At 47.6% G+C, this 115343-nt stretch carries 104 protein-coding genes and 1 riboswitch (1 of these 105 only partly in view); of the genes, 62 read left to right on the forward strand and 42 right to left on the reverse strand.

What is annotated here, in order from left to right; translation table 11 throughout:
- The 13 genes from ACSF8X_RS08545 to ACSF8X_RS08605 form a co-directional block, all read right to left on the reverse strand.
- Positions 1-346, reverse strand: partial view of an ABC transporter permease gene (locus ACSF8X_RS08545; protein WP_500849659.1) — the 5' end (the start) only. The gene continues 1427 nt to the left of window position 1, outside the view; 346 of the gene's 1773 nt are visible here — the first part of the coding sequence; it begins with the start codon at positions 344-346; its stop codon lies beyond the left edge, outside the window.
- Positions 319-1509, reverse strand: coding sequence for an ABC transporter substrate-binding protein (locus ACSF8X_RS08550; protein ID WP_500849660.1), 1191 nt, complete (start codon positions 1507-1509; stop codon positions 319-321). Before ACSF8X_RS08550 ends, ACSF8X_RS08545 begins: the two co-directional genes overlap by 28 nt.
- 9 nt (positions 1510-1518) lie before the next feature.
- Positions 1519-3792, reverse strand: coding sequence for a dihydrolipoyl dehydrogenase (gene lpdA / locus ACSF8X_RS08555; protein WP_500849661.1), 2274 nt, complete (start codon positions 3790-3792; stop codon positions 1519-1521).
- Between the two features lie 14 nt (positions 3793-3806).
- The gene (locus tag ACSF8X_RS08560; protein WP_047877935.1) at positions 3807-4403 is read right to left on the reverse strand and encodes a carboxymuconolactone decarboxylase family protein; all 597 of its coding nucleotides are present in this window, start codon (positions 4401-4403) and stop codon (positions 3807-3809) included.
- A 143-nt stretch (positions 4404-4546) separates the two neighbouring features.
- A complete protein-coding gene (locus ACSF8X_RS08565; RefSeq protein WP_500849662.1) occupies positions 4547-4939 on the reverse strand; it encodes a hypothetical protein in 393 nt (130 codons plus the stop codon).
- A 527-nt stretch (positions 4940-5466) separates the two neighbouring features.
- A complete protein-coding gene (locus ACSF8X_RS08570) occupies positions 5467-6057 on the reverse strand; it encodes a TfoX/Sxy family DNA transformation protein (RefSeq protein ID WP_047877936.1) in 591 nt (196 codons plus the stop codon).
- A 125-nt stretch (positions 6058-6182) separates the two neighbouring features.
- Positions 6183-6288, reverse strand: a riboswitch (cyclic di-GMP riboswitch).
- A 204-nt stretch (positions 6289-6492) separates the two neighbouring features.
- Positions 6493-7497, reverse strand: a complete 1005-nt coding sequence (purR, locus tag ACSF8X_RS08575) for an HTH-type transcriptional repressor PurR (protein WP_047877937.1) — start codon at positions 7495-7497, stop codon at positions 6493-6495.
- A 325-nt stretch (positions 7498-7822) separates the two neighbouring features.
- Entirely contained in the window at positions 7823-8614 is a 792-nt protein-coding gene (locus ACSF8X_RS08580; RefSeq protein ID WP_500849663.1) for a heme ABC transporter ATP-binding protein, read from the reverse strand.
- Positions 8611-9648, reverse strand: a complete 1038-nt coding sequence (locus tag ACSF8X_RS08585) for a FecCD family ABC transporter permease (RefSeq protein ID WP_500849664.1) — start codon at positions 9646-9648, stop codon at positions 8611-8613. Before ACSF8X_RS08585 ends, ACSF8X_RS08580 begins: the two co-directional genes overlap by 4 nt.
- A gap of 33 nt (positions 9649-9681) precedes the next feature.
- Positions 9682-10518 carry a heme/hemin ABC transporter substrate-binding protein gene (locus ACSF8X_RS08590; RefSeq protein WP_500849665.1) on the reverse strand — a complete coding sequence of 279 codons (837 nt, stop codon included), beginning with the start codon at positions 10516-10518 and terminating at the stop codon, positions 9682-9684.
- Positions 10515-10937, reverse strand: a complete 423-nt coding sequence (locus ACSF8X_RS08595) for an ExbD/TolR family protein (RefSeq protein ID WP_500849666.1) — start codon at positions 10935-10937, stop codon at positions 10515-10517. The genes ACSF8X_RS08590 and ACSF8X_RS08595 overlap by 4 nt, the downstream gene beginning before the upstream one ends.
- On the reverse strand, positions 10934-11623 hold the full coding sequence (locus tag ACSF8X_RS08600) for a MotA/TolQ/ExbB proton channel family protein (RefSeq protein WP_047877942.1): 690 nt from the start codon (positions 11621-11623) through the stop codon (positions 10934-10936). The genes ACSF8X_RS08595 and ACSF8X_RS08600 overlap by 4 nt, the downstream gene beginning before the upstream one ends.
- Positions 11624-11625: 2 nt before the next feature.
- A complete protein-coding gene (locus ACSF8X_RS08605; protein ID WP_500849667.1) occupies positions 11626-12360 on the reverse strand; it encodes an energy transducer TonB in 735 nt (244 codons plus the stop codon).
- 418 nt (positions 12361-12778) lie between these two features.
- Between ACSF8X_RS08605 and hutW the strand changes: the two genes are divergently transcribed.
- The 23 genes from hutW (at position 12779) to eutH (ending at position 32021) form a co-directional block, all read left to right on the forward strand.
- The gene (gene hutW, locus ACSF8X_RS08610; RefSeq protein WP_500851161.1) at positions 12779-14131 is read left to right on the forward strand and encodes a heme anaerobic degradation radical SAM methyltransferase ChuW/HutW; all 1353 of its coding nucleotides are present in this window, start codon (positions 12779-12781) and stop codon (positions 14129-14131) included.
- 61 nt (positions 14132-14192) lie between these two features.
- The gene (hutX, locus tag ACSF8X_RS08615) at positions 14193-14714 is read left to right on the forward strand and encodes a heme utilization cystosolic carrier protein HutX (protein WP_500849668.1); all 522 of its coding nucleotides are present in this window, start codon (positions 14193-14195) and stop codon (positions 14712-14714) included.
- Between the two features lie 27 nt (positions 14715-14741).
- Positions 14742-15299 (forward strand): heme utilization protein HutZ, encoded by a 558-nt coding sequence (gene hutZ / locus ACSF8X_RS08620; protein WP_047877945.1) that lies wholly within the window; start codon positions 14742-14744, stop codon positions 15297-15299.
- A gap of 202 nt (positions 15300-15501) precedes the next feature.
- Positions 15502-15897, forward strand: coding sequence for a hypothetical protein (locus ACSF8X_RS08625; protein WP_047877946.1), 396 nt, complete (start codon positions 15502-15504; stop codon positions 15895-15897).
- Between the two features lie 174 nt (positions 15898-16071).
- The gene (locus tag ACSF8X_RS08630) at positions 16072-16236 is read left to right on the forward strand and encodes a hypothetical protein (RefSeq protein ID WP_157037784.1); all 165 of its coding nucleotides are present in this window, start codon (positions 16072-16074) and stop codon (positions 16234-16236) included.
- Between the two features lie 334 nt (positions 16237-16570).
- On the forward strand, positions 16571-16921 hold the full coding sequence (gene eutS / locus ACSF8X_RS08635; RefSeq protein WP_047877947.1) for an ethanolamine utilization microcompartment protein EutS: 351 nt from the start codon (positions 16571-16573) through the stop codon (positions 16919-16921).
- 8 nt (positions 16922-16929) lie between these two features.
- The gene (locus tag ACSF8X_RS08640; RefSeq protein ID WP_053062384.1) at positions 16930-17400 is read left to right on the forward strand and encodes a EutP/PduV family microcompartment system protein; all 471 of its coding nucleotides are present in this window, start codon (positions 16930-16932) and stop codon (positions 17398-17400) included.
- A 29-nt stretch (positions 17401-17429) separates the two neighbouring features.
- A complete protein-coding gene (eutQ, locus tag ACSF8X_RS08645) occupies positions 17430-18149 on the forward strand; it encodes an ethanolamine utilization acetate kinase EutQ (RefSeq protein ID WP_500849669.1) in 720 nt (239 codons plus the stop codon).
- A gap of 1 nt (position 18150) precedes the next feature.
- Complete coding sequence (gene eutT, locus ACSF8X_RS08650; RefSeq protein ID WP_500849670.1) at positions 18151-18981, forward strand: ethanolamine utilization cob(I)yrinic acid a,c-diamide adenosyltransferase EutT; 831 nt, start codon at positions 18151-18153, stop codon at positions 18979-18981.
- Positions 18968-19969: a phosphate acetyltransferase gene (gene pta / locus ACSF8X_RS08655; RefSeq protein WP_047877950.1), complete on the forward strand. Its 1002-nt coding sequence runs from the start codon at positions 18968-18970 to the stop codon at positions 19967-19969. The genes eutT and pta overlap by 14 nt, the downstream gene beginning before the upstream one ends.
- Positions 19970-19979: 10 nt before the next feature.
- Positions 19980-20297 (forward strand): ethanolamine utilization microcompartment protein EutM, encoded by a 318-nt coding sequence (gene eutM, locus ACSF8X_RS08660; protein ID WP_047877951.1) that lies wholly within the window; start codon positions 19980-19982, stop codon positions 20295-20297.
- Between the two features lie 10 nt (positions 20298-20307).
- A complete protein-coding gene (gene eutM, locus ACSF8X_RS08665; protein WP_047877952.1) occupies positions 20308-20583 on the forward strand; it encodes an ethanolamine utilization microcompartment protein EutM in 276 nt (91 codons plus the stop codon).
- Positions 20584-20628: 45 nt separating this feature from the next.
- Positions 20629-20928 (forward strand): EutN/CcmL family microcompartment protein, encoded by a 300-nt coding sequence (locus ACSF8X_RS08670; RefSeq protein WP_047877953.1) that lies wholly within the window; start codon positions 20629-20631, stop codon positions 20926-20928.
- Positions 20929-20988: 60 nt separating this feature from the next.
- Positions 20989-22401, forward strand: coding sequence for an aldehyde dehydrogenase family protein (locus ACSF8X_RS08675; protein ID WP_500849671.1), 1413 nt, complete (start codon positions 20989-20991; stop codon positions 22399-22401).
- A 3-nt stretch (positions 22402-22404) separates the two neighbouring features.
- Positions 22405-23238, forward strand: a complete 834-nt coding sequence (eutJ, locus tag ACSF8X_RS08680) for an ethanolamine utilization protein EutJ (RefSeq protein ID WP_500849672.1) — start codon at positions 22405-22407, stop codon at positions 23236-23238.
- Positions 23238-24476, forward strand: a complete 1239-nt coding sequence (locus tag ACSF8X_RS08685; RefSeq protein ID WP_500849673.1) for an iron-containing alcohol dehydrogenase — start codon at positions 23238-23240, stop codon at positions 24474-24476. The genes eutJ and ACSF8X_RS08685 overlap by 1 nt, the downstream gene beginning before the upstream one ends.
- Complete coding sequence (locus ACSF8X_RS08690; RefSeq protein WP_500849674.1) at positions 24476-25897, forward strand: ethanolamine ammonia-lyase reactivating factor EutA; 1422 nt, start codon at positions 24476-24478, stop codon at positions 25895-25897. The genes ACSF8X_RS08685 and ACSF8X_RS08690 overlap by 1 nt, the downstream gene beginning before the upstream one ends.
- 14 nt (positions 25898-25911) lie before the next feature.
- Positions 25912-27276, forward strand: a complete 1365-nt coding sequence (locus ACSF8X_RS08695) for an ethanolamine ammonia-lyase subunit EutB (RefSeq protein WP_047877956.1) — start codon at positions 25912-25914, stop codon at positions 27274-27276.
- A gap of 15 nt (positions 27277-27291) precedes the next feature.
- Complete coding sequence (gene eutC / locus ACSF8X_RS08700) at positions 27292-28182, forward strand: ethanolamine ammonia-lyase subunit EutC (RefSeq protein ID WP_500849675.1); 891 nt, start codon at positions 27292-27294, stop codon at positions 28180-28182.
- Between the two features lie 10 nt (positions 28183-28192).
- Positions 28193-28849, forward strand: coding sequence for an ethanolamine utilization microcompartment protein EutL (gene eutL / locus ACSF8X_RS08705; protein WP_047877958.1), 657 nt, complete (start codon positions 28193-28195; stop codon positions 28847-28849).
- A gap of 15 nt (positions 28850-28864) precedes the next feature.
- Positions 28865-30220, forward strand: coding sequence for a 4Fe-4S dicluster domain-containing protein (locus tag ACSF8X_RS08710; RefSeq protein ID WP_500849676.1), 1356 nt, complete (start codon positions 28865-28867; stop codon positions 30218-30220).
- A complete protein-coding gene (locus ACSF8X_RS08715) occupies positions 30214-30762 on the forward strand; it encodes a BMC domain-containing protein (RefSeq protein ID WP_047877960.1) in 549 nt (182 codons plus the stop codon). The genes ACSF8X_RS08710 and ACSF8X_RS08715 overlap by 7 nt, the downstream gene beginning before the upstream one ends.
- Positions 30763-30911: 149 nt before the next feature.
- On the forward strand, positions 30912-32021 hold the full coding sequence (eutH, locus tag ACSF8X_RS08720) for an ethanolamine utilization protein EutH (RefSeq protein ID WP_047877961.1): 1110 nt from the start codon (positions 30912-30914) through the stop codon (positions 32019-32021).
- Between the two features lie 56 nt (positions 32022-32077).
- Here eutH and ACSF8X_RS08725 read toward each other — a convergent pair whose 3' ends face one another.
- From ACSF8X_RS08725 to torC, 4 genes are all read right to left on the reverse strand, one after another.
- Positions 32078-32659: a hypothetical protein gene (locus tag ACSF8X_RS08725; RefSeq protein WP_500849677.1), complete on the reverse strand. Its 582-nt coding sequence runs from the start codon at positions 32657-32659 to the stop codon at positions 32078-32080.
- A 235-nt stretch (positions 32660-32894) separates the two neighbouring features.
- The gene (torD, locus tag ACSF8X_RS08730) at positions 32895-33545 is read right to left on the reverse strand and encodes a molecular chaperone TorD (RefSeq protein WP_500849678.1); all 651 of its coding nucleotides are present in this window, start codon (positions 33543-33545) and stop codon (positions 32895-32897) included.
- 159 nt (positions 33546-33704) lie between these two features.
- Positions 33705-36236, reverse strand: coding sequence for a trimethylamine-N-oxide reductase TorA (gene torA / locus ACSF8X_RS08735; protein ID WP_047877963.1), 2532 nt, complete (start codon positions 36234-36236; stop codon positions 33705-33707).
- A 63-nt stretch (positions 36237-36299) separates the two neighbouring features.
- Positions 36300-37466 (reverse strand): pentaheme c-type cytochrome TorC, encoded by a 1167-nt coding sequence (gene torC / locus ACSF8X_RS08740; protein ID WP_047877964.1) that lies wholly within the window; start codon positions 37464-37466, stop codon positions 36300-36302.
- 201 nt (positions 37467-37667) lie between these two features.
- Here torC and torR point away from each other — a divergent pair, with 201 nt between their 5' ends.
- Positions 37668-38381, forward strand: coding sequence for a two-component system response regulator TorR (gene torR, locus ACSF8X_RS08745; protein WP_047877965.1), 714 nt, complete (start codon positions 37668-37670; stop codon positions 38379-38381).
- Positions 38382-38826: 445 nt separating this feature from the next.
- Here the strand turns inward: torR and panP are convergent, their stop codons facing one another.
- The 6 genes from panP to ACSF8X_RS08775 all read right to left on the reverse strand — a co-directional run bounded on the left by panP (position 38827) and on the right by ACSF8X_RS08775 (position 44792).
- Positions 38827-40491 carry a pyridoxal-dependent aspartate 1-decarboxylase PanP gene (panP, locus tag ACSF8X_RS08750; protein WP_500849679.1) on the reverse strand — a complete coding sequence of 555 codons (1665 nt, stop codon included), beginning with the start codon at positions 40489-40491 and terminating at the stop codon, positions 38827-38829.
- Between the two features lie 76 nt (positions 40492-40567).
- Positions 40568-41554, reverse strand: coding sequence for a DUF2860 domain-containing protein (locus tag ACSF8X_RS08755; RefSeq protein ID WP_500849680.1), 987 nt, complete (start codon positions 41552-41554; stop codon positions 40568-40570).
- A gap of 63 nt (positions 41555-41617) precedes the next feature.
- The gene (locus ACSF8X_RS08760) at positions 41618-42130 is read right to left on the reverse strand and encodes a hypothetical protein (protein ID WP_047877968.1); all 513 of its coding nucleotides are present in this window, start codon (positions 42128-42130) and stop codon (positions 41618-41620) included.
- Between the two features lie 250 nt (positions 42131-42380).
- Positions 42381-42485, reverse strand: coding sequence for a MetS family NSS transporter small subunit (locus ACSF8X_RS08765; protein WP_157037785.1), 105 nt, complete (start codon positions 42483-42485; stop codon positions 42381-42383).
- Entirely contained in the window at positions 42482-43969 is a 1488-nt protein-coding gene (locus ACSF8X_RS08770; protein ID WP_500849681.1) for a sodium-dependent transporter, read from the reverse strand. The genes ACSF8X_RS08765 and ACSF8X_RS08770 overlap by 4 nt, the downstream gene beginning before the upstream one ends.
- A 232-nt stretch (positions 43970-44201) precedes the next feature.
- A complete protein-coding gene (locus tag ACSF8X_RS08775) occupies positions 44202-44792 on the reverse strand; it encodes a hypothetical protein (RefSeq protein ID WP_240478258.1) in 591 nt (196 codons plus the stop codon).
- A gap of 142 nt (positions 44793-44934) precedes the next feature.
- On the opposite strand from ACSF8X_RS08775, the gene ACSF8X_RS08780 reads away from it, so the two are divergent.
- Both ACSF8X_RS08780 and ACSF8X_RS08785 read left to right on the forward strand, forming a co-directional pair.
- The gene (locus ACSF8X_RS08780; RefSeq protein WP_500851162.1) at positions 44935-45024 is read left to right on the forward strand and encodes a hypothetical protein; all 90 of its coding nucleotides are present in this window, start codon (positions 44935-44937) and stop codon (positions 45022-45024) included.
- An 88-nt stretch (positions 45025-45112) separates the two neighbouring features.
- On the forward strand, positions 45113-46306 hold the full coding sequence (locus ACSF8X_RS08785; protein ID WP_500849682.1) for a patatin-like phospholipase family protein: 1194 nt from the start codon (positions 45113-45115) through the stop codon (positions 46304-46306).
- A gap of 72 nt (positions 46307-46378) precedes the next feature.
- Here ACSF8X_RS08785 and ACSF8X_RS08790 read toward each other — a convergent pair whose 3' ends face one another.
- Positions 46379-47284 (reverse strand): manganese-dependent inorganic pyrophosphatase, encoded by a 906-nt coding sequence (locus ACSF8X_RS08790; RefSeq protein WP_047877971.1) that lies wholly within the window; start codon positions 47282-47284, stop codon positions 46379-46381.
- Between the two features lie 162 nt (positions 47285-47446).
- Positions 47447-49024, reverse strand: coding sequence for an EAL domain-containing protein (locus ACSF8X_RS08795; RefSeq protein ID WP_500849683.1), 1578 nt, complete (start codon positions 49022-49024; stop codon positions 47447-47449).
- A gap of 189 nt (positions 49025-49213) precedes the next feature.
- On the opposite strand from ACSF8X_RS08795, the gene ACSF8X_RS08800 reads away from it, so the two are divergent.
- The 3 genes from ACSF8X_RS08800 (at position 49214) to emrD (ending at position 51971) form a co-directional block, all read left to right on the forward strand.
- A complete protein-coding gene (locus ACSF8X_RS08800) occupies positions 49214-49552 on the forward strand; it encodes a hypothetical protein (protein ID WP_500849684.1) in 339 nt (112 codons plus the stop codon).
- Positions 49553-49767: 215 nt separating this feature from the next.
- Positions 49768-50367: a GTP cyclohydrolase II gene (locus ACSF8X_RS08805; RefSeq protein ID WP_047877974.1), complete on the forward strand. Its 600-nt coding sequence runs from the start codon at positions 49768-49770 to the stop codon at positions 50365-50367.
- A 422-nt stretch (positions 50368-50789) separates the two neighbouring features.
- Entirely contained in the window at positions 50790-51971 is a 1182-nt protein-coding gene (emrD, locus tag ACSF8X_RS08810; protein ID WP_205626054.1) for a multidrug efflux MFS transporter EmrD, read from the forward strand.
- Positions 51972-52054: 83 nt separating this feature from the next.
- Here the strand turns inward: emrD and ACSF8X_RS08815 are convergent, their stop codons facing one another.
- The 3 genes from ACSF8X_RS08815 to ACSF8X_RS08825 form a co-directional block, all read right to left on the reverse strand.
- Positions 52055-52381: an HI1450 family dsDNA-mimic protein gene (locus tag ACSF8X_RS08815; protein ID WP_500849685.1), complete on the reverse strand. Its 327-nt coding sequence runs from the start codon at positions 52379-52381 to the stop codon at positions 52055-52057.
- A 168-nt stretch (positions 52382-52549) separates the two neighbouring features.
- Positions 52550-53116 (reverse strand): elongation factor P-like protein EfpL, encoded by a 567-nt coding sequence (gene efpL, locus ACSF8X_RS08820; RefSeq protein WP_047877977.1) that lies wholly within the window; start codon positions 53114-53116, stop codon positions 52550-52552.
- Between the two features lie 42 nt (positions 53117-53158).
- The gene (locus ACSF8X_RS08825; protein WP_500849686.1) at positions 53159-54730 is read right to left on the reverse strand and encodes an EAL domain-containing protein; all 1572 of its coding nucleotides are present in this window, start codon (positions 54728-54730) and stop codon (positions 53159-53161) included.
- Between the two features lie 379 nt (positions 54731-55109).
- On the opposite strand from ACSF8X_RS08825, the gene ACSF8X_RS08830 reads away from it, so the two are divergent.
- From ACSF8X_RS08830 to cobT, 3 genes are read left to right on the forward strand one after another with little or no spacing between them, the layout of a single operon-like run.
- Positions 55110-55883, forward strand: coding sequence for a nucleotidyltransferase family protein (locus ACSF8X_RS08830; protein WP_053062390.1), 774 nt, complete (start codon positions 55110-55112; stop codon positions 55881-55883).
- 31 nt (positions 55884-55914) lie between these two features.
- Positions 55915-58293, forward strand: a complete 2379-nt coding sequence (locus tag ACSF8X_RS08835) for a DNA polymerase II (protein WP_500849687.1) — start codon at positions 55915-55917, stop codon at positions 58291-58293.
- Between the two features lie 22 nt (positions 58294-58315).
- On the forward strand, positions 58316-59350 hold the full coding sequence (gene cobT / locus ACSF8X_RS08840) for a nicotinate-nucleotide--dimethylbenzimidazole phosphoribosyltransferase (RefSeq protein ID WP_500849688.1): 1035 nt from the start codon (positions 58316-58318) through the stop codon (positions 59348-59350).
- Positions 59351-59428: 78 nt separating this feature from the next.
- Here cobT and ACSF8X_RS08845 read toward each other — a convergent pair whose 3' ends face one another.
- Positions 59429-59740 (reverse strand): hypothetical protein, encoded by a 312-nt coding sequence (locus ACSF8X_RS08845; protein WP_047877982.1) that lies wholly within the window; start codon positions 59738-59740, stop codon positions 59429-59431.
- Between the two features lie 342 nt (positions 59741-60082).
- Between ACSF8X_RS08845 and ACSF8X_RS08850 the strand changes: the two genes are divergently transcribed.
- Positions 60083-60352 (forward strand): DUF1289 domain-containing protein, encoded by a 270-nt coding sequence (locus ACSF8X_RS08850; protein WP_500849689.1) that lies wholly within the window; start codon positions 60083-60085, stop codon positions 60350-60352.
- Positions 60353-60405: 53 nt separating this feature from the next.
- On the opposite strand, the gene rplY is transcribed toward ACSF8X_RS08850, so the two are convergent.
- Positions 60406-60684 (reverse strand): 50S ribosomal protein L25, encoded by a 279-nt coding sequence (gene rplY, locus ACSF8X_RS08855; RefSeq protein WP_047877983.1) that lies wholly within the window; start codon positions 60682-60684, stop codon positions 60406-60408.
- A gap of 378 nt (positions 60685-61062) precedes the next feature.
- Between rplY and ACSF8X_RS08860 the strand changes: the two genes are divergently transcribed.
- Positions 61063-63210 (forward strand): TonB-dependent hemoglobin/transferrin/lactoferrin family receptor, encoded by a 2148-nt coding sequence (locus tag ACSF8X_RS08860; RefSeq protein WP_500849690.1) that lies wholly within the window; start codon positions 61063-61065, stop codon positions 63208-63210.
- Positions 63211-63283: 73 nt separating this feature from the next.
- Here ACSF8X_RS08860 and radD read toward each other — a convergent pair whose 3' ends face one another.
- Both radD and ACSF8X_RS08870 read right to left on the reverse strand, forming a co-directional pair.
- Positions 63284-65029, reverse strand: coding sequence for a DNA repair helicase RadD (gene radD, locus ACSF8X_RS08865; protein WP_500849691.1), 1746 nt, complete (start codon positions 65027-65029; stop codon positions 63284-63286).
- Positions 65030-65147: 118 nt separating this feature from the next.
- Positions 65148-65642 (reverse strand): GNAT family N-acetyltransferase, encoded by a 495-nt coding sequence (locus tag ACSF8X_RS08870; RefSeq protein WP_047877985.1) that lies wholly within the window; start codon positions 65640-65642, stop codon positions 65148-65150.
- A gap of 337 nt (positions 65643-65979) precedes the next feature.
- Between ACSF8X_RS08870 and rsuA the strand changes: the two genes are divergently transcribed.
- The 3 genes from rsuA to ACSF8X_RS08885 all read left to right on the forward strand — a co-directional run bounded on the left by rsuA (position 65980) and on the right by ACSF8X_RS08885 (position 68833).
- Complete coding sequence (rsuA, locus tag ACSF8X_RS08875) at positions 65980-66672, forward strand: 16S rRNA pseudouridine(516) synthase RsuA (protein WP_047878156.1); 693 nt, start codon at positions 65980-65982, stop codon at positions 66670-66672.
- Between the two features lie 311 nt (positions 66673-66983).
- Positions 66984-68174, forward strand: a complete 1191-nt coding sequence (locus tag ACSF8X_RS08880; RefSeq protein ID WP_500849692.1) for a Bcr/CflA family multidrug efflux MFS transporter — start codon at positions 66984-66986, stop codon at positions 68172-68174.
- 8 nt (positions 68175-68182) lie between these two features.
- On the forward strand, positions 68183-68833 hold the full coding sequence (locus ACSF8X_RS08885) for a DUF2913 family protein (protein WP_500849693.1): 651 nt from the start codon (positions 68183-68185) through the stop codon (positions 68831-68833).
- 119 nt (positions 68834-68952) lie between these two features.
- Here the strand turns inward: ACSF8X_RS08885 and ACSF8X_RS08890 are convergent, their stop codons facing one another.
- Positions 68953-70416 (reverse strand): DUF2867 domain-containing protein, encoded by a 1464-nt coding sequence (locus tag ACSF8X_RS08890; protein WP_500849694.1) that lies wholly within the window; start codon positions 70414-70416, stop codon positions 68953-68955.
- Between the two features lie 371 nt (positions 70417-70787).
- Between ACSF8X_RS08890 and ACSF8X_RS08895 the strand changes: the two genes are divergently transcribed.
- The 14 genes from ACSF8X_RS08895 to ACSF8X_RS08960 all read left to right on the forward strand — a co-directional run bounded on the left by ACSF8X_RS08895 (position 70788) and on the right by ACSF8X_RS08960 (position 89091).
- Positions 70788-71459 (forward strand): ABC transporter ATP-binding protein, encoded by a 672-nt coding sequence (locus tag ACSF8X_RS08895; protein ID WP_047877989.1) that lies wholly within the window; start codon positions 70788-70790, stop codon positions 71457-71459.
- Entirely contained in the window at positions 71440-73905 is a 2466-nt protein-coding gene (locus ACSF8X_RS08900; protein ID WP_047877990.1) for an ABC transporter permease, read from the forward strand. Before ACSF8X_RS08895 ends, ACSF8X_RS08900 begins: the two co-directional genes overlap by 20 nt.
- Positions 73905-74999 (forward strand): lipocalin-like domain-containing protein, encoded by a 1095-nt coding sequence (locus ACSF8X_RS08905; RefSeq protein ID WP_500849695.1) that lies wholly within the window; start codon positions 73905-73907, stop codon positions 74997-74999. The genes ACSF8X_RS08900 and ACSF8X_RS08905 overlap by 1 nt, the downstream gene beginning before the upstream one ends.
- Positions 75000-75062: 63 nt before the next feature.
- Positions 75063-76385, forward strand: coding sequence for an amidohydrolase (locus ACSF8X_RS08910; protein ID WP_047877992.1), 1323 nt, complete (start codon positions 75063-75065; stop codon positions 76383-76385).
- 216 nt (positions 76386-76601) lie between these two features.
- Positions 76602-78920, forward strand: a complete 2319-nt coding sequence (locus ACSF8X_RS08915) for an FUSC family protein (RefSeq protein WP_500849696.1) — start codon at positions 76602-76604, stop codon at positions 78918-78920.
- 64 nt (positions 78921-78984) lie between these two features.
- A complete protein-coding gene (locus ACSF8X_RS08920) occupies positions 78985-80607 on the forward strand; it encodes a TolC family protein (protein ID WP_500851163.1) in 1623 nt (540 codons plus the stop codon).
- Positions 80608-80609: 2 nt separating this feature from the next.
- Complete coding sequence (locus ACSF8X_RS08925) at positions 80610-80813, forward strand: DUF1656 domain-containing protein (RefSeq protein ID WP_500851164.1); 204 nt, start codon at positions 80610-80612, stop codon at positions 80811-80813.
- 17 nt (positions 80814-80830) lie between these two features.
- Positions 80831-81844: an HlyD family secretion protein gene (locus tag ACSF8X_RS08930; protein ID WP_500851165.1), complete on the forward strand. Its 1014-nt coding sequence runs from the start codon at positions 80831-80833 to the stop codon at positions 81842-81844.
- Positions 81844-82536 carry a potassium channel family protein gene (locus ACSF8X_RS08935; RefSeq protein ID WP_047877994.1) on the forward strand — a complete coding sequence of 231 codons (693 nt, stop codon included), beginning with the start codon at positions 81844-81846 and terminating at the stop codon, positions 82534-82536. The genes ACSF8X_RS08930 and ACSF8X_RS08935 overlap by 1 nt, the downstream gene beginning before the upstream one ends.
- A complete protein-coding gene (locus tag ACSF8X_RS08940; RefSeq protein WP_500851166.1) occupies positions 82529-83635 on the forward strand; it encodes an AI-2E family transporter in 1107 nt (368 codons plus the stop codon). Before ACSF8X_RS08935 ends, ACSF8X_RS08940 begins: the two co-directional genes overlap by 8 nt.
- Before the next feature lie 125 nt (positions 83636-83760).
- Positions 83761-84969 (forward strand): YcjF family protein, encoded by a 1209-nt coding sequence (locus ACSF8X_RS08945; protein WP_500849697.1) that lies wholly within the window; start codon positions 83761-83763, stop codon positions 84967-84969.
- Positions 84953-86509: a GTPase family protein gene (locus tag ACSF8X_RS08950; RefSeq protein ID WP_500849698.1), complete on the forward strand. Its 1557-nt coding sequence runs from the start codon at positions 84953-84955 to the stop codon at positions 86507-86509. The genes ACSF8X_RS08945 and ACSF8X_RS08950 overlap by 17 nt, the downstream gene beginning before the upstream one ends.
- Positions 86510-87234: 725 nt before the next feature.
- Positions 87235-87726: a hypothetical protein gene (locus ACSF8X_RS08955; protein ID WP_500849699.1), complete on the forward strand. Its 492-nt coding sequence runs from the start codon at positions 87235-87237 to the stop codon at positions 87724-87726.
- Between the two features lie 204 nt (positions 87727-87930).
- The gene (locus ACSF8X_RS08960; RefSeq protein ID WP_500849700.1) at positions 87931-89091 is read left to right on the forward strand and encodes a Na/Pi symporter; all 1161 of its coding nucleotides are present in this window, start codon (positions 87931-87933) and stop codon (positions 89089-89091) included.
- A gap of 125 nt (positions 89092-89216) precedes the next feature.
- Here the strand turns inward: ACSF8X_RS08960 and ACSF8X_RS08965 are convergent, their stop codons facing one another.
- Positions 89217-90002, reverse strand: coding sequence for a class I SAM-dependent DNA methyltransferase (locus ACSF8X_RS08965; protein WP_500849701.1), 786 nt, complete (start codon positions 90000-90002; stop codon positions 89217-89219).
- A 393-nt stretch (positions 90003-90395) separates the two neighbouring features.
- Here ACSF8X_RS08965 and ACSF8X_RS08970 point away from each other — a divergent pair, with 393 nt between their 5' ends.
- The 4 genes from ACSF8X_RS08970 to ACSF8X_RS08985 all read left to right on the forward strand — a co-directional run bounded on the left by ACSF8X_RS08970 (position 90396) and on the right by ACSF8X_RS08985 (position 95334).
- Entirely contained in the window at positions 90396-91709 is a 1314-nt protein-coding gene (locus ACSF8X_RS08970; protein ID WP_500849702.1) for a glycoside hydrolase family 18 protein, read from the forward strand.
- Positions 91710-92143: 434 nt separating this feature from the next.
- Positions 92144-94282, forward strand: a complete 2139-nt coding sequence (locus tag ACSF8X_RS08975; RefSeq protein ID WP_500849703.1) for a glycosyl hydrolase family 18 protein — start codon at positions 92144-92146, stop codon at positions 94280-94282.
- Positions 94283-94301: 19 nt separating this feature from the next.
- On the forward strand, positions 94302-94700 hold the full coding sequence (locus ACSF8X_RS08980) for a low molecular weight protein tyrosine phosphatase family protein (RefSeq protein WP_500849704.1): 399 nt from the start codon (positions 94302-94304) through the stop codon (positions 94698-94700).
- A gap of 163 nt (positions 94701-94863) precedes the next feature.
- The gene (locus ACSF8X_RS08985) at positions 94864-95334 is read left to right on the forward strand and encodes an SF0329 family protein (RefSeq protein ID WP_500849705.1); all 471 of its coding nucleotides are present in this window, start codon (positions 94864-94866) and stop codon (positions 95332-95334) included.
- A 60-nt stretch (positions 95335-95394) separates the two neighbouring features.
- Here the strand turns inward: ACSF8X_RS08985 and ACSF8X_RS08990 are convergent, their stop codons facing one another.
- Together ACSF8X_RS08990 and ACSF8X_RS08995 are read right to left on the reverse strand one after the other, a co-directional pair.
- The gene (locus tag ACSF8X_RS08990) at positions 95395-98385 is read right to left on the reverse strand and encodes an LVIVD repeat-containing protein (RefSeq protein ID WP_500849706.1); all 2991 of its coding nucleotides are present in this window, start codon (positions 98383-98385) and stop codon (positions 95395-95397) included.
- Positions 98386-98938: 553 nt separating this feature from the next.
- Positions 98939-100255, reverse strand: coding sequence for a ferredoxin reductase family protein (locus ACSF8X_RS08995; protein ID WP_500849707.1), 1317 nt, complete (start codon positions 100253-100255; stop codon positions 98939-98941).
- A 199-nt stretch (positions 100256-100454) separates the two neighbouring features.
- Between ACSF8X_RS08995 and ACSF8X_RS09000 the strand changes: the two genes are divergently transcribed.
- Positions 100455-100745 (forward strand): hypothetical protein, encoded by a 291-nt coding sequence (locus tag ACSF8X_RS09000; protein ID WP_500849708.1) that lies wholly within the window; start codon positions 100455-100457, stop codon positions 100743-100745.
- Positions 100746-100795: 50 nt separating this feature from the next.
- The gene (locus ACSF8X_RS09005; protein WP_500849709.1) at positions 100796-101053 is read left to right on the forward strand and encodes a hypothetical protein; all 258 of its coding nucleotides are present in this window, start codon (positions 100796-100798) and stop codon (positions 101051-101053) included.
- A 76-nt stretch (positions 101054-101129) separates the two neighbouring features.
- Here ACSF8X_RS09005 and cra read toward each other — a convergent pair whose 3' ends face one another.
- Entirely contained in the window at positions 101130-102128 is a 999-nt protein-coding gene (gene cra / locus ACSF8X_RS09010; protein WP_500851167.1) for a catabolite repressor/activator, read from the reverse strand.
- 354 nt (positions 102129-102482) lie between these two features.
- Between cra and fruB the strand changes: the two genes are divergently transcribed.
- Genes fruB through fruA form a run of 3 tightly spaced genes read left to right on the forward strand, consistent with a single transcriptional unit; the run spans position 102483 to position 106308 of the window.
- Positions 102483-103601, forward strand: coding sequence for a fused PTS fructose transporter subunit IIA/HPr protein (gene fruB / locus ACSF8X_RS09015; protein ID WP_500849710.1), 1119 nt, complete (start codon positions 102483-102485; stop codon positions 103599-103601).
- Between the two features lie 3 nt (positions 103602-103604).
- On the forward strand, positions 103605-104564 hold the full coding sequence (gene pfkB / locus ACSF8X_RS09020) for a 1-phosphofructokinase (RefSeq protein ID WP_500849711.1): 960 nt from the start codon (positions 103605-103607) through the stop codon (positions 104562-104564).
- Positions 104565-104574: 10 nt separating this feature from the next.
- Complete coding sequence (gene fruA, locus ACSF8X_RS09025) at positions 104575-106308, forward strand: PTS fructose transporter subunit IIBC (RefSeq protein WP_500849712.1); 1734 nt, start codon at positions 104575-104577, stop codon at positions 106306-106308.
- 258 nt (positions 106309-106566) lie between these two features.
- Here fruA and ACSF8X_RS09030 read toward each other — a convergent pair whose 3' ends face one another.
- From ACSF8X_RS09030 to ACSF8X_RS09045, 4 genes are all read right to left on the reverse strand, one after another.
- Positions 106567-107244: a hypothetical protein gene (locus ACSF8X_RS09030; protein WP_500849713.1), complete on the reverse strand. Its 678-nt coding sequence runs from the start codon at positions 107242-107244 to the stop codon at positions 106567-106569.
- A 606-nt stretch (positions 107245-107850) separates the two neighbouring features.
- Entirely contained in the window at positions 107851-109716 is a 1866-nt protein-coding gene (malZ, locus tag ACSF8X_RS09035) for a maltodextrin glucosidase (RefSeq protein WP_500851168.1), read from the reverse strand.
- 252 nt (positions 109717-109968) lie between these two features.
- Entirely contained in the window at positions 109969-110418 is a 450-nt protein-coding gene (locus ACSF8X_RS09040; RefSeq protein WP_500849714.1) for a DUF4174 domain-containing protein, read from the reverse strand.
- A gap of 194 nt (positions 110419-110612) precedes the next feature.
- The gene (locus tag ACSF8X_RS09045) at positions 110613-111536 is read right to left on the reverse strand and encodes a LysR family transcriptional regulator (protein WP_500849715.1); all 924 of its coding nucleotides are present in this window, start codon (positions 111534-111536) and stop codon (positions 110613-110615) included.
- 205 nt (positions 111537-111741) lie between these two features.
- On the opposite strand from ACSF8X_RS09045, the gene ACSF8X_RS09050 reads away from it, so the two are divergent.
- Together ACSF8X_RS09050 and tdh are read left to right on the forward strand one after the other, a co-directional pair.
- Positions 111742-112935 (forward strand): glycine C-acetyltransferase, encoded by a 1194-nt coding sequence (locus tag ACSF8X_RS09050; RefSeq protein WP_500849716.1) that lies wholly within the window; start codon positions 111742-111744, stop codon positions 112933-112935.
- Between the two features lie 158 nt (positions 112936-113093).
- A complete protein-coding gene (gene tdh / locus ACSF8X_RS09055; RefSeq protein ID WP_500851169.1) occupies positions 113094-114125 on the forward strand; it encodes an L-threonine 3-dehydrogenase in 1032 nt (343 codons plus the stop codon).
- Between the two features lie 322 nt (positions 114126-114447).
- Here tdh and ACSF8X_RS09060 read toward each other — a convergent pair whose 3' ends face one another.
- Positions 114448-114810 (reverse strand): hypothetical protein, encoded by a 363-nt coding sequence (locus tag ACSF8X_RS09060; protein ID WP_500849717.1) that lies wholly within the window; start codon positions 114808-114810, stop codon positions 114448-114450.
- Between the last annotated feature and the right edge of the window lie 533 nt (positions 114811-115343).

The raw sequence follows: 115343 nt of genomic DNA on the forward strand, positions 1-115343 counted from the left end.
CTACACGGTTCCAGCGCGCTGTTTCCCAATAAGTGGCGAGGATCCAATAGCTAAACATGATGGCCAGCAAGGTGCTGCCCAAGCCGGTAAACAAAGTTAACCCAATGGATTCAGCCAAATTCGGCCAATGAATCAGCAGTTCAAAAGCAGAGGGCGAAAACTGGTTATATCCCAATGCCGGGAGCCATGAAAAGGCGGGGAAGATAATTCCCAGCAGACCCGGCACCAAGGGGGCAAAGCAGATCAATAATGTGGTAAAAAATAAGAATCGGATCATCAGGGTCGTTCGGATAGGGAGGTATACCTCCCTATCTTTGATTATTGGTTGCCGTAACGTTTTTGCCATTCAAGCTCTATGGCGGTAAGCCAGCTAGGATGGGGTTCCGGTATGGATTTATACAACGTGAATTCGGCACCGCCATTCTTCGCTAAAACTTCTTTCTTGAGTACTGAAGGATCTCCCCAGATCGCGGCATCAGCTTTTCGTACTTGAGCCTCAGGGCTCATCAAAAAGTTAATGGCAACCAGAGCGCCTGCCTTGGCCTGAGCGTTCCAAGGAATAGCGAGAAAATGGATATTGGACAGTGCCCCTTGCTCAAAGGCATAGGTGTGGGCAGATTCGGTCAGGTTACCATTTTCAATTGCAGCGCTAGCGGCATTGGGATTGAAGGTGATGGCCAGCAATAGTTGTTGGTCGTCCAGAAGCTGAACGGTTTCGCTAGTTCCAGACGGGAACTTGCCCCCTTTCTGCCAAGCTACAGGGTGCAGGGCGTCAAGATACTGCCAAAGTGGAGCCGTTGTTTGTTCAAACCGTTCCTTTTCGGATTTTATATCAATGGCGTGGTACAGGGTATCCGGATTGGCGGCCAGTTCGATGAGGGCAGCTTTCAGAAAGCTGCTGCCATGAAACTCTGGTGGCTGCGGGTAACTGATTTTTCCCGGATGCGATTTGGCGACATCTAGCAGCTGGGCAAAGCTCGTAGGTGGATTGCGCAGTGTTTGGGTATCATGAATGAACACTAGCTGACCAACCCCCCACGGCGCTTCAAGTCCATCGGTCGATTCCGTAAAGTCTTTGTCGATGGGTAACCGGGTATCGACATACTGCCAGTTAGGGAGGCGCTGGGTAAATGGCCCAAACAATAGTTTACCCTGCTTCATGGAGCGGAAGTTTTCACCGTTGATCCACACGAGATCGACACTGCCGCCACTATTCTTTCCGGCGCTCTTTTCCGCAAGCAAGCGCTGTGTCGTTTCGGCGATATCGGCAACTTTGACATGCTTGAGGGTGACGCCATACTGAGCCTGCAGTTGGCGGCCAGCCCAACGCAAATAGTCATTGATTTCCTGGCTGCCGCCCCACGCATTGAAATAGACGGTTTGTCCCTCGGCTTGTTGAAGAACACCTGGCCAATCAAGGGGAATGTCATTGGTTGCCTCGGTGTTGGCGTTGGCTGCCGATATACCGGCAGCCATCATCATCGCTAATCCTAACAGGTGTTTTTTCATTGTCGCTCCCTATTTTTCGGTAACAGTCGGTTCGGCTTTTTGAACAGTACGTTGCATTGTTGGTGGTTCGACAATGTTGGTTTCAGTTGCTTCCGTGCTGTCACCAGGTTTCGGTTCTTGTTGGGGATGTGATGGGCCGCGCATCCAGCGATGATATTTTTCTACCCATGCCAATAGTCCCTGCGGTGCATTGTCCTTTTTCCAAACGCCAGCGGTGTATTTGGCCGCTTCGCTCATCGTTGGATAGGGGTGTACGGTACCGAGGATTTTGTTGAGCCCTAAGCCATGACGCATTGCCAAGGTGAATTCGGCTAGTAGTTCTCCGGCGTTATGGCCGACTATGGTCGCCCCAAGAATTTTATCCTTGCCTTTGGCGGTGATGACTTTGATAAACCCATGGTCCTCACCATCGGTAATTGCCCGGTCGAGATCATCAATACCGTAGGTAACAATATCAAAATCAATGCCTTGTTGCTTGGCTTCTTTCTCATTGAGGCCCACCCTTGCAACTTCCGGCGATGTGTAGGTCGCGGCAGGCAAGACGGAATAGTCAGCCTTGAATTTCTTGAATTGGCCAAACAGGCCATTGACGGCGGCATACCATGCCTGATGGGCGGCAGCATGGGTCAGCTGGAACGGACCTGCAACATCGCCGACGGCATAAATATTGGGATAGCAGGTTTGAAGATAGTCATTGACTTCCACCGTACCTCGCTCGGTTGTGGTAATGCCCAGATCCTCAAGGCCGAACCCCTGAACATTGGCAACACGGCCAAGGGCCAACATAACGGCATCAAACTCGATAACAGACTGGGTACCATCGGCCGTTTCGAGAACAGCGCGAGCCGAATTCTCTGAAGAGCCGTCAGAAGGCTCAAAGCGAACAGCCTTGTGCCCGATTTTCACAGATACGCCGTCGGCAACGAGGCTCTGTTGAACAAGCGTGGCTGCATCGCTATCTTCACGGATGAGGAGCTGTTCTGCCATTTCGACCAATGTAACTTCGCTGCCTAGGCGCTGGAAGCTTTGCGCCAGCTCACAGCCAATGGGTCCACCACCTAGTACCAGCAGGCGCTTGGGCTGTTGGTCGAGTTGCCAGATCGTATCGGATGTCAGGTAATGGACTTTGTCCAGACCGGGGATTGCCGGCACGAGAGGGCGGGCCCCCGTTGCAATGACGATATTGCGGGTGGTGATTCGCTCGCCATTCACTTCAATTTCCCACGGTGAGAGGATTGTTGCCTCGCCTTGGATACAATTGACGCCCAAGTTTGTGTAGCGCTCGATACTGTCATGAGGCTCGATTTTGGCGATAACCTGATGGATTCGCCCCATTACCTGCTTAAAATCAACGCTGGCTTTACCAGTATGGATACCGAACTCCTTGGCTCGGGTGATTTCAGCCATCGTATGGGCTGCTCGGATAATGGCTTTTGATGGGACGCAGCCCGTGTTGAGGCAGTCTCCTCCCATTTTGTGGCGTTCAATCAGGGTGACTTTGGCTTTGACCGCAGCGGCAATGTAGGCACTCACCAAGCCACCGGCTCCCGCGCCGATCACCACCATGTTCTGGTCAAAGTGGCTTGGCTTTTCCCATTGGGCGTAAAGGCGGCGTTTGTTGGTGATCCCCATTCCTGCCTTGGCCAATAATGGGAACAGGCCCAGTAATGCCAGTGAGATTAATACCGGCGCAGAGATGATTCCGCTCAGAGATTCAATCTGACCGAGCTGGGTTCCTGCGTTGATATAGACAGCCGTACCGGCCAGCATGCCAACTTGGCTGACCACAAAGAAAATACGGGTGCTGATAGGCGTTAACCCCATCAGAAGATTGACAAGGAAAAACGGGAAAATGGGTATCAGGCGCAGGGTGAAGAGATAAAAAGCACCATCTTTCTTGACGCCGTTGTTGATTGCGGACAGTCGTTGCCCGAATTTAGCCTGAACCCAGTCACGTAGGATGAAACGGCTGAACAGAAAAGCAAGGGTTGCGCCGATGGTACTGGCGAAAGACACCAGTAGCAGGCTCCACCAGAATCCAAATAAGGCGGCACCAAGGAGTGTCATAATCGCTGCGCCGGGCAAGGATAGGGCTGTGACAGCGACGTATACGGCAAAATACACCAGACTCGCGGTGATGGGGTTACTGGTAATCGTATCTTGCAGGGCGATCTGCTGTGCCTTGGCATTTTCCAGAGTGAAATAGGCCCCTAAATCAAACCCAATCCATAATCCGATTAGTGCGACAACGATTCCGGTTATTAGCAGTTTTTTTCTGTCCATATTGAGTGCTCCCGTTATTGGCCCTGCGGAGTGTCTGTCTTGTTGGTTGTGTCGCTATCTTGCTGCTGAGGCTGAATCGGTAAACTGCAAAACCCCTGCTCAGGTACATCAAGGGCGGTATTGAACTTGGCCGATAGGTTCTGAAAAGCAACCAAGGCGGTCAGTTCAACGATAGCATCTTCGTCATACCATTGGCTGAGGGTCGATAGCATATCGTCAGTAACTTTCTGGCCTGTGATCGTCATCGCTTCTACGTAGTGCAACACGGCAATTTCTTCTGCATTGAATAGGTTGCTGTGCTGCCAATTAGCCAGTGCTTTGATTTTTTCGACTGAATCACAGCGTTCAGCCAGCTTCATGCCATTGGCGTCAACACAGAAGGCGCAATCGTTGAGTTGCGAGACGCGGACGCAGATCAGCGAACGGATCACTGGTGCGAGGGGGGATGATGAGCGGTCAAGAAAGCCGAAAAAACCTGCGACTAGCCAGAATAAGGTTGGGCGACGCCCCCACAACTTGGCGGGATTGAGTACATTGCCGTAGTGTCGCTTCTGAAGCCACAGTAGGGGCCGGACAAAAATAGAATAACGACGTTTGGATGGGATGCGCACATTAACCTCTCTGAATGTCTATGGTTTGCAAGAAAAAACTGCAAGCCTGTCATTATCACCGATATGCTGGTGCATTTGTGAGACTAGACCTTACCAAGAGGCGGATTATTTCAGTTTAATTGAAAAAAGTGCTTTAAATTCTTTTAGTTGATGCTTATTTGTACAGTTCTGGGTTGGTTATTGGTAACCATATGTTTTGGCACGGCCTCTGCAATCAGCAAATAGCCGCAAACAGCGATGGGCACGAAAGCCAACAGCATGGTTTTACCGATATGGTAGTTTCGATACCAGTACTTCCTCGCTCGTATGCGCAGCAAGATGCCCCACAGTAGAAGGGAACTGTTACTGAGCAGGGTCCAGGTAACCGCATCTCTAAGAGCTGTGATCGACGTGTAATCCTGCTGTACGAGGAAGAGGGTTAGCATTGGGGGGAAAAGACTGATCAGGACCAGCCAGCGCATTAGGCGTGGCCATTTACCAAACGTATCCTTGAACACACGTTCATTTTGTCCCGGGAATGGTTTGGAATAACTCATACTACCTCCACGATTCAGTTGTGTTCATTCTAACCTTGGCCTGAACGAAAGAAAGTATGGAGCAAGATCAGCGAGTAGCTTTGTGAGGAGATTCAATATTTGACGGAGTCTGACAAAAATTTGTCATATCAATGTTGATCTTGTTCTGATTTGCTTGTCATGCTGGCAAAAAGGCGAGGTGTGGCGGTTGGTGTGTTCTGCTTCTCTTGAGACTTTGTCTAATGTCCTCGTTCTCACGCTGTTGTTTATATTTTTATGCCACTGAGTTTAGTGAACCTGTGTTGGGACTTTTATTACGGCGCCTTATTGCGCATGAGTGCATATATTTAATATATAAGTCAGCGATCAGCCTAATTATTACTGGATTATAAATAAATGGCAGGGTTAATTCATCAAGGGAATTTATAATTAATGGAATATAAATAAATCTTAATTATTATTAACGGGTTTAATGGTTTTATTAATAGGAATAAATAAAAAAAGAGACCCGAAGGTCTCTTTCTAAATTCTGTTTATTAATACCTAAATTAGTTTAGGTCATTCAAAAGTTGTTGACGGCGTTCTGGTGGAATAACTGTCCAGTGTCTGCCGCTGATTGCGCCTTCTAGTTGCCATAGCATATCGATGGCTAGGCTGCCGCTGTGTGTGGCTTGTAGGGCTTTAAACGCATTGATTGAGCCAGCATTTTTTAGCTCTTCAATGGTAGCGATGCCTGCTTTCTTCAGCATACGCTCGTTGGCTAGGCGCAGGTTTGGTAGATCTTTGATGCGCTCTGGGCCTGTGGTTGTCTTGGTGACTTTATCAACTTGAGCTGCCTCAAGTGATTGTTTTGCATGCTCTAGAATTTTTTCTGGTTGCTGCCACCATTCTTCAGGAATGGCATAGTGCTTGGTAACAACAGGAAAGCCACGCTTTTTATAAATATATGGTTCTAAGCCTGCGTCTTTGAATCCAGTTTCATTAGAAGCATTAGCACGCAGGTGAAGTTTATTATTTACGACTAGCGCGAACATCGTTTCGCCGGAAAAAATACCATAACCACCAAACATAGAACGTGATTTGATATTACCAAAACATTGGAATAGTCGTAATGAGTCTTTAAGTACTGGTTTGTCCATGTGTCTTCTCTGTAAATAAGTTAGAAGTCACCAAACAACAGAGCGTGGAGAAAGAATAGCAAAGATACACAACTGGTTATGTCAGACAATAGCGAATATTTTCTGAAATGATGATTGCTATATCCATCGGCAACCCCGCTACCTTAAGTTGAATAAAAAATAGGGATATATTCAGCTCTTAGGCCGGAAGCTTTGCGTCCCTACCTTTCGATAGGTTTGCCTTGTTCGTGACCTGGTAAGAATATCATTAGTTGATAAATTTGAACTTGCTCCCAATTTTGGTTTTGTGATCCTTGTCACATATTTTCATTCAGATGGCTGATAAAGGCAACGCATTTTTGATTTTCGTTCGATAAGTATCGGTCAAAATTGTAAAAAAAGCCGGCCTATGGTAGGCCAGCTTCTTGTATTGTCATCAGATTGTGTGACGTGTAATTAGTTGAGTTTCTTCACTGATTTTCGCTCAACCAGTTCAGGAGTCATCTCGAACACTTGGTGTGCATGTTCTTTGTCTTTTACGCGATGCATCAAAATCTCAACAGCACTTTTGCCCAATCGACGCTTTGGCTGGTGGATTGTGGTCAATGGTGGTGAAAAGTAAGGTGCTAGATCGATATTGTCGTAACCAATGATAGAGATATCATCCGGTATACGGATTCCTGCTTGTTGGAAGGTACTGATCAGACCCATCGCCATGATGTCGTTGAAACAGAAGATAGCAGTTGGACGTTCTTCCATTGCGATTAAGGCATTTGCTGCGACAACGGCAGATTCACACTCGAAGTCACCTTCCAGAATCCAATCTTCGTTGACAGGCAAATTCGCTTCGTTCATTGCCTTGCGGAAACCTTTAAGGCGATCGCGGCAAGCAGCCTTTTCGCTGTGGCCTGTCAGGCAACCAATTTTCTTGTGACCATGCTCAATGAAGTATTTAGTCGCTACATAGCCACCAAGTTCTGCATTGTCTTGGATCTTATCTGTATGTGGGCTCTCTGGACCCCAGTCCATGATAACCATTGGTAGATCTTTTTGGCGCTCTAACAGTGCAAGCAGTTTTTCGTCCAGATCAGAACACATGACCAACAGGCCATCTACGCGTTTTTCAGCCAGCATTCGCAGATAGTCGCGCTGCTTGTCGAGGTTTCCTTCGGTATTACAAAGGATAAGTGTGTAACCCTGACCATAGCAGTACTCTTCAACGCCGTGGACAACTTCAGCGAAGAATGGGTTGGTTGACTTGGTTACCAGCATACCGATAGTGCGAGTTGTGTTGCACTTCAAGCTTCGCGCAACGGCACTCGGTGCATAGTTAAGCTCGTCAACGGCTTCCAAGACTTTTTTCTGTGTTGCTTCTGCGACGAAGCGAGTTTTGTTGATTACGTGAGAGACGGTGGTCGTTGAAACACCAGCCAAACGCGCAACATCTTTAATCGTTGCCATAGTTATTCTTCTAATAAGATAGAGGTCAGAGGACCTAACTGAAAGCTTTACCCAAAAGAGTAGTGAACTTATCCACATCTGCTGTAATTACAGTTCACTATTCTATTGAGTACAGCGAGTAGAAACAGCTAAAGCCGCATCACAAAGGGCGGCATAGCTCGTCGTTCTGATCGACGTATAGAATAGCGTAACAAGCAACGCACTGTTAGTTTGCACCGTGTAATCGCTTGCGTTCACATTTTACCGAGTGTGGATAAGAGTGCAATAATTCTTATCGAAGAAATGAAAAAATCTTGATGGCGGTCATCATTTCTATCCGTGAGGCTTATGATATTACAATGGGATAGCCATAAACAGGATGGGGCATGACCGATACCCGCCAACCATAGACACGTTCAATATTGCTACTGGTTAGGACTTGGTCAGCGTTTCCATCTGCTTGGATACGACCGTGGTTCATAATCACCAATCGATCGGCATACTGTGAGGCCAAATTTAGGTCATGAATGACCACAACAACGGCAGCGCCAGATTTGGCCATGTCTTTGGCTACCTGCAAAGTATTGTGCTGGTGGGCAAGATCAAGCGCCGATGTCGGTTCGTCAAGCATCAGTATACATTGATGGCCAGCTTCGCTGAGCTGGGTCAATACCCGAGCAAAATGCACGCGCTGTTTTTCCCCGCCTGAAAGGCTAGGGTAAAGTCGGTGGGCAAGGTGGTTGACATCGACCCGTGTCATGGATGCTTCTGCAACGGCCTGGCATTTTGTATTGGGTAGATCAAGTGGCATACCGCCGAGCTGTACGACCTCCTGTGCGGAAAAGGCAAAAGTCAGGCCGCTGTGTTGTGGCAATACGCCAAGATGCCTAGCCAGTGTTTTGGGTGACCATTGCTCACGTAGATGATCGAAGTAGTACGTTTTGCCGCCTGCCTCTATTTCCCCGCAAAGCACTTTTAGCAAGGAGCTTTTCCCCGCACCGTTAGGCCCGAGCAGGGCGGTTAGCTCACCGCTTCGTAGCTGAATGGAAAAGTTCTCCAGCAGCGTTTTCCCGCCAAGTGATAGGTTTAAGTTACGGGCATCTATCGCAATTGGGAGATGGGGCGATGGGGTCGTCATGACATTCTCCCTTTTTGTTGAGTTAGCAAGATAATAAAGAACGGAGCCCCCAGAATAGCGGTGATGATGCCGACGGGTAGCTCTGCGGGAGCGGCAGCTATACGTGCAAGCATATCGGCAACCAGCAGGATTAATGCCCCGATGAGCGCTGATAGTGGGAGCAGCGTTTTATGGTTGGGGCCAGCCAGTATTCGCCCAATATGGGGGACGATAAGGCCGACAAAGCCAATAACCCCTGTCAGAGAGACGGCAATACCGACACCTGCCGCACACAGAAGAATCAAGCGACGTTTTAGCTGTTGCACATTAATGCCGAGGTGTTTGGCTTCTGCTTCACCTAGTAATAGGGCGTTGATGCCATTCGCATCGCGGTAAAATAACGTCAGAAGTGTGGTAAGAGTGGCAAAAGCCAGACCGATCCCCGGCCATGTTGCGCCGGCCAGCGAGCCCATACTCCATAAAGAGAGATCGCGCAGAGCCTGATCATCGGCAAAGTAGTTCATCAACCCCAGTGCGGCACCTGAAAGCGCACCGATGGCCACACCTGCAAGTAGCATGACAGTAACGGATGTTCCATTTTTATCTGTGCCTAATTGATAGACGAGATAGGTGCTTACCGCGCCGCCTATGAAGGCGAAAACAGGAACCGTTCCCAGTGTAAGCAGCAGAGGGTATGAGGCGACAAGGGGAGCAAAAACGACGATGGCAATTGCGGCACCAAGGCTGGCTCCCCCCGAAACCCCGATTATGCCAGGGTCAGCCAGCGGGTTACGAAAAAGCCCCTGCATCACGGCGCCGCATAACGCCAAAATCGCGCCAATAGCCATTCCCAAGAGGGTTCTTGGCAAGCGGATTTGATGAATAACAATGTCAATGTGCGCGGGCAGGTTGGTATCCCACGGGGCGAGAGCCTTGACGCTATCGGAAAAGGATATCGCCATCGGGCCGACCACCATTGAGGTGATGATGGCAAGCGCGAGTAAACAAAGGCCGGAAGGAAAGAGAATGCCGGCCGATAGTCGTTTTAAATGCATAGTAAGTACTGCTGGCCTATGCCAAGGTGATAATTAGTTAGGGTAAAAAACGCGGTTAAGACGTTCAGCTTCGCTAAGGCTCTTGAGACCAAGACCGCCAATTAAAGCGGTACCATCAATGGTTGCCAGCGCCTTGTTTTGGCCCGCAGGGGTAGCCGCAAGTAGAGGCATTTTTTTAATCAACTCATCCACTGAACCGAGGCTGTGCATGGTGCGCGAACTAAGCAAAATAATGTCTGGCTGCATTTCAACAATCGCTTCCATCGAGATAGGTTTGTAGGCACTGACCGAATCAGCTGCCGGGTTTATTGCACCAGCCAATGTAATAACGGTGTCTGCTGTGGTGTTTCGGCCGGCTACGTTAGCGGGGCGGCCATCATGGAGCATCAAGAACAGTACCTTTTTCGGTTGATGCTGGCCTGATAGGTTTTTCTCTATGGCTGCGACTGTTTTTGAGACTTTGCTCTTGAGTGCCAAGGCTTCGTTGTTTTTGCCCGTCACGGCACCAACTTGGTCGATGCGTGTCATTAGGTCATCGACGGTTTCTCCAGCGTTGACGACATCGACGCCGATGCCAGCTTGTTTGATCAAATCGAGTGTTGATGACGGACCCATTTCGTTGGAGCCGAGCAAAAGAGTGGGCTCAAGGGCAATTAAATTCTCGGCAGATAGTTGGCGGTGGTAGCCCAGTACAGCAATGTTGTCATCGATGAGGCCTTTGCTGGTGATATCGACTGCAATAAGTTGGTTTTGCGCCTGCATGGCATAGATGAGCTCGGTAATAGCAGCGCCGGCACTGATAATACGCTCTGAAGCCAGGCTTGACTGTGATACGACAAGAAGGGTGGCTGCGAGTGCGAAACGCTTCATGATTTGTCCTCTTCCATTAAAAGTTGGGTAGCTTTGATCTGGTTCTGTTGAAGAAAGGCCAGCAATTTCAGCATATTTTCTACAGATCCTGTTTTATCGGCCCCAATGACAATGGGTTTGTCCGGGTTGGCTCGTGCTTCTGTCAGTAGTTGTTCCTTGAACGATGACCAGTCATCAATAGGTTTGCCTTGCAGTGCCCAATAAGGGGCATTGGCGGTGATGTTGATTGTGATTGGATCCGATTGGGTTGATTGCAATATTTCGGTTTCTGTCTGCGGCAAATCGACTTCTAGAGATTGCAACTTGACGCTTGCTGTTAGCAGCAAGAAAACCATCACGATAAAAATAATATCGAGAAGGGGTGTCAAGTCAGGTTTGAGCTCATCATCAATGATGACGCTCTGGTGTGTCTTAATCATCGTGATGCCTCGACAGTCTCTGATGTGAGGGGTGAGGCTGCTGATTTGCAAGACGGCTCTAGCGATAGTCCTTCAAGCCATAAATTGCAGTGATTGAGGCTATGCTCCAATTTGCCGGTTATCTTATCTGCCCACAGCCCCAAGAGCTGCGCCCCGGTGATCGCCGGTAAGGCAATCAGCAGGCCTGCGGCCGTTGTACGCATGGCAAGACCGAGTCCGTCAGCAAGGTCATTGGGGGTTACCGAACCGCTGCTCATAGCGATGCCTTTGAACATATCGATAAGACCCAGAACGGTGCCGAGCAAACCAAGCAAGGGGCTGATCACGCCAATAAGCGCTAATAGCTTCAGCCCAGAACGAAGCTGGCTTCGTTTTTGTTGAAGCCAAATACCCGCCGCATCTTCGCGCAACGTCTTGGCGAAGTGGCGATGGGCGATGAGCATTGCCACCCCCTTGTAGAGCAGTGGGCGCTGACCTTGAAGTTGGTTGACGAGGTTGTCGAGTGTTGACTCGTCATTGCGGTTTTGCGCGGCGAGCAGGGCGTTGATTTTGCTGCGGCCAACTCCGGTACAGAGCAATACCTGTATCAAGCGTTCAAGAAGGATCATCACGGTCAGAGCTGAACATGCCAGAAGTGGCCAGGTCATAAGGCCGAGCTGGTTCTCTAAATTGGTTAGGGTTTCCATGGTTAATTTAACTCAAAGCGAACAGGGATTTGGACGCGGTGGGCAATGGCTTGCCCATCGACGATATGCGATGAAAAACGCCAGCGTTTAATCGCCTTTATAGCGGCGTCATCAAGAATGTTGGCACCGGATGACTGAACGAGAGTTTGTTTGATTTGCCTCCCCGTTTCATCTATCCAGACCTCAACCATCACCATCCCCTCGATCCCCCGTCGTTTGGCCATTTTGGGATAGCTGACCGGACTAGGGCGGGTGGCAAAGGTAGGCTTGCTAACAAGCTGGGGATTATTGTTGACGCCAGATGACGCCTCTGCGGTTTGGGCTGGAACCGAAGGTGCCTCGATGTGTTTTTCTGATTGGTTTTTAGGCTCTACTGTTTTTTTGTGAATAACGGGTTTTGGCTGTTTCTCAACCGGTTTGACTTTTTTCTCAACCGGCTTTGGAGGGTGTGGTTTGGCCTTAGGTGTCTTTGGCGCTTCTACCTGTTTTTTCTTAACAAGTTTCTTACGTTCAGTCGGTGCCTCTTTTTCAGGAACCTGCTGGGGCTGCGCGTCAGGTTCAACCTGAGCTGTCGGCTTTGGTTGCGGGCTTGGTACAGCAACAAGGTTTAGCGAAACCTTGTTGGCTTCTGTGCCGATAGGCATAGCAAGGGCCATTGTATTAGGGACAACGGATAATAAAACACCATGAAAGGCGACCGAAATGGCGCCGGCTATGACATATCTTTTTGTATTCACGCTCGCATCCAGCTTGCAAATTTTTGCGTTTAACTTATTGCTACGTTGAGGAAAATGGTTGTTGAGTTCCGTGTCATCAACGCAGCTGAACCCAGAATTGGGCTTATTATCCACGAAATGAAAATAATATCAATTATCATTTGCAATAGTGTTCTTGGGTATTTATGATGTGCCGCAAATAAGAGTGATTATCATCTGTTGCGTGGCGTAACGGACGGTAATGCTTAAAAGCAATAAATTAAAATGTAACGTCACTGCCGTGCTCAACACGGAATAGGGCCGAGTATTCAAGCACCTTTCTGGTTGAGATTAGATACTGGCCTTGAAGTAAGCATCAACTGGCGAATGCCGACTGGAGGGCTGGGACAACCAGTTCAAGGAACCCGTGGAACAATATCTCGTATCACTACAGGAGACGATGCCTGAGGCATTGCTCACCGAAGCCGTAACTGGCATCCATTCACCCGATCCCCTTCGCTTTGCGTTCAGCAACAAACGTTCAGCCCATGCTGGCGGTATGAGTGCAATGGTTTCCCCTGATGAGCGTCAGCCCTTGGCGTGTCAGGTGTTGTCATCAGAAAAAGCACCTGAAAAAGAGCGCTGTCTGTATATCCATATTCCTTTTTGCAGGGTGAGATGTACCTATTGCAATTTTTTCCAGTACGCCTCGAGCCAAAAACTGATCGATGAATATTTTGCTGCACTAGAAGTTGAAATTCAGCGCAAGGCCGCCATGCCATGGAGCCAGTCTGCGCCATTCAGGGCGGTATATGTTGGTGGCGGGACCCCAACAGACCTAACGGCAGAGCAGGTTGAGAAGCTTGGCAACTTGATCCGGTCGCATTTCCCATTGACGACAGATTGCGAAATTACCCTTGAGGGGCGGATTAATCGCTTTGACGACCGTATGTTTGAATCGGCCCTTGCGGGTGGGTTCAACCGCTTCTCTTTTGGCGTGCAGAGTTTTGATACTCAGGTACGCCGTAAAGCCAAGCGCTTGGACGATCGCGAAGATGTGCTATCGCGTATCCAGTCGCTAAGTGCTACGAATGCCGCACCGATAGTTATCGATTTGCTGTTTGGTCTTCCGTATCAGGATTTGACGGTATGGCAGCAAGATCTTGACGACTTCCTAAGCAGCGGCGCTCATGGGGTTGACCTCTATCAGCTGATTGAAATGGGGGGAACGCCGATGCAGGGGTTGGTTGAGAAAGGTAAGTTGCCATTGCCAGCCGAGACACCTGTTAAAGCCTCGATGTTTGAATACGGGGTGGCTTTTATGGACCGCCATCACCTGCGCCGTCTTAGCGTTAACCATTGGGCACGGGATAATCGGGAGCGAAGTATTTACAACAGTTTGGCGAAAACATCAGCCGAAGTATTGCCGCTAGGGGCTGGTGCTGGCGGTAATGTAGGCGGTTACGGATTTATGCAGCATCGGACGCTGGATGCTTATATTGCGGCAATAAAGTCCAACGAGCTACCCATTGCCATGATGATGAAATCAGCGCCACAGGCAGAGCTGTTTGCCGAGATCAAGGCGAGCTTTGATCGTGGCTTCCTCTCGGCTGAACACCTCAAGGCGCGCTTTGGCAAAGATATTTATGCGTATTGCCAGCCGCTGTTCAAGGCATGGCAGCAAAACGGTCTAGTGGTTTTTGATCAGGAGTACCTGTCTTTGACTCTGGCTGGGAGTTTTTGGGCGGTTAATCTGGCGCAGGCTATGATCCAAGTGTTGCAGCCTGTAACGGCAGCTCAGCATGCCGCATAGTTTTTTTGTCTTGTTTTTTTCCTAGGGCAAGTTGAATCATTGAAGTACCTGGAGTGTGACTGTGTTTGAGACGATTTCACAAGAAGTATTAAAACAAAAGGTTGCGGCAAAGCTGGCGGAGAATCCGGGCTTGCATGCTGTTGCTTTGGCGGAAGAATATGGTGTTACTGAGGGCGAGATAGTACTGTCGTTTCCGGCCGAGCTCGTAGAACATCTGGAGGGAGCTTATGCTCAGGCCATCTTGCAAGAGCTGCCAAGCTGGGGGCCTGTAACCACGATCGTTCATTCAATGGGGTCTATTTTTGAAGTAAAAGCGCCATTCCCCAAAGGAAAAGAAGCCCGTGGTTATTACAACCTCATGGGGAGGGACGGTGAACTGCATGGGCACCTTCGCCTCGATCTGGTGTCTGATATTACGCTTGTCAGCAAACCGTTCATGGGACAAGAAAGCTATTTTATCGGTTTCTTTGCCAAGGGCGGTGACTGCGTGTTCAAGGTCTATTTAGGGCGCGACAAGCAGCGTAAGCTATTCCCTGACCAAATCGAAAAATTTAAGCAGCTTAAGACTGTATTTTCGAAATAAAAAAATAAATATTGGAGTAAAGTCAACATGAATTCAGTAAAGCAAGAGCGCCTGCAGAGCCGTTTGGGGCCTGAGATTGCCGAGTTTCGTCAAGCCTGCCAGACATTACAGTTAGCCACGGTTGACGGTGAGGGCAAGCCGAACGTGAGCTATGCGCCTTTTGCTCTGTTAGAGGATGGCTACTATGTGCTGATCAGCCAGATTGCCAAGCACGCCCGTAATTTGCTCGATAATCCGCAAGTCTCTTTGATGATGATAGAAGATGAGTCGGCCTCGAAAACAATCTATGCACGAAAGCGTCTGACTTTCGAAGCGAATGTTGCCGTTGTCGAGCGCGGCTCGGATAAATGGCTTGCCGCGATTGCTGAATTGAAGATGCGATTTGGCGAGATTGTGGACGGACTGAGCGGATTGGAAGACTTTGTTCTTTTCCGGTTGGAACCGACTCAAGGATTGTTCGTGAAAGGGTTCGGTCAGGCGTTTCAAGTCGGTGGTGACGATCTGGTTGATTTTGTCCACTTGCAAGAGGGGCACCGCCGTATCAAAGATGGCAGTGAAGTGACAACGCCAAGCGAAGAACTTTGATTTGCCTCTAGATCCTCAAGTGATCTGGAGTAATTGTAAACAACCAGCCCAAGCCTTGTGCTTGGGCTGTCGTCGTTATAGGGGATTATAACGGTGAATTACGGATTGCCTTGATCGTGATCATCGTCTCTTTTTACGGAGCTTGAAGGTCGTGAAATCCGTGTGATAATTAAGGCATTACTCCAAGATATAAGGCACAGCTATGTCGACTAATAATAAACAGGGTGTTCGCTTTGCTTACATTGCCAGCGCACTAACGCCGGTAACTCTTTTGCTCTCAGGTATTGTGGCCGTGATTTATTCAGCGTACCAGCTTAACAAAGGTACTGACGAGGTAAGTTACACGCATTACTACACTATTATCCGCACGTTCTTTTTGTTCTTCACCTTTTTTGTCGTGCTGGGTGTAACGGCTGCAACCATGACCGGTATGGTTGCGGGTGCAGAGTACTGGGTACATAGCAGCGTATGGGATACCCTCCTTAAAGGTATTCCTGTTGTGGGTGTCGTTATCGCCTGTCTGGCAATTGTGAAGTGGGTTATCCAGCATATCCGAGGTATGCGCCTGCTGAGCCAAAACAAGCCGATCGCCCTGTAAGTCAGGTTATTGAGAAAGAGCCCGGATTATTATCCGGGCTTTTTTGTGCCTGTCGTTTGCCTCTGTAGTTATTGTCTGTGCCTATCGTTTGTATTGGGGCAAGGGGAAGCGGCCCGCCAGGGGCTGGGCTATCTTTAAGGTTGAGGCTTTGGCCTTGACGTACGAGGAGGGGTTATGAGTCACGATACAGATTGTAAACGGGAAGAGACTAAACAACCGATGAGTATGCACGAGGGGATAGCCCCGTGGTGCGATTGCTGCATTTGTGAGGCCGAACCATATTGGGCAGAGGTCGCAGAACAAATGGGGATAAGCCTGTCAGACCGACTAGAAGAATAAATACTATTAATTGTCATCATTGCCGCTATTTATTTTTATCTTTAAAATAATTAACACTAAACACGGTGTTAATTATTTGTTTTGATCCGTAATTATTACGGTTCTCTAAATAATATAAGAGTTATTTGTCATTTTGCATTAATGTGTGAGTTCTATAAGTTTATTATTAGGTGCTGCAATCTGCTTTTATTTAAATAGGGTGATGGTGATCATAATTCATTGAAAATTATGGTTATGAAAAACATTTAGTATTGGGAAGTGTGACTTGTAATACGTACATGTTGAATTTTTATCGATAAATTCGGGATAAAACAAGTCTAAAGAAATAACGCCCATGCTAGATTTAAGTTCTGGTAAAGAACGTATTATTCAAGAGTTTGTGCCGGGTAAGCAGGTTACACTGGCACATTTAGTTGCTAATCCTACTTTGGAGTTGTGCGAGCGAGTCGGCGTGGAAAGCCGTGGTGCTATTGGCATATTAACGCTGACACCTGGTGAAACTTCCATTATTGCTGGTGATATAGCCACAAAAGCTGCTGATGTAAATATTGGCTTTCTAGACCGTTTTTCAGGTGCCTTGGTTATAACTGGCAGTGTTGCTGCGGTAGAGGAATCATTGAAAACGGTAATTAACGTGCTAGGCCAATCCCTTTCTTATAATACCTGCGACCTTACAAGAACCTAATATTAATTATGGATAATACAGCGCTGCGTCATATTGCTTTTGTTGGTGAAGTTGATGCCGGAAAATCGGCATTAATAAATATGCTTATTGACCAGCAGGCAGAAACAGGGAAGACCCAAGCTCCGATATTTTATCCCGGGCAAGTTATCGACACGCCGGGAGAGTTTATTGAAAACCGATCATGGAACGGCGCACTGCTTTCAACTATCGCGGCTGTAAAAACGATTGTTGTACTCCAGCCAGCGAATGCCAAGAGATTCTCGGCACCGAGCGGGTTACTGCACGTTTATCCTAACAAGCAGGTCGTAGGGGTTATTAGCAAGGTTGACGAAACGGATTCGGATACCTCGCGAGCCGCTTCTTTGCTCCAGCAAAATGGCATTAAAGGGCCTTATCTAGAAACCTCAATCCATGACCCTGATTCAATCGCACGCTTGTTCGAATATCTGATCACCCTTCAACCCGAGGTTCGGGTCTGATTCCGTTCATCTTTCCGAGGAATGCAGTAATGAAAACACTAATTTCAGCCGCGGATGTGAGAAAGGCCAAAGCCGAGAAAAGGCACTACTTGGTCGTTCCTGCTCACGCTTTTATTGTCACGCCAGAAGCTCGTGATGTTGCTGGCGTAGAAGGTATCGAACTTCTTGATGCTGAACCGGCCTCCGCAACCGTTAGCCCGGCACCTGCACCGAGTGTGGCAGATGTTGTTGCTGCACCTGCACCTGCGCCTGTATGCCCTAACTCGTTGGCAGCAGAAATTCAAAAGGAAGTCGAATCCAAGCTACCGGCAGTGGATGGCGATAAGAGTGCGCTTATCAAGGCGCTGATTGCTCAGGCATTAAGTGATTTTGAAAAGCGTAATCCGGCTTTGCCTCGTCAGATCAACGACGACGGTATTGTCTTGGTTCGGGGTAATGCTGTTCAGCTTGGCGTATTTGATGGTGCTCCCGGTAAGAATATCGGCCTGACAGATGTGTTAGGGACCCAGGAAAATAGCAATATGGGTGTGGGCTACATGGGCTGGGAGAATGCTTTCTTCCCGTGGACCCTGTGTTACGACGAGGTCAATGTCGTGCTGGAAGGGGAACTGCATGTCAAAACGGCATCGGGTACAACTGTCGGCAAGGCGGGTGATGTCGTCTTCATTCCTAAGGGCAGCACCGTAGAGTTCGGTACGCCGACCAATGTGCGCTATGTCTACATCACTTATCCGGCTGAGTGGGCCTGATATGTCACAGAACAACACGCCGATCTTTATTACCGAAGCTGATCTCAGAGAGCACGCTGGTTTGCGCGACGGCGGGGAATTGTTTTTTGCTCCCGGGACTCGGTTTACACCTGCGGCAAGCCAACTGCTCAGTGATAAGCATATCACCGTTCGTTGGCGTAACGAGGATGGCCAGATCTTTGTTGAGAGTGACAAGGGTGGCCAGTGGGAGAGCGTCCATCCGCTCAAGAACAACAATGTGCGCCCCAAGAACGGCTGCATGCTGTGCCACTCTGAGCTTACAAGTAAGCCAGCGCTGCTGACCCATCTCGATGACACTACGCTAGTGCCCAAGACGCATCCGAGGATCACACTGCGCGGTAAGCTGGATAGCTGTATTTGCTATTGCGTGCTGCTGCAAAGCGAGATAACTGGGGTTCCCTCAACACTGAGTGGTTTTATTGCCGATATTCGCTCCTATCTTGGTCAGGTCCTCCAATGTGAGGTGACCGGCACCGAATTGCCGTTGCCAGCGCTCGGGGAGTATTCGTCCGAGCAAGTTCACCGCTGGTCGCATCAGCCGTTGAAGTATCTTGGCCATGATCACCTTCTGCCAGATGTGACGTTTGGTTCAAATGTTGCGCGGATGAACTACCTGCGGGCGATGGTACGCGAACTCGAGCTACTTAGCTGCAGTGTCTATATGGACAGCATGATGCAAGTGCAACGCGAGGATATGGTTGCTGGCTTGAATCGCCTGTCGAGTGCGATCTACGTCGTGATGATTTTGCTGCTGCAATGCGAGCGGGGTCAATCACAGGTACTTGAGGGATTGGGCCATGAACCTGCTTGAGCAATGTCGGCAGCAGTGCCGTGCCAATCCGCGCCGTATCGTATTCCCTGATGCACTGGATGTTCGTCTGCTGCATGCCGCTCATGAGCTCAAGCAGAGCGGCTTGGCCGAACCTATCTTACTGGGTAACCCGTTCGCCTTGCGAGATTTGGCCCACCACTGCGGTATCTCCATGCCGAGCTTGACCGTGCTGGCGCCGCAGTCGGCAGGTTGCTTTGACGAGATGGTGGCGACGTATTGCGCCAAGCAGCGTAAACCTATCGAGGCAGCAGAAGCTCGCCAGCGACTGATAAAGCCGCTGGATTTCGCGATGATGATGGTTGATCAGGGATATGCCGATATCTGCGTTGCCGGCAACCTGTCTACAACCGGTGATGTGATCCGTGCCGCCATTCGCGGGGTAGGGGTAGCTCCTACGTCGCAAACGGTGTCGAGTTTTTTCATGATGCTCTCGCCGGATGGTCAAGAGGTTCATGCGTTCTCAGATGCCGGCGTGATCCCACTGCCAACCACTGAGCAGCTTGCCGACATCGCCATTGATACTGCCCGCAATTATCGCCAGCTGACCGGCAACGAGCCACGGGTTGCGATGTTGTCCTTCTCAACCAAGGGGAGTGCCAGTCATCCGACGGTAAGCAAGATGAGCGAGGCGACAGCTTTGGTTCGAGAGCGAGAGCCCGGGCTGATTATTGATGGTGAAGTTCAATTCGATGCTGCGTTCGTTCCGGCGATAGCAGCGCAGAAAATGCCAGACAGCCCACTGGGCGGACGGGCAAATGTGTTTATTTTTCCTTCTCTGAACGCAGGCAATATTGCCTACAAGGTCGCCCAGCGTTTGGGGGGGTATCTGGCGCTTGGTCCTATGCTCCAAGGACTGGCCAAGCCTGTACATGATTTATCTCGGGGCTGCAGTGCCAATGACATCATCGATATATCGGTGTTGGCTTCGAGCCTTTGCACATCCCCTTTCACTAACGGTAACAGTTGAGGAATAGATAATGGAAGCGTTAGGCATCATTGAAACAAAAGGACTGACGGCACTGATTGAAGCATCTGATGCAATGGTCAAGGCTGCTCGTGTGCAGTTAGTGGGTTACAAGCAAATCGGCTCGGGCATCGTTTCGGCCATGGTGCGCGGTGATGTTGCGGCGTGTAAGGCTGCAACCGATGCGGGTGCCGCTGCGGCTCAGCGCCTTGGCGAAGTGGTTGCAGTTCATGTGATCCCTCGTCCGCACGGTGATTTGGAAGCGATCTTCCCGATCACACCTGAAGAAGAAAAAGCGGCTGCCAAGCCTCGTACTAATACCACTAAGTAAGGATTGTCTCATGGACGCATTAGGAATTTTGGAAACCAAAGGGCTAACAGCCTTGATCGAAGCCTCTGACGCCATGGTCAAAGCTGCACGCGTTGAGCTTGTTGGTTATCAGCAAATTGGTTCTGGTTATGTAACAGCACTCATTCGCGGTGACGTTGCTTCATGCAAAGCAGCAACGGATGCCGGTTCGGTTGTCGCTCAGCGTCTGGGTGAGCTGGTGGCGGTTCATGTGATCCCTCGACCTCATCCTGATTTGGAAAAAGTGTTCCCGATCAAAGCTAACTAAGCCGTTGCCCGGGGGAAGCCCCGGGGGCGGATACGAGGTATACGGATGCGTATTGCACGAGTCATAGGCCATGTTATTGCCACGGTTCGCAGTCCAGGCATGAGGATGGACAAGCTCTGTCTGGTTGAGTTTATTGACCGTAATGGACAGACCAATGGTGATCTTCATATCGCGATGGATCAGCTCGGGGCTGGTGAAGGCGAGTGGGTGATGGTTGTGGCAGGTAGCTCTGCCCGGACGGCATACAGCGGTGGTTCGAGCGAGTGTCCGGTCGATCTCTGTGTGGTCGGCATTATTGATGAGGTAATGGCAGCCGACGAGCGGTTATACAACAAGTTCAATTAGACGCCGTGAGGTATCACTGAACTTGCGTAGATGGCTTTGAGGTTGCGCGAGAGGTTCGTAATGGATCAAATGCAGTTAGAAGAAATTGTCAGGCGTGTTGTTATCCAGCTGCAAGCTGGTGGTGTCAACACGGCTGGCAGCAGCCCGCAGAGTGGCGAAGATGGCGTGTTCCCGACCCTTGACGGGGCGGTAGCCGCGGCGAAAGAGGCCCAGCGTCAGATTCGCTCAATTGCTCTTCGGGACGAGATCATTTTAGCGTTGCGCCGGATGGCTAAAAAGCATGCCCGCGAGCTTTCCGAGATGGCCGTTGCCGAAACGGGATTCGGTCGGGTGGAAGACAAGATTGCCAAGCACCTGCTGGTGGCTCACCGGACACCGGGAACGGAAATACTGGCACCGCAGGCGGTTTCTGGCGATGCCGGGATGAGCTTGATGGAGAATGCGCCTTGGGGGGTAATTGCATCTGTGACCCCGAGTACCAACCCGTCATGTACGGTGATCAACAATGCTATCAGTATGATCGCAGCTGGCAATGCGGTGGTGTTTGCCCCTCATCCGGCCGCCAAGAAGGTATCACAGTATGCGATACAGCTGGTGAACCGTGCGGTGGTAGAAGCGGGTGGTCCTGCCAACTTGTGTACGACGGTAGCAGAGCCGTCGCTGGAAAATGCGCAGGCACTGTTTACTTACCCGGGAATCGGCTTATTGGTGGTGACGGGTGGTGACGCTGTTGTCGAGGCAGCTCGCAAGGTAACGGACAAGCGACTTATTGCAGCTGGGCCGGGTAATCCGCCTGTCGTGGTTGATGAAACCGCAGACCTGAAACGAGCCGCTATTTCAATTGTTCAAGGGGCCTCATTCGATAACAACATCGTTTGTGCGACTGAGAAAGAAATTATCGCGGTGCGTAGTATCGCCGATCAGTTGAAGGCTGAGATGTGTCGCAATGGCGCTGCCGAGATCACTCCTGAGCAGGCTGAGGCGATAGCCAAAATCGTCCTCAAAGGTTATCCGGGCGATCATCCTGCCGCCAACCCGCAATGGGTCGGCAGGGATGCAGCCAAGATTGCTGCTGCGGCAGGTATTGATGTGCCGGCTGATACCCGATTGTTGGTATTTGATGCCGATAAGTCACATGTGTTTGCCGTTACAGAGCAGATGATGCCGATCATTCCGTTGATCCGTGCTGACAATGCCGATCAGGCTATTGATTGGGCGGTGGATTTGGAAAAGGGGAACCGACATACCGCGGCGATCCACTCCAAGAACATCGATGTGCTGACCCGTATGGCTTATGAGATGGATTGTAGCCTGCTGGCTAAAAATGGCCCGGCCATTGCGGCTATCGGGGCTGGCGGTGAAGGCTGGACCACGATGACGATCTCGACGCCTACCGGCGAGGGCGTGACCAACGCATTGACATTTACCCGAAAACGCCGTTGTACGGCAGTGGATGCATTTAGGATTGTATAAACCATGGATGTTCTCGAAGTAACTAACCGCCGCCTGCTTGTGATTGATGAGATTGTGAATGACGAAACCGCTGTTTCCGCTACGGAAAAGTGGCAGGTCGGGATCGATCTAGGCACCGCTGATATCCAGACGGTTGTCGTAGACGGTGATGGCGAGCCGATTGCCGCATTCCTCGATTGGGCGGATGTGGTCCGTGACGGGGTCGTTGTCGATTACGTAGGGGCTTGCCGGTTGGTTCGCGAGCAACTGGCCAAGGTTGAGCGTAAGTTGGGTGTCACGGTCGAGAGGGCCGTGACCTCATACCCGCCGGGTACCGATCCAAGAATATCGATCAATGTCGTCGAGTCGGCAGGCATTGAAGTGAGCGATGTCGTTGATGAGCCGTGTAGCGTAGCGGCATTGCTGGAAATTACCGATGGGGCGGTTGTCGATGTCGGTGGCGGTACGACCGGTACAGCCATTATCGCTGAGGGCCAATTGGTGGCATCAGAAGATGAGCCGTCCGGCGGTCGCCATGTCAGCCTGACGATAGCGGGTGGGCTTGGGGTCTCTATTGAAGAGGCGGAGCAGCATAAGCGCTGCAGTCAGGATGATCCGATGGTTGCCGCGATGGCCAAGCCTGTTGTCGAAAAGATGGCAGATATCGTAGCCGGCCATATTCAGGCTCATCAACCTAGCAATATCTATTTGACCGGGGGCGGAACGCTTATCGCTGGATTTAGTGATGTATTCCGCCGTGCCTTCCCGCATATCACCATCGTTGAGTTGTCCAAGGCGCTCTACCTTACGCCGCTGGCGATAGCCAGTTATGGCCTGTCAGGGAAAGGAGATAAGTGATGACCATTCCCACTGCCGAAATCGCTCATATTGTTCAGCAAACCTTGCTTCAAAGCCAGCCATACCGGGGATTTACCTTTCGTTCGCCAGCCGTGACGGTATGCGGAGGGAATGCCATCCACCAATTGGGAACAGTGCTCAGGGATCTTGGGGCAAGCCATGTCTTTTTAGTCGCTGATCGTTTGGTTCATCAATTAGGGCTGACGCGTGGTTGCGAGCAGTCTATCGCCTTGTCTGGGTTGTCGCTGACGCTGTTCAGCGATGTCGACGGCGAACCAGATAGTCAGTTGATCCGTCGCGGTCAACAGCAATTGCTGACATGCGGGGCGGATTTTGTGGTGGGAATCGGTGGCGGTTCGGCATTGGATGCCGCGAAGGCTATTGCCGTCTTGGGTGACTATGACGGCCTGATCTCTGCATTTAAGGTCGGTGGGCTGGCTTCTCGTCATGTTGGGCTAGGGGCTATTCCTACTACTGCCGGTACGGGTTCGGAAGTCACCGATATTACCGTCATCAAAGAAGTTGAAACCGGGATCAAAGTACCAGTGAAAGGGCCTGCGTTGGTTCCTGATTTGGCCCTGCTTGATCCGGCGCTGATGTTGGATGTGCCGGCCAGCATAACCGCAGCAACAGGTATCGACACCTTGACTCATGCCGTAGAGGCCTATGTATCGCGAAATGCTAATTTGCTATCTCGCGCATACGCTTACCATGCGGTTGAAACCTTGGTTCAGGCTTTGCCGGTTGCCGTAGGTTATGGTCACGATCTTGACCGTCGCTATGAGATGGCCGTTGCTGCCTACAAAGCTGGGTTGGCATTTAGTAATGCCGGGTTGGGATTAACCCATGCAATAGCCCATCAGGTAGGGGCGCGTTATCACATTGCCCACGGGGTTGCCAATGCCGTGCTGTTGCCTTACGTGATGGCATTCAATGCCCTGAGCTGCGAGGCGGATTACGCAGAATTGGCACAGGCGCTGGGTGTCGCGCGCGAGGGGATGACAACCCGTGAAAAGTGTCGGGCATCGGTATTGGCCGTTCGCCAATTGGTGCTCGATCTCGGTTTGCCGACCAATTTTGCCGATATCGGTATCGTTGAACGCGATTTGCCGCAATTGGCAGAGCAGGCAATGAAGGATATCTGTCTGGTTGGTAACCCGCGTCAGGTTGAACTGGCGCAAATTGAAAGTTTGCTCAAGCAGGTTATCGCCGGTGAGTTGCCAGCGGGGTACTGCTGATGGATCGCAAAACTATCCATAGTGTGGGGATCGATATCGGTACCACGACGACTCAGGTGATTTTCTCAGATCTGACCGTGGTTAACCGTGCCCCTGCATCACAGGTTCCTGTTTATGAATTTGTCGAGCGGGAAATTACCTACCAGAGTCCCGTTGAGTTCACCCCGATCAATTATCAGGGCACGCTGGATGCCCAGGCTGTGCGTCAGTTTATCGAGCAGCAGATCCAGCAAGCCGGTCTGGCTGCCGAAGGCGTAGAGACCGGTGCGATTATCATTACCGGTGAGACAGCCAAGGCTCATAACGCAAGAACCGCGCTGCTCGATCTTTCCCAGCAGCTTGGGGATTTTGTTGTCGCGACTGCTGGCCCCAACCTTGAATCTGTTATTGCGGGCCGGGGCAGCGGTGCGCAGGAGCGCTCGGCGCAGCAGCACCAGAGAATAATGAACATCGATATCGGTGGGGGCACCTCGAACTATGTGGTGTTTGACTGCGGCCGAGTGGTAGAGACTGCGTGTCTGAATATTGGTGGTCGCTTGGTCGAGTTGGATCAACAAGGCAATGTCGCTTACTTGCACAAGCCTGCCTTGGCCGTCATTAAGTCGTTATTCGGCGAGGCTTTGCATCCACGGCAGGTAACGCAGGATCACCTTAAGCGAGTAGTTGATCGCATGGCGGAGTTAATCGTCGAAGTGATGCTGGGCGAGTTGTCCCCACTGGCTGTTCAACTGCTGCAAACTCCGGCGATGTCGGATCTTGCCAATATAGATGCTGTGTATTTGAGTGGCGGCGTCGGCGAGTGCTATTACCGCCCGCCGTCGACCGCGACTCTTTACGGTGACGTTGGCCCTGCACTGGCCCAGGCATTGCAGCGCAATCCATCAATGGCCGCTTCGCCTGTTCAGCCCCCGTCCCAAACGGTAAGGGCGACAGTGATTGGGGCGGGTGCCTATTCGCTGAGCCTGTCAGGTGCCACGATCTGGCTGAATTCGGCCGAATTGCCGATTAAGAATATTCCCGTTATCCATCCTGCTATTGACTGGAGCGTATCTAGCCCTGCTCTTTGTGAGGCGATTTGCTTGGCGGGAGAACGGATGGATCTGGCATTGGGAATTGACCGTTATGCCGTTGCCATCGATGGCGGAATGCCCGTGACCTATGCTGCTGTCCAGCATGTCGCCCAAGAGTTAGCCCGATTTTACCAGAACCATGGCAATCACCATGACCCGGCTTTCGTTATCGTTCACAACGATATCGGCAAAGCGCTGGGGATGGAGTTGCAGCCACAACTGGCTCCGCAGCCAGTGAGTGTGATTGATGAGGTGATTACCCGCGAGGGGGATTACATCGATATAGGCAAAAGTTACTTCGGCGGGGAGATCGTTCCACTGACCGTTAAATCTCTCGCCTTCCCGTCTTAAAAGGAGTGTTATAGATGAAGTTGAAAACACACTTGTTCGGCCAGACTTACCAGTTCAGGGATGTCAAAGACGTCCTTGCCAAGGCATCAGACCTGCGTTCAGGGGATGTGCTGGCTGGTGTGGCTGCGCAAACAGCCCAAGAGCGTGTGGCAGCAAAGCATGTTTTGTCCGAGCTGACTCTAAACGATTTGCGTGAAAACCCTGTGGTCAGCTACGAGGATGATCTGATCACTAGAATCAACCAGGACAGCCTCAACCGCGCGACATTCGAGCGGATCAAAAACTGGACGGTAAGTGAGCTGCGCGAATATATCCTGTCTGATAGCAAGACCAACGAGGATACTGAACGTCTGCGCAAAGGCTTAACCGCCGAGATGGTGTCTGCGGTAGCCAAGCTGTGTTCAAACGGTGACTTGATGTATGGCGCAAGTCAGATGCCGGTAGTGACCAAGGCAAATTCAACCGTCGGTTTGCCGGGGCACTTCAGCTGCCGTCTTCAGCCGAACGATACCCGTGACAATGTGAGCTCTATTCTTGCGCAAACATTCGAAGGTCTGTCTTACGGTTGCGGTGATGCTGTGATTGGTATCAACCCTGTGACCGATAGTGTGGAAAACACCACCCAGATGCTGCTTGCATTGCAAGAGGTGATCGATAAGTGGCAGATCCCAACCCAGCCTTGTGTCTTGGCACACATTACCACTCAGATGGAAGCGGTACGCCGCGGTGCGCCTGGCGGCTTGTTGTTCCAGAGTATTGCCGGATCTGAAAAGGGCCTGTCTGAATTTGGCGTATCGGTCGATATGCTTGATGAAGCCTACGAGATCGGTAAGCAGTATTGTCAGCTGGCTGGCAATAACGTGATGTATTTTGAAACCGGGCAGGGCTCTGAGCTCTCCGCAAACGCCCACCACGGTGCCGACCAAATGACAATGGAGGCACGTTGTTACGCCTTGGCTCGCCGTTACAAGCCGCACTTGGTTAATACCGTTGTCGGTTTTATTGGCCCTGAGTACCTCTATAACCACCAACAGATCATCCGTGCCGGTTTGGAAGACCATTTCATGGGCAAGCTTTCAGGCATTCCGATGGGCTGTGATGCTTGCTATACCAACCATGCCGATACCGATCAGAACTCGAATGAGAACCTATTGACGTTGCTGGCGGCTGCCGGGGTGAACTTCGTGATCGGTATGCCGATGGGCGATGACATCATGCTCAATTACCAGACCACCTCCTTCCATGACACGGCGACGGTTCGCCAGCTGTTGCGTCTGCGTCCAGCACCTGAATTCGAAGCGTGGATGGAAACGATGGGACTCATGGAAAATGGCCGTCTTACCGCGAAGGCGGGCGACCCATCTATTTTCTTCAAATAAGGGAGCGAGCCTGAAATGAACGAACAAGCAATTCGCGATATCGTCGCGACGGTAATGGCGCAGCTGGGTGAATCAACAGTTACTCCGGCTGCTGTGACAAAGGTTGTGACTGAGGCGGTTCCTGCGGTGGCGGAAACCAGTCAGGAGTCATTGCCAGATCTGGGTGATAAGTGCTTCAAAAAGTGGAACGGCATTGAGAATGCTGTCGAGCGTAAAGTGATTGAGGATTTGATGTCTCAGACTGATGCTCGCGTAGGAACGGGACGTACCGGTCCTCGTCCGAGAACGACGGCGTTACTGCGTTTCCTTGCCGATCACTCACGCTCTAAAGATACCGTATTGAAGAACGTGGAATCATCTTGGCTTGAGCAGCGTGGCTTGATGGAAGTGCAGTCCTGCGCTCATGACAAAGATGAGTACCTGACTCGCCCTGACTTGGGTCGTCAACTGAATGATGAGGCACGCGAGCTGATCAAGGCTAAATGCAAGCAGGCTCCGCAGGTTCAGGTTGTGCTCTCTGATGGTTTGAGCCTTGATGCGGTAACGGTAAACCATGACGAAATTTTACCGCCGCTACTTAACGGCCTCAAACAGGCGGGGCTGGACGTAGGGACGCCATTCTTCCTCCGTTATGGCCGGGTTAAGGCTCAAGATGAAATCGGTATGTTGCTCAATGCCGAAGTGAATCTGCTGTTGATCGGTGAGCGCCCGGGATTGGGCCAGTCAGAATCATTGAGCTGTTATGCCATTTATCGTCCGACACCTGAAACCGTGGAGTCGGATCGTACGGTTATCTCGAATATTCATGCTGGTGGTACACCACCGGTTGAAGCGGCGGCCGTGATTGTTGATTTAGTGAAGACCATGCTGGCGCAAAAAGCCAGTGGCATCAACCTCAAGCGTTAAGGATAGGACGATGGCGATTTTAGATAAGATCCAACCTTCGGTATTGGCGACACGCGTTATCGCATCGGTCGATCCAGTCTATAAGGAAAAATTGGGGCTCCAGCCGCATCATAACAGTATCGGCCTGATCACGGCCGACTGTGATGATGTGACATATTGCGCCCTGGACGAAGCCACCAAGGCTGCCAATGTGGACGTGGTCTATGCCCGTTCATTTTACGCTGGGGCTGCGCATTCATCGGGCCCAACCTCTGGCGAGGTGATCGGTATTCTGGCCGCTGCTTGTCCAGCAGATGTGATTGCCGGGCTGGAAAGGGCCAAAGCCTTTATCGAAGACGAAGCGGGTTTCCAGTGCGCCGATGAGAACGGGGATATTGCGTTTTTTGCCCATTTGGTTTCTTCCACTGGTACATATTTGTCTGCTGAGGCAGGTGTCGAGCAGGGCGAAGCATTGGCGTATTTGATCGCGCCACCGCTTGAGGCGATGTTCGGTATTGATGCCGCCCTGAAGGCCGCGGATGTCAAACTCGTGAACTTGTTTGCTCCGCCATCTGAGACCAACTTCGGTGGTGGTCACTTGACGGGCTCACAGGCAGCATGCCGTGCTGCTTGCGAGGCGTTCCAGGCTGCTGTCCTTGATGTCGCGCGTCAGCCAATCGGTCGTTAATAAGGGAGAGGCATCGTGAACCCGTTACTTCAAAAGGTCCAGGAAGCTGGTGTTGTTGGTGCGGGTGGGGCAGGTTTTCCCACCTATATGAAATTAGACTGCCAGGTCGACTGGGTCTTGGCCAACGGTGCCGAGTGTGAGCCTTTGCTCAACAAAGACCAGATGCTGATGCAGCATCACGCCAAAGAGCTTTTTGGCGGGATGCAGCTGGCGATGGCTGAAACCGGCGCCAAATATGGTGCAGTGGGTATCAAGCGCAAGCATGCCGATACCATTGCCTGTTTGGAGCAGGTTAGGCCGGAAAATATCAGCTTGCTGTTAATGGATGACGTTTACCCCGCCGGGGATGAGGTTGAGCTTGTCTTCCATGCTACGGGTAAACGGATTCCTGCTGGCGGCCTACCGAAAGAAATTGGTGTGGTGGTCAACAATGTTGAGTCGTTTATCAATGTCTTCCGCGCAGCTCAAGGCGCGGGGGTCACTCACACCATGGTGACGGTTAACGGCGCGGTTCAGCGCCCGTATACCGCTTGGTTGCCGGTCGGTATGGCATACCGAGAAGCTGTCGCTTTGGCGGGTGGGGCGACCTGTGCCGATCCTGTGATTGTTGATGGTGGCCCGATGATGGGACGGGTGACGGAAGATGACAGCAAGGTACTGACAAAAGCATCCAGTGGCTTGTTGGTGCTGCCACGCTCAGGTCGAGTAGCCAAATACAAGCTACGCACACCAGAGGATCTGCGCCGAATCGGCAAGTCAGCCTGTGACCAGTGTGGCCAATGTACGGCAATGTGCCCGCGCAGCTTGCTGGGCTATCCGGTCAAGCCGCACTTGGCAATGCGGGCGCTGCAAGTATCCGGTGGTGACAACCGCAGTTTTGCTTTGGCTGCTCAGGCATGTTGTGAGTGTAATTTGTGTTCGATGTGGTCATGTCCAGAAGGGTTGGACCCAAGCCGGGTATGCGTTACGACCAAGCAGGCATTGCGTGAAGAAGGCCGTTGGCAAACGCCGGAGCAGTTGCAGGCCCAAACCGTTGATGTCCACCCAATGCGTGAATATCGCGGTGTGCCGACTAAGCGTTTGGTGCAGCGTCTTGAGCTGACAGAGTACGCCAAGCAAGAGGTGGTGTTCCTTACCGATGAGGTGAGTCCCGAACGTGTTGAAATCTTGTTGTCTCAGCATATCGGAAAGCCCGCCGAAGCCATTGTCGCTATTGGCGATAGAGTGGTTGTCGGCCAGTGTATTGGCCGAGCGGCACCTGAGTCATTGAGTGCTGCAGTACACGCCAGTATCGACGGGGTTGTAACCGCCGTTGGTCAGAGCATTGTGATCGAGCGAAAAACGGACGTAAACGAGAGTAAGACATGTTGAATGCAATTGGTTGTATTGAATTGAATTCTATTGCCCGAGGATTTCAGGTCGCGGATGCAATGCTGAAGGCTGCCCACGTGGAAATCGTATTTAATCGTACGATTTGCCCCGGTAAGTTCATGGTTATGGTTGCCGGTGATGTGGCGGCCGTCGAGGCATCGGTTCATGCTGGTCTGGCTATCGGAAAAGGGGATGTCGTTGATGAATTGGTGATTGCCAATGTGCATCCTGATGTCTTTCCGGCCATAGCCGGTACCCGCGTAGTGGAGCGTCCGGCTGCACTTGGTATCGTTGAGACATTCTCAGTTGCAGCCATCGTTGAGGCCGCGGATGCGGCCGTCAAGGCGGCTAATGTTGAGTTGCTTGAGGTACATATGGCGATGGCAATCGGTGGTAAGGGCTTTGTCACGATGACCGGTGATGTTGCTGCTGTTCAGGCTGCGGTCGATGCTGCGGTTAATCGAATTGGCCATCGAGGTGTATTGGTCGACAAGGTGGTGATTGCCCAGCCTCGCAAGGAAATTTTAGAGGGGAAAATATAACGCGCAATAACAGTAAAGGAACAAGGATTGGGCCCAAAAGGCTGAATAGTTTCACCAAAGTATCGCTAGACAGGGTGTCTGATACCACCTGATTACCGGGAAGGGATTCTGCCCCACGTTAGCTAGCTGTTTTTAGAAGGAAGGTCTTTATGAATGACGTGATTCTGTATGTAATGGTTGGCTTCATGGTCCTAGGGGCGGTTGACAAAGTATTGGGCAACCGCTGGGGATATGGAGAGAAGTTTGAGGAAGGTTTCATGGCGATGGGGTCACTGGCACTGGCGATGGTCGGTGTGGTGAGTTTGGCGCCTGTACTCGCTTCGTTGCTGAGCCCTGTTGTTGTACCACTGTATACAATGTTAGGGGCTGACCCGGCTATGTTTGCGGGCACCTTGCTGGCTAACGATATGGGTGGTTACCCATTGGCAAAGAGCATGGCGGAAACTGAGGCGGCCGGTATATTCTCTGGCTTGATCCTTGGCGCGATGATGGGGCCAACCTTGGTCTTCACCATTCCTGTTGCTCTTGGCATCATCGAAAAGAAGGACACCCCTTATCTCGCCCGTGGCGTTCTGATCGGTATGACGACTATTCCGGTGGGATGTTTGGTTGGCGGTCTGGTTGCCGGTTTTGAGTTTTCGATGGTACTGGCTAATCTAATTCCTATCGTAATTGTGGCTGGCCTTATTGCTGTTGGCTTGTGGCTTAAGCCCGATGCGATGATCCGTGGCTTTGAAGTTTTCGGTAAAGGTGTCGTTGCGATTATTACCATTGCGTTGGCGGCTATCGTGGTTGAAACCCTGACAGGCATTGTCGTGATTCCAGGAATGGCGCCTATTTCTGATGGTATCGAGATCATCGGTGCCATTGCTATCGTACTCGCCGGTGCATTCCCTATGGTGCACTTCATTACCAAGTACTTGAATAAGCCTTTGGTTAAGCTGGGAAGTGCGATGGGTATGGGTGAAACTGCTGCTGCGGGTCTGGTTGCCACTTTGGCGAACAATATTGCGATGTTCAATATCATGAAAGATATGGATGACCGCGGTAAGGTCATCAACGTGGCGTTTGCTGTGTGTGCCTCGTTTGTTTTCGGTGATCACCTTGGCTTTACTGCTGCTGTGAATAGCGACATGATTTCAGCGGTGGTTGCCGGTAAGCTAGTAGGAGGCATTTGTGCCTTGGTGCTGGCGGTTTATGTGACCCGCAACATGGGGGTAGATAAATCTGCGCCGAAGCATGAGGAGGCAACGGCTTAATTGCTATTGCTATCTTTGACCCAATAAAAATCACCGCCCGAAGGCGGTGATTTTTTTTATTTATCGAGTGTATGAAGTAGCTCGTTGAGCTCTTTGGTCAAGGATTCTGTTTTAGGATCGAATTCTTTCATTGCGGCATAGGTGTCGGCCATCAGCTTGTCTTGCATTTCAGTTAGTGCCTTGTCGGCAATGATTGCCTCGCGCTTATCCGCCATGGCTTGCTTGGCGGCAGCAAAGTCACGGATCATGCTGCTGCGCTCTTCTTCGCTGAGTTTGTCATTGCGCAGTGCTGTCTGCAATTCTTTGGCTTTGGCAATGAATTCATCAGGGTTGTAACCAACCTGCTCGGCTTTTTGATGGTAGGCCAGTTCAAAGGCTTTGGCTTGAGCTGTTAGTTCGGGATGTGCCTTTAGTGTTTGCTGGCGAATACTCGAAAGATCACGCTGAAGAGTGTTGATTCGGTAGATGGTTTCTTTTTGATTGGCAACTGTATCGGTTGCGACATCGCTAGCACGAACCTGCGGTGCGATAGCAAACAGGGCTGCAAGCATTAGCGGTAGGCTGTATTTCATGAACTGTTGTGCCATCGATGGCAGTGCAGATAGGCGTGAGGTGCGATTGTGCAAGCTGTTTTGCATAGTGTGGACCTTTGTTGCTGTTATCGTATTTGTGTGGTGTACGCTCGAAATGTAACCAAGCAGATGTTGGTGAATGTCAAGAGTGTGTCATGAATCCTGCATACAAACTGAATGGTATGGCTAGAAGGGATATTTTGCTGCGATTGCTGGGGATAAGCGATTGTTTTTTTTCAATAGCTAAAAAAAAGCCGGCAATCCATATGCCGGCAATAGAGAGATAGTTAATTATGATGGGTTATTCTTCGCCCTTCAGGAACTTGACGTCAAGTTCACAGAAAGCCAACAAGATTTTCGCGGCTGCGGCATAGAAGCCGAATGGGTCGCGTGACTGGGTGGCTTGGGTAAATGTCGGTAGCCAGTTCAGCAGCATGGTATTGAGGAAATCGAGCTGGGCTTGCATCAGTTCCTCTGTTTTCTCTTCGCTGGTCTGCTGGTTGGCCATGATGATTAGGTTACCCATGAAATCCAACTCGACGGCAAGGTGATCTGCCGGTTCGTTGAATTCCTTACGCTGGGCGATACCGTAATCATCCATTAGCTTGTTCATATCCTGAGCTGGCTTGTCATTCATCAGGCCAGACTCACCAACATACATGGAGGCATAAGGCAGTGCACCAGATTTTGGTGTGCTCAAAAATAGTCCACAGAAATCCGCGGCCAGTTCAAGCTGGGCATCTTCTCGTGCATTCAAACGTTCCAGCGCATCACGGAATGATGCAATGGGTGCCGCTAGCTCCGGGGTCATCGCCAAACCGGAGAAGAAGGTGACCATGTCGCCGTTGTTGTATTCAGTAATGTCTTGCTCGGTTAGCTCGCGGGCAAACAGGGAAGACATCCACCAGTAAATTTCGGCACGTTGTTCGTTGAAAGCGATGAATTCTTTCATGGTTACTCCATGTTCGGGTATGGCTTGGGATTGTTCGGCCATACGAAAAACGTATTCAAATATCAGAATGCATACGCATAGTATATGTGAATAAGCTCTGTAACTTAATGTCTCGGTGAGAAAATAACCAGAGGCCGAAGCCTCTGGTTAATGATCAACTTACGCGATGTCCATTGCTGGGAATAGCGGGTTGATGCTAGTGATTTCAGTCGGGCCGTGGAAGCCGGTTACCGCTGGAACAGGACCAGTGTACTTCTCGATTTCTACTAGGGCAGAAGCGGCAGAAGTCGCCTGAGCTAGCTTAGAAGAACCGATATCCTGAGTCAGTACGTTTGGATCGCCGTAAGTACATAGAGTACCTGGCTTACCGCCTTCAAGCGGGCTGTACCATGCACCTTCGTGGATACGACATACGCCAGACATGTAATCGTCAGTCACAACTGCACCTGCCAGAACCTGACCACGGTCGTTGAACACACGTACGATGTCACCAGACTTGATACCACGAGCCTTAGCATCTTGAGTGTTGATGTAAACAGGCTCACGATCCGCGACAGCGTAAGTTGCACGGTGCTCTGTTGAAGAACATAGCTGTGAGTGCAGACGGTTTTTAGGGTGCGTGCTCTGTAGGTTGATAGGGAACTTATCAGAGCGTGGACCACCGTGGCTACGTTCAGTCTTTTCGAACCACATTGGGTGGCCCTGACAGTCATCGTAACCCATGTCAGCGATAGTCTTACAGTAGATCTCGATCAGACCAGAAGCAGTACCTAGTGGCTCTAGATCCGGTTCCTTACGGAATGATTCGTGACGAACCCACTCAGTACCTTCAGGGAACTCGATGAAACCTTCACCTTCCCAGAACTTCTTGAAGTTAGGCATACGAACGCCTAGGCCGCGGCCCTGTAGACGAGCACCGTTGTAGATCTCTTCGATGATTTCCATCTGAGTCTTGCCGCCTGTGAAGGCTTCTTCACGACCGAAACGGCCACATAGCTCACGGAAGATTTCGAAGTCGTCTTTCGCTTCGTACATTGGCTCAACCACTTTAGGCATCGCGATGATACCTGCGTTAGAGTGGTTACCGTACTGCTCGATATCGTCACGCTCGTGCGTTGTAGTCGCAGGAAGAACGATATCAGAGAAGCGACAAGTCGCAGTCCACTGGTGGTCGATAGATACAACGGTTTCCAGTTTACGCCACACCTTGATCATCTTGTTGCGATCTTGGTGGTGGTGGAATGGGTTGTTACCGCTGAAGATAGCCATCTTCATTTCAGGGAACTTGATAGTCTGACCATTGTACTTGATGGTCTGGCCTGGGTTTTCGATACAGTCAACGAAACGCGCTACAGGGATAAAGGTTGAGTAACCTTTGAATGAACCTTTATGGATAGGTTCCATGCCTGTTACGCCGCTGAAGCCTGACATCAGTGGACCGTTAGACGTGATAGAGCCAGCGTCGTTGTAGTGCCAGCCAAAGCCGAAGCCACCGCCAGGTAGACCGATTTGACCAAGCATAGCTGCAACAACAACAAGCATCCACGCGTACTGCTCACCGTGTTGCATACGCTGTAGACACCAGCCACCGATGATCTGAGTACGGCCAGATGCCATTTGGCGAGCAAGGGCACGGATTTCGTCAGCTTTAACGCCACAGATCTTCTCTGCCCACTCTGGAGTCTTCTCAACACCATCAGTCTTACCTAGTAGGTAAGGCAGGAACTTGTCGAAGCCAGTCGTGTAGTCAGCGATGAATTCTTTGTTGTATAGGTTTTCAGTGTACAGCGTGTGCGCGATAGCTAGCATCAACGGTACGTCAGTTTGTGGGTTAACACGAACCTGCTCACCGCCAACAGCTTTCTGAGTGCTTGAAACAACTGGATCAACGTAGATAACTTTGATGTCGCCGTTCTTCACTTTCTCAGCTAGCTGATCGTAGTACGCGTATGGGCTGTGGTCAGGAACCAACCAACCTACCTGTAGGTTCTTGATTGGGTCAGAGCCCCACATCACGATAGTGTCAGCGTGCTCAAGAACTAGCGGCCATGAAGTCTGCTGCTCGTAAACTTCCATTGCGCCTGCAACGTAAGGAAGAACAACCTGTGCTGCACCTGTTGAGTAGTCACCCATCTTAGCAAGGGTAGTACCGTGTAGACCGATACCACGCTTCATCATGGTGCCTGCGTTGTGCAGTTTACCTACTGACTGCCAGCCAGTGTGGCCAGCGTACAGGGCGCTTGGGCCGTAAGAGTTCTGAACGCGCTCCATCTCGTAGTAGAAGAAGTCCAGAGCCTGAGACCATGGCACACGTACGAAACGGTTGTCGCCGCGCTGGCTAGTGTCTGACTTGTAGCCGTGCTTCAGCCAGTCTAGGCGAACCATTGGGTACTTAACGCGAGCTGGGTTGTATACAACTTCACGAACACCCTGGATCATAGTTGTTGGGTGCTTGTCTTTTTCGAACGGTACGGTTTCAACCCATACACCGTCTACAACTTTGGCGCGGAATGCACCCCAGTGAGAACCAGAAAGCACTTCACCAGTGAAGTTAGCTTTGGTTTCGGCCGCTGCCATTGCCTTGCGAGGCGCTAGCAGGCTTGTACCAACAACAGAAGCAGCACTTACTGCAACCATGCCAGACAGGAAACGACGGCGAGAAACGCCCTTATTGAAAACTTGAGTTGCCATGTAGCAATCCTTAATTTGAATTCTTTTTATGGGGTGGGGGAGTGATCCCCCACCTTTCAGGAATTAGTGATGGCCAGCGCCGCCTGTGTCGCTACCGTGGTTCTGAAGGTACTTCAACAGAGTACGTTCTTCAGTTTTGGTTAGACGGTAGTAAGCGCTCATTGCGTTTAGGCTTGAGATCCAACCGTTAGCTGTGAAGTGGCCGGGAGCAGGAGCTGCGTGACATGCGTTACATGTTGCACCGTACATGTCTTCGGCATAGTTCCAGATAGGCTGGATGTTGTCTAGCATGTCGTCAGGAGTGATCCATGCTTCAACAGAAACGTGCTGCCATGCGATGTTAGTCGCGCTGTCAGTTTGTTCTTCTAGGACTTTCTCAGTTGCTTTAACGTCGCCACGGATAGTTGCCTTGAATACACGCTTGCCCATGTACTCAGTCATTACGCGACCTTTGCCGTTCTTCTCTAGCCAGCCGTCGATCTGAACTTTCAGCATGCCGTCTTTGCGCTCGATAACTTTAACTTGAGACGCAGGTAGTAGCTTACCTTCAGCCTTGCCTTTGGCATCAGCTGCCGCAAACAGGTCTTTTTCGCCTAGAGAGTAAAGTACGTCAGCCGTTGCACCTTGAGAAGTCGCAGTAGCTTGTAGCTCTTGGTAATCTTTCTGGAAGCCGCCTGCCATGTTTGGTAGCTCGTGAGCAATACCTTTGTGACATTCGATACAGTTCATGTCTTCAGCAGCAGCTTTGTTCATTTCGAATGCAGCTTTAGCAGACTGTTTGCTGTGATCCATCGCGTCGTAAGAGTGACAGCTCTTACAAGTCTTGGAGTTCTGGCTCTTCATACGGTTCCAAACCACTTGGGCAAGCTCTAGGCGGTGTTCCTCTAGCTTTTCAGGCGTATCAATCTTGCCTGTCACGAAGTGGTGGTATACGTCTTTCCATGCGCCTAGCTTGCGCATAACCGCACCTGGCAAATCTTTTGGCTGGTGACAGTCTACACACTCAGCACGCACACCTGATGCGTTTTTGAAGTGTACACTTTGCTTATATTCTTCATAGTTCTGTTGCATAGTGTGGCAAGAAGTACAGAACTCAGTTTGAGAGGCAAACTCAAAACTTTTATGAACAGTGAGAACACCTGCCAAGGTAATAACAACACCAACCAACACAAGCGCAAGGATTGGGTACTTGCTGCTTGGTTTAGTAAGCTTTTGCCAAAGTTTTTTCATAGTGGAAGATTCCAAGTAACGATGAATGCCGACCGTAAAGTACGGTGACGTATAAATTTTTATAGGTTAATCTTAATTCCACGATATGAATAAGGATAAGGGTGGCGGTGAACAGAATATTTATCTTTATGAAAGATTGTGAACAGCTGCTCGTTGTGCTAGCGTTTAATAGAACAGTAAATTAGACAAAAAGAGAAAATAATGAGTCATCACGTACTTGTTGTAGAAGATGAGATCGTAACGCGTACCAAACTGGTTGGGTATTTCGAAAACGAAGGTTACAAAGTCAGCCAGGCAGAAAGTGGTGCGCAGATGCGTGAGATCATGGCCACTGAAAAAATTGACTTGGTGATGTTGGATATTAACTTGCCGGGTGAAGATGGTTTGATGCTGACGCGCGAACTGCGTAGCCGTTCGGAAGTCGGGATTATTTTGGTTACCGGGCGTACAGATAGCATCGATCGTATTGTCGGCCTTGAGATGGGCGCGGATGATTATGTAACCAAACCTTTTGAGCTTCGTGAGTTGTTAGTTCGGGTGAAAAACCTGTTGTGGCGCATATCTTTAGTAGAAAAAGCCCGTGATGAAGCTGTGGTAGAAATGCAAGAAGACAGCATAATTCGTTTTGGTGATTGGCAGTTTGATATTAACAAACGCGCCCTGACTCACAACGGTGTGCCAGTGAAATTGACCAAGGCAGAGTATGAATTGCTGGTGGCGTTTTCATCGCATCCTAACGTAGTTTTGAGCCGAGAGCGTATTCTTAATATGCTTAGCCACCGTGTTGAAGCACCAAACGACCGAACAATTGACGTATTGATTCGCCGTATGCGTTCAAAAATGGAAATCGATCCGAAGAACCCACAGATTTTTGTTACGGTTCACGGCGAAGGTTATATGTTTGCCGGTGACTAATTTACCTGTAGACACAGAAATTACCTCAGTAACAATTTGAAACATTTAGGCCGAAATAGACGCTGTTTCGGCCTTTTTTATTACCACGAATCGAAACTTTTATTGATCTCAATCAACAGTTATTACGCAATATGAATAGCGAAATGGACAGGAAAACACGGATTTGGGCTGTTGATTTATGAAAATATTAAGACAAAAAAGTTTCACTTGTGAGTTTATTGGTAAAATTCATGCATTCCTGTATGTCAAAGTCGGCATTTGATTACGCTTAAAATGGAATAAATGTGTGAATTTGTTTGTTTGAATGCTCAAAAATTAAGCGAACGATATGCGCCGTTAAAATTAATTTTTGATGTATTTACAGTATTTACTTACCAGTAGCGCAAAAAACAAGCAGAAAAACAAAAGGCCAGTCTGATTATTCAGGCTGGCCTTTTTAGTCTTGTTACTGTTTGACTGCTGTTCGATTGAGGATGGACTCGGTCAGCTGACTGATTTTCGGGTAGCTAATGAGGCTCTGTCTTGCGATGGTTTCCTGCTCTTCAAGGACATGATTGAGGATATCTTCGGTCGTTAACGGATTGGCGAGTACAACCCTCAGAACAGTGGTTAGCTTACGTCCCCATTTTTCCGGCGTTAGGCGGGTACGTGAGACGAAGGACTTTCCTGACTCCCGTTGCCGCTTCTGGATAAATTTGGTGAGGTCGTTTAGATCATCAAGCAGGATATCTCGCTCGGTATTGGTGGCGAATTGCAATGCATGCTGGGTACGCGCAGGTACATAGCGGTAGGTGAGCAAGCATAGCTCAGGTTCAGTAACCAGCTCGAAATCTGGATGCGCGTTAATTCTGCCGGCAAAGTAACGGGCCTTTTCTATGCTGTTGTTGATGAGCATTTCGTACCCAGGTCGGCTGATGATGTTAAGGCTCGCATAAAGTAGCATTGCCATACCGCTTCGAGAACCTTCGAGGGTATGACTACCTAAGTCTTTCGATCCTTTACGTAGAATATATTCGGCATGGTGCTCGATGGCTGTCATCAAAGTTGGATCTTTGAAGATGACCATACCTGCGCCCATCGGGATATAGAGCTGTTTATGGGCATCAATGGTTACCGAGTCTGCCCGTTCAGCTCCTGCCAGCAGTGGGCGGTATTTATTTGACATTAACGTTGCGCCCCCCCATGCGGCATCCACATGGAAATGGCAGTCATACTCTTGTGCCAGATCGGCCAATTCATTGAGCGGGTCTATGCTGCCTGTTTCGGTAGTGCCGGCGACACCAACAATCGCAAATACCTTGATATTCTGCTGTTTGAGCGTCTCCAATTTTTCCCGCATAGCAGCAACTTTCACTCGGTTGTTGCCATCGGTTTCTATTGGGACTAGGCAATTTCGTCCGATACCCAGTACATCGGCCGCTTTTTTCAATGAATAGTGACCACGTTCTGAAACCAAAACTGCCAGATCATCATAGCCATAGTGCTTCATGGCTTTGAACAGGCCTTCTTGAGCGACACCTTTGAAATCACCCTGTGGCTTTAGCGCATTGTTGCGGGCTACCCAGAGTGCGGTGATATTGGCGATCGTGCCGCCTGAACAAAAAGCGCCTAAGGAATGGTTCGCACTGTGCATCCATTGCTGATAGAAGCTTTCTGGCTGATGATAAATCAGGTTGTGGAGCATCCCCAGCACTTGGCGCTCCAGCGGCGTGAATGCTTTGGATGTTTCGATTTTTACTAGATTCTGATTAAGCGCAATCATGATCTTTGACAGCGGCATCAGGAAATAGGGGAGGGCCGAGGTCATGTGTCCTATAAATGTCGGGGCAGATGTATTGACAGATTGCGCAACTAATTTATTGAGCAAGAAATGAGTATGCTCTGAGACAAAGCTCGGTGCTTCGGGAATATCGGCTGATTGAAAGTCTTTTTCGATTTCAACCAACGGTTTTTCTCGTGCGGCAATGTGAGTTTGGAGAAACACATTGAGGTTTTCGGAAATCTCTTTTTCAATCTGTCCAAGGGTAGATTCAGGTGCTTCCGGCACAGTGAAAATGCGATGCAGTGACTCTTGCGTAGCATCGGCTTTTTTATTATCCATTACAGCCATAACTATTGATATCTTGTAACATAAAACGGCAAATTGATGCTAATTTAATCCAATTTGCCGTCGGTGTCGAAAATTTTTAAAAGCGGTAGTTAATACCCACAGTTAACAACAGGTTTTCTTCGTCATAAAAGGCGATGTTGCTGTTGCTTTGATTATAGCCTGCCAGTGAAATGATCCCCCAGTCTTCCCAGCCGAAGGGAGCACTATACTCATAGGCTAGGAATATGCCCCAGCGGTCATCCTTTTGGGTTTCGCTGAAGACGGGGTTGAGTGCATCGTACTCTACTCTGTCGTAGCTCAGTGTCAGGGCAAAGCTGGATTGGTTGAAGCGCTGGATCCATGAAACTTCCGCTCCTAGGCCATCGTTGGCCATGGCATCGCCATCGGCATCCATTTGAGTGTAACTCAATGCATAGCGTAGCATTTGAGCGCGTGATAAGGGGTGAAGGTAGCTCACTTCCCCATAGTAAATATCCGAATCCCGGCGTAATACTGATTGTTGCTCGGCAGGAAGTATCGCGCTGCCGGATCGTTCGTTTTCAAGCGAAAATTTTCCGGTTGCAAGTTCAATGGAGAAAGGCGTACCCATGATGCTGTCATATTGGAAGCGCGCCCCTTTGATATCACTGCCAGTCTCTTGGCGGTTTTGTCCTGTTATATAGGGATCTTGCCAGGTATCTTGCTCCATGATCCCCGGTATGTAGCTGAGGGTGATTTGGCTTCTGTCCTTAAAGCGTTGCTTGTAGCCTAGTTCGATATGGAAACGACCCAACGCAAGATCTGAGCGGCTGGTACCAAAGTAGAGCTGTTGTTTGCCGCTGGCAAAGGTGTAATTGACCGTACCTAACGGTGCTATGAGTATATTATCTTGCCTGTCGCCCTGTTGGTTGAGTGTGTCGATTGATTCGTTGTCAGTATTAAATTGACTATGGCTACTGGTGTAACCCGTCAGCAATGAGAGATCCGCACCGAAACCGGGTTCCCATGCTAGATTGGGGTTGGCATAGCTATGGCTGGCCATCAATAACGTGGCCAGTAGGGAAATGTGTGAAATCCGTCTCATGTAAACCCTCTTTAATCTGTGAACCCCTTTGGCAATGCCTTCCATTGTCGGTAGTTGGGGTACTTATTGGCAGCTAATGTCTGAAATCGCTGTAATTGCTGCATTGTATTGGGTCAGTGGGCCCTCGATATCTTTTGGATTGGTGAGTAGTCCGGCAAAGGTGCTGCGGAGATCGTAGTTTTTTGGATGTGGTTTATCCTGACGATCGTCAAACGCAATTTTGGCAGTTTTACCCAGCGCCGTATCTTGTGCTGACAGTTTTTTGATATCTTGCTGGGTGAGTTGTAACCATGATTCTACGGATTGGTTTAGCGCCAGTTTGTCTTTGTCATTTTCCAAATACCAATCAACCGCTTGGCGATTAAATTCAAAATGGTGTTTGCGTCCTTCTAGAAACCAATTCCCCACTTCTTTGAGGGATGGGTCGTGTTTGATCGCAAGGTCGACCAAGTTTTGGTACCACACTAATGAGGCATCGACATATTGATGGTATTTATTACTTTCGCATTGAGTCGTCGTTGCCGTTGCCATTGAGGGGATGAGGGCTGCTGAAAGAAAAATAGCAGTTAACTTCATAGCCATTCCTTGATTATTGATATTCCTGAGTCTTTGCCATTATCAGTGTTGGATTTTCTCGCATTGATGAGTGGCTCGTGCATGACACGATTGTAACTATATGTAGCTCAATGGAAAAGAATTCTTTATTGTTATGTGTTACTGTTAACATTATGCGTGTTTAATAAAACAAGGTAGAGGGCCGGCCCTCTACCTTGTTTTTCTTTTAATTAGAACTAAGACGCAGTCGTCATGTGACCATTTCTGTGAACTAGGTTTCTTTTGCTTTTCTCATCGCAACCGAGATGCAGTAGGCGGCTCCCCCCCAAGTGATCCCTAAACCAAACAGCATCATAATAATGGCACCTAGAGTCATAGTTTTGCCTCCTGCTGTGGTTGTGTTTTTGACATCAAGTTGATGATGACAGATGTCATTAGCATCGCGCCGACCAATCCCCATCCAAGCAAGAGCAATTCTGCTTGGGTATAGCCGCCATACCCATTGTTGAAGGTATTGATAAAATTCGTGAAGAGGATGACGGCGAGCAATGCTGGGCTCAAGAAACGCACGCATACCTCGAACCATCTACCGATACTGAATTCCGAGATGCTGTTAACGTAATGGCGTATATCCGATATTTTTAATAGCCATGCAACGATCACAAGCTCGATAAGGCAGCTTGAAAGTAACGCGATATTGTTAATGAAGTAATCGACCAAATCGAGGAGCAACAGCCCGCCGTTGGTGGCAAATGCCATCGAAATAACAAAGCCGCTGCCACACACAACAGAAGCAGCTTTCTTACGAGTCCAATGGAGTTTGTCTATTAGCGCAGAGGTCACAGCTTCGAGAATTGAAATGTGCGAACTCAATCCAGCGACTACCAATGCCAAAAAGAATAATGGCCCAAAAATGAAAGGCAGAGGTAAGAGGTTGATGGCGGCGGGTATGGTGACAAAGGCGAGGCCAACGCCTGCGGAGACAACCTCGGTTATAGGTTTGGCTTGCTCTTGAGCCATATACCCCAATACCCCAAAGATCAGTAATCCTGCGGTGATGGAAAAGCCGCAGTTAATTAATACCGTCATAAAAGCATTGTTATTGATGTCTGACTTTTCGGGTAAGTAGCTTGAATAGGCAATCATGATGGCAAAACCGACGCTGAGGGTGAAAAAGATTTGTCCGTAGGCTGCTGACCATACTTTTGCGTCCATGATTTTGCTGAAATCAGGTTGGAATAAATAGGTGAGCCCATCGAGGGCACCTGGTAGGAAGATGATCCGCCCGATGAGAGCCAATACCATGATAAACAGCAACGGCATCATAATTTTGCTTGCTCGCTCAATGCCCGCTTTTACGCCAGAGAATATCGCGGCAAAACTGATAGCCCAGGCAATGATCATCGGAATAGCAATATGTAATTGCAGCCCCCCTAATTGACTTGGTGAATTTTCACCAAGCTTTAGGTATTCAGTGAAGAAAAAGGCATTCGTATCGTCCCCCCAACTTTGGCTAAATGAAAAACCAAGATAAGAAATAGCCCATCCAATGATCGCCACATAGTAGATCGCAATGATGGCGGCGATAGACACTTGAAACCAGCCTAGCCACTCAAATTTTCCGCCTAGTTGCGCGAAGGCGCGTGGCGCGGCGCCACGCAGTTTGTGACCAAGGCTGAACTCCATGATCATGAAAGGGATACCGGCGGTTAGCATGGCAAAAAGGTAAGGAATAAAAAAGGCGCCACCACCATTTTCGTAGGCCATATAGGGGAAGCGCCATATATTCCCCAAGCCAATTGCAGAGCCAACGGCGGCAAGAATAAAGCCAGCCCGAGAGCCCCATTGTTCACGTTTCATACATTTCTCCTTATGTACGGCGAATGTTAATAAAACGTAGGATTAATTAGGGAAAACTTCCATTTCCAATCAGTGAGGTGGCATTGTTGTAGAGTTATAAACTATGTCTAATCGTGAGGGTAACGAGATGATCTGTAGGTTATTGTATTTTTATCTGAGTACTCACATGCGTGCTCAATAGGCAAAGAAAGGCCATTGATAATGGCCTTTCTTTAGGGGCTATCAGCATATTTTAGAATGAGTATGTGATGCCGAGATTGGTTTGAATTTGATTCATCCACTCGGAATCAATTCTTATATTGCAGTCTTGTTCACCGGTAGGGAGAGTACAGCGGGTAGTTGTATCGCTATCAACTAAACTGGCCAGCCAGCGACCTTCGAGATTGACGGCCAGATTCTGAGTAAGGTGGAATTCGATACCGCCAAATAGGCCTGCTGAAAAGAGGAGATCGTCGGTACTCCAGTCAGCATCAATAATCGTTGCACCAAGGCTGGCACCAAAGTAGGTGGTTGCTTTGTTGAAGGTTTCCCAATAAAGGGCGCTTTGTAAGTGAGCATAGGTTAAAGAGCCGCTGCCAGTGATATTGGCAAAGTCAGTAGGCTGGTGGCTGAGGTATAAGCCGGTGCGACCGTTGTACAGATCTGTCATTAATCCAAGCGCATAGTGAACGTCATCTTCTGCTTCGACGTTGATGCCATTTACATCGGATAGGCCGTTAGTGAAACTGTATCCGATATAGGGCGTGATATAGACGTTGTTGTTAGCGGCTGCCACGCTGGGCAATAACAGGGTAGTTGCAAGTAACAATAAATGCTTTTTCATCTGCTTAATCCGAACGTTAACTGGTTAAATTTATTGTGACAGATTTCCGATAATACTGCTTTTTTGATTGTTGAAATCTTGAACTAAACCGAAAATGCCGTTAATAATTTGTTAAGCCATGACAAATAGTGAGGATGTTATGATGGATTATGATCTGAAACTGGCCGTTGTTGTTGTAACTGTAACCATGACCGTTCTTTTGACCTTTGGTCTGATATCTATTACTGTCTAATTTATCAGTAAAAATTGTCGAGTGGGCATTCCGTTATTGTTCAACTTATTGCGATATATTTGTTTTTTCGCTGTGTCGGAACTGTTGTATGACGAATCATTTGCCCTTCAGTCTAAAAGACTTGGATTTACAAGTTGTAAACAACTTCTCATTGCAACTTAAGCAAGCACGTAGAAGTAAAATAGCGTTGGTTGTCCAGGGGGGCGGCCAGCGGGGGATTTTTACAGCTGGCGTCTTTGATGCATTTCTGGAGGCCGGCTTTGACCCATTTGAGCTTTATATTGGCACCTCTGCCGGGGCTCTGAACCTGTCGTCTTATATTAGCCGCCAATCGAAATTCGGCTATAACTTTATCGTCGACTATACGACTGAAAATGCTTTTTTTAACCTCTATAAGTACCTGAGTCAGCAAAAAAGCATGGATTTAGACTGGGCTCTTGGTCAGGTTGCCGAGCAAGGAATAATGCCTTTGGATGTAGAGAGGGCTAGGGGGGTGTTAGAGCACCGTACCGCCTTAGCTTGTGTTACCCGCAAAGATACGCTGCAAGATATCTATATGCCGATGTATCAGGACAATTGGTGTGATGTATTGCGTGCCTCCTGTGCCATCCCTGTGATCTATAATTTGCCGGTTTGTCTCGAGGATCTTGAATGGGTGGATGGTGGTGTTAGTGCTGCTGTACCTGTCAAAGAAGCATGGCGTCGCGGGGCAGATCTCGTAGTGGTGGTTAGAACAGAGCCGCTAGAATACAAGGCGGAAGAAAGGCGTTTCGACTGGCGTGCAAAAGTGGAAGCCAAACTACCGGATTACATCGAAAGGCTGAGTCTGAATGAGTCATTGGACAAGGTTAAGTCGTTTCATGCTGAGTTAACGGCCAAATATGAACAATGGAAATATAGCCGAGGTGACAGTGATGAGGTTGATCCGTCGGCAAATGACGCAGAGCCAAAAGATTCGATGCTGTGGGAAGGCCAGCGCAAAATGCTAAATATCGAGCGTTTTGTGAAAACGGTTGGTAAGGGGCAGCGTAGCGATGTACTGGCTATGCTCAATACTTATTATTCGACTTACCGTGAAGCGCATGACTTTATGTATTCTCCGCCACCTGGCTTGAAAGTGATTCAGATCGCGCCTGAAAAAAGTTTGTGTAGTTGGGCACTCTTGAGTGACAAGGATGATCTTGAGGTAGATTACCGAGAGGGTAAGGTCGTAGGTCGGCATTTTGTCGAGCATTTTGCCGATATACTTAACGACACAACGAGTTTGGGCAATCGCAATTAGCGGCTGTCATCTATAAAAAAAGGAACCCAAGCGGGTTCCTTTTTTGTCTGTATCGGTAATCCGTTGACAGGGTTAGGCAAGTACAGTTTGTAGCCAAGGCCAGCCTTGCTTTTTACGGCTTAGCGTGTCTTTCATCATTAGCATGCCGTCTTCAGCGTGCTGATCCAGCGTTGCATTCCACTCGCCTTTGTAAAGTAGGCGTGTTGTGCTGGTGGTGATGTCAGTTAGCATTAGTGCTGCCATTGCCAGGCCTTCTTCGTCACAACGACGCTGAAGATCGGCTTCAAGCTCTTCGATCATGCTGTCAACTTGCTCAAGAGTCGCTAGCTCGATTTGACCAACAACAACGTCACGGTTGTTGAATGGGTAAGCTTTAAGGTCTTTTTCTACTAGCTGAGCGGCAGATAGACCTTCGATGTCAGTTTTTGCGATAAGAAGTGCTTTGATGAATGCATCCAAATCCTGAACATCAGCGATTTTAGCAAGCTCTTCAACTGCGTCTTTGTCTTTCTGCGTACAAGTTGGAGAGGCAAAACCAACGGTGTCGCTTAGGATTGCAGACATCATAAGGATCGCTAGTGGGCGAGTGATCTCTGTGTTTTCCATCTTGAACAGGTTGAACATGATGGTACAAGTACAGCCGACAGGCCAGATCCATGCTTCAAGCGGGTTAACGGTTGTTACATCACCTAGACGGTGGTGGTCAACGATACCCATGATCTCTGCCTGTGCGATGTCGTCAGGACCCTGAGCTAGGTCAGAGTAGTCAACCAGCCAAATTTTCTCGCCAGCTACGCCAGTGCACATTTCTGGCTGCTCAACGCCAGCTTGCTCTAGGATGTGCTGTGTTTCACGGTTCAGTTCGCCTTGACGTACTGCTTTAGCTTCTAGGCCGCGAGCTTTTAGAAGCTCAGCACCAACGAGTGCTGAGCAGATGCTATCACTATCAGGGTTTTTGTGACCAACTACTTGAATCATGTTGTTTCCTTTACTACGTCTGGCAGATAACTCTGCAAAACTAATAACTTATTCGAAATTTATCCGAATGGACAATTGAACTAACCGGACAATTTTAGAGTTTTTGGCAGAAATAACAAATGAACTTATTGAAAATAAGTTCGGTTGTCTATTTAGCCAGCATCATGCCACGGATGTTACGGGCTCGATAGGCGAGGCCGTTTGTGGGTGCTCCGCATTCTTCATGTACTCAAGCAATGCATTGAATGGCATTGGTTGGGCAAAGTAGTATCCCTGAATGAGGTAGACGCCGCGATTTTTTAAATACTCAACTTGTTGAGCATTTTCAACACCCTCTGCAATGATTTTGAGCCCTGCATGTTGAGCAAAGAGGATAATCGATTCAAGGATTTTGGTTTTGATATCCTCGGTGCCGATTGTGTCGATGAACATTTTGTCGATTTTCAAACAACCAATTGGCAAACTCTGGAGATAACTGAAGCCGCCATATCCTGTCCCTGCATCGTCCAGCTTGATGGTGATACCATGTTCGCAGAGTAAGCCAAGGCTTTGTTTGGCAAGTTCCATATTGTTAAACGGTGTTCGCTCGGTAACTTCAAACGAAAGGCGTTTAGCATCAAGCTGATGAGTTTGCAGTAGGTCGATCACCCACTGGCTGAACGCTGGGTTTTCAAGCTGGGTAGGCATAGCATTGATACTGACGATGCCACCGATTGCTCGTCCCTTGTTTGATGAAAGCTGACAGAAAACCTGTCTGATCAATGATTCGGTGATCTCAAAAATCTGCCCTGTATGCTCGGCTGTGGGGACAAAGTGATCCGGAGACAGAAGATCGCCATTTTCCAGTTTCCAGCGTACCAATACTTCACACCCGACCATTTTATTGAGCTGGGTATTGATAATAGGTTGATAGTAAGGCGTAAATTGATTGCGTTTTAAGCCTTTTTGAATCATATCGCGAAGATTACCGGCTTCGTTATTGCGAAAACGTAGGACGAGGCAGAAGGTCAGCAATAGAGACAGTAGCAACAGTTGAATGATGATAATGTCATTGCCGACAAGTTTGGCTATACCGTTTTCAGTCGCAAAGATCTTGATTTTATAGATAGGACTGAATCTTTTGGCCGCGATAAATTGATAAGTGTTGGCACTGTCTTTGGGATAAATAGGAAGACTATGTTCACCTGATGTGAGGTACATAGCTAGGCATCCGCTACAGGTTTCGCTGTCGGTAAACACGTTTTGGAAGGGTTCTGTGATAACGGTTACCAGCCCGCGAGGGAGGGCATAGCTAATCTTCAGTCTATGGTTGTCATAGGGCTCGATGCTAAAGAGCGTGTCACCAAGCTGACCATTGATTTTTGTATTGGTGTCAGCTTCTTGCTCGATAGGTGCATAATTTTTGATTAGCCGAACCCCGTGACCATATATAGAACAATGGTTGGAAAGGTTAGTTATTTCAATTAGCTGGATCGCTGAGGATTTTTCTACGGTCTTGCGAAGTAATGAAATATCGTTGTCATCACAGGAGTAGGCCAGCTTTTCGGATAAGTCCTGTACTTCGTTGTCGATGTGGATAAACCGACTTTGGTAAAATTGATACAGGTTATCTAAACGGCTAGAGACATCAGCCTTAAATAGTGTTGTATTAAGAAAATTGGTTGATTGGTTTATCAGCGAAAAGCCAATGACAAACACAAGGCCCGGCCATCGCCATCTGTGCCAAAGTGTGGACTTCATGATGTCTATAACTACTGGGATTAAAAACCGCCATTTGAACATAAATCCATTTAATATGATAGCTAAATAGGGCGTGTAATAGACAGGTATATTCCTTATGGGTATGTTGCAGGCGTTGTATTGAGTGTATTTTACACAATTGTTTTAAATTGATTTTGATAGCGTCTCAATTCGCTGGGGGAAATGGCAATGGTATGGGTGGTTATGCCAATAGTATTAAGCTATTGGTTGCAAGCGGCGCATTTTCTGCGAATAGGAAATGGTGTCGGTTTTTGGTGTAGTTTTTTGTTTCCATTGCTACTTGTGATAAAAGCCCGTTGGGTGCCTAAAGTGGTGATGCTTGGATTGGCAGTTATCTCGGTTAATTGGGTCTTTGTCACTTATCAAATATTAGTGGAAAGATTGATGCAGGGAGGAGACTGGCTACGTATGTTATTGATTATGGGCTTTGTTATTTGCTTTACTTTGATGTCTATGGCGATGTTTTATACGAATGCTCTGACAAGGCGTTATTGCGGTATGAAGTGAAACAGTAAGGTGAGTAGTGGGGAGAGAGCATCATGGAGTGAATATCCGTACAAATCTTAGTGTTGATTTGTTATGTTATAACATTATAAGTTAGAGGCAGGCTATTTGCGCCGTAATGCCTTTGTGCTGTTTTAGTGTCATAATTTTAGATATCATCAGTGGTATTGTCTCTCACTGTCCGGGCTGCCCGGGTGTAGAAATATATTAGGAACAACATGGTAACTGTAAGGGCACGAGTGCCATTTAAAGTCGGCCAGAAAAGTCATATTCCGGCTGATCTGCTTTCATTCAATGGGTTGGAATCGGGCAAAGAGCATGTAGCTCTGATTTTCAATCAGGCAGACAAACAAGGTCAGCCACCTCTGGTTCGTATGCATTCTGAGTGCTTAACTGGGGATGTGTTTCATTCATCACGCTGTGACTGTGGTGAGCAACTTGATGAGACGATTGTAAAAATGGGCGAGGAAGGCGGGGTATTGCTGTACTTGCGCCAGGAAGGCCGTGGTATTGGTTTGTACAATAAAATCGATGCCTACGAATTACAAAGTCAGGGTATGAACACCTATGAAGCCAATAATCATCTAGGTTTTGGTGATGATCTGCGTGAGTTCACTGAAGCAGCAATGATGCTTCAGGCATTGGGACTGAAGAAGATCCGTCTGATTACCAATAATCCAAAGAAAATTCAGGATCTCGAAGCACTAGGCATTGAGATTGAGGAAGTTGTTGGTACTAAGGCTTATGTGAAAGACGGTAACGAATACTATCTGAAAACAAAAGCAAGTCACGGTAAGCATCGCTTCCATTTCGATTGATATTCATCAGTCGTATACCTTCAAAACCCCGCAAATGCGGGGTTTTTTGTTATGCGGCGTCACAGGTCCGATACATTGAAGTCACTTGTAAATCTTGTTTCTTAGTGTGATCTAAATCTTCTTTCAGTTTTCGATCATATTTATTTGTCATTATTTTTTCTAATGAATCTCATAATAAACAATCGTGTGAATCAATGCGTTATTTTATTGCCAGAAAATACGTTCAGGATTAGTATCTGCGCATCTTGGTAGATTATGATTCCGTGAAAATGTAAAAACAAAGCAATTGCTTTTACATTGAAAGAAAAACGCAGAGTTATATTCTGATTGGTGGTGGTTTTTTCCACTGTTTTCCGTCGTTAACGATATTTTATTCTGTAATAAGGATTTTGGTTGTGAAACAGCAATCGTCTTCCGCTAGCATGGCGAAATTGTTATTCCTATTGATTATTTTGGTCGCTGTTGGTCAGATGACACAGACTATGTATGTGCCTTCTATCCCAGCCATGTCAGAATTTTTCTCTGTTAAGTCTGCTTACCTGCAGGCTGTAATGGCGGCATATTTGATCCCTTACGGCTTGTCGCAGTTCATTTATGGCCCGCTCTCAGATCGCATTGGCCGCCGTCCAGTGATTTTACTGGGTATGGGGATTTTCCTGTTGGGCATCGTGAGTGCATTGTTTGCGCCAAGCTTCGAGTGGTTTTTGGCTGCCAGCTTTGTCCAGGGTATGGGAACCGGTTGTAGTGGGGCTATGTGCCGTACCGTTACCCGAGATTGTTATGAAGGTGAGGATTTGCACCGCGCGAACAGTTTAGTGAGCATGGGCATTATCTTTTCGCCTCTGATCGCGCCAGTGCTGGGTGGTTACTTGTCATCAGCGTTCACATGGCAGGCAAGCTACATGTTTTTGTTCGCTTTTGGTGCTGCTGTGACATTGGCTATGATGGTGTATTTTGCAGAGACATTGCCAGTTGAAAAACGTCGCCATGAACGCGTATTGGTAAGCTACCGCTATGTTTTGGGCAATCGTCGTTTTCAAGGCTATGTTTTGTGCCTGATTGCTACCTTTGCCGGTATTGCCGCTTTTGAAGCTGCTGCGGGCGTATTATTGGGGAGCGTACTGAAGCTTGATCCTAAAACAGTCAGCTTGCTCTTTATTCTGCCGCTGCCGGGGTATCTGGCCGGTTCATGGCTTTCTGCAGTGCTTGCCAAGAAATTGGGTAATGCGAAGGTGATGATGATCGGCATGCTTGCGATTACCTTGGGAGCTGTGATTATTTTGATTCCGGGTATGGCCGGTCTGGTTACTGTTAGTTCGCTGATTGGTGGTGCATTTGTTTATTTTGCCGGAGCGGGTGTGTTGTTCCCTGCGGCAACAACCGCTGCCATCCAGCCATTTCCTCATCATGCTGGGACTGCCGGGGCGATTCTTGGCGGCCTGCAGAACCTAGGTGCCGGTTTGGCAACTCTGGCGGCATCTATGATGCGAGCAGAGGATCAATATAGCCTAGGAGCCGTGATGTCAGTAATGGCGATTCTTGTTGTGTTCAGTCTTATTTGGGTGCGCCGCAACGAGAATCAAGACAGCCACGTATTGGTGTAGTGCTGATTTGTCCCCCCCCCCAAAAAAAAACGGAGCATTTGCTCCGTTTTTTTTAACTGTTCGACGCTACCGAGTTGCGGTGATTAATCGCGCTTCCATAGAATGTGGCAGAATTTATTATCTGGGTCGCGGCTTACCAGAAGTCGGGCAAACACATCGTCCAATTCGTCGTTCTCTTCGTTGACCAGACCAATGCGCACTTCTGCATAGACTTCTTTATCAACGTCAAAACCGACATGCTCGGCCCAATCGTCTTTTGTTTCGACAAGCTCAGCAGCACCGCGCTCATCAAACTGAAGGGTAAAGAGCAATACGTCTGCAGAGTCTAGGTTATCGGCGGCCATTTCCAGGAAAATGTCGTAGGCGGCATCAATAACGTCGTCGTAAGAAATGAGGTTTGGTGTTTCCATGAGCTACATCTGTCTCTAGTTGAGTGAGCAGACAGTATAGCGAGACAGGTACGGAATAGAAATAGTTTGCTGGAATGACGCACAAAAGCGCTGAGGAAGGGGCGTTACGAAGAAGATACTAGCCTGACTCCAGAGTATATCGGGTGTCAGGCTAGTGGAGATCAGCGATTAAGCACGGCCAGTGTATTTACGCTCAGCAGTGTTGATCACAATCTTGTCTTCTTGAGAGATGTACTCAGGAACTTGTACTACTAGACCAGTTACAAGGCGAGCTGGCTTAGTACGAGCTGATGCTGATGCACCTTTGATTGACGGATCTGTTTCAACGATGTCAAGCTCAACAGTTGAAGGTAGCTCTAGGCCTGCTGCTTTATCGTTAACAAGGATCACCATTAGACCTTGAGTTGCTTCAGTGATGAAAAGCATTTCATCTGCAATGTCAGAAGCATTGAAGGTGTACTGGTCGAAGTTTTCGTTATCCATGAAGATGATTGTGTCGCCGTCAGCATAAGAGTATGCAACAGGGCGTTTAGTCATATCTACAGTTTCAACTACGTCATCAGACTTCAGACGCTCGTCAACGCGTGCACCTGTAGTTAGGTCAGTACAACGCATCTTGTAGATTTTTGCGCCGCCACGGCCACCTGGAGTGGTTACTTCAATATCTTTAACCAGAAGAGTTTTGCCTTCTGAAAGGATAACAAAACCTTTTTTAATTTCACTAGCTTTTGGCATGGGTTATATCTTACTGTTTGGAAAAACCGGAAATTACCACGGTTATGCGCTAACACCAACATTTTCGTGCTGGTTTCTCGTTATAGCCGTAGTTTGCATTGAATAAATTTTAAATTTGGCGATAAATCGGCTAAAAGGCATCGGCTTAGCGTAATAGTAGCCTTGGCTGTACGGTATGCCCAGAGCGTCAATTTGTTCGGCCTGCTCTTTCAATTCTACGCCCTCGGCGATGAGTTTGCATTTGAGGGTGCGTCCCATGTCGGCCATGTTGCTCAATATCGACTGGGTGACAGAGTCGGTTGCTGAGCCGGCAACGAAAGAACGGTCGATCTTGATAATATCAAAGCTCAGTTCACGTAGAGTAGAGAGTCCTGCATAGCCCGTTCCGAAATCATCTAGAGCCCATGTCACGCCAACGTCACGAAGCCGCTGCATGGCCTGCTTGAGCTCATTGATATCGCTGTTGGCAAAACTGTCTCGCTCGGAAAACTCCAAGACGAAATTGTGCCTTAAACTCTGATGCTGTTGGATAAGAGCAATAAGAGGCTCGACGAATGCCTTATTGGCGATCATGCTAGCGGTGACGTTAACAGAGATATAAAAGGGCTTCTTCATCGTCATCACGGCTAATTTTTCGTTGGCCGCATTCTCGATCATCTTTAGGGTGAGGGCACAAATTTGCCCTGTCTCCTCGGCTTGGGGAATAAATGCCATAGGGAGAACCAAGCCATGACGAGGGTGATGCCAGCGAACGAGCAGTTCAGCGCCGATCCATTCGCCCGTTTTGTTTTCTATGATGGGTTGATAGTAGTTAACGAATTCATTGTGCTCTATGCCGCGTTGTAGATCGGATCGTTGAGATTTTTGCTCATGAGCAAAGCGGCGAGTCAGCCAAGTGCAGAAACAAGCACTGCCCAATATGAAAACTAAGCCAATATATAAATAGCTTTTGATTTGGCACCATAACATGTATGGAGAATATCCAACATGTACCACAATAGGGTAGTGTTCCGATGTGGTGCGCATATCAAAAATAGGGTTACGGTGTGGAGCGCTGAAATTCTGACATAATGGATTAATTTGCTTGCCATAACCAATACAAGCAAAAACATGACGAGTTGTTGCTATACTAGCAAGCCAATAATTTACAAAGCCGGAATTAAGCAGTACGCGATACCAACCACTTGATCCTTGCAACATGAAAAATAGGTTCACGTTACCTGTTCTTGAATTAATATCACGGTAGAAATAATAACGTGAGTCTAATGCTGATATATTTACAGAAATATCAGTGTGAGTACTGGTAAGTATATGTGAATCACGGTCACTACACTTTAAGGTATTGTTTTGAATGTAGCTTATTTCTTCTACTGAACCGGAATCAAAAGTCAGCTGCATAAGCTCCTCCCTCGCGAGCATGCTGCAAGGTGGGTATTGCTGATCAATTTGAATCAATCTTTCTTCAAGTTGTCCGAAATTGCTATTGATACGATCTAGCATTGCCTGAGAGACATAGGTGACTTGCCGCTGGGATAACTTGTTTACCGAAACAACAAATATCATTGATGCTAATAAAAAAGCGGATACAAAAACAGTAATCTCAAGTTTTTTCATTCTAGTTATAGCCAGAAGGATTAACCAGTGAATGATATACTAATCTTTACGAATAGAAAATTAATTAAGGAAAATATATTTATACCAATATTGCCCCATTAATACTGGCTGTTTATTCTGTTCATTGCGGAGTTATTGGTTGTTTTCTAGTATTTTATGTTGAGTTAAATATGACCGAAATAATGCTTGGTGAGGAATACTTTTAAACGCAGGCTATGGTTACAACATCCCACTCAGTCGTTTGGCACAAGTGCGCACAAATCACTCTGGAACGAGCATCTTGCACTAAGCGAAGGCGGCTAAAGAGTGGTATATTGTACCACCACTTTTTTCGCGTTTCAGTGAACAGAGTAGTGGAAGATTGGTAAGGAAGTTTTCAGTGTCACGTGTTCTCCCCGAATTTGATAAACATTTTTCTATTCAGCCACAATTTCGCCCTCTATTGATCGAGGTCGTTAAGCAAATTCAGTCTTTTTTAGGTAAAAAAGCATACAGTATCTATCTTGCTGGTAGTGTTGCACGAGGCTCTGCTGTTGTTGGGCGTTCGGATGTTAATTTGACGGTGGTGACCGCTGCACCTTTGACGGCTGCAGAGCGCGCTTTGGTCTTGAATGTTGCCCTCCGTGCGAAACAGATTCATCCCATATCCCGTAATATTGAACTCACCTTGGTTGAATTGGCGGAGGTGCTTGATATCGCTAATGTGTTCCGTTGGGGATTTTGGTTCAAGCATTGCAGCCATCGTATCGCAGGGGATGATCTTGCGTCACGTTTTGGTTGTTTTGAGGCGAGTTGGGAAATTGCCAAGCAACTAAATGCTGATTTGCCTCATTGTCTGTCGAGTTACCGCCGTAAGATTATGGCGACGAAAGTCGTGGCAGATTATCTCGATTACTGCGATTTTATTGCTCGCAAGATGCTGTGGGCTGCTTTTGGCTTGGTTTTTCACCGGAAGCGACAATTGGCGCTCTCATTGGAAGATGCCTCGTCAGTATTTCTTGAATACTACCCGGATAAGAGCACGGAAATCGAACGACTGTTTGTGCTGATATCTCGAACTCAAGTACCAAAAAAAGCCTCGCTCTATATGCTAGATAGCTTTGGTAGTTGGTTAGTCGCAGAGTTTGATAAAATTAATAGAAAGATAGGGTAATGATATTGCTCATGTTGAAATCGAGGTTTGTTTGCAAGCACAATCACAGGGGTTCGTACTAACCCGTCAAAGCCGTGACAGTCGCGGGTCTACGGAGATCACTCTTTGGGTTAAGACTCCGGAAGGGCCTGCCAAGTTAACCATTGTGGGTGATGAGCCGGTTTGTTTTGTTCGCCAGCAGGATCTTGATGCGGCACAGCACAGTCTCAAAGATACTGGGGTGAATACCCGTTGGAAGTCTCTGGCCCTGAGTAACTTTCAACACCAGCCTATGGCGGCGGGTTACAGTAAGACTATCAAGGATAGCCATCAATTAGCCTCTGTATTGCAACACGCTGGCATCGAAGCCTATGAATCGGATATCCGTTTGGCGGATCGGTTTTTGATGGAGCGATTTATTCGTGGCGGGATTGCCTTTACCGGTCAGCTAAAACGCCGTAATGGCTTTCTGGAATATGCCAACGTCAAGGCTAAAGCCGCTGACTATAGACCTGAATTGACGGTTGTATCTTTGGATATTGAATGCTCCGAAAAGGGCGTTCTCTACTCTGTCGGTTTGCATAGCGATAATGATAGTCGTGTGATTATGGTCGGCAAACCAGAACCAGACTGCGCGGAACAAAATTGGATTGAGTGGGTAGACAGCGAAAAGGCGCTTCTTGAGGCCCTGGAAGCATGGTTTGTCCGTTTTGATCCTGATGTGGTGATTGGCTGGAATGTTATTGATTTTGATTTTCGCTTGCTGATCCGCCGTGCAGAATGGAACAATGTGGGGTTGCGACTTGGCCGGGGCAATCAGCAGATGCATTGGCGCCAGTCTTCGCAAAATCCCAATCAAGGCTTTCTTACCGTGCCGGGTAGGGTGGTACTTGATGGTATCGATACCCTGAAAACAGCGACCTATAATTTCCGGTCATGGTCGCTGGAGTCTGTCTCCCAAGAGCTTCTGGGAGAAGGCAAGGCGATTCATAATGTTTATGATCGCATGGCGGAAATCAATCAAATGTACCGCGAGGACAAGCTTTCGCTGGCTACTTACAATTTGCAAGACTGCAAATTAGTAACGCGAATTTTCGCTCATACGCATTTGCTCGATTTTGCCATTGAGCGCAGTTGCCTGACGGGTGTTGAGCTCGATCGGGTGGGTGGCTCAGTGGCTGCTTTTACTAATCTCTATCTCCCTCAGCTTCATCGTGCCGGGTATGTTGCCCCTAGTCTAGATAGCGACAACTGGATTGCCAGTCCCGGCGGTTATGTGATGGATTCGAAACCGGGTCTGTACCAGTCTGTATTAGTGCTGGATTTTAAATCTCTGTATCCCTCTATTATCCGTTCTTTTCGTATTGACCCGCTTGGCCTAGTGGAAGGACTGCTACTTGAGGAAGGTAGGGATGACGAGCAGGCGATTGCCGGTTTTCGAGGCGGCCGCTTTCATCGCCAGCGGCATTTTTTGCCCAAGATGATCGAAGATTTATGGGCGGCACGGGATCAGGCAAAGCGCGATGGCGAAAAAGCGTTTTCCCAGGCAATAAAAATTATTATGAATTCCTTTTATGGCGTACTTGGCTCATCAGGTTGTCGGTTCTTCGATCATCGTTTGGCGTCTTCGATCACTATGCGGGGACACGAGATCATGAAAGTGACCCGAGAATTGATAGAAGCAAAAGGCTATGAGGTTATTTACGGTGATACGGATTCGACGTTCGTCTCGCTTAATGGCAGCTTTTCGGCGGACCAGGCGGATGATATAGGCAAAGGGTTGGTTACATATATTAACCAGTGGTGGAGGGAACACCTGAGCGAAACCTATGGGTTGGAATCAGCTCTAGAGCTTGAGTACGAGACTCACTATCACCGCTTTTTGATGCCGACGATCCGTGGGCAGGAGACGGGCAGTAAGAAGCGTTATGCTGGTTTGGTCGATGTGGGGGTGAATGAGCGCATTGTATTCAAGGGACTGGAGACGGTGCGGACGGATTGGACAGCATTGGCCCAGAACTTTCAGAAAGTGATCTATCAGCGTATTTTCCATGATCAGCCAGTGGAAGATTATGTACGGGAATATGTCGAGGCGACACGCAACGGGCAGCACAACGAAATGTTAGTTTATCGTAAAAGGTTACGTCGTAACTTAAGCGAGTACCAGAAGAACGTCCCACCTCATGTTCGTGCGGCAAGGATGGCGGATGAGTACAACAAACGCCATGGCCGTCCTTTGCAGTACCAGAACGGTGGTTGGATAGAGTATGTGATTACCCTAAATGGCCCCGAACCATTAGAGGTAAGGCAAAGCCCAATTGACTACGAGCACTATGTTGAAAAGCAGATCCGTCCGGTTGCGGATGGGATTTTGCCTTTTATTGGCCAATCATTTAGTGAGATAACCGCCCCGCAGCTCGGACTTTTTTAATTTTTATTCAGGGATTTCCATCATGCTTGACAGAACACACAGCGATGCCATTCAGCAACGTATCGATCAGAAAACAAAGCCATTGGGAGCGCTAGGCCAACTTGAATCCCTTGCTTATCAGCTAGCACTTATTCAGAGCCAAGACAAACCTGATGCGGTGGACCAAATACACTTGGCCAACCCTACGGTGTTGGTTTTTGCCGGTGATCATGGGATTGCCGATGAAGGTGTCAGTATTGCGCCGAGCGCTGTGACTCAGCAGATGGTGCTCAACTTTCTGGCTGGTGGTGCGGCCATAAACTGTTTTTGCCGAGCGAACCAGGTTGCGATCAAAGTTGTTGATGCCGGGATCTTATTGCCCGTTGAAGAGGATCATGACAATTTGATCCGCCAGCGGTTAGGTACCAGAACAGAGAACTTTTCCAAGCAGGCCGCGATGTCATTGTCACAAGTGAGCCAAGGCATTGTTAAAGGCGTAGATCTTGTAGCTAGCACTGTGGCTGCTGGATGTCATTTGATTATGTTTGGTGAGATGGGAATAGGCAACTCGAGCAGTGCTGCGGCCTTGCTGGCGGCTGTTTCCGGATATCCCGTAGAGCAATGTGTCGGCTATGGTACGGGGATATCGTTAGAGCAGTACGAGAAGAAAATTGATGTGGTTAGTGCAGGCGTCATTCGTTGCGATGGCCTAGATGTCCAGGAAGTACTGGCTGAAGTGGGTGGGTTTGAAATTGTCCAGATGGTTGGGGCGTTTCTGGGGGCTTATGAGCAGCGTGTGCCGGTACTTGTTGATGGGTTTATCGTGACAGTCGCAGCTTATTTGGCAACCCAAATTGAACCTGCTTGTCGAGACTATATGATTTTCGGTCATCGTTCCCATGAATCTGGGCATGAACTGGTATTGTCATTGCTTGATGCCGAACCGTTGTTGGATTTGTCGCTGCGCTTAGGGGAGGGTACTGGTGCTGTATTGGCCGTGCCATTAGTTAAGGCGGCAGCGGAGTTTTACAATACGATGGCAAGTTTTGCAGAGGCCGGAGTCACGGTTGAGCCTTAGATTGTCAGGCAGATAAAATAAAACCCGCTGTTGTGCGGGTTTTATTATGATCCAAATTAGCAGAAATGATCCTGACGATCAGTTGAAGTACTCGATATTCGACACATCGGCTTTTGTTGCATGAATAGGATCAAATTTGATCGCGCCGCGATTCGGGGTGCAGATTTTGACGACGTCGCCACAGTCGAAAATGGCCAGAACGGTTTCATCGGTGCGAAAAACAGCCGGAAGTGGTTGGCCTATTTCACAGAGACATTCGATGCCTTCATGATGCCACTCAACTTTGTAAATGCGTTTTGCCTGCTCTGGTGCTTTAACGTGTTTGGCAATAGATGTGAATACAGCTTCAGCTTGCTGTGGGCTTGATGCCGATGGTACAAAAAAATCCATGGTTCCCTCCAAACGCTCAGTAGAAGTGCCTACTGAATCAATACACATTGTTCATCCTAGCTAAAGGCTAACAGAATTATTGTTATATTTGCAAATTAAATGCATGTGCATTCAAATTTTTGACGATGAAAAATCATGCTAACGATAAGATGTGTACCAGTAATGCGCTTAATAAAAAGACGTTATTCCCCATAAGTGGTTATTTTTCTGGCGTAAAAGTGACAATGATTTTTGTCGTTGTAATAAGCAAGAATGATTAGTTATTGACTACGATTGGTATAACGATGGTCTAGCATTATAGTAGCGTGGAAATAGGGCACATCGGTTAGAGGAGGAAAAGAGATGGAACAGTTAGATTTTTTTTCTATCCCTAGCCCATGTATCGGTGTATGCCAAAGTAACAGCCGGGGATATTGCAAAGGTTGCTTTCGCAGCCGTGAGGAGAGGTTTCATTGGCAGCATTTGTCGAATGAACAAAAGCGTAACGTTATTCGCCTATGTAGGCAGAGATATTTGAGGGTTATGAGGGCAAAGCGTCAACAGGGAACTGTTGGAGTGTATGAAGAGAATAGGGGGCCAATTCAGCCCGATTTGTTTGGTGGCCTTGAATAATAGGTAATAAAAAAGCGCCCCGAAGGACGCTCTTTAACACAGAAATTCCGCAATTAGATGCGTTTGAAGTCCATGTGCTCAACTTTTGGCTTGTAAGCGTGACGCTGGATGTCCTGCGGCTTAACTTTAACTTCTTTGCCGTCGATTACTAGCGTGATTGCTTCGTAGAACTCAGGCTTGTCCATTTGGTTGATAACTGCATCGTGAGCTAGAACGATTGCAACTGGAGCTTCTTCACCACCGTAAACGATAGCTGGGAACTGGTTAGTGTGACGTAGACGGCGGCTCGCACCTTTACCTAGGTCAGTACGTACTACTGCTTCGAATTTCATCTTAAATACTCTTTAAGTTAACTAAATAAGACATTGTGTAATGCGACCTTACTCAATGCCGTAAATCGAGCGCGGATATTAGCAATGATCATGCGAAGCAGCAAGTAGAAAAATCATATCTATTATTTATTTCTCTAGTTTTTAAGCATATTGGACGCTTAGAGAACCTACCTTTTATCAATCACTGGGTATTTCTAAGTCGGATAGGGGTTTTACATCCTTGGGAGCAAGGTGCCTAATTGAGTGTAAATTGCGATCAAATTAACGGTTAATACAAAAAAACGATCTAAATCACACTGATAATGATAGTAATTATCGTTTGTGTTTGTAATAATTCATGCAAACCTTTTGTTGATAACAATATTTTTAGCAGGAATTATGAACAACAAACTGACTTTGGTAGCAAGTGCTATCGTAATGGCTTTGTCACCCTCAATTTATGCTCAGGACGAAATATCTGTATTTGATGAAGTGGTCGTCTCGGGAACGCGCTCTGAACAAAGTATCAAAAATGTCCCTTCGAGTGTTACCAAGGTCAGTGCGGAACAGATAGAAGATAATTTGGCAACGGATGTCAAACAGGCACTGAAGTATGAACCAGGTGTCCAGGTGAATGGTCAAGGCCGTTTTGGAATGCAGGACTTCACTGTCCGAGGCATGAGTGGTAGCCGGGTGAAAGTGCTTATTGATGGCGTTCAGCAACCGGCGTCTTACAATCCTGGCGCAGAGGTGATGCGTAAAAACAGTAATACGATCGAGGTGGACACTTTGACAGCCATCGAGATCAACAAGGGTCCATCTTCTACGCTTTACGGGAGCGATGCGTTGGGTGGTACCGTGCTGATGCGGACAAAGAACCCTGAAGATATGCTTGAGCCGGGTGATGATACCCATGTTGGCTTGAAGACGGGCTATGCCAGTGTCAATGATGAATACAAGGCCACTGTCGAGTTAGCCAATCGCAGCGGTGATTGGGAATCGATGGTGATCTATACCTACCGTGATGGCCATGAGACAGAAACGCACGGTGACGGAGCTGATATTACGGGGCCAAATCGTGGCGCAGCAGATCCTTATGATATTGCTTCCCATAATGTATTGGCGAAGGTTTTTTACCAAATCAATGATAACCACCGTGTTGGTCTGACAGGGGAATATTATACGCGTAGCGCCGATGGCTCAATTCTGTCGGGGGAGGGGCGCGACGGTGGTATGCCTGGATATATTTACACCAATGTGCGAGGGGAAGATGAGGATCAGCGTTACCGTATAGGTTTCGAACATGAGTGGCTCGCTGATCTGGTGGCATTTGACAGCCTTAACTGGAGCCTAAATTGGACTGAAAGTGAGGCGGAACACAATAGCTATGACCATACTGAGGCAAAAGGCAATCGAAACCGAGTCCGTTTAGGTAAAGATGATAGTTTGCAGTTTGATCTTCAGATGCAAAAGAGTCTTGAATTCGCAACAAGCCGTCATGAGCTGACTTACGGTGTATCCGCATCCAATGAATCATTTGCGTTGGATTATCGGGATTACGATTTGGATAACGGCAAGAATAAAGCAGGCTCAGAAGAAGTCCCGTCGTCTGATTCTGAAAAACGCGCCATTTTCGTTCAGGACCAGATGTTCTTTATGGATGACAAGATGGTTGTGACGGCAGGCTTGCGTTACGACGATTTTACGGCGACTCCTGATGAGCAGTCTGGCCTGAAAGAGCACAATAGTGATGCATTAACGTCACGTCTAGGTATGGTATATCATTGGAATCAGAATCTGAGCACCTATGCTCAATATAGTGAGGGTTTCCGCTCTCCAACTATCTACGAAATGTACTATGACAAAGACCATACCATGTTCGGCTATCGTATCGAGTCAAACCCAGATTTGAAACCGGAGGAGAGCCAGTCCTATGAGATTGGTGTGCGGGCTAATGGGCGTATCGGTGCGATGGAATTGTCGGCATTTTATAACGATTACAAGAATTTCATCAGTAGCCAAACAACGATGGATGGTTCTGTTGAAGTCACCACCAATGAAAATATCGGCAAAGCGCGAATTTATGGCTCTGAATTTAAGGGTAGCTTGTGGCTAGATGAAGCCTTTGGCGCGCCTATGGGTTCTTATGCACGTTTGTCGATGGCATATCTTGACGGTGAAGATAAGCAAACGGGTGAGACGCTAGATACGATTGCGCCGTTTACTACAGTTGTTGGCCTTGGCTATGACGCGCCTTCGGAGCTGTGGGGCAGTGCATTGACGGTAACCATGGCGGCCGCGAAGGATGAATGGCAGGATAAGGATGCTGATGCCAACCTTGAAGCACCAAGCTATACCGTGGTTGATTTGACGGCTTATTACCGCCCGGTGTCTGATCTGACTCTGCGTGCAGGTCTGTTTAATGCCTTTGATGAAAAATACTGGCAATATCAGGATCTTGAGGGGGCGACGGCGACGACGGAAGGTATCGACCGCCGTACTCAGCCTGGTCGAAACTGGGGTGTGACTCTCGATTACGCTTTCTGATATCAGTGAGTCTATGCCATAAAGAAGCCGCACATCTGTGCGGCTTTTTCGTTAGTTGTCCCACCAGCGCGGGTTAGTTTTTCTGATATTGGTCCAGATCGAACAGTTTGTCGCGGATTGCCCAGAAGCGACCCGATTTACGGGCAATAACAATCTCTGGCGGTCTGAAGCGGTGCGCATTGTTGGCGACTTTGCTAGGCGCGGTGTCGGTAAACGGGCGATGCCTATCTGCAAGGTGGGGCTTGACGAACTTGCGTGTAAACTCGTCTTTTTGTCCCTTGGTCGACAGAGGCCATACTTCGCTGATTTCCGATCCCTCATCGCCAATGTAAATGACTTTTAGCTGTGGCTTGCCGAATTTGTTTTTCCCCGCTTCAAGGCGAAGATCGTGGCATTTCATGATCATCGCGTCTTTTAGCTTGAGTGCATCGCGTAGTTTTTTGTCGGGATCGACCATGACAGCATCGCACTGATGGCAGCGACGGGCGGCAATATCATTGTCGGCACCGCATTCTTCGCAGTATTTCGCCCTGAAGCGATAGCCACACTCTTCACGCTCGCCTGTGTCGTCATCTTCAAAGTAGCCTTGGCAGCGACGGCCATAGTGTTCGATCAAGAATCCAGCCGGATCGAGCTTGCCCCAGAAGCTGTTGTTAAAGCCGCAGGCCGGGCAGGGTACCATGATCACTTCGCTATCACTATTGGGCTTAGGATCGCCAACCTCGGGTTGGTAAAGATCATAGCAGTTACCGGCATATTCCAGTACTAAGCAGTCTTTCTTGCCCTCGGACAGTCGCAGCCCCCGGCCGACGATTTGCTGATATAGGCTGATGGATTCAGTCGGGCGCAATACGGCAATTAAATCAACATGCGGGGCATCGAACCCGGTGGTCAGTACCGAGACATTGACCAGGAACTTGATTTCTTGCCGCTTGAAGCGATTGATAATGTTGTCCCGTTCATCTTGAGGGGTGTCACCAATGACCAAGGCGGCTTTTTCATCACTGAGGTAACCCAGAATTTCTTGGGCATGGTTGACGGTTGAGGCGAAGATCATCACACCTTTACGATCTTTGGCATACTCACGTACCTGCTCGATGATCATTGGAGTGACCCTGCCTGCGCGCTCGATAACATCGTCGAGGTCGGACTCTTTGTAGCGGCCGTTGTTGCCGGGACGAAGTTGGGAAAAGTCGTACCCCATCACAGCCATGTCCATCATTTTGGGTTCGGTGAGGTAGCCCTCATCGAGCAGGTAGCGGATTGGCAATTCGAAGATACAGTCCCGAAAGAAGCGGTCCTGCTCGGTGCGTACTTGTCCCCGGGTATGATATTTGTATATCCAACCCATACCTAAGCGGTAAGGCGTTGCGGTCAGGCCAAGGATCTTGATGCCAGGGTTCACCTTTTGGGTGTGGGCGATCACTCGGCGGTAGGCACTATTTTCATCATCGGGTACGCGGTGGCATTCATCTATGACGAGTAATGAAAATTGCTCATCAAACCTGTCGAGGCTGTTGACCATAGATTGAACAGAGGCAAAGACGACTTTCTCATCGGTTTCCTTACGACCAAGCCCGGCTGAAAAAATTGCCGCTTTTAGACCATAGCTTTCGTATTTGTCGTGGTTTTGTTCAACCAGTTCTTTTACGTGGGTCAAGACCAATACTCTACCTCGGGCAATCCGCGCCAATTCGGCAACCACCAGACTTTTTCCTGCTCCTGTTGGCAGGGTAAGTACAGCGGGAGTATTGTGTTTACGGAAGTAGTGCAGGGTAGCGCTGACGCTGTCTTGTTGGTAGGGGCGAAGTTGATACATGGATAACAGAAAACAGAATAACGATTCAGTGTCGGCAGTGTACTACAGCTTGGATAGGTTTCGTTGGTTTTCTTCTTATGAAGCCCGCTCGAGGAAGAGCGGGCAGGTATTAGGCGAGCTAAGAGGCGATGTCCATCGTCACTGGAGAAGGCGTGATGGTTTTGGTCATCATGCAGAACTGGCGGCGAGGTACAAACCCATGTTGCTCATAAAACTTGCGGGCGCCGCGATTGCCGATATTGACTTCGAGTGATAACGCATTGACCCCGGCAGAAGCCACATGCTGCTCAATTTGTGGGAGCAAGATAGTGCCAATGCCTTGTTGGCGCCAATCGGGTTTTAGGTAGAACTGGTCTATCAAGCCAACTCGTCCGCCATGCTCAAGGCTGAAGGAGTAACTGATAATGATATGGCCAACAATCAGAGTTTCGCCTTGGTCTTCTGCTTCGATAAACCATGACTGACCCAGTTCGGGCTGCGTAATGAGCTGTTGGATGGCCTGTAGGGTCTGCTCTTTTTTCTGTGGGAGTGCTTCATAGTCGAAGAGCTCCTCGACAAGGTTAAGCAGCAGATCCGTTGATGATAAAGTCGGCGCAACAAGAGAAATGTTCATAATGTAACCTTCACTGTTCGGTACTAGTTTGCAAATTGCCGTGATAAAACTGTTATTTGTTTATTTTTCAATGGCGAAAGCATGGGTAGCTTAGTACCTTGTTATACGTAATTCAAACCTGATTCGTCCAAGAATATGACAACATGTAGTACAAAATGTTCGCCAAGATCAGGTAGAACCAGTTATCTCCTTCAAAACAAAGATTCCTTGTGTGGTTGGATATGAATTCGTCAACGTGGTGTTCTGTGAACCTATTTTAGCTGAAAAGAAGAGGGTTAATGTGAACAAAGAGAGGAAGTTGGTATGATAGTTTTTTATGTATCAGCTGGAGCCAGTAATGAGGCTTGATAAATTTCTTAGCACAACGCTTGGGATCACCCGCAAAGACGCAGGTAAACTACTAAAAGAAAAACGCATTGAAGTGAACGGCGAAACCGTGAAGAACGGTGCGCTGAAGGTCACTGAAACCTGCGAGGTAGAATTTGACGGACGCCCGCTGCGTTTTGATGGCCCGCGTTATTTCATGCTGAATAAGCCGTCAGGCTTTGTTTGCTCGCACGTAGACGACTACAACCCGACCGTTTTCGTTTTGTTCGATGAAGTGAGCCCAGAGAAGATGCATGTAGCAGGCCGCTTAGATGGCGATACAACAGGCTTGGTGCTATTGACCGATGACGGGCAGTGGTCGCACCGTATTACCTCTCCACGCCATTATTGCGAGAAGGTGTACTACGTTGAGCTTGCCGATCCAATCAACGAAGAGGTGGTTGAGCAGTTTGCCAATGGCGTACAGCTACGGGGTGAGAAAGAGCTGACACGTCCTGCTAAGCTGGAAATCCTTGGGGACAACGAAGCTCTGATCACAATCTCCGAAGGTAAATATCATCAGGTCAAGCGCATGTTTGCGGCAGTTGGCAACAAGGTTGTCGGTCTGCACCGAGAGAAGATCGGTGATGTTGAGCTGGATGAGGCGCTGGAGCCGGGTGAATACCGTCAGCTGACCGACGAGGAAATTGCAGCCTTTATGTAATTTGGCTGGTTGGATATAAATATTGATTAAAGAGGCTATAAATGCCTCTTTTTTTCTTTTGGTCAGTTTCTGTCTAGGTGTTTTGAGGTTATATTGTAGATCCAAGCATTCTCCGAGCACTTGTATCGGTGTCATATACCCTGACAGGGAGACGCCATTCTTCTCCGTATCCTATATTGCTACCTTCCTGTTTGTAGTGGGGAAAATATCCGGTGTTGCTTGGACATTCACCTTCATCTTTTTCGAATGTAGGCGGATAGGTAATTTCCGTCGTACACTATTTTCTCTTCATATTGTCATACAGGGGCCTCATGACGACACAGCACAGTCGCACCCTCAGTTTTCAACTGATCATTATTCTTGGCGCTATTGGGGCACTCACCCCGTTGGCGATTGATATGTATTTGCCAGCCATGCCGACCATAGCCAGAGATTTAATGGTTAGCCCCGGGTTGGTTCAGGCCACATTAACTGCCTATACTGCCGGGTTTGCGGTCGGCCAGTTATTGCATGGTCCTTTGGCTGATAGCTACGGTCGCAAGCCGATCCTGATTGGCGGGGTGGTGGCATTTGCCCTTGCGGCTATTTTCTGTGCGTTGTCTACCAATGTTATTGAGCTGACTTGGATCCGTGCTGCACAGGGCTTTGCTGGCGCAGCGGCAGCAGTAATTATTCAGGCCTTGGTACGCGATATGTTTGAGCGCGAAGAGTTTGCTCGAATGATGTCATTTATCACCTTGGTCATGACGGTAGCTCCGCTGATTGCTCCTATGCTAGGTGGTTATTTGGCAATTTGGTTTGGCTGGCGTTCTATTTTCTGGGTATTGGCCATATTTGCCGTCGTTATTATTACGGCCGTTTTTTTGAAGATCCCGGAAACATTGCCCCCAGAAAAGCGCCTGCCGTTTCATATTGGCTCTACGCTGCAAAATTACGCCCGCATGCTAACGAGTCCTGTTGCGGTTGGTTTAGTGTTTTGCAGTGGCTTTTCGTTCGCCGGCATGTTTACGTTTTTAACCGTCGGGTCTTTTGTTTACATTGATTTATATAATGTAGGCACGGAATACTTTGGCTTGCTGTTTGGCCTGAATGTTGTGTGCCTGATCGTTATGACTAGCCTTAATGGCCGATTAGTCAGAAAGAAAGGGTCGCATTGGATGCTGCGCTTTGGTCTTTCTGTTCAGTTTTTAGCCGGCGCAGGGTTGGTTTGTGGCCAGATGCTGGGACTAGGCTTGTGGGGGGTAGTGATCCCTGTCATGCTATTCGTCGGTACTATCTCAATTATCGGTAGTAATACAATGGCGTGCTTGCTAGGCCGTTATCCTCATATGGCAGGAACGGCATCTTCTTTAGCTGGCACATTGCGATTCGGCACAGGAACAGTTGTAGGTGGTTTAGTGGCAATGATGCCCGATGCGACGGCATGGCCAATGGCCTTGACCATGGCGGTATGTGCATTATTATCAGCGGCATTTTACTGGTTCCTGTCACGCGAAGCGTAAGGAAAACAATGACGGCGTTCTATCAAGAAATTTATAAAGTTGTATCAGAAGGCTTGCAGGAGCTTGCTGCCTCACAGCAATCTGGCAAGACACCGAAAAACCCAATTAGCGAAACGCATTTTATTAGTGCGTGGGTAACGAAGGCGATCAAACAGCAACGTTATGCCCATTGCGTGGCTAAAACGTTGTTGAGTTGGCAACAGCAAGCTCGAAGCATGGGTAAGCATGCCCAGCTAAAACAGCAGTTTGAGCAGTTCGAGAAGACGTATGGTGGCATTTTGCAGGACAATGGTGAAGCTGAAGCGGTAACCATGACGAAGTTGCAGGCATTCTACCAAGCCCTAGAAGCGAATGGGTGGATAGTTACCACCGAATACGAAGTAAATCGCAAGGTGACACACCATACCGATGGCCAGGCTTCGTTGGTTGTTTGTGCTACGCAGGCTAAAGCGGCGTTTGCTGAAAATGGCGAGTTAGTTAAGCCTTTGTCCTTGTTTATCCGTGGTACTGTGCCGCAGGCAATAGATGCAGCGTATGGCGAGGGGATCTTGTTGTATAAGGTTACGGATTACAAGTCGATCGTGAAATATCACGGCGAGTATGTGCTTTATCCGCACAATGCAGGAAGCCACCTTCCTGAAGTACCTAGTTTGCAATAAGCAAGATAGCATCAATTTGAAACGAGAGCCTTTGGCTCTCGTTTTTTTATGTTAATCATCCCAGTCCGTGAGCTGAGATGGGGGAAGAACTTGGCAATAAGTCTGTTTTAAGCCACTGCCTATATGGTCTCGGTTTTCCCTTCTTGCGCTTTGGCTTTGCAGCGCTTTACTACAGCATGGGCCATGCCCCGGAAAATGAATAAGTGAGCAGGCATCATGGCAAACCAATACAGTAAACCGGAAAACCCTGCGGGGTGCCACCAAGCCCGGATATCAATTTCACGGTGATCGCCCTTGTCCTCAATGGTGAACTCTAGCCTTCCGAGACCTGGCGCCTTCATACCAAAAAGTAGTGACAAGAACCTGTTGGGTTCGAGTTTAATGACCTTCCATGAATCAACGCGATCACCCAAAGCCAATGTATTGGGATCTCTACGGTAGCGTTGCATCGCATTTCCGCCGATGGCCGCATCCATCCATTCTCTGATCCGCCATAGGACGTTGGCAAAAAAATAGCCTTCCGTTCCCCCGACTAATTGCACTTGCTGCCATAGCTGCTCTGCTGTGGCGTCGGTTTTGAGCTTGTAACCGGCTTGTTTGGGGTAATAACCATATCCAGATTGCCAACGGGCAAGGGCATCGGGGTCGAACCCCCATATTTCACTGCGAACGACTTCGGTTTCGTGACGAAGCGATTCTTCAACGGCTTCATCGTAGCTAAGGAGGTATTGTGGTATCAGTGATTGGATAGCACTGCCGTTGGCATCTAGATTGTGGCCCAGGCCGCCAATTAAGGCTTGGGCAATATTCGTGGGTACAGATGTCACAATGCGTAGCCAGCGAGCGGCAAACCTAGGGGTGAGAAAAGGAACTGCCAGGATCCGTGCCGTTTTGCCTGCATGCTTGCTTATGGTCTCTAGTTGGGTGGCATAGCTGATATTCTCTGGGCCGGCAATATCCATAATCTGATGCCGGCTGGGCTGGAACTTTAGTAGCTCTTGCAAATAGTAGAGCAGGTTGCGTAATGCGATAGGGGAATTTTTAGAATGTACCCACTTGGGGGTGATCAGAATAGGGAAATGATAGACAAAATCACGCATCACCTCGAAAGCGGCGGAACCCGGGCCGACAATAATGCCTGCCCGTAACTCTGTGATGGGCACGCCGCTTTCGCGTAGAATTTCTCCCGTGGCTCGACGCGCCGCTAGATGATCTGATGATTCACCGTCACTGGGTTGTAATGCCCCGAGGTAAATGACCCGTTTGACGTCGCTATTGGCTAATGCGCTGCTGAAATTGCGAGCGCCTTCGAGTTCGATATCGATGAAATCATGGCCATGATTCATACCGTGGACAAGAAAGAAAACGGTATCTATCCCGGAGAGCAACTGGGGTAAGTTATCAGGTTGGTTGAGATCTAGATAGTTGAGTTCAATGTTATTGCTATGTTCCCAGCCGCGTTGTTGGAGCAGTGTGATATTACGGGCACAGGCTTGTACTTTATAGCCTGAATTGGCCAGCGCAGGAACAAGGTGACTCCCCACATAGCCTGAAGCTCCGACGACCAGAATCGTTTCTTCCATAAAAGTGATGCTCCATATCGGTCATATCCTCGTATAAATGTAGTGGAAATTAGCACCAAGTACTTTGGTGCTTGGGTAACAACATAAGGGAAAGAGCAAAATTGTGAGTAATGGAGGAAAATGGTTATTAAACTGTCAATGCGGTAATATATCCCCACGATGGCAGATAATTAACCGGTTGTGGATGTCGTTTGTCTGCTAAGTACTTTGTTTTTATTGTTTTTGTTGTCGCTGCCCAGAAGATTTGCCCAGATTGTGGCCAGTTTATCGTGATCTTTGCAGCTTTTGTGAATAACTAAGCCAAAGTGCTTTATCGCAAGAGTTGATTGCTGTAAATTTCAGGCGATTTCGTTTCCTGACTGAGGACAATAATGTTACGACTAGTCGAGCTCTGCAAAGGTTATTTGGATGGTGATGAGTACCATTCGGTTTTGCAGGGTGCTGAGCTACAACTTAAGCAGGGTGAGCAACTTGCCTTGATGGGGGAGAGCGGCTCAGGAAAAAGTACATTGCTTAATTTAATTGCCGGTCTTGATACGGTTGGGTCTGGTGAGGTGTGGTTAGGTGATGTGCCGATTCATGCTATTTCAGAGCGTGAACGAACCGCGATACGACGTAATAATATTGGCCTTGTCTTTCAACAGTTTAATCTCTTGCCTACCTTAACAACCGCAGACAATATCCGCTTTTGCCGCCAACTGAAAGGGTTGGATGATAAGCCTGAACTGTGGCGTCAAATTATCTCTGCTTTAGATCTCATGCCATTGCTTCATCGTTACCCAGAGGAAATGTCTGGGGGACAGCAGCAACGTGCAGCGATAGCGCGGGCGTTATACATGGAGCCACAAATTTTGTTGGCGGATGAGCCGACCGGTAGTTTGGATGAACGCAATGCCGGCGCGGTGATACGTCTGTTGGTTGGTTTAACCAAAAAGCTGAATTGCACCTTGCTACTTGTGACTCACAGTAAGCAGGTCGCCGAGTATATGAGTGGCTGTATTCGCCTACAGGGAGGGCAATTGCATGTCGTTCCCCGTCGCTAATGCGCTTTGGGGGCATTACAAGCGCCACCCGTTGCAGGTTGTGTTGTTGTGGTTTGGTTTGACGTTGGGTATCGCACTCCTTGTTGGGGTGATGGGGGTCAACCAGCAAGCCCGTGAAAGTTACCGTGACGGTGAGCAACTTTTTTCGAATCCTTTTCCTTACCGTATTCGGCATGTACAGCCGTCATTGCATGTACCACAAGGCTTTTATGTTCAGCTAAAGCGCGAAGGTTTTAAGCAGTGCGTTCCGCTTGATCAGATCAACGTGGCATTAGCCTCAGGGCGGCATATCGATATTATCGGTGTGGATCCCCTTGCACTATATTCCAGTTTCAAAGGGCATCGGAGCATTGGGTCGGATAATGCCGCGCAAATGCTATCGCTAATGAGCCCGCCTTACCCGCTATTGATTGGTGAGCAATTTGCCAAATACCTTGATATTGCTGATGGCCAGCAACTTACCCTTGAGAGCGGTAGGACGATCGGACCTGTCGTTGTTGTTAAGCAAGAGCAAATTCAAGGTCCTCGATTAATCGCGGATATGTCGCTGATCCGTCAACTTCAGCCTAGTTCGGGGGTCGATGCGGTTCTGTGTGGTGTGATGCCTGCCTCGGAACTGCGCCGCCTCGAGCATGCCTTGCCGATGGCGCTGAAACTGGAAAAGCAGGAAAGTGCCGGACTTGAACCGCTGACCAAGGCCTTCCATATGAACTTGTTCGCGATGGGGATGCTGGCCTTTGTGGTGGGGTTATTTATTTTCTATCAGGCTATGTCTCTTTCTCTTACACAGCGACAGCCGCTGGTGGGCTTGATGCGACAGGCCGGGGTATCGTCGTTTCAGTTGGCCCGCGTATTGGCGTTGGAGCTAGTGGTTTGGATTATTCTGGGTTTACTGGGCGGTAATGTTCTGGGGTTGTTCTTGGCTGAGCAATTATTACCGTCGGTGGCTGAAACACTTAATGATCTATACGGAGCCAATGTGAGCCTATCGGTTACGTGGCAGTGGGAATGGGGACTGGCATCACTTGCGATAGCGGTATTAGGTTGTTTGTTTGCCTGTGGCTGGCCGTTAATGCGCCTTATTCGTACTCAGCCAACGCGTTTGGCCGGGCACATGTCTTTGATCCGGATTAGCGGCCGAGAGTTTGCCATTCAGGCTTTGGTGTCCTGTTTCTTTATTGGCATGGCTTGGGCAATTTACCAACTTCCGCACGGGCAGCAGGCAGGATTTGTGCTTATTGCCTTTATCTTGATTGCCTCGGCATTGGGTATGCCGTTTTTGGTGTGGCAACTTTTCTCGTTGTTTGCCAAGCTGACTCGTTCGGCCCGTTTGCGTTGGTTTTTTACCGATGCTGCGGCGAGCCTGAGTTATCGTGGTGTTGCTGCAATGGCGTTTATGCTGGCGTTGGCAACCAATATCGGCATGGAGACCATGGTCGGTAGTTTCCGAACAACGACACAGGTTTGGCTGGATCAGCGGTTGTCGGCCGATATTTACGTGCGTCCATCGTTGAATATGGCCTCACGGATGAGTGGTTGGCTGGCAGAACGCGATGAGGTGAAAACCGTCTGGTGGCAATTTAGCAAAGAACTACCATCAGATCTGGGGACGTTGCAGGTTGTGAGTATCGGTGGGTCACAGGCGGAAAAAAGTGCCTTGTCCATGAAGTCCACCTTGGATTCATTCTGGCAGCGTTTCCATCTTGGCCGCTCGGTTCTTGTCAGTGAGTCATTGGCCATCAAGCAAGGGTGGAAGGTTGGCGATGAAGTCACCTTGGCCGCGCCACTTAACAAAAAGTGGTTGGTAGCCGGTATTTATTATGATTACGGCAATCCGTACGGGCAGGTGATGATCCCTGAAAAACGCTGGCGCCAATATTGGCCGCACCGGGGACAGATAGGCTTGGCTATTCACCTTAAACCCGACACCGATGCGATGGCGATGATTTCAGAGATGGGGGAAACCTTCCGCTTGCCGCCTGAGCGTATTCGTAACAATACAGAGCTGATGGTCCAGGCGATGAATGTGTTTGATCGGACATTCATTGTCACGGCGACACTTGGCAAGTTGACGTTGTTTATTGCTGTCTGTGGCTTGTTTTTTGCCACCGTGGCGGGAGAGTTGTCGCGGATGCGCCAGTTTGCATTACTGCGCTGTATGGGGATGACCGGACGGGAATTGGCGATACTCGGCGGTGGGCAATTGTTAGTGTTGGGACTGATTACGGCATTGATTGCGCTGCCGATGGGGCTGATTTTGGCCCAGTTGTTGATAGATATTGTCTTGAAATACTCCTTTGGTTGGACAATGCCAATTGAATATTTCCCGGTAGATTATTTAGTGTCGTTAGGCTCGGCATTGGCGGTGTTGGTGATTGCAGGTGGTTGGCATGTTTGGCGTTTGGTAAACCGCTCAGCCATGATGTCACTGCGGGAGGCGTTCTAATGCTGAAACAGCAGTATAAAAACACGTTACTGATGTTATGGGTCATGATTGCCAGTATTGCACTTGTGGGGTGCGGGCAAAAAGAGGAACCGGTTAATCGTTCGGTGTCCGTTCTTAATGCAGATGGCGGTAGCCAGTTTGCTCTTGTTGTTCCCGGACGTACTTTTTCCTTTCCGCAAGATCACCTGCCTCATCCTGAATTTAGGACTGAATGGTGGTATTTGACGGCAAACGTAGAAAGTGAGACGGGGGAGCCGTTCGGGATACAGTGGACATTGTTCCGTTCGGCAGCGTCGGCAGAAAAGGGAACGGGCTGGAATAATCCTCAGCGTTATATGGCCCACGTTGTTGTGACCGGGACTGATAAAATGTGGGCAGCTGAACGCTTTGCCCGTGGGGGAATTGGGCAGGCAGGAGTGATGGGGCATCCGTTTAAGGCATGGTTAGATAATTGGCAGTGGCACTCATTTAGCGATTCACCGTTCCCCGCCGTAGTCTCCTTTTCCGATACTGGAATGCAGGCTAATTTACGCGTTAAACAGCAAGGGAATTGGGTTTTGCAAGGTGACAAGGGATATAGCCAAAAACACCAGACAAAGCCAATTGCCTCTTATTATTACAGTGCGCCTTTTCTATCCGTCGAGGGGGAACTGGTTCTCGATGGTAAAACGTACAGGGTGTCGGGACAAGGTTGGTTTGACCGGGAATGGAGTAGTACCGGCATGGCCGAATCGCAACTCGGCTGGGATTGGTTTTCTTTGCACCTAAATGATGGAAGTGCGCTGATGCTGTATCAGATCAGGGAAAAAAATTCGCGCCCCTATTATTTTGGCTCATTGAGTTGGCCGGATGGACGCACTGAGGTGATTGATGCTGATGCTATCAGGTTGACACCGAAGTCATTCACCACCCATGACGATAAAACGTATCCACTGAATTGGTATGTGGAGATCCCTTCGAAAGGGATTCAGCTAGAGTTAGATGCTGTGCGAGAAGAGCAATGGTTGCCGTTTGTATTCTCTTATTGGGAAGGGCCGATAGTGGTCTCTGGTAGTCATACGGGACAAGGATTTATGGAGCTGACTGGCTACTGATAGATCATAGCCAGATAATGTGCGCAGTGTCAGCAGCTCTATGCGACATATAGGAAGTTAGACGTGTTAGAAAAACTACAACTTGATGAAGCCTCACTAACTCAGCGATTGATGAATCACCGGCGTGAATTTCACCGTTATCCAGAAGCCGCGTGGCGGGAGTTTTTTACAACTAGCCGAATTGCCAGCCAACTGGAAGCGATGGGTTATACCTTGCATTTCGGGGATACGATCATTAATCGCGAAGCCATTATGGGGCGTGATGAAGAGTTGGTCGTCAAAGCTCAGGAGAGAGCGCTTAATTGGGGGGCGGATCTCGGTCACTTGGCTCAGATGGATGGCCTTACCGGTGTAGGGGCTGTTTTAGAAACAGGAAAGGCGGGGCCGGTGATTGCGCTTCGTTTTGATATTGATGCGGTTGAGGTGATGGAAAGCCAAGATGACTCCCACCGTCCACGTTTTCTGGGGTTCGCGTCGTTGGCTCCCGGTATTGCTCATGCCTGTGGTCATGATGCTCACGCATCTATCGGGTTGGGCGTTGCAGAAGTACTGGCGGCAAATCGTGATAGTCTGTGCGGAACAATAAAATTGTTGTTTCAGCCTGCTGAAGAAGGATGCCGCGCAGGTAAGGCGATAGCCGAAAGTGGTTGGCTCGATGACATTGATTATTTCTTTGCTGCCCATATTGGCATGAACGTGCCAAGCGGCACGTTGGTCTGCGATCCGCAGCATTTCCTGTGCAGTTCAAAATTTGATATCCATTTTACAGGAAAGCCTGCCCATGCGGGGATTGAGCCAAATGCCGGTCAGAATGCGCTGGCTGCGGCTTGTACGGCGGTCGCACAGATGTTGGCGATACCTCGCCATCGTGATGGTATGACCCGCATCAATATTGGCCAGATGCACGCCGGTGACGGTCGCAATGTGATTCCGGCCAACGCGGTATTGATGGGGGAAACCCGTGGTGAAAATCGCGAGTTAAATACCTATATGTTCCAGCAGGTTGAAAATATCGCGCAAGCTTCTGCAATGATGCATGGCGTAAAAGTGAAGATCTTCCCGCAGGGTGAGGCGATTGAGCTAGAAAATGACACAGAGTTAGTTGATTTGCTGTCTAGTATTGGCCTCGCCAGCGGGTTTAGCGAAGTGATCCGCGAGAAAGATTTTGGTGCCAGCGAAGATGCGGGATATTTGGTTGACCGTGTCCAAAGCAATGGCGGCAAGGCGATTTACTGCCTGGTTGGTTCTGATCTGACCGCTGGTCACCACAACGGTGATTTTGATATCGACGAAAGCCGAATGTTGCCTGCTGTCAAATTGCTACTTAATGCCGTTAGTCAAACTATGGTCATTGACCATAGTCGAGCCGATCGCGCTGCCGTGTAGTACTACGCTTCAGAACACCTGCCTTTGAATCTCTATCAAGCCCCGATATTTTCGGGGCTTTTGTCTATCAATCATCCTCAGTATTTGCTCGTACCTAGCGTAGGAAAAGTATTTTTGTTAAGACAGGAAATTCCTGCACTAACTCATAATTCTTCTAGCATTAAAATCATATTCAAGATCAAATGCAGGTAAGATCTGGCAGTGTGAGGGGGATGGGTGGCAGGCACAACGGGGCATTCTGCATCGAATGAGACAGTAGCAGAAGAGACAGTAGCGGAAGAGGCTATTCAGTGGCGTGACCCGTCGACATGGCTGGTGCCTTTTTGTTTTAGCGATACATTCAAGTTTGCCTTCCGGGTTGCTATCAGCCTGACCTTAGCGTTTCTTATACCTATGGCCATGGGATGGAGTCAGCCTTCTACGGCTGCAACGACCGTTATGCTCATTGCCACAACCGGTAGCCGTCGAGAGTCTTTGGCCAAAGGAACGTTGCGGGTATTGGGTACCATTGCCGGTGGGATCATTGGATTGTGTCTTGTGGGCGCATTTGCCCAAGACCGTATGTTCTACATGCTCAGTGTCTCTATTGCCATCACGATAGTCTTCTACCTTCGCTCTGCCTACCAAAAAGATCCTACTTTGTTCATGCTGACAGGCGTGATGATCATGATGATGTACAACGGGGGAGATGCTGAAGGTGCGTTTCTATACGGTGTCGAGCGAACCTTCATGACTATCTTTGGTGTCGTTGTTTACACCTTGGTGGGCGTGTTTCTGTTCCCGCCTCGTGTCGAGCAGAATCTTCACAAGCTCGCGGGAGAGTTAGTGGCAAGTCAGCAGGCCCTGTTTGAACATATCAGCCAGCCAGTGTCCGATCAGGTACAAATACCTGTCGGTGAGGATAGCCCGGAAGTATTATTGCCAGTTGCCCCCCCTGAAGCTGGGGAGGGCTTGCAGGCAGAGGATGAGCAAGCAAGTGTAACGGTTGCCGATCTCAGTAAGGCGGTTTACGCCGCGCAGCAGGCACTGGAGGGGCGTTACCAGACCCTGAGCGCAGAATGTAGCGAAATTTCGGCTTATAAAAAAGAATGGGACGGCACGATAGCCCTGTTTAGCCAAATAACGAATTTGTTGATGTTTGCCGCCAAAGATCATTCTCGGGCTGGCGGGCATCCAGCCGAATTTATTCAAGACTATGCTGCTATACGTGATGAACTGATTGCCCTGTTTGAGGCTCTACCTGACGCTTGGCATAGTCGTGAGGCTTTCCCGCCGGAAGCCATCCCCCAACTGGCCGTCGATAAACAAAAGCTCGAAGGGGAAAGCCATTTGTATCGCGGTGAGGCTATCAGTAGTTGTTATTTATTTGGGGCTTTACGCGAAAGGCTTGTTCAGGTGCAAAGTTGTATCAGTAGCATCAACTCGCTAACAGGTAAGGTGGGGTTCTCTTTGCCATTATTGGCTGAAAAGCCGGCTTTTATCTGGTGGGATGCGGAGAATGCCAAGACTGCCATAAAGGTGTTTGTTATCTATTGGGCGACAGGGTTATTTTGGATTTACGCCAATCCGCCAGGTGGCTATAACTTTGTTATTTTCGGCACTATTTTCGTTTCTATTCTTTCGTTTATGCCGATGCACCCAGCGGCACTGTTTGTACTGTTTACGCTGGGCTTTGTTGTCTCTGTGCCTGCCTATGTCTTCTTGTTGCCAGAGCTGACCCTAGGGGCGGAATTGGGGGCATTTATCTTTGCCTATACGTTTGTTGCTTTCTATGCCCTGAAGGGGCCTGTGACAATTTTCTTTTTATTGGGATTGTTCACCATGGGGATCGATAATTCCATGGTCTATCACTTCGGGATCACCCTGACTATCGTTTCTCTGTTTTATTTGGTGGTAGGTGTGGTTGTCGTGGCCCATTTCTTTCCGTTTTCCTCCAAAGCCGAGCATTTGGTCATGGTGATGAGGGAGCGCTTTTTCCGCCATGTTTCGGCCATTGTCTGGTTGGTTCAGCAACCTGAACTTAATGGGTGGCAACGTTTGTCTATGCGCTGGCATGTGACGGTAGCCAAGACGGCATTGGCAAAATTGACCCTGTGGTCGAGCAAGGTCAATGGTGATTTGTTCCCGGGGGCAACACCAAGTGAGCTGGGCGAGTATGCTTCTCAATGTGACTTGGTGTTTCACCATTTGCTGACCTTGCAGCAGGCGGAGTCTAAATTAGAGGTGAGCCCATTAGTCCATACTGCTCGTCAGCAGCATCGCGATAAAGTGATCCCATTTTTGGTTGAGTATTTGGCTGGCGATCCCAAGGTATCGCATTTGGTTCCAGCAGATGTCCAGCATGACTATCAGGAGCTGGAGGCAAGGCTTGATCAATTTTTTACTGAACAAGAATGGCAAAAAAATACGAATTCAGACATTGCCTATTTCTATATTTTCCTAAACTTGAAGAAAAACTTATTCGAATCGCTGCTTGCTTGCTATCGGGCAAATGAAAAAGTGGCTTGGGATGTATTGACGCACAAACGTTTCTAGGGGGCGCTGTTTGACAGCAAAAAGGCACGTATTGCTTGGCGTTTTGAGCCGTATTTTGAGCTTGATGGTATGGGTATACCTACTTACCGGTTGTACGGTGTTAGGGCCTAATTTTGTTGGGGTCCCAAAAAAAGAGTTGCCAAGTACATGGACCGATCAGGATTTCCAGTCAAGCGTATCCAGAACAGAGCGCTGGTGGCAGCAATTTAATGATCCGACGCTGAATCAACTGGTGACAGTCGCTGCCGTGCAGAACCTTGATTTGGAGGCTGCAGGTTTGCGGATTATTCAGGCCCGTGCTGCCATGGGTGTTGCTGACTCGTTCCGTTACCCACAAGTACAAACGCTGTCAGGTAATCTGGCCAAGATATATCAAAATAATCAGACGTTCGATAATGCGAGTGTGAGCTTTGATGCTGGTTGGGAACTGGACGTCTGGGGGCGTTATGTCAGGGGCGTCGAAGCGGCCGAGGCCGGATGGTATGCAGCCATTGCTTCTTATCATGATATTTTGGTGACCATTACCGCTGAGGTTGCCCGAAATTATGTCAATTACCGTACTTTTCAGGAAAGGGTCTTGTTATCTCAGCGTAACATCGAGATCCAGAAGAGGGTTGTAAGGATCACCCAGATCCAGTATGAGTCTGGAGATGTTACCGAGCTTGATGTCCAGCAGGCCAAAACTCAGCTTTATAACACCCAGTCGGCCTTGCCAAGCCTGAAAATAGGCATGGTTCAATCGCGCAATGCGTTGGCTGTGCTGTTGGGCCTGTTGCCTGAAGAGGTTGAGCCTTTACTCAATCAATCTTGGGTTGGAGATAAAGTAGCCGCCTTCGACACCAAGTACAGCCAGCCCGGCCATCGACGCATGATGGAGAGTTATGATAACTATTCATTGATACCCGCCACGATGCCACTGAATACACAAGTTGATGCCGGTTTGGTATTGCGCCGTCCTGATCTTCAATTGGCTGAGCTACAGGCTCACGCTCAGAGCGCCCAAATAGGGATAAAAGAAGCGGATCTTTATCCGCGGTTTTCGCTTTTCGGGGCGATTGGCATAAATAGCACCGTTTCTGCGGGATCCAATTTCCAATTTGACGATAGCCTTAACTTGACTCTAGGTCCCTCATTTTCTTGGAATATTTTTCAGTACGGTAGGGTTGAGAGCAATATTCGAATTGAAGATGCCCGTTTTCAGGAGACCTTGACCAGCTATAACAAGCAGGTACTGACTGCGGTGCAAGAGGTGACAAGTGCCCTTGAGTCTTATCAGCTAAACAGGGAGCAGCAGGCACTGGCTCTTAATTCGGTTGATGCATCGGTACGGGCTTACAATATCTCATTGACTCAATATGAAAATGGTCAGATTAGCTTTGAGCGTCTGCTCAATTCAGTCGAGAAAATGACCCGAAGCGAGGATGCCTATGCGGTAGTGAAAGGTAACGTTGCCAACCAAGTGGTGGCTTTGTACAAGTCACTAGGCGGTGGTTGGGAGGCTAATACGGGCAAGGCTTTTGTCAGTGATTCGCTAAAACAGCAGATGCAATCACGAACCGATTGGGGAGAGGAGCTTGATTCGACGACATTGCCAGTATTGTCGCCAGATCAGGTTGTCCCAGCGCGTTCGCCATTTGGTGATCCTATTGATCCTGATAAACAACGTTATCCAGGAGGTCCGCAATGACCGTGCCCCATGAACTTGCGTGGGGTGATATTTATTTTTCCCCATTTTTGTCGGTGATTGTGCTGTCGGTGATTGCTAGCTGGATAACCGTATTGGTGATGAACAAAATACGCGTGTCCCGGCTGATAGCCTTTCCTTCACTGACTTTTATTGCGATCACCGTGTTTTATGTCATAGCAATTGACGCGTTTTATATCCGTTTCTAAGGGTGGCTATGAAAAAGATAAAAAAGCTCATTGTCATTATTATTAATCTGACCATTATCGCGTTGGCGTTGATGTACGCCTATCAAAAGTACCAGGTGTATTTTAAGAATCCGTGGACGCGTAACGGCCAAGTCAGGGCCAATATCATCAAGGTTGCCCCCCGGGTTTCAGGCCCGGTTGTGTATGTCGCGGTTAACGACAATCAGTATGTACGTAAAGGCGATTTGCTGTTTAAGATTGATCCGATTACGTATGAGGTTCAATTGTCTCAGGCTGAGTCTTCCCTTCAGCGTTCGAAAATTAGCGCCAAAGGCAAAAAGATTGAATATGACCGTTTGCTGGATATTCAGGCCAAGGATCGCGGGGCGGTATCAAGTAAAGATCTTACCCGCCGCAAGATTTCCTATGAGGAATCGTTGATTCAAATACAGATCGCGGAGAAAAAACTCCAAGCCGCTCGGCTTAATCTTGAGTTTACTCAAGTTTTTGCTGCCGTCGATGGTTATGTCTCGAACCTTGATATCCGTGAAGGGACGCAGGCGGTCGCTAATCAGCCATTGTTGGCACTGGTTGATGTGAATAGTTTCTGGGTATTTGGTTATTTTAGAGAAAACCAGCTGGCTAATATTCATATTGGCGACAGTGCCAAGGTTACGCTGATGGCTTATCCGGATACCCCCATTGATGCCGTTGTTGACTCATTGGGTTGGGGGATTGCGCCTAAAGACGGTTCAACGGGCTATAACTTGTTGCCAAACGTGAATCCGGTTTTTCAATGGATACGTCTTGCCCAGCGGATCCCTGTCAAAGTGACGTTGGGGGTGTTGCCGGAAGGGGTAGACCTGCGGTTTGGGATGACGGCTTCTATTATGGTTATTGATGAAGAATTGCTGCCAGATATCAGCGAGAGGCCGATGGAAACAGATAAGCCAGATGATAGAGACATTGGTAGCTCTTCATTACAGGCATCCTCGAACGTATCGGTGATCGCTGGGACAAGTGGCTCCAATAACAATAAAGAGGGGGACTAATGGCGGGGAAAATTACGGCGGAGAATAATTTTTATTATATGACGCTGGCACTTATCGTTTTGCTGGTCAGTGCATCGCTCGATATGGTGCTGGAGATAAAATGGCTGGACGCACTGTTTCAGGTTCTGACGATATTGACGTTTGTTGTCTGTCTGGTGAGTTTGCGCTTTGATAAAGCGTGGTACCGCTTTTTAATGACATTAGCGGTGATATGGGCTGTACTGGCTTTGATGAAGGCTGTATTTGATGTGCAGCAGACTGATATCGCAATGATGCTGCTAATGTTTACTTTCTTCTTCGGCACATTTAAGTCGATTGCCCGCCAAATCTTGTTTACCGGCACGATAGATAATAACAAAGTGGTGGGTTCATTAGCCTTGTTTTTGCTGCTGGGCTTGATGTGGGCGCTGCTCTATTTGCTGATATTAGAATTTTCACCCACCTCATTTACCGGTATGGAACATAAGGCATGGGGCGAGAATTTTTCTAATGCGGCGTATTTTAGTTTCGTAACACTTACGACATTAGGCTATGGCGATATTAGCCCAGTGTCACCGTTTGCTCAGGTAGTGGTGTACTTGGAAGCCATTGCCGGTGTGTTTTATATGGCTATCGTCGTGGCGAGTTTGGTGGGCGCGAGTCAGAGCAATCAATCATCAGTATCAACCAGTCAGGAAGAAAATGATGGATAAAGAGATTGAACGACGCAACAGCAGTATTTTCGTGAACAATATGGTCGAGTCGGCAATTCGGATAGGCTTGCTGTTTGTTTTGGTGGTGTGGACGTACGACATCATCAAACCTTTTATCATCCCCGTCATGTGGGGAGCGATCATCGCTGTTGCGTTGATGCCCCTGACGACAAAGCTAGCGAATATGCTGGGCGGAAAGCGGGGCATGGCGGCTACCTTGCTGGCGCTGTTGGGGGTGGCTATTTTGATCATCCCACTGATTATGGTGATGGGCTCTGTTTACGATGGAATCGTTAATGTCACGGATATCCTTCAGGGCGAAAGTGTAAAAATTCCGGGACCGACCGATAAAGTTGCCGCGATACCGCTTATTGGCCAGAAGCTCTATGACGTATGGGCCTTATTTGCCTATAACCTCGAACTGGCTGTTGTGAAGTTCCTGCCAGAAATTAAATCGGGTGTGGCGGCGTTTGCGGGGATGTTGGGAAGCGGCATTGCCACTGTGGTTATGTTTATTATCTCGTTGCTTATTGCAGCTGGGTTTATGACGCATTCTGAAACAATGACCGCCGCCGTGGATAAGATAGCCGTTCGGGTGGTGGGTAAAAATGGTGAAGAGTGGGCCAATTTAATTGCGGCAACAGTGCGTAGTGTGTTGCTGGGGGTCGTTGGGGTCGCCTTTATTCAAGCCGTATTAATTGGTGCTGGGTTCTTTGTTTTCAGAATTCCGGCGGCGGGTGTACTGACTTTACTGGTCTTTATTCTTGCGATTGCTCAGTTGCCAGCATTGCTAGTCGTTCTTCCTGTGATTATTTACGTGTTTTCCTATATGGATACAACACCGGCCACTATTTTTACTGTGTGGGTTATCCTTGCGGGCCTGTCAGACAATATTCTTAAGCCGATGTTGATGGGGCGAGGTGTTGATATTCCGATGCCGGTTATTTTGATTGGTGCCATTGGTGGGATGATCGCCGCCGGTATTATTGGTTTGTTCGTTGGTGCGGTGGTGCTTGCCCTTTGGTATGAGCTATTTATGCATTGGGTGAAAATGCCCCAGCAACCGCAGAATGCCGATAAGAGTCAGGAAGCAGGCTAAGTGATTTGCGACTGCTGCATGCTGAGTAATCATAAAGCGTAGGTTAGGATTGTTGGACATCCTCGCTGATTTGGCCCAAAGGTATGGTATTGTGACTAGGTAAGGTTCTAGTACCAAGGATACCAATGCAGCAGTTTTTCAAGCAAATATACCAATATATCAATCCGGCCGTTGACCCTGATATGTCAGCGGCTAATCAGCACTGGGAGCAGTGCTTGCCAACGTTGTGGTTACTGGGTAAAACGGGGGCTGGCAAGTCGTCGTTGATTCAGGCTGTTACCGGTAATACTTGTGTCGAGATCGGCAATGGTTTCCAGCCGTGTACCCAAACCGCTTATTCATACGCATTCCCTGAACAAAATCCTATCTTACGCTTTCTTGATACCCGAGGACTGGCGGAAGCGAGCTATGAGCCTGATGAAGATATCCAGGCGTGTTTGCAGCAGAGCCATGCATTGATTGTGGTGATGAAAGCAGAAGAACCCGAACAGGGAGAAGTATTAAGTGCCTTGGCGAAAATTCGTAAGGACAACCGGATCCAGAGCTTGCTGGTGGTGCACACTGGCTGTGATTCGTTGGCATCTGAGCATCAAGCAAAACAGGCATTAGCTTATAATCAGCAGCAAGTCGAAAAGATATGGGGTGAGGAAGTCGATCTGGTTGAGGTTGATTTTGCCTATTGGCAACATGTTGCTGAAGACCAAGACCAAGACCAAGACCAAGACCAAGACCAAGACCAAGACCAAGACCAAGACCGAGACCAAGACCAACACCAAGCAAGCTATGATCATGGCCAGCAGGCGCTCGTTAATAAACTTGCACAGTGGCTGCCCGTGCTGTATCTGCTGCAGGGCGAGCAGCATCAAAAAGATCACGAGCAACGAAATTTTGCCAAGTTGCAAAAAGAAGTGTTGTGGTATGCAGGAAGTGCAGGGGCAACCGATGCCATTCCCGCGGTAGGACTCGTTACCGTGCCCGCTATTCAGGGAAAGATGCTGCACAGCCTCGGTGCGCATTATGGCGTCGAATGGAACCGGCAGCGATTTGTCGAGTTCAGTGGTTTGCTTGGCAGCAGTTTCGCGCTGAAATATCTATCCAAGTTAGGGGTACGTCAATTGGCCAAGTTGATACCTGTTTATGGCCAAACTGTAGGCAGTGCCGTAGCTGTCGCTGTGAGTTTTGCCATGACATATGCCATCGGCCGTGCTGGTTGCAAGTATCTGTATCATTTGAGCAAAGGTGAGATTGTGACAAGGCAAGATATTCAGGCCGTGTTCGAGCAAGCCCTCAAGCAAGTCAAAGAGAGCCAGACGAACAATGAAACGAACCACTAAAACTATTGGGCTATTGTCCCGTACGGCATTGGGCTTTTTCCCCTTGCTGATCGTTGCCATTTTTATCCCCATATTGGTTCTTGCTGTGTTGGGGCTGGTCGATGTGATTCAGAATGGCCAATGGTTGCTGTTATCGGTATTGTTGGCGAGCAGTTCGTTAGTGATGGCGGCGGGATATTTGTGGGTTCGCCGTCAACAGGCTCAGGCTACAGGTAGTGGTGATGATGTTGGTTCAGCCTCTGCTGAAGCCCGTTACGATGTTGCCCCATCGAAAGAGTGGGGTGAGTTTGAACAACAGCTGTGGCAGCAGTTGAATGAGGTTCTGAAAGAGCAGTTGAGCACGGATGACAGCTGGCCGGCACTACGGGACCACAGTGTGGTGCTGGCACAAAAGGTTGGCGTGGCTTTTTATCCCGATCGTACCGCATCATTGGCGTTTACCGCTCCTGAGTTTTTATTGATGTTAGAACAGGTCAGCCGTCGATACCGCCGCTTTATACTTGCTCATGTACCGTATGCTGAAAAACTGAAATTATCGACGCTACAGCAGGGCTATCAGCACAAAGATAAGCTTGGTAAGGCGAAGAAAGTTTACGATGCCTACCGGGTTTTTCGAGCCTTGACCCCTGCGGGGCTTATTGCCGAGGCGCGAGGGCAGTTGCTTGGTAAATTGTTTGATGAAGTCAGTGACGAGCTGCAATACCAACTGAAGAAGGTTTTACTGCAGGAAGTGGTTTCTGTGGCAATAGATTTGTACAGTGGTCGGTTCACGGTGAGCGATGATGAACTGGGTAAAAGCAATGGCTTGGTGACAGACGAGGCATCATTGGCTGCTGACGTCGAACCGTTGCGAGTTGCCGTGATTGGGCAGGTAAGTGCGGGCAAGTCGTCTTTTGTGAATGCATTTGTTGGGAGTATGGTGGCAGAAGTGAGCCCCATTCCTTCTACAGATAGTATCGTTATTCATAAGTGCGAAGTGGAAGGGTTGGATTTGATTCATTTGGTAGATCTACCCGGCTTGGACAGTAATCCCGCGACCCTTCAGTTATTGCTAGAGCAGATGGCCAACAGTGATTTGGTTTTCTGGCTGGTGAAAGCTAACCAACCGGCACGTCAGCTTGATACTGCCTTGCGTGCAAAGTTTGATGCGTATTACCAATTGCCAGAGAATAGTCACCGTAAAAAGCCAGCGCTGATCATGTTGCTAAATCAAGTTGACAGACTTTCGCCGGTGGGTGAATGGTCCCCGCCTTACAATATTGAAAATCCTTCGAATGCTAAGGCAGCAACGATTAAAGCGGCACTTGATTACAATATAGAGCAGTTGTATCCTGATGAAGGGATTGTGATCGCGATGCCCGAAGGTAAAGAAGCCTACAATATGTCTGCGGTCGGTGATGTTTTGCTAATGGCATTTGAAGACGGGGTCAACACTCAATTAAACCGTCGCCGCCTTGATCGCAGTGACAAGGCGGTAGCCGATCATGCCAAACGCTTATACCGGTTAGGTAAAGTTGCGGTTTCTCACTGGCTAAAATAATGAGCTTTATATTCGAAAATACCAGCATGTAGTGCTGGTATTTTTTTTGGGGCTTATAAATATGAGTGATAGTGAGTTGTGCTGGAGATGGCTCTGTAATTTATATGTTATTAACTGTGTCATATTGATGCGAGTAAGCATGGTTTTAAAATATCATGGGATTTATAAGGGTATAGTTATCAATAACGATAAAATTAATATGAGATTCTTATTTTGCATCATGGTTTTTATTTTTTACAATTCCCTTACATCTTGTGGTGGCTGATATTGCCAAGAGTGAGCTCGTAACTTCGGAATTTTAGGTAAAAGCACTTGGTTTGTATCTATGGTAAAAATGATACCGGTTATAGTCGCTTAATTCTGGATAATGTTAGGGAGTCTTCTAGGAAATATGAGTTTTTATTAGATGTTGATGAGATTGAAAATAAAGAATACCAGCGTTCAGAAAATACGATTGAAGAGCTATCACTTTATGAGTTGGTGATAACCTATCATCACATCAATGCTTATATGTCTGAATCTAGATATATAGTACTCCATCGCAATATTTAGCCGATGAGCTATTAAGTTACAATGACATTTGTGAGCGCTGGATATGTATTTATTGTAATCATTATATTTTGTGCGTTAACACGTCTTATAATGCGTCGTTTTTATTCGTGTACTGATAGAAAAATACACCTAAAAATTAAAGTGATACAGTGCGTCATAGTTAGAAGGCTAGGATGGTTGTACGATTATTTTTGTTGTTTTTGATACCGTCGATTTTTGTGGCGATGAAAATAGCCGAGCAAGAACCAGTGACAGCAGAGTTTGAGAAAAATGCTCCGGCTTTTTATGTCTATGGTAAAAAGGCATCAGGATATGATGTTCTAACGTTAAAACAAGTCAGAGAGTCTAACGGAGAATATGACTTTTTATTAGATGCTGATGAGATTGAAAATCGAGAATATAGCTACCCTGGTGTAGATATTGAAGAGATATCATCTAATGAACAAGTGATAACTTACTATTATGATGGTACCTATATGTCAAAGTCGACATATAGGGTGGTAAATGATCGGGTTGAGCCGCTTAGGTATCACATCACAGCGTCATTTCTTCATGGGGTATACGGGCTCGCTGCGATGATAGCGGCTTTTATACTGGCTGTAATTTATAGCATTGTGCATTTAGTGTGTTCGGCTCTCATTAAAAGAGTACTTTCTGATACATAGTGATAATGTAATGTGCCAAGATGGCAACAAAGCTGTAGGGAAAGTATGACTTTTTTGCTAGAGCAAGCAAACTAATTTATCACATCAATAAAAAAATCATATGCACGGTCAAATAATGAACAAATTTAGCTGTTTCAGTAATATTACTGTAATAAAACATTCATAGGATGCCCCTAGCTGAAGACATAAATTAGGGAGCCAGCTATGAGCGTACAGTCAGGAACCTTCAATAGCCCACAACACGGTGTGAGTTCACCACGTGTGCTACAGTGGTTAGGCCTGTTGGCCATGCTGTATTTGTTGCTTGTGTCAGTGTCGATGATCGGAAGCGGTTTTAAGTGGGCTGTTGGCGAGCAGGCCAAGGAACTGTTTGCCTTTGCTTCAAATCCGGTGGCTGGTTTGATGATAGGTATTGTCGGTACAGCGTTGATCCAGTCATCCAGTACGGTGACGGCTATTATTGTTGGCTTGGTTGCCGGTGGCTTGCCTGTTGGTACGGCCATACCTATGGTGATGGGGGCGAATATCGGCACCACGGTCACTAATACGCTTGTCAGCCTTGGCCATGCTCGCTGTAAGGAGGAATTTCGCCGAGCGTTTAGTTGCGCAACGGTTCATGATTTCTTCAATTTGCTGGCAGTATTCATTTTCTTGCCTTTAGAAATGATGACAGGGTTATTAGCCAAGTTGTCTGGTTGGTTGGTATCGCCGCTGCTGCAAACCAATGATCTCAGCATGAAAAGCTTTAATTTCATAAAACCGCTGACACAGCCTGCCGTAAATAGCGTTAAGTCTTTGTTTGAAGTCTTCCCGACCAGTTGGGGTGGGGTAGCCTTAGTGATATTCGGTATCGTCACGGTTATCGCCTCTATTACCGTAATGGGTAAGTTGATGAAGACGCTGATGGTAGGTAAGGCTCGCACCGTGCTGAATAATGCCATAGGTAGAGGGCCACTCCACGGCATTACATCAGGTATGCTCGTCACTATTTTAGTACAGTCATCATCTACAACAACGAGCTTGGTAGTCCCGCTGGTGGGCAGTAATGTATTGAGTGTTCGTCAGGTCTATCCATTTACGCTGGGGGCGAATATTGGCACCTGTATTACCGCACTGTTGGCGGCCACGGCGGTGGTCGGTGGTAATGCTGCATTTGCCTTGCAAATTGCCTTGGTGCACCTATTGTTCAATTGCATTAGTATCCTCTTTATTTTTGGGATACCCGTGTTGCGCGAACTACCGTTGAAATGTGCAGATACCTTGGGAGGCTATGCGGCAAAAAGCAAGTGGGCCGTAGTGGCTTATCTCAGCATGATCTTTGTTGTGTTGCCTGGATTAGTATTGTTTATCTCATCACTATTTTGATGGGATCTGTGGCTGTATATTCTGAAAGAGAAAAGCCCCTGATTGTTATCAGGGGCTTTTTGATCGACGCTATCTTATCCTGAACAGTGTTTACATATTGAGGAGAGTTAAAGCGTAAGCTTCGTTTAGCGTTTCACGCAGGTGAAAATGGCATTGCCAGAGGTTTCTGGTAGCGGCAGAATTTTATCGTAATCGTGCTCAAAGACATGCACATCAAAATACGGTTCCAGCAGCGCTTTAAGTTCGTCAAAACTAACTGCAACCATAGGGTGCTCATCTTCCCAGTACTGAGTTTGTTCTGCCGTGTTTTTTTCAATACTCAGTTTGAGGGTCTGCCTGTCACCTTCACCGCTGTAATACCATCCGGATTTGAAAACAAATTGGCTATTGTCTAAATCGCTGGCATGGCGCATGAAAGAATTATTGTTGATTTTTGTTTTTTCCACTGTATTGAAGCAGAAGACACCGCCTTCTTTCAACGCTGCATGTACACTTGAGATGCAACGTTTTAAGTTTTCGATATTGCCGCAGTAGTGGATGGAATACAGAAAACAGGTAATGAGATCAAGAGGTTGGTCAACTTTGAAATCGCACATGTTCTGCAGGTCAAAACTTGCTTCCGGGCAGCGAATCTTCGCGAGCTCTAACATCGGTTGGTTGAGGTCAAGCCCATTGCTTTGAAAACCACTGTCGATGAAATGACGGATGTGCGGGCCTGTGCCACAAGCAAGATCAAGGTGGCGAGTACCATTATTTCCGAATAACTGATGAAGTCGTCGTACGTAATCGCTTTGTGCTTTGTAGTTGATGTCTATGCACATTAGGTCATAGTAGCCAGACAAATCGGTATACAACGCGTTAGAAGAAATAGTAGCCAAGTGTTGGTGCCTGTAATCATTGGGGACGCGCATACTACACTGGAAATTTTGAATCACAAAGCATATTAAATGCGTCATAAGGCTATTTATTGTTCAGTTGGTTGATTGTGTTTTTTTAAGTCCTGTGATGATATTTAAGTTTATGATTTTAAATGATTATGTTTGTGATTGTTAGGCTGATATAAGAATGTGGATTTTTTTAGTCGGCGTAAATGGCAAGATAAAAGAATATCGTTATAACAGGCATTTGGGGTCACCAGAATCGCTGTCAAGCCTGTTGTATTGCTTATAAAAATACGCGTTCAATCGCAAAGTTATTATCTAATCTATTCTTATTTCGGCTAACGCAAAGTGAGCAATGTTTTTATTTGCTCGGTTCGGTTATTAATTGCTCGGTTCCCTTACAGCGTTGTCCGAGGAGATAGAATGAAGAAGCTAATCATGGGGGCGGTAATCAGCACCATACTGAGTACGCCGGCGTTGGCTGATAACCATGTTATTGGCGGGTATTTTGCCGATTGGCAATATGATAATGCCAATAACCCCTACACAGTAAAAGATATTCCAGCTGATAAACTCACTCATGTGATTTATGCGTTTCTGAGTATGTGCGGCCCGCATACGGGGGCTTCTGAAAAAGTACAGGCGCAAGTTGCCGCCGCCTGTAAGGGAAAGGCACCGTTTACTGCTATTGTTGTGGATCAAGAAGCTGCTTTTGATGTGGACTTTGGCAAGGTGTCGGTGGATGTGCCATACAAAGGGCACTTTGCTCAGTTGGCCGAGCTGAAAAAGCATCATCCTACTTTGACCATTTTACCTTCATTCGGCGGTTGGACAATGTCAGAGCCATTTCATGCTATGGCCAAAGATGATGCAGCCATCAAACATTTTGCCAGTAGTGCTGTTGAGCTGATCGCCAAGTATGATTTCTTTGATGGTATTGATCTCGATTGGGAATATCCCGGAGGCGGTGGCTTGACGACATCACCTTGGAGCCCTGAAACGAAGCTGAGTGATGCAGAAAAAGCGCTTGAGCGTGAAGCATTCACTAAATTGGTGAAAGCATTACGGGGTGAATTGGACGTGTTGGCCAAGAAAACTGGCCGTGAGTACGAGTTGTCATCGGCAGTGGGAGTTGGGCCTAAAGCCGCGCAGATAGACTGGCCAGCCGTTGCACCGCTGATGAACAATATGTTTGCCATGACCTATGACTTCCTTGGTGGGTGGGGAAAGCAAACTGGTCACCTAACCAATTTGCATGCCACTGATCGTAGCGTATGGGGTATGGGAGCCGACGTCTTTATTAATCAGATGATTGATCATGGGATCCCCAAAGACAAACTGGTGCTTGGTGCGGCCTACTATGGGCGGGGTTGGGAAGGCACTGAGTTTGCCGGCGGATTGCCAACCAGCACGCTGATATCAGAAAAGGGCGCAAGTTTTGGTACGGATGATAAAGAGCCGGGATATTTCATGTATTGGGATATCAAGAATAATTATACCGCCAAGCAGGGGTATCAATACGGTTATGATGAGGCGTCCCACGCACCATATCTATGGCACGCCAAGAAGAAGGTCTTTATTACTTACGAAGATAGTCGTTCGGTAAAAGCCAAGGCTGAATGGGCTAAAGCGCAAGGACTAGCTGGTGTATTTACATGGGAACTCTCGGGCGACCCTAACGCTGAACTAACCGGTGTTATGCACCAAGTTTTGGGTAATAAAACAGCCTCGAAATAATATTTATCTTAAATAGAAAAAGCCCGACAAAATATCTAGTCGGGCTTTTTTTTGGGGTGTTGATAAATGCGAGATTATCGATGATGGAATATTCTAACAATCGCTGTGAATAAAATATAAATCATATTGTCAATTCGTATAACCAGTATGATTATTAGTGGAGTCTGCATTCTGGAAATCCATGTTAAGTAATTTAATTAGAATATTGATTTCTTATTTTTCATTCGAGAATATTGGAACGAACAGCACACTTTTATGCACTGCTTTTGCTGTTGTTATTAACTTGTACGTCACTTGCATAATTAAATTTCATTAATATTCAGTACTGTGATCAATATGGCGGCTGTTCAAAAAACAACCATGATAGCATCATTGCCAGTGGAATTTTATTATCGATAGATTCAATTATTATCACACTTTTGAAAGGGGAAAATATGTTGAAATTAAATCGTCTTTTTTGTGGGATGGCATTAGTTGGGGCAATGACATTTTCGGCTAGTGTTTTCGCAGCAACGGCACCTATTAGTGATTTTAAAGTAGTCGGTTATTTCCCGTCATGGCAAGGGAGCACGGATGTTGTCCAATACGATAAACTTACCCATATAAACTATTCATTCTTATTGCCGAATGCAGACGGTACGCTTAAACCGCTTGAAGGTGCTCATACGCTAAGAAATCTGGTGCAAAAAGCCCAGTCGTATAATGTGAAAGTCGGGATCGCGATCGGTGGTTGGAATGGCGGTAATGATAGCGCATTTGAAACCTTAGCTGGTAATCCAGTGACACGGACAGCGTTTGTCAGCAATGTAATGGCTTTTGTTAACCAGTACGGTCTTGATGGGGTTGATATGGACTGGGAGTATCCCGATCCTGGAGCATCGGCAGATAACTACGCATTATTAATGGATGAATTGAGTAAGGCATTACGGGCTGAAGGGAAGTTTTTGACCGCAGCAGTCGTCGCATTAGGGCATACCGGAGAGGGGATTAAACCTGAAGTTTTTGATGATATCGACTTCCTTAACTTGATGGCTTACGACAAAAATAACGGTGATCATTCTAGTTATCAGTACGCTCTAGACTCGATTAAATACTGGCAGGGTCGAGGGTTGAGTAAAGAGAAAACAGTGCTTGGTACACCTTTTTATTCTCGTCCGGGCTGGAAAAAATATAAAGATATTGTCGCTATCGATCCAACTCAGGCATGTAAAGATGAGCTAACCAAAGATGCCAATGGTAATGTAATTATCACAAATTATTATAATGGCATTCCAACAATAGCCAAGAAAACGCAATTGGCGTTGGATACCGCTGGCGGGATTATGAACTGGGAGCTTACTCAAGATTCGGCGGGTGAATTTTCTTTGCTGAAAGCGATGGATGACACAATCAAAGGTAATCCGATCATCGTTTGTGATGGTAATACGCCGCCAGTGGATCCGGATAAACCTGTACCAGATAGCAGCTGGAATGCGGACAAAGTGTATGTGGGTGGTGAAATTGTTATCTATGAAGGAAAGAAATATAAAGCTAAGTGGTGGACTCGCGGTGAAAAACCGGGTAATCCGTATGGTCCGTGGCAATTAATTTCTGACGAGGGTGGGATACCTGATGAGTGGGTGGCGACAGCGACCTATACCGCAGGTATGCAGGTAGTTTATCAGCAGGTGATCTATGAGGCTAAGTACTGGACACGAGGCGATATTCCCGGCATGGCAGATGTCTGGCTAGAAGTAGGGCCCGTGGCACCACCGATTCAGGAGCAGGTGCTATTCGATGATTTTAGCTATCAATCTAATCTTGATCCCGCTCTAGCAGATTCAGTTTGGACATTGCGTTCTTGGGGAGGTGGTCCCGGTGTGCCTGGGGCGAGTTGGAATAAAGACAATATCAATTTTGTTGTCGACCCGCTAGATGCAAGTAACCGCCTGATGACGATGCATTCATCGACGGCAGGCAAGCCGGAAAATACTGTACAGACAGAGATTTTCACCACGGAGCGTCGCTTCCTTGAAGGGACTTATGCCGCACGAGTCAAGTTTTCAGATATACCGTTAGGAACAGCTCCTGATGGTGATCAGGTTGTACAAACCTTCTTCACGATTACGCCTTTGGTTGTTGATAACGATCCAAATTATAGTGAAATTGATTTTGAATACCTGTCTAACGGCGGATGGGGTGTGCCACGCCATGTAATGTATGCCACAACGTGGGAGACGGTTCAGGTCGATCCTTGGTTGGCAGATAACTTACATACGTATGATCAATCCAGTTATGCAGGATGGCATGATTTGGTATTTCAGGTAGCAGACGGTGAAGTGAAGTACTTTATTGACGGTAAGCTGTTTGCTAACCACGGTGGTCATGTTTATCCTGAAACATTGATGTCTATCCATTTCAATCAATGGTTTATCAATGCTAATTCGGTGACGTCTACGGAAACGCGTACTTATGAGCAGCAGGTGGACTGGGTCTTCCACCAAAAAGGAGCGGTTCTAAGTCCGCAAGAGGTAAAAGCCAAGGTTGAGAAATACCGGGCTGAAAATCTCGCCTATAAAGACTCGATTAAGTAATTAGCGATTGGGAGCAATCGTGGCTAGATGGAAAGGAGGTGTCATTTACACCTCCTTTAATTATCGCGGAAATGTAACGAAGGAAAAGTTGGTGAGAAACATTATCTTTATATGTAGTCGAAACCAGTGGAGAAGCCCAACAGGAGAAAGTGTATGGAGAAACCATACGGACTTGAATGTAAGATCTGCGGGAACTAGCCCTAAAGCGAAACGGACCGTAAATCATAAAGATATCATATGGGCTGATGTAATTTTTGTGATGGAAGAAAATCACAAAAATAGGCTGAAAGCGCAATTTGGCAAATTATTGGAATATAAAGATATTCAAGTGTTGGATATTCCCGATGAGTATAAGTATATGGATGATGAGTTGGTAAAAATCATGCAGCACTCTGTTAGTGATTATTTAAAGTTATAACAAAAAACTATCGTAAGGATAAGTTCTGCCCTTGATAGATTATGAATATAATTATTGAATTTTAGTGTCTTTGGAAGGGTAATCTACTTTAATGTTTTATAAGTTAATATAAGTGTTAGTATTGCTATCACTTTAATGTTATGCACTATGTTTTGTAGGATGTATGTCAAAACGATGGAGTAAGCTCCAGAAGGAGCTCTATGGAATACGCACAAGCGATATTAATATGCAAATTCATTGCAGTATATATAGAATGAAATCATCACGGGGGACAACGGATATCCCGCGTTACTGGATTACTGTCAATAAGCAGGTGGTATGGGATTACCCAAAAGATTTTATCCATAATACAGAATCTCAAAGGTCAGATCTTAAGTACTATCCTTATGTGACAGATATATCGGAGATTTCATCGTTGATTCGTGAGTATATTGATACGCCTAAAGATGAGCTTTTATCCAAGGATTTTAACAATGATCATTGGGGGTTGACGTATATACTTAAAGCTATTGACCGGCGCATTGGTAAAAGGCGTTTAAAGGATATATCTTTAGCGGCCGGTTCTGAAGCGGTTGATTTAATAGTGAAGCAGAGAATGGGTATTAAAGATCAAAAATGCCACTCAATTGCTTGAGTGGCATAGGTAATAAATAGATACGAGGATGGGTGATACTGTACGTATCAGGCCATCAGATTAACGGAACTTGTAGTCAACCCAACCGCTTGAGAAGGTCCACTGCTTGCCGTTTGACCAGTATACTTCAGGCTGCTGAGTACACTGGTTACCGCTGTTGACAAAACCCACACCGTAGAAGCCGGTTTTGTTGATTGCGCATAGTTCCTGACTATCTAATGTCGTCACACGCTCACCTTTTTGCTCTGGAGAGTACAGAGATAGCCATTCAAACTCGCCCACTGGTGAGGCAAACGCCACTTTCTCACCGTTTGGCTGGCGGTAGCTGATCTCATCACCACCGGTACAACGGTATTGCTGATCATCCAACTGCTCTACGTAGCCGTGAAGTTGGGTGGTGCCTGTTTCCGTGGTGTAGTCGAAGCGACACAGGTACGGGTCATCACCGTGAATCGGCATTTTCGCCAACATCATACGTTCCTGATTGTTCAGGCTCTCCGGCGCAAAACGATCTTCATGCTGGAACCAACCCTGAGGCAGGTCAGAGAAGGTCATGAAGTACTCGTCCAGCAGGTACATATGACTGTCGCTACGGTGCTTACGCTTACCTAGGCTGATGTCAGCATACTGGTAGGCGTCGTTTTCTTCTTTGTAGAAGCCATTGAGGTTGTCATCCATATACGGCAGATCGCCTTTACGGATGTGGTAGTTTGCCATCATGGTCATCAGAGGTTGCCAACCGTTGCCGCCATTGGCGAAACTAGTGCCGTGACCGTATGACTTACCATCAAAACCGTGGCCGAATTCGTGTGCGATAATGCCCCACTGACCGTAGTAGTGGCTGTAGAACAACCATGTGTCTACACCGGTAATGCCGCCAGAACCCAGACCGCCACCCATTGCTGTAATGCCCACATTAACGAAAGGACGCTTCAGCATACTGTGGTAGTAGTGGTTGTAATCTTCCGCCGTGAAGTAACCGCCAGGCTCGTGCACTTGGCCCGCGTATGAGTGCATGTTGTAGCCAATGATATCTTCAAAGTTAAACCACACGTGCTTAAATTCATCAGACGATACCATGTAGGCGAAGTTGGTCATGATGATCAACCATTCACGCGCATACAGGCCATTCATGTCACGCCATTTGTGGTCAGCCGTGCCCGCAAAGCGGATTTCCCACGTTGGTTTCAGGCGAGACAGCGTTTGTGCAAAGGCATCACTTTCCGAGCTGAAGCGATGTTCAAACAGGTCTTTCACTTCCAAGTCTGCGGCGAAAAGATCAGACAGATCGAACACACCGTCGTTATTGGCACTGTTGAACTGGAAATCCGAGCTGAATGCAGACAGTGGCAGGGTGATCTGTGCGTACGCTGGAATGCGATCCAGTGTGCCCAGTTTGAACCACTTGTTAATGCCGTTTAGTTTTAGCTCTGGCGTGATATCGCGCAGTTCTTTTGCCGCGTAGTTGGTGATCTGTACCGTTTCATTGTTCAACAGTTTCGTTTGAACTAATGAGTTGATGTTAACGGAGCGCAACTCGCGGTCCATTAATACGTGATGTGGTTCATCGTTGCCCAGAATCTGCGTCACAGACGTTGGCATTAGCTGGTCAAACGCAATGGTCTGTTGTGCAACAGAGGTATCTGCCACAAACGTGATTTCGTTATTCAGTAGGTAGTTAATCGCAATGCGCTCACTGTTTGCCGTGATCAGCTCATTGTTGGCAAAGTGCAGATCTTTCAGTGCAGAAACAGGTTGGCCATTGATAGCACGCACGGTGCGTAGTGGTTCACCGAATACAAAACCATTGGCAGCAAACGCAGCGGCATCATGCCATTCAATGCGATCTTTAAAGCTGACAACTAGCGTATTGTTGTCCAGATCCACTTTTTGCAGGTTCAGTGACACCACTTTCTCTGCGGCTAAATCCGCGCCATCAGCGAGGGCTTGGTCGACCTTCGTCATGTCGTAAACGAAGTAGCCGCGATCCGCCGTGGCCACGATCAGGTGATCGCCAATGGTGTGCATTTGTACTTTACGGTGGGTGTATTTCCCTTCATAGGCAAGGAAACCTGCACGTTTCGCAAAGTCAGGGTTTTCTGGCGTCAGATTTTGCTGACGGTACACAGAAATACGCGATTGTGCATCGGTCACAAACACGAAGTCATCGGTCGCTGCAGACGATTGAGCGTGAACCAGGCCGTTTGCGCCGCCCCATGAACCGGTGCCAGAACCCAGAGACACAACCAAGCTGTTGTTATTGTCTAGGTCAAAGATATCAACACGGTTAGAAGACAGCGAAGACACGTATAGCAGGTTATTGTGGATAGCCAACTCGTTAATACGGTTGTACGCCTGGAAGCCACGATCACTATCAATGCCTTCGATTCGGCCGATCACGCTTTGTGTCGTCATATCGAAAATGGTGATGAACGCAGGATTCGTATCTTGGGTGATGAACAGTTTGTCTTGGTAACGTTCAATGGCCGTGATTGCCAGTGAATCGATACCCAGTTGCTCAGCGGTGATGAACGTGCCATTGCTGAAGTATTGCTGCGTGGTTTCAAAGTCATTCACGCTACATGATGCGGTTTCTAGCAATACATGGGTCGGGCCGTTGGCATCGACGGTACCTTTCGGGTAGTACTCCATCAAACAACCATTGCCGTAATCGTAGTTACCAAACACCTTGTTCACGGCAACCATGCCGCCGTGGTACCAAGTCAGTTCCCAATCGGTATCGATAAAATCGAATACGTTGCGGAAGGCGGTTTCATTGTTAAAGGGTTTTGGAATATCGAATGAAATGTAGTTATCGTCAGTCAGGGCGTATTTCACGCCATTGACTTCGATTTTGCGTGTACCGTTTTCAACGATGACGTTATTGTCATCCGATGCGTAACGGCGTAAATCTTCAATCTTGTTGACGATATTCTGATGGACTTCTTCAGAGGTCGCTTTGAAATATTGTTGTTCCGCATCGTTGTTTGACGCGTACGCGTTGACAGATAGCAGAGACGCTATCACCGCAGGCAATAATTTAATTTTCATAGAGATTTAAATAGTTATGTAAATAGTGACTGAGATTTTAATTAAATAAATATAATTTATTTTTTCGTTAATGATTGATGGCGTTCCTGTTTTCTTTTTTTATGGTAGTTGAGTTGAAAATTGTGAGCAAATAATTGTCTGTGATATGTAGCCCAAAAAACACGGTCAAGTATGAATATTTCTTATCGAGTCGATTTGTTATTTTTGTCGTGGTTTTGGTTGAATGAGATTCGTCAATTATTTGTCATTTTTAGTGTGCGATTTATTGGTAATTATCTTTAGCTAAGCTAACTAAAAATAATGAATTAATGGTGGGTTGAATTTCCCGTATATTTCTCGGCTTCTTGCTGAGAGACTTAGAGCATCGTCAAAGCGATAAACAGTTTGAGGCACTTTTGGTAGATGATAACTTTTGAAGGAGGGGGGAATAAGGAATATTGTAGTAGGTGGGTAAAGCGGACTTTGAGTGCAAGACAAGACAGGGTACTGACGACAAAGCCCGACTTTTCAAAAAAATATGTGTTTTGTTACATTTTCATGGATAGCTGTTTTGCTATCGCATTTTGAAAAATTCTGTACGGAAGCGGTTTTCAGAAATACCTGAAGTCCCCAATCCTGCTTTTAGCATGTTGCCGAATTGCTGTGGACCACAGAAACAGATGTCAAAGTTTTTGCATTCAACGGTATTCATAACACGATCACTGTCTAGACACTCGCCATTTTTAGTGTTTACGAGATGCAATTTGATAAAATCCAAACGCTTGATTATGGCTAGAATTTCCTTATGGAAAAATGCTTCTTGTTCAGAGCTAACGCAGTAGAACAGATGGACTTCTTTTAATTTGTCAGATGTGGTTTCAGCCTTATCGGCTAACCAATACAGGCGTGAGATAAATGGTACGATACCAATACCAGCACCCACCCATACTTGTGTTTCACAATTAGGGATTTGAAATGCACCATAGCCACCTTCAACAGTCACTTTTTGGCCCGCTTTAAGGTTGTTCACTAGCTCGTGCGTGTAGTCACCTAGATCTTTTACACCAAATTCAATTAACTGTTTTTCAGTATTGAAGTTTAAAATTGAAAATGGATGAGGTGATTCCCCGTCATGGAAGTCCAAGTAGGCAAATTGTCCTTCCTTATAGTTGATAGTCGAGTCGAGGCTAATTGAAAAACGTACCACCGTATTTGGATCCGTGCCGACGGAATATGTTTTAACGTCTTTAACAGTGCCATTTGCTTTATTGTTCCTGCCAATTTTGCCTGACAGCGATAGCCACGAACACCATATACCAGCGGCTGAGATACTGGCTATGGCGATGTTCATCGGTATAGCGCTGATATTCCAATCAAGAAGGAATACGGTATGAAAAATACCGGCCAACATCAAAATGGCACCGAGCTTATGGGTGAATTTGAATTTTTTATAGCTGATTGCCTGAACAAGACTGATGATGACAAAGATCAGAAATAGCTTGAATGAGATATCGCCGACTTGTTCCGCAATAAGGTGCCAATTGATACCGTCGATTTCAGGCCGTGGCCCTCGATTCGGTTTGGAGAGAATGCCCGTTTCAACCAGCCACGGGCCACTTTTCACGATAAGCCAATGACAAAATAGGCTAATAGCCGCGCCTGTGCCCAAATTTTTATGCAGTTGGTAACTCTTGTCTAGACCTTTCGTGAGCTTCTCCACCCAACGAAAACGCATGGCAAGCAAGATGGTAAGGCTCATATAGCCAAGGCCAAGTAGGCCCGAATACATGGTTAATTGATGACGCCAAGGAAAAAAGCCGTCTAGCTTATCCCAGTTCATCAGTATGTTTGGTAGCCAGAGCAGTGTGAGTATGGCTGTAAATTTAAACATAGTGAGTTGCTCGCCAGTTGTCGTGGAGTAGATGATGAATAGGGTAAGAATGAACAGCGGTGTTATAAAGCAGATTTGCATTCCCTTAATTAGATTTACATATCCTGACATTTTGACGGAGAGTGATTAGGATACGAAGCGCTTTTATGTAGGGTGAATATCGTATATATTTCACTTAAAATTCAATGAGGTAAACATCATGGCTGACGTGATAGATTATAAAAGAAAAGTCTTTGTTAATTTGAAAGACTCTATTATGTATACTCTTTTTGCTATAATTTCCGGTTTGGTTTTTTTCATCCCGGAAATGTTGGTGGATGTGCCATTTCTATCTTATTTGGCTGGGAAATACTCAGAGATGACTCTTGGAAGTTTCGTTGAAGTCATATTTTTCATTGGGTTTGTCGCATTGGCTATTACACACGCGTTGATGATACGTACCAACTACCGACTATATAAAATTGAACAAGAGATGAATACTTCTCTATAGTCATTTAATATCGCTATATCATCATTGTTTATGTCAACGATAAGAAGATAATGGGAAAATTTAATCGCTTTGGATTGTTGCTGGCGCTTGTTGGCTTGATTGGCTTTATCGCTTTGCTTGCTGGGGGGACGCAGTTTCCTGTCGTACGTTGGCCCATTGAAGCGTTGTCCGGATTGGCTTTTAGTTTTGCGTGGGGGTTAGGTGTCCCTGTATGGCTTGCATACACCATGGCTTTGGTTTGTTTTGCTGCGGTGGCCATGGTCTGTTATTGGATTGGCAAAAAGCTGTCAGTTATGTTTCGGCGTTAGGCTCGACGAGGCTTCATTACGCAATAAACGGGTAGCCCTTGGGCTGCCCGTTTTCAATAGTGGAGATGAGTAAAGCTTAGTTGCGACGCTTGATTTTACGCGGCACGACATCTACGCCAGCTCGGTAGCGTCCTGCAATAGCATTCAATGTTAGTTCAAGGGCGTTATCAGCAATGAGTTCAAATTGCTGTGGTAAAGACTGTATTTTAATTGGTAGAAAATCCAGTAGCCTATTATCACCAAATGTCGCCAGTTTGGTTTTCTGCATGATCTCTGGATTGGCAAGCAAGCAATCTAGTACCCCTTCAAATAGGGTGTAAGATGTTGCCAAAATAGCATCTGGCATACACCCGTCATCAATCCACTGCTGAACCTGTAGTCGTCCTTGGCGTTGGCTGAAGTGGGTGCCGTTGGCAATCAGTGCTGAGATATCGGGTTTTCCATGATGGCAGTGAGCCCGGATAGCCGACAGGAACCCTTGTTCACGCTCTTTTGATACCCCTAGTTCAGGGACTGCACCCACCAGGCCAATTGATGCCACATTTTGCTGAAGCAGGCTGGCTGTTAGTTCGTAGGCACCCTCGAGATCTTCGCTAATTACAGACGCAAATATTTCGTCATCCAATGCTCGGTCAATAGCAATAACCGGTACGCCGTTAGCTTGAATACGTTTATAAAAATCGTTGTCGGCCGGCAAGGCACTGGCAACAATCAGAGCATCAATTCGGCGGCTGAGGAGGGTCTCGGCAACTTTCATTTCAGCGGTGGGATCGTCATCAGAGCAGGAAATGATCAGCTGGTAGCCTGCTTGGCGTACATTGCTTTCCAGTAGCTTGGCCAGTTTGGCATAACTGCTGTTTTCCAGATCCGGAATAATCAACCCGAATGAGCGGCTGCTGCCAGCCCGCAGCGACGTTGCTGCGTGATCAGGGCGGAAGTTGTGCTCGTTAACCACCGCCATGACTTTTTGTTGGGTCTTTTCGCTGATCCGATATTTTGTGGCTTTGCCATTTATGACATAGCTGGCCGTTGTTCGCGATACACCGGCCAACTTGGCGATTTCGTCTAGCTTCATGGTATGAATGTCGTTGCCTGTATCGGACACATTCTACTGATAATGCCGCAAGGCGCAAAGTAGAGGAAGCCCTGTAAAGAGTGGATGCCTGAAATATGACTCAGGCGAATATTTTGTGCGGCGGATCATAGATTACGACATGACTCACTCGACACGATTGCAATATTAGCTGAAACCATTCAGCATGTCAGCTGAAAGGTTTCAGCAGAATGGCAAGGCAATATGTATTGTGCTGAAATTTTTATTTTCCCTCTTTGCTGAATCGATTCAGTTATGTGGGAGGGAGTGAACACTAGACTTATATGGGTAGAAGAAGGCATCGCCTTCACCAGGCATATCAACTGGAGTTAACACATGCTGTCATTATCAAGCAACGATATTCAGCTCAAGCAGTCAGCGGTTAATAAGCAAGAGGCAATTAAGGCTATTGCAGCCGGTTTAGAGCAGCAAGGGCTGGTTGAGGCCGGATATGTCAACGGAATGTTGGCGCGGGAAGAGCAGAATTCCACTTTCTTGGGGCATGGTATAGCGATTCCCCACGGTACGACAGATACACGTGATCTCGTGAAGCAAACAGGGGTGAGAATTCATCACTTTCCGCAGGGCGTGCAGTGGGATAACGATAAAACTGTCTACCTTGCGATCGGTATTGCCGCAAAGTCTGATGAGCATTTGGGGATATTGAAACAGTTGACCAAAGTGCTTTCCGCTGAAGGCGTGGAAGAAAAGCTCAAGCAGGGTGAGAGCGCTGAGCAGCTCATCGCCATTTTAAGCGGCGATGTCCAGCTTGAAGTGGACTTTGATGAGACTTGCATACTTCAGTCGTTTCCTGCCACTGATTTGATCCAGCTTACAGCCGTAGCTGCAGGGTTGGTGAAAAACCGCCACAGTGCGGGTAATGATACGGTCGCCGATGCCATTGCTGCTGGCGCCACGTATTTGGGGCAGGGCTTATGGTTGGCCAAAAGTGCCAAAGGGGTATCCCGCACGACAATGTCATTTGTGACACCTGCCGAGGTGTTTGAAGAGGCGGAACAGTCGTTAAAAGGTTTGCTGTTTGTCGCGGTTTGTAATGGCGTACATCTGAATAACCTGAACTATCTTGCTCAGTTGCTTTACAAGCAGGAAGCCGAAAAGCTGTTTAGCGCATCGCCGGAGAAAGTCGTCTCTTTGCTAACAGAAGAAGTGCTTGATGGTACAACCCAGAGTTTCAAAATTCGGAATCCGCATGGGTTGCATGCCCGTCCCGGGGCGATGTTGGTGAGTGTGGCCAAGAAGTTCGATGCCAATATTCAGGTTTGTAACCTAAATGGTGACGGCAAAGCGGTGAATGCCAAGAGCTTGATGAAAGTGATCGCACTAGGGGTGAAGCAAGGCCATGAGCTTCAGTTTACGGCAGTCGGTGATGATGCCGATGCTGCATTGGTTGCTATTGGCCAGGCAATTGCTGACGGTCTAGGTGAAGGAAAATAAAGCATGACAAACGTAATTACATCACCGCTGAAAGTGGTAACTGTGACCCTTAACCCTGCACTGGATTTGACCGGAAGCCTAGAGGCATTGAACGTTGGAACGGTGAACTTGATTGACAGGGGCAGTTTGCATCCTGCGGGTAAAGGGGTGAATGTGGCAAAGGTACTGGTTGAGTTAGGGGCTGATGTCACGGTGACGGGCTTACTCGGTGCCGATAACCAAGAACCTTTCTGCCAACTATTTGAACAGCTTGGTGCGCATGACGCATTTGTCCGAGTCCCAGGCGCTAGCCGAATCAATGTGAAGTTGGTTGAAGGCTGTGGGCGTGTCAGTGATATTAACTTCCCGGGTGTCGCTGTGAGCAGTGCTGACATTGCCGCGTTTGAAAAACAGCTATTTGCTTTGGCTGAATCTCATGACGTGTTTGTGATTGCCGGAAGTTTGCCGCAGGGTATCTCGCCAGAGCTGTGTGCCGAATGGGTTGGGACATTGCAAGAGCAAGGTAAGAAAGTTTTCTTTGACAGTAGCAAGGCTGCATTGGCCGCAGGACTTGAAGCCGCACCATGGTTGGTAAAGCCGAATGATGAAGAGTTGGCTGACTGGGTTGGCCATAAGCTGGATAGCCACGAGGATATAATGGCAGTGGCTGAGCAGTTAGTAGGCAAGGGGATTGCGAACGTCGTGGTGTCGTTAGGGGCTGATGGAGTGATGTGGCTTAACGATGAGGGCTGGCTACGTTCACAGCCGCCAAAAATGGAGGTCGTCAGTACAGTGGGAGCCGGTGATACCTTGGTGGCAGGGCTGTGTTGGGGGCAACTGAATAACTGGAGTAAGCAAGGGACGTTGAGTTTTGCGACAGCGTTATCTGCTTTGGCGGTTAGCCAAGTTGGGGTAGGCGTCGAAGATATTCGTCAGGTGCTGAAGATACAAGAAAGTGTCCAGCTAAATAGCGTGAAGAGCTGAGGGTATTGAAATGAAAATTGCAGTTATCACCGCGTGCCCAAGTGGCATTGCCAATAGCATTATCGCGGCGGGATTAATCGAAAAAGCAGCGGCGGCTTTGAGCTGGACGGCTGAGATTGAGTGCCAGTCGTCAGTTGTGCCGGTTAAGCCACTGTCGACGTCTGCGATTGAAGACGCTGATTGCATTGTTATCGCAGCAAACACCCCGGTTGATACCACGCGGTTTGTTGGCAAGCGTGTTTATCAATCTGACATTGGCTCACTGCTGTCAGATCCTAACCAGTATCTTGAGCACGCCGTTGCCGAGGCGACGGAGCTTAAGCAGCCAACAGTGGCCATTGCTACTGAAAATTCTTCTGGTATTCAGAAAATTGTGGCTATTACGGCTTGTCCAACGGGGGTTGCTCATACTTTCATGGCAGCCGAAGCGCTGGAAGAAGAAGCCAAGCGTCAGGGACACCAGATCAAAGTGGAGACCCGTGGTTCGGTGGGTGCCAAGAATCAGTTGAGTGCAGAAGAAATTGCCGCTGCTGATTTAGTGATTATCGCAGCCGACATCGAAGTGGATCTATCCCGCTTCAATGGTAAGAAACTTTACAAAACCAGCACAGGGTTGGCACTGAAGAAAACGGCTGACGAAATAGAGAAAGCTTTTGCAACGGCACCTGTTTACCAACATCAAGCAGGTAACACTGCTAGTGAAGGGGAGCCAAAGAAAGAGAAAACGGGCGCGTATAAACACTTGATGACCGGTGTTTCCCATATGCTTCCATTGGTTGTTGCCGGCGGTTTGTCAATTGCATTGTCTTTCGTGTTCGGTATCGAGGCCTTTAAGGAAGAAGGTACGCTGGCTGCTGCATTGATGACCATTGGCGGCGGTTCGGCCTTTGCCCTGATGATCCCTGTTCTGGCTGGTTTTATTGCATTTTCAATTGCGGATCGCCCGGGGTTGGCGCCAGGCTTGATTGGCGGCATGCTGGCGAGTTCGACAGGGGCTGGTTTCTTAGGCGGTATCGTGGCTGGCTTCCTTGCGGGTTACAGTGCCAAGTGGATTGCCAATAATGTGTCGCTTCCACAATCAATGGAAGCGCTAAAGCCGATTTTGATTATTCCATTGGCGGCGAGCTTGATTACGGGTCTTATCATGATTTATATCGTGGGTGGTCCGGTATCTTCGGCGATGACGGCGCTAACGACATTCTTGAATAATATGGGATCGGCCAATGCTGTACTACTGGGTATTATTCTTGGTTGTATGATGTGTTTCGATCTGGGTGGTCCGGTAAACAAAGCCGCTTATACGTTTGGCGTTGGCCTGCTTGCTTCTCAAACCTACGCACCAATGGCTGCGGTTATGGCGGCAGGTATGGTGCCGGCGCTGGGTATGGGATTGGCTACATTCCTTGCCAAACGCAAGTTTAACGCAAGCGAAGGTGAAGCGGGTAAGGCATCGTTTGTGTTGGGTTTGTGCTTTATCTCTGAAGGCGCGATTCCGTTTGCAGCCCGTGATCCAATGCGAGTGATCCCATGTTGTATGGCTGGTGGTGCACTAACTGGGGCATTGTCAATGTTGTTTGGGGCGAAACTGATGGCACCACACGGCGGTTTGTTTGTGCTACTTATTCCAAATGCGATCACGCCAGTGATGCTGTATCTGGTTGCGATTGCAGCCGGTACATTGGTGACGGGGATTTCATACGCAGTATTGAAAAAATCAGACCAAGAGCAATTGGCCACCGCATAATCATTTTGTCGAAATGAGATGAAATAAAAGAAGCCCCAGCATTATTTTGCTGGGGCTTATGCCACCGCTGCCTACAGAATTTTGATGTATGCCCCTAGTCATAGAATGACTAGCAGAGTAACTTCCCCCTAGTGCACAAAGTGCAAAGCACGTACTCCGATTGTGACTTACTGTTATTATATGTAGGCGTTCCATGCGTTAAATAAAGCGCTATTTTTATTATCATTCCCAAGTTGGTTTATATTATAGTTATTTATATTATTTTTCTTCTGCTGCTAACAACAGATCTTCCCCATCAATAATTAGTAGATACGATTTCCCTATATCTAAATCACAAATATCGACTGAGTTTGCAGAGAGATATAATTCTCCCGAACAGTTTTCAATCGTCATATGTGGTGAAAATTTACCTGCTTTAACCTCCATTGTTGATATGGCTGATGAGATGATTTGCACCCATGTATCGCTAATTGTAAAAATGCGAATTCTATATTTATCCTCAATAGGGGAGGGCTGCTCAGTGTTGGTTGATAAGGTAATATTATTCCCGTCATCCCAAGCGATAGCCCATAATTTTTCTTTATCATTGAGGATAATATCGTCTGATTCAGCCTGTGTGGTTTGGCTATTGGTATCGCTAATACCGACATTGATCTCCATCGGAGAAGGCGATGTCCAACTGATGCCATGATAGCTTGTATCATCTGATAATGTTGTAGCAACTTTGTTGCCGTTATCAAATAATTCGATATTATCGTTGTTTTCTTTTATATAGAAATCGATTGATTGATCTGTGATATTAATAAGATCAATTCCTATTTTTCTTACACTAATTTCATCCATTGTACTAATGTCAGGTCTTGGTGTGTTATCAGAGTCACTTCCGCAACCTATTAACATTACAGATGCAATTAAACTTAGCGCTGGCCTAATCATCTTAGGAACCTCGTTATTATTATCTCAAGCTCAAATTAAGCATATTTCAATAATGGAAACTTTTTTAGCTAATAACAGGGAGAAAAATATGGAATTAATAAGTGACTGAAAGGATGTGATTTTTTTGCTCTCAGTATTGAGATTATGTCTAAGGTTGAGGGAGTGAATAGGGAAAAATGTACCTGTTGACGAGAGACAGTATCTCGTGTTTGTCTCGCCACAATGTTGGGCTTGTCTATGACCTATAGAAAAAACTACCGCCGTGAGTGCGGCGGTAATAGCAAGGAAACGCAGGTGTTTTAACATCGACTACTCTAAGGCAGTTTTGATGGAGTGTAGGGCTTATCGCATTTTTCGGTGTTTCGATAATCTCTTATCGTTTATCCCGTTACTGATAAGTCTAGATCCCAAACGCTTAATATCCTAGTAAAATTAATTACTTATAAATGTGATCTGTCTCCAATAGGATATGTGAGGTAGTTCAAGCCTTTCATGAGTACTACATGCAAAATGCGTGTCCTCGCCGTGACTTATTTTTTTGATAAAACGATAGTTATTGGAGGGAATAGAAAAAGGCCACGTTATGGTGGCCTTGGGTATGAGTATTTACTCGTTAATCACTTTGAGAATAAGTCCTTCTTTTCCTGCAAGGGTAATGGTGAATTCACCGTTTTTGGCAATCCATTCGTCGTGAGTGAGTAAATCGATCAGGACAGCGTCCTTCATGCCGAGTTGCCATACGGGGATAGTGACTTCGCGGGCATGGGGATGGTTGTTGAGCAGGCAGATCACCTGATCGTCACCAAGGTGTCGGGCAAAGGCAAGCTGTTGGTGGTTGGCGTATAGCCATTGCATGCTACCCGCCTGCAAAGCGGGTTCGTTCCGACGAATGGTGATGAGTTGCTGGATATAATCGAAGAGTGGATGTTTCGATTTATTACCTTCGATGCGCTCCCAAGGGAAGCAACGGCGGTTGTCAGGATCTTGTCCGCCTTCAAGTCCGACTTCGGTGCCGTAGTAAACACATGGCGTACCGACATAAGTAAATAGCATTTGCAGGGCAAGCCGCATGGTGTCATTGTCACCTTCGAGCATGGTCAGAAAACGCATGGTGTCATGGCTGTCGAGCTGGTTTAGCTGAGACAACTGATTGAGCCACGGTATCTTGCTGCGTGCTTCATTGAGCCACTGAACGAGATCGGCTGCATCAATTTGGCAACTGTGATAGGCGATATCTTTATTGGCGAAGAAGGCGCGGATCGGATGTGCAAAACCATAGTAGTTCATGGCTCCGTCTTCCTGATCGCCTTGTAGCCATTGGGTTGCCTCGAAAAAGTGTTCGCCTAATACAAAGCAGTCGGGGTTTGTCTGTTTCGCTGCGTTACGGAATGCCTTCACATAATGGGCATTGTTAGTGGCGCCAGCACCTTCGCCCAGCATATGGATAACATCAAATCGCCATCCGTCAATATTGTAAGGTGGGCGTAGCCAGTATTTTATGACCGCCTCATCGCCCGCATAAATATAGTCTTGCACTTCAGGATTTGAAAAATTGAGCTTGGGTAGCGTTGCAATGCCATTCCAGCCTACGTAGTCGTTGCTGTTGTCTGAAAACTGGTAGTAATTGCGGTAGACAGAGTGCGGGTTGCCATAGGCGCCAGCAACGTCTGTTTGCTTGCCATACATATCGAACCAAGGGTGGTTAACCGAGGTGTGGTTGTAAACGGCATCCAGCATGATTTTCATACCACGCTGGTGGATATCCTCAACCATTGTTGCAAACTGAGCATTGGTACCCAAGTGCGGGTCGATTTGGCGGTAGTCAGTGGTGTCGTATTTATGATTGCTTGGTGCAGTGAATATAGGGTTAAGGTAGAGCGCAGTGACTCCAAGATTTTGAAGATAATCCAATTTATCGTGGATACCTTGTAGATCGCCGCCGAAGAATTCATTGGGACCGTTTTGGCCATGTGGTGAAACATCGTCTCCCCACTGCTTGGCAATGGTCGGGCGGGTGTCGCCTCGAAGGCAGTACTCGTCGCTGGTTACGCTGATGCTGGGGTCGCCATTATTGAAGCGGTCGGGGAAAATTTGATAGAACACCTGCTGCTTTATCCAAGCGGGTGGTTGGTCGTGGCGGTTGAATTTGAAGTGCGCCTCGCGGCCCGGAATGCGAGGGCTGATCCCTTGACTATGCAACCACCATTGGCGTTGTGACAGCATGACTTTAAAGCAGTAATGGGTGATTGGCTGGTCTTGGTTCAAGGGAAGTTGACCATGCCAATATTGTAGTCGTCCGAGCTTGTTACCGCGTTCCATTTCAATGAGCTTTTCTTCATTATCGGGTTCACAGCGAATAAAAAGCGCAGCGATGGAGCTATCGGTATCGCTGACCATTGTTAAATTAAGCGAATGCTCGCAGACATCAACCCAGAATGGATCCTGACCATGATAAAGATAAGGCACATTCATCATTGTTTTAATCGTCCCTTAGTTGGATATGAGGTGAATGCCTACCTTACTGTGTTTGCGTTGTTAGAAAATCCTCCCACTTCAAACTTTAATGGCGTAGTAGGGGGCGTAGATGTGCGATGAGTCGAGAAAGCGATGGACAAACGTGATAACACCTTATTCATGAACGCTAATGGAATGAAATATAAAGAAAAGATTCATGAGTTTGAATGATGTCATTATGGTGTAAAATGATTAAAAAGCCAGTCTTGTTTAAATTGAACACCGACTATTAGGTTGATAGGCAATTTCTTTTTGGCGCAGAGGCATGCTGTCAACCAGTTCGGTAATGTAAGGCCAATTGGTCTGCTCGCCCCAACGGTGTTTCTCCAGCCCATCTTTACCGATTAAAATGGCAGTGTGGCTATCACCATTAATATCGTATTTGGCACTGAGGATGGCAATGTCTTCGGCACTAAACAAGTTGGCAGGCTTGTTATAGCCATCTTGAGTGATAACAACAATTTGAATATCCCGCTCTTGCAGTAAGCAGTTGTTCATCAGGGTTTCTTTGACAAAGGTTTTTACATGGTGATCGTTCTCTGGAGCAAAGAACAGAATGCTGCGGTGATTCCAATGAATAGAATCAAGTGGGTAGGCAGCTGCTAAATTGCTGTTTACTGTGAGAAAGAGACTGAAACATAACATAATAGCTTTTAGCATAGGTTTATCTCCCTACCAAAATTGCCGAATATGAGGCAACCGGTGATAGGTAAGTTGCGTTATTAATTAACGACTATCCTGTCTAAAAGGATCATGTACGCGCTGTCTTTTATGGTTGTGCTGTTATTTGGGTATAAGTATAGCTCTAGCTTCCACATTCGGAAGCTAGGCGATTGATGTGCCGAAGCCTGTGCTCAGGAGACGGTGTATTTAGACAGATGGGCGGCAACATAGTCTATAAAGACTCTCAGCCTGGCTGGCATGAATTTGGTTTGAGCAAATTGCAGGGCAATGTCACCTTGATAGTTCCCTTTTATGGTCCAGTCGTCGAGAACAGGGAGAACATCACCGCTAGCCAGTGCTTTTTTGATTACAAAATCGGGGAAGATCCCGATCCCTAGTCCGTCCATAACACCACGCAGCCGCATTTGCGAATGGTTAACGGCATACCGGCCATGAACGGGGACAGTGTGTATCTCATCGTCTTTGACGAATTCCCAGATATGATCGGTGGTTGTTTCACCAAGATACAGGCAATCGTGCTGATACAGGTCGGTCGGCTGCTTAGGCATCCCGCGTTGGGCTATGTAATCGGGGCTGGCGCATAGGCTCAGGCTGACTTTGCCCAAGTGTTTTAGTACCAGTCCTTCGGTTGGCTTTTCGGTGAGCCTGAATACCACATCAATTCCTTCGGAAATCAAATCGATATCACCGTCCCTTGCTTTTAGCTTGAGTTGAATATCAGGGTATTGGGTCAAGAAGGGCAGCACCATTGGTTGTAGAACAATGCTCAGAAAAGCCTTTGGGGCAGCAATGGTCAGTGAGCCAGACGGCGTTACATGCTCAGAACTGGTGAACTCGACAATTTGCCTGGTTGCTTCATGCAGAGCCGCACACTGGTTGTAAATTCCCTTGCCCGATTCAGTGATCACCAACTTGCGCGTAGTACGCTCCAAAAGCTTGGCTGACAGCGTTTGTTCTAGCCGTGATAGCTGTTTGCTCAGGGCTGAAGGCGTTACTCCTAGTTTTTTGGCTGCAGCGGTAAAACTGCCTTCGTCGACAACTATTTTGAAAACCGCCAGCTCCGGCATCAGGGCAATGAGTCTATTTGTGTCCATAATTCACGAGTCCTTTTCCGGGAGAGGGGATAATAGTCTGAAAGCGCATGGAATAGAATGGTGAAACTACCTGTAAAAGTCACAATTTACAGTTATATCACCTAATCTATAAATAGAAATATTGCGAAATAATTAGCATTGCTGGTTATTTACACTGTTCGTCGTTTCGGCCAGCAGTGGAAAAGATAATATTGTGAGGAACATCATGTCTGCTGCATTCTACGATCAGATCAATCAGCAATTAGAAGAAGTAAAAGCTGAAGGTCTATACAAATCAGAACGTATCATTACTTCAGCGCAGAAAGCTGCGGTATCGATTAATACTGGCGAAGAAGTGCTGAACTTCTGTGCCAATAACTACCTAGGCCTTGCCAACCACCCTGCGCTTATCGAAGCTGCGAAAGAGGGGATGGATACCCACGGTTTCGGTATGGCATCTGTACGCTTCATTTGCGGTACTCAGGATTCACACAAAGAACTTGAGCGCAAGCTATCTAATTTCCTTGGTATGGAAGACACGATTCTGTATACCTCGTGCTTCGATGCCAACGCTGGCCTGTTTGAAACATTGCTAGGTGCAGAAGACGCGATCATTTCCGATGCGCTGAACCATGCCTCTATTATCGATGGCGTACGCCTGTGTAAGGCGATGCGTTTCCGCTATTCCAACAACAACATGGAAGAGCTCGAGCAGCAACTGATTGCGGCTAACGAAGCTGGCGCGCGTCATAAACTGATTGTGACAGACGGTGTGTTCTCAATGGATGGCGTAGTTGCCAACCTGCCAGCGATTTGCGATTTGGCCGACAAATACGATGCGCTGGTTATGGTTGATGACTCTCACGCTGTGGGCTTCATGGGCGCGAACGGTCGCGGTACGCATGAATATCACAACGTGATTGACCGTATCGATATCATTACCGGTACATTGGGCAAAGCAATGGGCGGCGCTTCAGGCGGTTACACTGCAGGTAAGAAAGAGGTGATTGACTGGCTGCGTCAGCGTTCACGTCCATACTTGTTCTCTAACTCTGTGGCTCCTGCGATTGTTTCTGCATCACTACGCGTCCTTGATCTGCTTGAAGAAAGCGGTGCGCTACGCGATCAATTGTGGGATAACGCTGCACATTTTCGTACACGTATGGAAGACGCGGGCTTCACAATGGGTGGTGCTGATCACGCGATCATTCCAATTATGTTGGGTGATGCGAAAGTTGCCGCAGAATTTGCCGAGCGCTCACTGGCGAAAGGCATTTACGTAGTTGGCTTCTCGTTCCCGGTTGTGCCAAAAGGCCAAGCGCGTATTCGTACCCAGATGTCAGCGGCCCACAGCCGTGAGCAGTTGGACAAAGCGATCGATGCGTTCATCGAAGTTGGCAAGGACATGGGCATTATCTAAGTATCTGAATATGGCTAACGCTACCATCTTCTTCTAGTTTTCGGCCCAAATAGAAGGGCAAAGAGACAAGCCCGCTCTAGATATTAAACGGGTGAAAGGGCGGTGGTAGCGATGCATTCAATGTTGTTGTCAGATATTGTTACGTAGTGGAAAAAATGATGAAAATTAAAGCACTATCAAAGCTAAAAGCAGAACAAGGCATTTGGATGACAGAAGTGGACAAGCCAGAGCTTGGCCATAATGACCTGTTGATCCGCATTAAGAAGACCGCGATCTGTGGTACTGATGTTCATATCTATAACTGGGATGAGTGGTCGCAGAAGACAATTCCAGTACCAATGGTTGTAGGCCATGAGTACGTGGGTGAAGTCGTTGGCATTGGTCAGGAAGTACGTGGTTTCGCTCTTGGCGATCGCGTTTCAGGTGAAGGTCATATTACCTGTGGTCACTGCCGTAACTGTCGTGGCGGTCGTACGCACTTGTGCCGTAACACCATTGGTGTGGGCGTAAACCGTGAAGGTGCGTTTGCTGAGTACTTGGTGATCCCTGCTTACAACGCATTTAAGATCCCAGAAGGTATTTCTGATGATTTGGCGTCTATCTTCGACCCGTTTGGCAATGCGGTACACACAGCACTGTCTTTCGACCTTGTTGGCGAAGACGTACTGATCACTGGTGCTGGCCCAATCGGTATTATGGCAGCGGCTGTTGCTAAACACGTTGGTGCTCGCCATGTAGTGATCACCGATGTAAACGAGTACCGTTTGGATCTTGCCCGTAAAATGGGCGTGACCCGTGCTGTTAACGTTGCTGAAGAGAAGCTGGAAAACGTGATGGCTGAGCTTGGCATGACGGAAGGCTTCGATGTGGGCCTTGAGATGTCCGGCGTACCGTCAGCGTTCAACAGCATGCTTTCTTGCATGAATCACGGCGGTAAGATTGCGCTGCTGGGTATTCCGCCATCAGACATGGGTATCGATTGGACTCAGGTGATCTTCAAAGGCTTGGTCATCAAGGGTATCTACGGTCGTGAAATGTTCGAAACGTGGTACAAGATGGCGTCACTGATCCAATCAGGTTTGGATCTGACACCAATCATCACACACCACTACAAGATTGATGACTTCCAGCAGGGCTTCGATGTGATGCGCTCTGGCCTGTCAGGCAAAGTGATTCTTGATTGGGAATAATTTCCAGTTATACAGAATAAGTACATAAATGAGAAACGGGCCGAAAGGCCCGTTTTTTTGTGCTTGAATTTCGTGTTGTACCAACGGCTATACTTTTGTTGCTTCTTGTTTGGTTGTTTAGCTCTGTATTAGTAATGTGCGTAACATTGCATAAGAATGGCGTAGTGTTATTGAACCGCTCAGCTAACGGATAGATGTTACGAACAATTGGCAATAAATCTTTTATGCAGAATAAGTAATAAGGTTGGATAAAAACCTTAGAATAAAATTCTTACAAGACCTATGACTAAATGGATGTTCAAATTAGTGGTAATCTGAGGAGTTAATACCAATTATCTTGCTTATATTGACCATAGCAATACGAGTCTAATACAAACTGACCATTTACTGTTGATCGACAGCGATATTGTGAACTCCCTGGTAAATAATCCCATGCAGCATCGTAATTGCAGTATGAACCATTGCATGAGATGCTTGAACTTCCACTGTTTGAGCTATGTGCGGAACCATAAGCGATTAAAACGATACCAGCAATAGCAACTGGCAGCATGATAGTATTAAAAACGCTAAATTCTTCACCATAGTCTAGGTCTTCTTCACCTGTATAGAGGTTATGTGTTGTTGTACATCCAGAACAAAGAGTCAGTATTATAAGGCTAATAATAATTTTATTAAATTTATTCATGAGTGATAAGTATGATAACAAGACTGAGTGCATTTATACTCTTTTATTATTGTATATCAAGTTAATTGTATAGATGATGAGTTTCAATTATTTTAAAATAAATATAATTTGATTAATTTTAATTGCTAAGATGAATTATAAATATTGATATTTTTTGTAACTTACTATTTATAATTGCTGATCTAAGGTTCCCCGAAAGCGATTCTGTGTTAAGTCATTGATTAATAATGATATTATTACTTTCTTTGTTAAGGGTTGCACAGGTATGATGTGATGGCATTTAAATGAATTATAAGTGTATATAAATCAATTGATAGTATATTTTTGAAAGTTATCTTCTTTTGTTGTTGTAAATTAACGTATCAATGAGATGTACTACAAGTAGGTGATAAATCTATAAAATAAGCTATTCGACGAGAGCATTGATTGTGAGAAATATTCATCACTTGGATGATTTTTATTATATTATTTTCTGAGTGGTCAGCTTGTAATTACCCTCTGGTTTGGAGGCGTGAACAAAAGGATGCGATATA

The organism is Photobacterium panuliri (assembly GCF_059920555.1).

Bases quoted from the DNA above. Each gene is read 5' to 3' on its own strand.
- ACSF8X_RS08785 (WP_500849682.1), top strand. From the start codon at position 45,113: ATGACGAATCATTTGCCCTTCAGTCTAAAAGACTTGGATTTACAAGTT.
- ACSF8X_RS08795 (WP_500849683.1), bottom strand. From the start codon at position 49,024: ATGAAGTCCACACTTTGGCACAGATGGCGATGGCCGGGCCTTGTGTTT.
- rplY (WP_047877983.1), bottom strand. From the start codon at position 60,684: ATGAAATTCGAAGCAGTAGTACGTACTGACCTAGGTAAAGGTGCGAGC.
- ACSF8X_RS09000 (WP_500849708.1), top strand. From the start codon at position 100,455: ATGGCTGACGTGATAGATTATAAAAGAAAAGTCTTTGTTAATTTGAAA.
- cobT (WP_500849688.1), top strand. From the start codon at position 58,316: ATGCTTGACAGAACACACAGCGATGCCATTCAGCAACGTATCGATCAG.
- ACSF8X_RS08960 (WP_500849700.1), top strand. From the start codon at position 87,931: ATGAGCGTACAGTCAGGAACCTTCAATAGCCCACAACACGGTGTGAGT.
- rsuA (WP_047878156.1), top strand. From the start codon at position 65,980: ATGAGGCTTGATAAATTTCTTAGCACAACGCTTGGGATCACCCGCAAA.
- ACSF8X_RS08570 (WP_047877936.1), bottom strand. From the start codon at position 6,057: ATGGACAAACCAGTACTTAAAGACTCATTACGACTATTCCAATGTTTT.
- ACSF8X_RS08590 (WP_500849665.1), bottom strand. From the start codon at position 10,518: ATGAAGCGTTTCGCACTCGCAGCCACCCTTCTTGTCGTATCACAGTCA.
- ACSF8X_RS08770 (WP_500849681.1), bottom strand. From the start codon at position 43,969: ATGAAACGTGAACAATGGGGCTCTCGGGCTGGCTTTATTCTTGCCGCC.
- torR (WP_047877965.1), top strand. From the start codon at position 37,668: ATGAGTCATCACGTACTTGTTGTAGAAGATGAGATCGTAACGCGTACC.
- radD (WP_500849691.1), bottom strand. From the start codon at position 65,029: ATGTATCAACTTCGCCCCTACCAACAAGACAGCGTCAGCGCTACCCTG.
- ACSF8X_RS08595 (WP_500849666.1), bottom strand. From the start codon at position 10,937: ATGATTAAGACACACCAGAGCGTCATCATTGATGATGAGCTCAAACCT.
- ACSF8X_RS08675 (WP_500849671.1), top strand. From the start codon at position 20,989: ATGGATCAAATGCAGTTAGAAGAAATTGTCAGGCGTGTTGTTATCCAG.
- ACSF8X_RS08995 (WP_500849707.1), bottom strand. From the start codon at position 100,255: ATGTTTAAATTTACAGCCATACTCACACTGCTCTGGCTACCAAACATA.
- ACSF8X_RS09050 (WP_500849716.1), top strand. From the start codon at position 111,742: ATGTCTGCTGCATTCTACGATCAGATCAATCAGCAATTAGAAGAAGTA.
- ACSF8X_RS08600 (WP_047877942.1), bottom strand. From the start codon at position 11,623: ATGGAAACCCTAACCAATTTAGAGAACCAGCTCGGCCTTATGACCTGG.
- torA (WP_047877963.1), bottom strand. From the start codon at position 36,236: ATGGCAACTCAAGTTTTCAATAAGGGCGTTTCTCGCCGTCGTTTCCTG.
- ACSF8X_RS08920 (WP_500851163.1), top strand. From the start codon at position 78,985: ATGGTATGGGTATACCTACTTACCGGTTGTACGGTGTTAGGGCCTAAT.
- hutZ (WP_047877945.1), top strand. From the start codon at position 14,742: ATGAATTCAGTAAAGCAAGAGCGCCTGCAGAGCCGTTTGGGGCCTGAG.
- eutL (WP_047877958.1), top strand. From the start codon at position 28,193: ATGGCGATTTTAGATAAGATCCAACCTTCGGTATTGGCGACACGCGTT.
- ACSF8X_RS08670 (WP_047877953.1), top strand. From the start codon at position 20,629: ATGCGTATTGCACGAGTCATAGGCCATGTTATTGCCACGGTTCGCAGT.
- ACSF8X_RS08860 (WP_500849690.1), top strand. From the start codon at position 61,063: ATGAACAACAAACTGACTTTGGTAGCAAGTGCTATCGTAATGGCTTTG.
- ACSF8X_RS08800 (WP_500849684.1), top strand. From the start codon at position 49,214: ATGGTATGGGTGGTTATGCCAATAGTATTAAGCTATTGGTTGCAAGCG.
- ACSF8X_RS08765 (WP_157037785.1), bottom strand. From the start codon at position 42,485: ATGACTCTAGGTGCCATTATTATGATGCTGTTTGGTTTAGGGATCACT.
- ACSF8X_RS08690 (WP_500849674.1), top strand. From the start codon at position 24,476: ATGGATCGCAAAACTATCCATAGTGTGGGGATCGATATCGGTACCACG.
- torD (WP_500849678.1), bottom strand. From the start codon at position 33,545: ATGAAAGAATTCATCGCTTTCAACGAACAACGTGCCGAAATTTACTGG.
- ACSF8X_RS08905 (WP_500849695.1), top strand. From the start codon at position 73,905: ATGCTGAAACAGCAGTATAAAAACACGTTACTGATGTTATGGGTCATG.
- ACSF8X_RS08945 (WP_500849697.1), top strand. From the start codon at position 83,761: ATGCAGCAGTTTTTCAAGCAAATATACCAATATATCAATCCGGCCGTT.
- ACSF8X_RS09005 (WP_500849709.1), top strand. From the start codon at position 100,796: ATGGGAAAATTTAATCGCTTTGGATTGTTGCTGGCGCTTGTTGGCTTG.
- ACSF8X_RS08880 (WP_500849692.1), top strand. From the start codon at position 66,984: ATGACGACACAGCACAGTCGCACCCTCAGTTTTCAACTGATCATTATT.
- ACSF8X_RS08685 (WP_500849673.1), top strand. From the start codon at position 23,238: ATGACCATTCCCACTGCCGAAATCGCTCATATTGTTCAGCAAACCTTG.
- eutC (WP_500849675.1), top strand. From the start codon at position 27,292: ATGAACGAACAAGCAATTCGCGATATCGTCGCGACGGTAATGGCGCAG.
- eutH (WP_047877961.1), top strand. From the start codon at position 30,912: ATGAATGACGTGATTCTGTATGTAATGGTTGGCTTCATGGTCCTAGGG.
- hutW (WP_500851161.1), top strand. From the start codon at position 12,779: ATGCCTGAGGCATTGCTCACCGAAGCCGTAACTGGCATCCATTCACCC.
- eutQ (WP_500849669.1), top strand. From the start codon at position 17,430: ATGAAAACACTAATTTCAGCCGCGGATGTGAGAAAGGCCAAAGCCGAG.
- ACSF8X_RS08640 (WP_053062384.1), top strand. From the start codon at position 16,930: ATGGATAATACAGCGCTGCGTCATATTGCTTTTGTTGGTGAAGTTGAT.
- eutS (WP_047877947.1), top strand. From the start codon at position 16,571: ATGCTAGATTTAAGTTCTGGTAAAGAACGTATTATTCAAGAGTTTGTG.
- ACSF8X_RS08790 (WP_047877971.1), bottom strand. From the start codon at position 47,284: ATGATTCAAGTAGTTGGTCACAAAAACCCTGATAGTGATAGCATCTGC.
- malZ (WP_500851168.1), bottom strand. From the start codon at position 109,716: ATGAATGTGCCTTATCTTTATCATGGTCAGGATCCATTCTGGGTTGAT.
- fruB (WP_500849710.1), top strand. From the start codon at position 102,483: ATGCTGTCATTATCAAGCAACGATATTCAGCTCAAGCAGTCAGCGGTT.
- ACSF8X_RS08890 (WP_500849694.1), bottom strand. From the start codon at position 70,416: ATGGAAGAAACGATTCTGGTCGTCGGAGCTTCAGGCTATGTGGGGAGT.
- lpdA (WP_500849661.1), bottom strand. From the start codon at position 3,792: ATGGACAGAAAAAAACTGCTAATAACCGGAATCGTTGTCGCACTAATC.
- ACSF8X_RS08990 (WP_500849706.1), bottom strand. From the start codon at position 98,385: ATGAAAATTAAATTATTGCCTGCGGTGATAGCGTCTCTGCTATCTGTC.
- ACSF8X_RS09040 (WP_500849714.1), bottom strand. From the start codon at position 110,418: ATGCTAAAAGCTATTATGTTATGTTTCAGTCTCTTTCTCACAGTAAAC.
- ACSF8X_RS08585 (WP_500849664.1), bottom strand. From the start codon at position 9,648: ATGCATTTAAAACGACTATCGGCCGGCATTCTCTTTCCTTCCGGCCTT.
- eutT (WP_500849670.1), top strand. From the start codon at position 18,151: ATGTCACAGAACAACACGCCGATCTTTATTACCGAAGCTGATCTCAGA.
- ACSF8X_RS08695 (WP_047877956.1), top strand. From the start codon at position 25,912: ATGAAGTTGAAAACACACTTGTTCGGCCAGACTTACCAGTTCAGGGAT.
- ACSF8X_RS08815 (WP_500849685.1), bottom strand. From the start codon at position 52,381: ATGGAAACACCAAACCTCATTTCTTACGACGACGTTATTGATGCCGCC.
- ACSF8X_RS08885 (WP_500849693.1), top strand. From the start codon at position 68,183: ATGACGGCGTTCTATCAAGAAATTTATAAAGTTGTATCAGAAGGCTTG.
- ACSF8X_RS08965 (WP_500849701.1), bottom strand. From the start codon at position 90,002: ATGCGCGTCCCCAATGATTACAGGCACCAACACTTGGCTACTATTTCT.
- ACSF8X_RS08580 (WP_500849663.1), bottom strand. From the start codon at position 8,614: ATGACGACCCCATCGCCCCATCTCCCAATTGCGATAGATGCCCGTAAC.
- ACSF8X_RS08755 (WP_500849680.1), bottom strand. From the start codon at position 41,554: ATGAGACGGATTTCACACATTTCCCTACTGGCCACGTTATTGATGGCC.
- ACSF8X_RS09030 (WP_500849713.1), bottom strand. From the start codon at position 107,244: ATGATTAGGCCAGCGCTAAGTTTAATTGCATCTGTAATGTTAATAGGT.
- ACSF8X_RS08825 (WP_500849686.1), bottom strand. From the start codon at position 54,730: ATGAAAAAACTTGAGATTACTGTTTTTGTATCCGCTTTTTTATTAGCA.
- ACSF8X_RS08625 (WP_047877946.1), top strand. From the start codon at position 15,502: ATGTCGACTAATAATAAACAGGGTGTTCGCTTTGCTTACATTGCCAGC.
- ACSF8X_RS09060 (WP_500849717.1), bottom strand. From the start codon at position 114,810: ATGAATAAATTTAATAAAATTATTATTAGCCTTATAATACTGACTCTT.
- ACSF8X_RS08955 (WP_500849699.1), top strand. From the start codon at position 87,235: ATGGTTGTACGATTATTTTTGTTGTTTTTGATACCGTCGATTTTTGTG.
- ACSF8X_RS08760 (WP_047877968.1), bottom strand. From the start codon at position 42,130: ATGAAGTTAACTGCTATTTTTCTTTCAGCAGCCCTCATCCCCTCAATG.
- ACSF8X_RS08715 (WP_047877960.1), top strand. From the start codon at position 30,214: ATGTTGAATGCAATTGGTTGTATTGAATTGAATTCTATTGCCCGAGGA.
- ACSF8X_RS08775 (WP_240478258.1), bottom strand. From the start codon at position 44,792: ATGAAAAAGCATTTATTGTTACTTGCAACTACCCTGTTATTGCCCAGC.
- ACSF8X_RS08900 (WP_047877990.1), top strand. From the start codon at position 71,440: ATGTCGTTCCCCGTCGCTAATGCGCTTTGGGGGCATTACAAGCGCCAC.
- efpL (WP_047877977.1), bottom strand. From the start codon at position 53,116: ATGCCAAAAGCTAGTGAAATTAAAAAAGGTTTTGTTATCCTTTCAGAA.
- pfkB (WP_500849711.1), top strand. From the start codon at position 103,605: ATGACAAACGTAATTACATCACCGCTGAAAGTGGTAACTGTGACCCTT.
- ACSF8X_RS08850 (WP_500849689.1), top strand. From the start codon at position 60,083: ATGGAACAGTTAGATTTTTTTTCTATCCCTAGCCCATGTATCGGTGTA.
- ACSF8X_RS08870 (WP_047877985.1), bottom strand. From the start codon at position 65,642: ATGAACATTTCTCTTGTTGCGCCGACTTTATCATCAACGGATCTGCTG.
- panP (WP_500849679.1), bottom strand. From the start codon at position 40,491: ATGGCTGTAATGGATAATAAAAAAGCCGATGCTACGCAAGAGTCACTG.
- eutJ (WP_500849672.1), top strand. From the start codon at position 22,405: ATGGATGTTCTCGAAGTAACTAACCGCCGCCTGCTTGTGATTGATGAG.
- cra (WP_500851167.1), bottom strand. From the start codon at position 102,128: ATGAAGCTAGACGAAATCGCCAAGTTGGCCGGTGTATCGCGAACAACG.
- ACSF8X_RS08970 (WP_500849702.1), top strand. From the start codon at position 90,396: ATGAAGAAGCTAATCATGGGGGCGGTAATCAGCACCATACTGAGTACG.
- ACSF8X_RS08845 (WP_047877982.1), bottom strand. From the start codon at position 59,740: ATGGATTTTTTTGTACCATCGGCATCAAGCCCACAGCAAGCTGAAGCT.
- emrD (WP_205626054.1), top strand. From the start codon at position 50,790: ATGGCGAAATTGTTATTCCTATTGATTATTTTGGTCGCTGTTGGTCAG.
- tdh (WP_500851169.1), top strand. From the start codon at position 113,094: ATGAAAATTAAAGCACTATCAAAGCTAAAAGCAGAACAAGGCATTTGG.
- ACSF8X_RS08780 (WP_500851162.1), top strand. From the start codon at position 44,935: ATGGATTATGATCTGAAACTGGCCGTTGTTGTTGTAACTGTAACCATG.
- eutM (WP_047877951.1), top strand. From the start codon at position 19,980: ATGGAAGCGTTAGGCATCATTGAAACAAAAGGACTGACGGCACTGATT.
- purR (WP_047877937.1), bottom strand. From the start codon at position 7,497: ATGGCAACGATTAAAGATGTTGCGCGTTTGGCTGGTGTTTCAACGACC.
- ACSF8X_RS08550 (WP_500849660.1), bottom strand. From the start codon at position 1,509: ATGAAAAAACACCTGTTAGGATTAGCGATGATGATGGCTGCCGGTATA.
- ACSF8X_RS08940 (WP_500851166.1), top strand. From the start codon at position 82,529: ATGGATAAAGAGATTGAACGACGCAACAGCAGTATTTTCGTGAACAAT.
- ACSF8X_RS09045 (WP_500849715.1), bottom strand. From the start codon at position 111,536: ATGGACACAAATAGACTCATTGCCCTGATGCCGGAGCTGGCGGTTTTC.
- ACSF8X_RS08805 (WP_047877974.1), top strand. From the start codon at position 49,768: ATGGTAACTGTAAGGGCACGAGTGCCATTTAAAGTCGGCCAGAAAAGT.
- eutM (WP_047877952.1), top strand. From the start codon at position 20,308: ATGGACGCATTAGGAATTTTGGAAACCAAAGGGCTAACAGCCTTGATC.
- ACSF8X_RS08935 (WP_047877994.1), top strand. From the start codon at position 81,844: ATGGCGGGGAAAATTACGGCGGAGAATAATTTTTATTATATGACGCTG.
- ACSF8X_RS08895 (WP_047877989.1), top strand. From the start codon at position 70,788: ATGTTACGACTAGTCGAGCTCTGCAAAGGTTATTTGGATGGTGATGAG.
- ACSF8X_RS08950 (WP_500849698.1), top strand. From the start codon at position 84,953: ATGAAACGAACCACTAAAACTATTGGGCTATTGTCCCGTACGGCATTG.
- ACSF8X_RS08975 (WP_500849703.1), top strand. From the start codon at position 92,144: ATGTTGAAATTAAATCGTCTTTTTTGTGGGATGGCATTAGTTGGGGCA.
- ACSF8X_RS08725 (WP_500849677.1), bottom strand. From the start codon at position 32,659: ATGCAAAACAGCTTGCACAATCGCACCTCACGCCTATCTGCACTGCCA.
- ACSF8X_RS08985 (WP_500849705.1), top strand. From the start codon at position 94,864: ATGTCAAAACGATGGAGTAAGCTCCAGAAGGAGCTCTATGGAATACGC.
- ACSF8X_RS08565 (WP_500849662.1), bottom strand. From the start codon at position 4,939: ATGAGTTATTCCAAACCATTCCCGGGACAAAATGAACGTGTGTTCAAG.
- pta (WP_047877950.1), top strand. From the start codon at position 18,968: ATGAACCTGCTTGAGCAATGTCGGCAGCAGTGCCGTGCCAATCCGCGC.
- fruA (WP_500849712.1), top strand. From the start codon at position 104,575: ATGAAAATTGCAGTTATCACCGCGTGCCCAAGTGGCATTGCCAATAGC.
- ACSF8X_RS08630 (WP_157037784.1), top strand. From the start codon at position 16,072: ATGAGTCACGATACAGATTGTAAACGGGAAGAGACTAAACAACCGATG.
- torC (WP_047877964.1), bottom strand. From the start codon at position 37,466: ATGAAAAAACTTTGGCAAAAGCTTACTAAACCAAGCAGCAAGTACCCA.